The organism is Winogradskyella pacifica, assembly GCF_003386275.1.
Classification (GTDB): domain Bacteria; phylum Bacteroidota; class Bacteroidia; order Flavobacteriales; family Flavobacteriaceae; genus Winogradskyella; species Winogradskyella pacifica.
In genome coordinates, this window is record NZ_QREI01000001.1 from 634385 (window position 1) to 749727 (window position 115343).

Below are 115343 nucleotides of genomic sequence, written 5' to 3' on the forward strand. Positions count from 1 at the left end.
AAAAATTATTTTTTATACTTTTAACCCAGACTATTTTAGTCTGGGTTTTTTTATGTGAAATTGTATATTATTTTGAATACCATAGGTTTTTAAACACATTTCGTCATAAAGAAAAACCTTATTATTACTAACTGAGATCCTGAAACTAGTTCAGGAAGACAAATAAATTTGTCATGAAAAAAGAAGAGTGTTTTTATTTAGGGAAAATTGTATCAAAATACAGCTTTAAAGGCGAACTTCTCGCGAAGCTAGATACAGACGAGCCTGATTTGTATGATAATTTAGATGCTATATTTATAGATCTGAGAGGAAACTTAGTGCCTTTCTTTGTGGAATCATCACAATTACACAAATCGGATTTACTACGTTTAAAATTTGAAGACGTCGATACTGAAGCTGATGCTGATTCTTTAATAAAAACCGAATTATACTTGCCTTTAGATTTGCTTCCTAAACTTGAAGGTGATAAATTTTATTTTCATGAAGTTATAGGTTTCACAATTAAAGACACCAATTTTGGAGAGGTAGGTATTCTTCAAAGTATTAATGATACCACGGCCCAGTCGTTATTCGAAATAGATAGAGATGGCATTGAAATCTTAATTCCTATGAATGATGAATTTATAGTTAAGGTAGATCGGGAAAATAAAACAATAGAGGTAAATACACCCGAAGGATTGATAGATCTTTATATAGAGTAAATCCCAAATTAAAAATAGCAAATTCCAAAGGATACGATTATGGCAGGTGGTAAAATTTACGACTTAGAAGAAAGAACTTACTTGTTTGCCCGTGATTGTAGATTCAAAGTTAAAGAACTGAAACGAACCATTTCAAACATTGAAGATGGAAAACAATTAGTAAAATCATCTGGATCTGTTGCTGCCAACTATATTGAAGCAAATGAAAAACTTGGAGATAAAGACTTTAAGTTTAGATTGAAAATTTCGAGAAAGGAAGCTAAAGAATCTGTTTTATGGTTAAAACTATTACGAGACTTAAACTCCGATGACAAAGAACTAGTTAACCTTATAAATGAAGCTGAGCAACTTCGAAAAATATTATCTGCAATTATTAACAAATCATAATCCGTTTTGGATTTTGTAATTTAAATTTTGGAATTTTTTATGAAGCCTTTCAAATTCAAAGAATTTACAGTCCATCAAGAGCGTTGTGCTATGAAAATTGGCACAGACGGAGTGCTACTTGGCGCTTGGACTTCTGTTGAGCATAATCCGTATAATGTTTTAGATATTGGTTCTGGTACAGGCATCCTAAGTCTAATGATTGCGCAAAGAAGTCATGCAGATCAAATTGAAGCCATAGAAATAGATGATGATGCCTTTGAACAATGCGTAGAGAATTTTGAAAACTCACCTTGGGCAGACCGTTTGTTTTGCTTCCATGCCTCTCTATTAGAATATATCGAAGCTGTGGATGAAAAGTTTGATCTTATTATTTGTAACCCTCCATTTTACACAGAAGATTACAAAACAAAAGACAGTGCTAGAGACTTAGCTCGCTTTAGTGATGCCATGCCATTGGAACATATTATTTTTGCTGTTATAAATTTTTTATCTGAAAAGGGTAAGTTTTCTATCGTTCTTCCATATAAAGACGAACAAAAGTATATTGAAGAAGCAAGTCTCATTGATCTTTTCCCTAATCGCATCCTGAGAGTCAGAGGAAATGAAAAATCGGATATTAAAAGAAGTCTCATCGAATTCTCTTACTCAGAATGTCCCATTAAAATTTCAGAATTAATTATAGAAACCGAACGTCATCACTACACAGAAGATTATATTAATCTCACCAAAGATTTTTATTTAAAAATGTAAAAAGCATAAATCTAGTATACGCTAAAATCAGAGCGTATAAAACTTTAGATATAAATAGCGTCCTCCCTTCTATTAATTTTTATCTAGCAACGCCCCTATTCATTTCATATCAAATAAAAATCTTTTGATTATAAAATTTTGATGTATTTTTAAGATATCTAATTTTCAAAAATACCTGACGTGAGTACTCCAAAAATAGAAATTTCCGCGAATAATTTAATAAAAACACTTTTACTTACAGGAGGTCTTTTAGCTTTATTTTTCTACGGAAAAGACCTTATACTTCCTTTATTAGTTGCTGCCATCATTGCTATTTTACTCGATATACCAGTTCAAAAACTCAAAAGTTGGGGATTGCCAAATTGGCTTTCTATTGCCTTAGCAGTTTTATTTATGTTACTGTTTTTTTTATTGATTTTTTGGCTTTTAAATTCCCAAATAAATACCATGGCAGAAGATTGGCCAACTATTAAAGACAAGGCAAATGAAAAATTAAATTCATTATCGCAATGGGCAAACAACCAATTAAATTGGGATTATAAAGATTATATAGAAGGTAACAAAAAACTGGTTGAAAAAGCGGAAGGTTTAATTAGTACTTTCTTAGCTTCACTTATGAGTCTATTATCGCAATCCCTTATCATATTTGTCTATATTATCCTTTTTTTGATGCAAAAAAAGCAGTTTATAACATTTTTTAAAAAACAATTTTCAAATGAGGCCGCGATAAGTTCATTATTAAGAAAATCAGCTCAAACCATTAAAAATTACTTCGTTGGTAAAGGAAAAATAATGGTGTTCTTATTTATCATTTATTATATTGGCTTCTTATTTGGCTCTGTGCCTTATGCCTTATTTTTAGCTCTATTTGCATCACTGTTTTCAATTATTCCATATGTTGGTAATTTAATTGGTGGTGGAATTGCTGTAGCGCTTTCCTATCTCTATGCTGGGTCAACGCCTGCCTTAATTGTTATTGGTGTTATTTCCGTAACTCAACTCGTAGAAAATTATGTACTAACCCCTTGGATTATTGGCGATGAAATCAATTTAAATCCCTTCATTACTATTTTCGGAATCATTTTATTCTCTGCATTATGGGGAGTTGTTGGAGCAGTTATATCTTTACCATTAATTGGAGTTTTAAAAGTAATATTCGACCATACCAAAGGCATGGAAGCGTGGGCTTACTTATTAAAAAAAACAGACTGACAGTGATGATCTTAACACGATTGAATTTTACTCCTATTTCTAATTTTCAATATAATTTTTAGCATTTACCACTTCTAAAAAACACACATTAAATTGTTAACCGCAATCGTATTCGCTATTTTTGTAATTCATTTAAACTAAATATAACAATAGGAGGAGACCTCATTATTTATGCTTATTGAAACGTATTTTTTATCCGTAATTTTAGCACAGCAATCACCTCTAATTTTTAATCTCTATAAAATCTAATTCCATGAAACCAGATTTATTCGAAGCACCAGATTATTATAATCTTGATGAATTACTCACAGAAGAACACAAGTTAGTGCGTGATGCAGCAAGAGCATGGGTAAAGCGCGATGTCTCACCTATAATTGAGGAGTATGCTCAAAAAGCAGAATTCCCAAAACAAATCATTAATGGTTTGGCCGAAATAGGAGCTTTTGGCCCCTATATTCCTGAAGAATATGGAGGAGCCGGATTAGACCAAATCTCTTATGGTTTAATAATGCAAGAAATTGAACGTGGAGATTCAGGTGTACGTAGTACAGCATCTGTGCAATCGTCTTTAGTAATGTATCCTATTTGGAAATATGGTAACGAGGAGCAACGCCAAAAATACTTACCAAAATTAGCTTCTGGCGAATGGATTGGCTCTTTTGGTTTAACAGAACCAGATCATGGTTCTAATCCAGCGGGCATGGTAACCAATTTTAAAGACATGGGAGACCATTACCTTTTAAACGGAGCAAAGATGTGGATTAGTAATTCACCTTTTTGTAATGTTGCTGTCGTATGGGCAAAAGATGAAAGCGGTCGTATTCACGGTTTAATCGTAGAACGTGGTATGGAAGGTTTCTCTACACCAGAGACACATAACAAATGGTCACTAAGAGCTTCTGCAACTGGTGAACTTATTTTTGATAATGTAAAAGTGCCTAAAGAAAATTTATTACCAAACAAATCTGGATTAGGAGCACCATTAGGTTGTTTAGATTCGGCACGTTTTGGTATTGCTTGGGGAGCGATTGGTGCAGCAATGGACTGCTACGATACAGCCTTACGTTACAGTAAAGAACGTATGCAATTTGGAAAGCCGATTGGACAATTTCAACTACAACAAAAGAAATTAGCTGAGATGATTACCGAAATCACAAAAGCGCAATTATTAGCTTGGAGACTTGGTGTAATGCGTGAAAACGGTACAGCAACCTCTGCACAAATATCTATGGCAAAACGAAATAATGTAGATATGGCTTTAACTATTGCTCGCGATGCAAGACAAATGTTAGGTGGCATGGGAATTAGTGGTGAATACTCTATTATGAGACACATGATGAACCTTGAAAGTGTAGTAACTTATGAAGGTACTCACGATATTCATTTATTAATTACAGGCTTGGACGTCACAGGTTTAAACGCTTTTAAATAGTCGCTAAGCAACATTTTACTATTAAATTCGAAAGAATACGTTTCGAAACATAGCAAAACGAAAAATTAAAAAATGCTTCTCATTATTGAGGAGCATTTTTTGTTTAAATTAGTCGAACATAAAAATTAGATGTCTTCAAAAACAAGATTAGATCGCGCATACAAGAACGCCAAACGGCTTAAGTTTAACGATACTTCCAAATATATTTTATTTAGCGACTGCCACCGCGGAGATAATAGTTTTGCGGATGATTTTGCCAATAATCGCAACATTTACTTTCATGCTTTACGGCACTACTATATGGAAGGATTTAGCTATTGCGAACTTGGTGACGGTGATGAACTATGGGAAAACATCACATTTGAAAGCATTTTTTATGCCCATAAAAATGTGTACATGCTGATGAAACAATTTCATGATGAAGACCGCTTACACATGATTTGGGGTAACCATGATATGGTGTATCGCGATCCAAAATATGTAGAAAAACATTTATCTACTTTTTTTGATCCAAAAACAGGCAATGACGAAGATTTATTTTGTGGCATACAATATCATGAAGGCATTACTTTAGAACATACAGACACCAAACAACAATTATTTTTAACCCATGGTCACCAAGCCGATTGGTGGAATTATACCTTTTGGAAATGGAGCCGGTTTATGGTTCGTATGTTATGGAAACCACTGAATGTTATGGGAATTGCAGACCCCACAAGTCCTGCCAAGAACTATACCGAACTTATTAAAATAGAACGTCGGACTAAACGATGGATTATTGAAAACAACAACTTAATCACCATCGTTGGACATACACATCGACCACGTTTTCCTGAACCAGGAGATATTGCTTATTTTAATGATGGTAGCTGTGTACATCCAAGAAGCATTACGGGTTTGGAAATTGAAAATGGATCAATTTCACTAATCAAGTGGCAAATTGTATCGTCTGAAGATGGCAACTTAAAAATTGATCGGTTTCTATTGGAAGGGCCTACGAGATTAAGCGATTATAGGACGGATTGAATTTGAATTTGAATTTGAATTTGAATTTGAATTTGAATTTGAAAAAACTAAAAATTTATAATTTTGACACTAAAACAACTTTACACTTTTTCTACTCATCTTATTATTCCCCATTAAGCAAGATTTTAAGATCAATTTTAATTTCGGAAAAGAAAATAATCTCGAAACATTTCAAGCCAAAAGTCAATACTTAAAAACCATTGATTTTTCAAAATATAAATTCAACACTTCAGATGGAAAACAAATAAGCATAACATTAGAAGAAGAGAAAATTTATATTCTAGATTTTTGGTATTTAGAATGTGCTCCTTGTATAAAAGAACATGAAGTTATTGCAGAATATATTGATACTAAAAAGAATAAAAAAATTGAGGTTATTGGAATGTCTATTGACAGAAGTAAAAGCAAATGGGAGACTTATTTAAAAACACATCAATATAATTGGATTAATTATAACCAGTTTGGTTTTGATGAAACACTTTATAAAGATTTAGAAATACAATTATTTCCGACTTATTTAGTTGTAAATAGTAAAGGAAACATACTTCATAAATCTAATCGATTTAAACAAGCTTTAAGTTTTGTAGAAGAACTAATCTAGTAAGAGACTAACCAAACTGATTATTATAAAATAAAAACTTATGGAACTTTTAGAAATGTGCCTTTGGATTTTTGATACTCTTTAAGAGATTCCTGCCTTCGCAGGAATTTGTTTAAGACTCAGGCGCTAACTCCACTTCCAAACCTTCCATTTCTGGTGTCATTTGAATTTGGCAACCTAAACGCGAATTATCTTTAACATCAAAGGCCTCAGAGAGCATGGCTTCTTCATCATCTTGCATTTCTGGTAATTCGGTTTCGCTTAATACGTAACATTGACAAGATGCACACATAGCCATACCTCCACAGATTCCTATGGTGCCTTCTGGCGCTAGCTCGTAAGAACGAACGATCTCCATTAAGTTCATGGCCATATCTGTCGGAGCTTCAATTTGATGTTTAACTCCTTCTCTATCTATAATGGTAATATTTATATCTTGTTCCATAATCAGTTTCCAAGAATGCGGAAACATTCTCTTTTAAGACCTGTTAAGTCTATTTTACATTAATCAAAAGCTTTAACAACTGCCTTAGGCGCTTCTTTTCTAGAGCCATCAAAACCATCAACTCCAGCAACTGTGGTGTATTTTAATACATAACGTTTTCCTGGATTAACAATTTTATAAGCAGACTGACACATTAATGTAGCTTCGTGAAAACCACAAAGAATTAATTTTAGTTTCCCTGGATACGTATTAACGTCTCCAATAGCAAAAATACCAGGAATATTAGTTTGATAGTCTAATGAATTATCAACCTTAATGGCATTCTTTTCTATCTCAAGTCCCCAATTTGCAATGGGTCCTAGTTTAGGAGACAATCCAAACAATGGAATAAAATGATCACATTTTACTTCAAATTCTTTTTCAATATGTTGCGCTTGTTTTACAACTATAGCTTTCACTTTATCATCACCAACAATGCCTATAACTTCGGCTGGTGTAATAAGGTTTATTTTTCCTTTATTCTTTAATTCTTGTACTTTTTCAACAGAATCTAAATGCCCTCTAAATTCGTTTCGTCTATGAATTAAAGTCACACTTTTAGCGACATCACTTAAAAAGATACTCCAATCTAAGGCTGAATCTCCACCTCCTGCAATCACCACATTTTTACCGCGATACATTTCAGGTTCCTTAATCATGTACTCCACACCTTTATCTTCAAAATCAGCTATATTATGGATTAAAGGTTTACGAGGTTCAAAACTTCCTAATCCACCTGCAATTGCAACTACTGGAGCTTGATGTTTTGTACCTTTATTGGTGGTAACGATAAACGTACCGTCCTCTTGTTTTTCTATAGTTTCGGCACGTTCTCCTAAAGTAAACCCTGGTTCGAACTGCTTACACTGCTCCATTAACTTATCCGTTAAATCACCAGCTAAAATCTCTGGGTATGCCGGAATATCATAAATTGGTTTTTTAGGATAGAGCTCTGTACATTGACCACCTTGTTGTGGTAAGGCATCAATTAAATGGCATTTTAATTTTAAAAGTCCAGCTTCAAAAACCGTAAAAAGCCCAGTTGGACCAGCGCCAATAATAAGTATATCTGTTGTAATCATGAATGTAAAATTGAATACAAAACTACTAATGTCGTTTTAATCAGAATGTGATAAATGTCACATTATTTTTCAACATTAATAACTTTTTCGATTTGTGGAGCATATTTTTTAATAGTCATCTCTACACCAGATTTTAAGGTCATCTGATTAACGCTACACGATGTGCAAGCACCTACAAGTTGTACTTTTACAAACTTACCATCGTCAATAGATAATAAATTAATATCGCCTCCATCACTTTGTAGAAACGGACGGATTTCATCCAATGCTTTTTCTACGTTTAATCTAAGTTCTTCTGTGCTCATTTAATTTTTTTTAACAGCAGAGCAACCTGCCATTGTTGTAATTTTTATCGCTTCCGTAGCTGGTAATGCGTCATTACGATCTACCACCTGCTGAACAACATCTCTTGTAATTGCTTCAAAAGCGGCTTCAATCGGAGTTCCTGTTTGCATTGCTGCTGGTCGTCCTAAATCACCAGCTTCTCTTATACTTTGAACCAATGGTACTTCACCTAAAAACGGCACATTTAAATCTTCCGCTAAATGCTTAGCTCCTTCTTTTCCAAAAATATAGTATTTATTTTCTGGAAGCTCCGCAGGTGTAAAGTAGGCCATATTTTCTATAATACCTAAAACAGGTACATTGATACTATCTTGCTGAAACATCGCCACTCCTTTTTTAGCATCTGCTAAAGCTACATTTTGAGGTGTACTCACCACAACAGCTCCTGTGATAGGCAAAGCTTGCATAATACTTAAGTGAATATCTCCTGTTCCTGGAGGTAAATCAATTAACATAAAGTCTAATTCTCCCCAAGCCGCATCAAATATCATTTGGTTTAAAGCTTTAGAAGCCATTGGCCCTCTCCAAATAACGGCTTGATCTGGTTTTGTAAAAAATCCGATAGATAATACTTTTACTCCGTAATTCTCTACAGGTTTCATCTTAGATTTTCCATCAATAGTTACAGATAGTGGACGTTCGTTAGCCACATCGAACATAATCGGAATTGACGGTCCGTAGATATCAGCATCTAAAATACCAACTTTAAATCCCATCTTTGCTAAAGTCACAGCCAAGTTTGCGGTTACTGTAGATTTACCTACTCCACCTTTACCAGACGCAACTGCCACAATATTCTGAATACCTGGAATTGACTTTCCTTTAATCTCGTTTTTTGCAGATGTTGCTGGTGCATCAACTTTTATATTGACTTTTATCTTTGCTTTTTCGTACACTAGCTTGTGTATTGTTTGCAAAATTTCAACTTCTGTCTTTTTACGTGCTTGAAGACTTGGGTTTCTTATGGTGATGTCTACAATGACTTCATCTGCAAACGTCACAACATTAGTTACCGCTCCACTATCTACCATATTTTCACCTTCACCAGGTGCTGTAATAGTTTTAAGCGCGTTAAGTATATCTTGTTTTATTAATTTCATATCGTTTAAAGACTTAAGAAAATGGAGACTAGAATAAAGACTCGCGTTTTTTCTTATTAAGATTAATTCTAAACGCAAAGATACTTAGAATAGTTTAGAATTTGAACTAGATAAATTGAATTGATTAATGCCTGAATTCGATTTATAAATAGGAAAACAGATTTGTAATTATTTGTGAATTTTGACCAAATCAGGAAATAATAGCATTCGTCTTAGTATTCACAGCATATAATTATAACAGTGTTACAATTCCTTAGCAGGGTCCCAATAAATAGTCTCTAAGTTCTGAATTTGATTTTCAACAACCTCAACACCTTCACTTTCCAAAAGCTGCTGCATAAGATTGGTACCTTCAAAATGATGCTTTCCTGTTAAAAGCCCCTTTCTATTTACAACTCTGTGTGCAGGTATATCTTTTCCGTGAGAACCATTCATGGCATAACCTACAATTCTCGCGCTTTTTCCTGCTCCTAAATATTTTGCAATGGCTCCGTAACTGGTTACTCTTCCGTAAGGAATTTGCTTAGCGACTTCATATACTTTTTCGAAAAAACTAAGCGTTTCAGGTTTCATTACAGTTCTTTTAGAATGGTAATAAATGTAACTAAAGCAACAAGTCCGGTAATTATACCAATACTCAGATTCATGCTTTTTTGAGAAGTGAATTTTCGATCTTTAATCTTATCAAAAAAGAAAATATAGAAATAAAGCATTACAAAAGTACCTGTTGCAGCACCAGTTACGTAAGTGACAATGCTTAATTTTTCGAAATTCATCCAACCAAAAGACACCAAAGTAATGGTCATATATGCCTGAAACGGGATGGGAAATATATTCAGCGCAGACAGCAACATACCATGTAACAATCTACCATGCTTACTTTTAATTTCAGTTTCTTGCTTCTGTTCTTTCTGCTTAGATGCTAACATCAAAAAATAAACAGTAATGAGAACAAAGATCACAAAAGCAACACGTTTTAAAATTGCTACAATATCTGGGTGACTAGACAAATATCTCGCAAAGATAGCAGCCACATAAGTTTGAATATATACGACAATACAAACCCCTGTAGAAAACATGATACCACGAGCAGCTCCTTCCTTTAAACTAATTCTTGCCGCTGTCATATTTAGCAATCCAGGAGGTATAACTCCCACAAATGCCACAAAAAGGCCAAGAAAAAAAATGACGGTAATACTCAAGTTTTAGTTGATTTTAAATCTAATATACGTAATTGCTTTATCTTTCTCTAAATACTGACTTTCGTAAAACGTCTGAATTTCAGTTACATCCTGAGGACTGCCTTCTAATTTATAAACATTATGGTTGGCATATAACACCTCATAACCCGAACCATGCAATAAACCTAAGGTATAGCCATGCATAAATTCACTATCCGTTTTTAGATGCATTAATCCTCCTGGTTTTAATACTTTTTTATAGCGTTCTAAAAACTGTAAATTAGTCATTCTATGTTTTGTTCGCTGGTATTTTATTTGTGGATCTGGAAATGTAATCCAGATTTCATCAACTTCATTTTCTTCAAAAATAAATGCTATGAGTTCAATTTGTGTTCTAATAAACGCCGCATTGGGAATATCATCTTCAATCGCTGTTTTTGCTCCTCTCCAGAATCGTGCTCCTTTAATATCTATACCAATAAAATTTTTGTTAGGGTAGCGTTTTGCCAAACCAACGGTATATTCTCCTTTACCACAGCCTAACTCTAGAACTAAAGGGTTATCGTTTTTAAAAACTTCCGATTTCCATTTTCCTTTTAATTTGTATGTAGCATCGACCAATTCTTCTCGTGTTGGCTGATATACATTATGAAAGGTTTCGTTTTCTCTAAAGCGTTTAAGTTTATTTTTACTTCCCACTACATATTGATTTATTAATAATTCGGTAAAATTAAGCAAACATTTTAGGTTTACCTTTGTTTAATACAATCTAAAATTAAGAAACACTAATAAAAGTTGAATACAAAAAAAAGGATTTTAGTTGCACCATTAAATTGGGGATTAGGACATTCTACAAGATGTATTCCTATTATAAATGAATTATTAGCGCATAACTTTGAACCTATTATTGCTAGTGACGGCATCGCTTTAGAATTATTAAAAAAAGAATTCCCTAAACTAAGCTCCTTTGAGTTACCCTCTTACAATATTACCTATGCTAAAAAAGCAAATAGCTTTAAAATTAAGTTATTGAAAGACACACCTCATGTTTTAAAAACTATTAAACGCGAAAAGAAGGTTGTAGAAAGTTTAGTTGAAACGGAAGCGATTAGTGGTATTATTTCAGATAATAGATTTGGTGTTAGGCACAATGCTATCCCATCTGTATTCATAACACATCAATTACGCGTATTGAGTGGCAACACAACATGGTTAAGCAGTAAATTGCATCAAAACATAATTTCTAAGTTTAATGAATGTTGGGTTCCTGATCATATGGGCACCACTAATTTGAGTGGAGACTTAGGCCATGTTCCTAACTTTATAGCATCGGTAAAATATTTAGGACCGTTAACCCGATTTAAAAAACAAGATTTAGAAATAGAATATGATCTTCTTGTTTTGCTCTCTGGGCCAGAACCTCAGCGCACCTACTTAGAAGAAAAGTTATTAAGCGACCTAAAACACTATAACGGAAACGTGCTCTTTATAAAAGGAAACGTAGAGTCTCTACAACGTAAAACGGTTATGGATAATGTGGTTATCTATAATTTTATGACAAGTAACCAACTTGAAATTGCCATCAACAAAAGTAACCTTATTCTTAGTCGCTCTGGCTACACCACTATAATGGACTTAGCAAAACTAGAAAAGAAAGCCTTCTTTATACCTACTCCGGGGCAATTTGAACAAGACTATTTAGCTAAAAAATTAGCTTCTGAAGGCATTGCTCCATATTGTAAGCAAGACGATTTTGATATTAATATGTTATCTAACATTGAAAATTATAGTGGTTTTAAATCGGAAGACTACCAACTAAATTATAAAAAGTTATTTGGTCTTTTCTAAAGTAAATGAAAACTCACTACCCACACCTAATTCGCTTTCAATATATATTTTTTCCTCGTGAGCCTCAATAATATGCTTTACAATTGATAGCCCAAGACCAGACCCCCCTTCTTTGCGAGAACCACTTTTATCTACACGGTAAAAACGCTCAAACAATCGCTGAAGATTGGCTTTTGCAATCCCATCACCATTATCCGTAACTCTTATAATCGCTTTATTCTTAATGAGGTTTTCTACACTTACTTCTGTAGTTCCTTTTTCTCTTCCGTATTTAATAGAGTTAACAATAAGATTAGTTAAAACTTGTTGAATACGTTCTTTATCAGCATAAACATTAATGGGGTCTAAATAATCGATATCAAAGGTTAATGTAATTTGTTTTTTAGCTGCTTTCATTTCAAACAGATCAAATACATTTTGTACCAATTTAACAATATCAAAATTTTCTTTCTCTAAACTAAGAACACCAACTTCTAGTTTGGTAATCATGTCTAAATCTTTAATAATATACGTTAGGCGTTCGACTCCTTTAGCCGCTCTAGCTAAATATTTTTTTCTAATCTTTTCGTCTTCTACCCCACCTTCTAACAACGTAAGCAAATAGCTTTGAACAGTAAATAGTGGTGTTTTTAATTCGTGTGAAACATTGCCAATAAATTCTTTTCGATATTCTTCTCTAATTTTAAGCGTTTCGATTTCAAATTTTTTATTCTTAGCGTATTTATCAATTTCTTTGGTTAACGTCCCCATATCAGTAGTTATGGGTTGCTGCCTTAAACTTGTCGATTCTAAAAGTGTTAAATCATCATAGATTTTTTTAACGCGTCTGTATATAAAACGTTCAACTCTATATTGAATAATAAAAAAACAAAACGGAAAACAGACTAAAGGATAGAAAACAAAATGCCAATTGATAATATGATAATAATTCAAAAAAACACCCACAAGAAACGTTGTAAACAACGTCACATAAAGTGCTGTTCGCAAGGCAAATTTATATGATTTTTTAAGGTTTTTTTGCTGCATTAGTCTACAAACTTGTAACCAACACCTTTAACGGTTTTAAAGGACTTATCTCCTATTTTTTCACGAAGTTTCCGAATATGCACATCGATGGTTCTTCCGCCGACTACGACTTCATTTCCCCAGACTTTATCTAGAATTTCGTCTCGTTTAAATACCTTACCTGGTTTGGTTGCTAACAAAGATAACAATTCGAACTCTTTTCTCGGTAATGCCGTTTCTTTCCCGTTAACGGTAATTTTATATTCCTCTTTATAAATAACTAAATCACCGATTTGAATCACCGTTTCAGCACTACTTTCAGAGTGTTTTAGTCGTCTCAGTAAAGCTTTCACTTTACTTATTAAGACTTTTGGTTTTATCGGTTTTGCGATATAATCATCAGCACCAGCTTCAAAACCGGCTACTTGAGAATAATCTTCACCCCTTGCCGTTAAAAACGTAATAATAGTTTCGCTTAGACTAGGCTCCTCTCTAATACGTTCGCAAGCTTCAATACCATCCATTTTTGGCATCATCACATCAATTATAATTAAATGTGGTTGGTGTTTTTTTGCTAGTTTAACAGCTTCCTCACCATTTTCACCTTTAATAACTTGATAGCCTTCTGCCGTCAAATTAAAACCTACTATTTCTAAAATATCTAGGTCATCATCTACCAATAAGATCTTAATGTCTTTCTTTTTCAATTGAATAAGGTTTTAAATAATTGTAAATATAAATTATATCCCTGTTAACCATCTACAAATAGTGAATTGATAACAATTCCCTAACATTGAAATTGTAAATTCTTGAAACTAAGAAGCACCTGACATTTACCATGTTAACATATTGTAAAATGACAACTATTAACGACTCTGATTCTTAAAACTCACTATTTGTTATTATATTTGTTGTCTAACTTTTATACAATTAAAATTATGAAAAAAATTTACTTTTTATTATTTACATTAATCTCAACTTTTTCTTTTGCCCAAGGCACTGAAACATTTGATGGCTTTTCTGTAGAGGGAAATAGCTACGTTGATGGGACTTTTACAGGTCAAGATGGTTCTACTTGGACTTATACACAATGTAGAGCAGATTATGAAATTACTGGACAATCTATAATGATTGGAAGAAACAGATCACCTCAAGCTGAGTTTAGTTCAGGATTAATTTCTGGAGGAGTTGGTACTATTAGTTTTAATTACATGCAGGCTTTTGGAACTGCTGTTAATTTAAACGTATTGGTTAATGATGTTGTAGTTGGTAATGTAACAAGTAATGCAGAGCAAGATGTTATAAAAGCATCTGGAACTATTACAGTAAATACACCAGGCGATGTCGTAATAAAATTTATCAATGCAGAAAATGGTGCTGGTCAAGTTGCTGTTGATGATGTTGTTTGGACGGCATTTGCAGGAACAGCACCTCCAAGTATATCGATTACAAGCCCAAGTGATAATACTGCATTTGCTCCAGGTATGACATCTGTAGATGTAGAATTTATCACTGCTAATTTAGCCGGTGGAGAAAGTGTTACATTAACTGTTAATGGAACTCCTAATGTAAACGCAACAAGCCCTTTTGCAGTTGCAACGACGAATGGTCAAACTTATACTGTAACAGCTGATTTAATTGATGGTGGTGGTACAACTTTAGATACTGACATGATTACTTTTAGCGTATCATCTATAAACCAAGTCGCTAACATTACTGAATTAAGAGCTGGTACTCTTGGTGGAACTTATGAATTAACAGGTGAAGCTATTATATCTTACATTGTTACTGAAAATACTAGAAACCAAAAATACATCCAAGATGGTGGTGCTGGAATCCTTATTGATGATACAGCAGGTATGTTAGCAACTGCTTTAAATATTGGTGATGGTATTACTGGTTTAAAAGGTCAGCTTACTGAATTTTCTGGAACGCTTCAATTTATTCCAACTCAAGATATAGCAGGTACTTCTTCTACAGGAAATACGTTAACTCCAATTGTTCTTTCTGCTTCTGACCTTATTAATAGCGGAGACACTTACCAAAGTAGATTAATTACGTTAAATAGTGTAACTTTTGCAGACGCAGGAGTATTTGCTGATAACACAAGTTACGACGTAGCCGATGGAGCAGATGTAACCGTTTGTAGAGTTTCATTTGGTGACGAAGATTTAATTGGTACTGCAATCCCTACAACAGCTGCAAGCATTACAGGTTTAGGTGCTCAATTCAATTCAGATAACCAAATTATGCCTAGATATGCTAGTGATATCGCAGCACCATTAAGCGTTACTAATTTTAACGCTAATACATTTAGCTTATATCCTAACCCAACAAATACAGGTTCTGTTTCAATTTCTTCTACATCTAACGAAGCGATAAACGTTCAAGTATTTGATATCTTAGGTAAGCAAGTTAAAAACCAAACATTAACTAACAACACGTTAAATGTTGCGAACTTAAAGTCTGGTGTTTACATTGTAAAAATCACTCAAAATAATGCTTCTACTACTAAGAAATTAGTGATTAAGTAAGTATAAATTTTAATACCTATTAAAAGCGTCTCGAAAATTATCGGGACGCTTTTTTATTTTCCATATTTTTGCAGCATGATATCTAAAGACGCCATTTTTAATATAAAATCTGATGCTGAATTTGAAGTATTAGCTTTAGACATTTTTAAATTCCAGTTTAAAAATAATAAAGTCTATCGTTCCTTTTGCGATTTACTATACAAGCATCCATCAGACATAAAACGAGTTTCAGAAATTCCGTTTTTGCCGATTCAGTTTTTTAAATCTCGTGATGTTTTAAGTTCGTCTTTACCTATTCAAAAAACATTTAGCAGCTCTGGCACTACCGGAAGTATTACGAGCAAACATTTAGTTACAGACTTAAATCTCTATGAAGAGAGCTACTTAAAAGCTTTTAAACACTTTTATGGAAATATTGAAGACTATGTCGTTTTAGCTTTATTGCCTTCTTATTTAGAACGCGATGGTTCTTCTTTAATTTATATGGTGAATGATTTAATTGAAAAATCGAACCAAACCGAAAGTGGGTTTTATCTTAATAATATTGAAGAATTAGCGCATACTTTAAAATCACTAGAAGCTAAACAACAAAAAACATTACTCATTGGAGTTTCTTTTGCATTATTAGATTTGGTTGAGGCCTATCAACTCAATTTAAAGCATACCACAATTATGGAAACAGGAGGTATGAAAGGCAGACGAAAAGAAATTATTAGACAAGAGCTGCACCAAATTCTACAATCTGGTTTTGGAGTTCCTCAAATTCACAGTGAATATGGGATGACCGAACTATTAAGCCAAGCCTATTCTAAAGGCCATGGTGTTTTTGAGTGTCCACCCTGGATGAAAATAGTAACACGCGATACTGAAGATGCACTTACCATTCAACACCCCAACAAAACGGGAGGTATTAATGTAATTGATTTAGCAAATATAAATTCGTGCTCATTTATTGCGACTCAAGATTTAGGTAAAGTTGATGAGAATGGTCATTTTGAAATCATCGGAAGATTCGATAATTCAGATATTAGAGGTTGTAATTTAATGGCTTTATAACTTTTATCCAATGCCCCAAAAGCAATAGCATACCTATAGATTTTAGTGCTCTTCAACTATATTTAAAAAAATTTTACAAATAAGTGTAAGGACATAAATTAAGCAACGACTACTCAGACGCTATGAAAAAGAAAAGTTTTCAATAGTTGATTGATTGATTGGTTAGAAGTGCTCAAAATAAATTTTGAGCACTTTTTTTATGCATAAAAAAAGACCTGTCAAATTTTAGAATTCAACAGGTCTTCATATAATTTAAATAGTAGGTCTTAAACCACCTCTAGAATAAAGTTTGTTTTCTTACCTCTGCTTAGAATGATATATTTATCATGAATTAAATCTTCTGATGACAATAAATAATCCTCTTTCACCTTTTCCTTATTCACAGCTACCGCATTTTCCTTTAGAGCACGCCTTGCATCGCCATTAGAACTTAAGAAATCTGTTTTTGCTGCTAAAGCACCAATCATATCTAACCCTTCACTAAATTCTACTTGCGAAATTTTAGCATGTTTTACACCTTCAAAAACATCTAAAAACAAAGATTCTGACAATTGTTTAATCTCGTTTTTAAAATCTTTACTAAATAATATTTCTGACGCTTTTACCGCATTATCGTAATCATCCTTACTATGTACAAATACGGTGACTTCTTCAGCCAAACGTTTTTGTAATAATCTTAAATGTGGAGTTTCTTTATGCGCTGCAATTAAAGCTTCAATCGTTTCTTTATCTAAAAATGTAAAAATTTTAATGTATTTCTCAGCATCCTCATCGGTAGAATTTAACCAAAATTGGTAAAATTTATAAACCGAAGTTTTATCCGTATCTAACCAAACATTTCCTCCTTCAGACTTTCCAAATTTAGAACCATCGGCTTTTGTAATTAAAGGACAGGTCATAGCATACGCTTTTGCCTGGTCTTCACCATTGTGCATACGTCTAACCAATTCTGTTCCTGTTGTAATATTTCCCCATTGGTCACTACCTCCCATTTGCAATTTACACCCCATGGTTTTATACAAATGATGAAAATCGTAACCTTGAATCAATTGGTATGTAAATTCGGTAAAAGACATCCCAATACTTCCTTCTTCACCAGAAAAACGCTTTTTCACAGAATCCTTAGCCATCATATAATTTACGGTAATACGTTTACCAACATCTCTGGCGAAATCGATAAAGCTAAAATCCTTCATCCAATCGTAGTTATTCACTAACACTGGAGCATTTTTTTCTGTTGAATTAAAATCTAAAAAACGAGATAATACACTTTTTATTCCTGCTACATTATGAGCTAACGCGACTTCATCTAAAAGATTACGTTCATCACTTTTCCCTGAAGGATCTCCAATCATACCAGTAGCACCACCTACTAAAGCAACGGGCTTATGACCTGCTTTTTCTAAATGAACTAATAATATTATCGGTACTAAGCTACCAATGTGTAATGAATCTGATGTAGGATCAAAACCAATATAGGCAGTAGTCATCTCATTGTCTAATTGTTCTTCTGTACCTGGCATGATATCGTGTACCATTCCTCTCCAACGTAATTCTTCTACAAACTTATTTGCCATTGCTTTTTAGTTTCAAATTGATTTGCGCAAAGATAAGTTTCCACTGTTAAAGACAAAAGACAATTTTAACTCAATTTGCTTAAGCAGATACGTATTAGACCTACAACTTATAAATTGAAAATTCACATTAAGAATAAGGCTTAAAAAACGTAACTTTACACAATGATTTTAGTTACAGGAGGTACAGGTTTAGTTGGTTCTCATCTGCTTTTTCAACTTTTAAAAAGCGATGAGCCGATACGTGCTATCTATAGACGAGAAAAAACATTAGCACGTGTAAAAAACGTATTCTCCTACTTTTCTGATAATGCTGAAACACTTTTTAATAAAATTGAATGGGTTGAAGCAGATATTAATGACATTCCTAAACTTGAAGCTGCTTTTAAAGATATTACACATGTTTATCATTGTGCTGCCTTTGTATCTTTTGAACCGAATAGATATAACGATTTAAGAAAAATTAATATTAAAGGCACAGCGAACATTGTTAATCTATCGATTAGTCATCAGATTAAAAAATTATGTTACGTGAGTACTATTGCAGCAATTGGGCATCATAGCAATCCTGAAAAATTAATAGATGAGCAAACCGATTGGAACCCAGAAGAAGACAATAGTGTCTATGCGATTACCAAATACGGAGCAGAGCTTGAAGTTTGGCGCGGCACGCAAGAAGGTTTAGATGCTGTGATTGTAAACCCTGGAATTATTTTAGGAGCTGGTTATTGGAATGGTGGCAGTAGCGGCAACTTCTTTAAGCGCCTACATAAAGGTATCACTTATTATACAACAGGAATCACTGGTTATATAGATGTTTGGGATGTCGTTAGTGCTATGGAACAACTAATGCATAGCAATATTAAAAACGAAGGTTTTATTTTAGTTGCTGAAAATCTAAGCTTTGAAACCTTTTTTACTAAAACTGCAAAAAGTTTAGAAGTTAAGCCTCCAACAAAACAAGCAAAATCTTGGTTATTAGGAATTGCGTGGAGATTAGATTGGCTAAAGCATTTGCTTACAGGAAAACGTAGAAGCTTATCTAAACAAACGGCAAAATCTGCGATAAGTGTTACAAATTATGATGCTTCTAAAATAATAAATAGCTTAAATTTTGAATTTAAACCTATAGATAAAAGTATAGAAGAAGTCAGTAAATTATTTCTTAAGGATTATTAGGCTTCATTTTTTTTAAAGCAGTCTTATCAAAAGTTTTCCGAATAGAATCTTTAGTTGTTTTTTTTACCTTAGCAATTGAATCTCTAACTTGCTTTATAGAATCGACCTCTATTTCTCTTATGTCTTCAAAATGTTGCTTTTCAGATTTTAGTCGTTCTTTTACCTCATCAACAATCGCTTTATACGTTTCGGTTTCAAAAGTATAATAGGTGTTACTTTCTGCAAACCGAGTGCTATCTATATTGTGTTTTTTTAAAATGTAAAATTCCGGATCAAAATCATTTTTTTCTAAAGTAGACCTATTAACTCCTTTTGCTGCATTAACAACATATAAGTCGTAAAGCAGATCCGTCATTTGTGCTTCTGATATCAAATTATCTGGTTTTTTTGGTTTATTAATACCATCGCAGGCCAAAATTAAAATACCTAATACCAATATAATACTGATTCGCTTTAACATCTTATCTATCAAAAGTTAGTCGTTGTCCTGCTTTAACGTCTAAAACATTGAAATTGTTATAGACTAATTGACCGTTTACAAACGTATGTGTGATTCTGCTTTTAAAGGTGTTGCCTTCAAACGGAGACCAACCACATTTATAAAGAATATTACTCTTATTAACCGTCCAAGGACTTTGAGGATCTACAATTACTAAATCTGCAAAATAGCCTTCCTTTATATATCCACGTTTTTCAACATTAAACAGTATAGCCGGATTATGACAGGCTTTCTCTACAATTTTTTCTACGGAAATTTTTCCTTGATGATGTGCTTCCATCAAAGCCATTAACGCATGTTGTACTAATGGTCCTCCTGAAGGTGCACTTGTATACTTATTATTTTTCTCTTCTAAAGTATGTGGAGCATGATCTGTAGCAATAACATCTATTTTGTCATCTAATAAGGCTTTCCAAAGTTGATCTCTATCTTTCGTTGTTTTCACTGCAGGATTCCATTTAATATGACTTCCTTTTTTAGCATAATCTTCTTCTGAAAACATCAAGTGATGTACACAGACCTCAGCTGTAATCTTTTTATCTTTTAATGGAATTTTATTAGAGAATAAACTGGTCTCTTTTCCTGTAGAAAGATGGAACACATGTAACCTTGCCCCTGTTTTCTTAGCTAATTCGATCGCTTTTGAAGATGACAGGTAACACGCCTCTTCACTTCGGATTTTAGGATGCATTTCCATAGGAATATCATCACCATATTCCTCCTTATATTTTGCTAAGTTGGCTTTTATAGTCGCTTCATCTTCACAATGCACAGATATCACCATATCGGTACTCGAAAATATTTTTTCAATCACTTTAGGATCGTCCACGAGCATATTACCTGTAGAAGAGCCTAAAAATAGTTTTAGACCTGCAACCGTTTTGGGGTCAACTTTTAAGATTTCTTCCAAGTTATCATTGGTACCACCAAACATAAACGAATAATTAGCATAAGATGAGTTTGCTGCAATGGCAAATTTTTCTTCTAATTTTTCTACGGTTGTGGTTTGTGGATTGGTGTTTGGCATCTCAATAAAAGATGTAATTCCACCAGCAATTGCTGCTCTAGATTCCGATTCTATATCTCCTTTATGCGTTAGTCCTGGCTCTCTAAAATGCACTTGGTCATCTATCATTCCTGGGAAAACATAATTCCCTTCTACATCAATAACCAATATATCAGCAGACTTTACACTTATAGACGTGTCAATCTCTTTTATAATATTATCTTCAATAAGAATGTCTCCTTCAACAATTTTTCCTTCGTTGACAATTCTTGCGTTTTTTATGAGGGTATTTCGCGTCATGTATTTTTACTTAGCAAATAAGCTTTTTAATTTTAAACTAACTACTCCAAATATAGCTTCGGTAATAATACCTCCGCTCATTTTTGATTTTCCTTTGGTTCTATCTTTAAAAATAACTGGTATTTCTACAATTTTAAAACCTTTTTTATGGGCTTTGAATTTCATTTCAATTTGAAACGCATAGCCTACAAATTCTATTTTCTTAAGATTTATGGTTTCTAAAACAGTTCTTTTATAACAAATAAACCCTGCTGTAGAATCCTTAACTTTCATTCGTGTTATCAATCTTACATAACGTGATGCTCCATAAGATAACAAAATACGAGACATTGGCCAATTAACAACCGTAATACCTTTTACATATCTCGACCCAACAGCAACATCTGCGCCAGCAACACAAGCATTATACAATCTAGAAAGATCATCTGGATTGTGTGAAAAATCAGCATCCATTTCAAAAACATATTGATACGATTTTTCTAAAGCCCATTCAAATCCTGCAATATAAGCAGTTCCTAAACCACTTTTTTCCTTGCGTTCTAACAAAAATAATTGATTCTTAAATTCTTGTTGCAAACGTTTAACGGTATCTGCTGTTTTATCTGGTGAGTTATCATCAACAATAAGTACATGGAATTCCCTTGGCTGTGAAAACACAGCTCTAATGATTGATTCTACATTTTCAATCTCATTATAGGTCGGGATTATGACAATTGCGTCAGACATTAACTCACTTTTAAACACTCCTTGGAGCGACTTCTTAGAATTTCAACAAAAATAAAGTTTTTAATGGATTATATACTGTAATTAACTTTTTTGATAGTTATGAATCGTACTTCTAATTGTAAGCTCATTTTTTTATAATTTAGCGGCATGCGAAATTATATAACACACGAGTGGTTTACCATTTTTACAATCATAGGATTGTTTACCATCGTGGTTGCTAAATATTTAAATACACTTCGCTTCAATGATTTCTTGTCTGTCATCGGTAATTCTAAATACCTTAAGATTTATACTAAGGATCAAAAATTTATAGATCAATTTGATAGCTTTCTGTTTATTAACCTTTCGCTATCCCTAAGTATTTTCATCTATTTTGCTTATAATACGTTTGTAACACCCGTTGATTTTGAGCTGATGTCGTTCTTAAAACTAACATTTGCGGTCTCTACTGTTATTATTATAAAAACACTTTTGGAACGTCTTATTGGGAGCCTTTTTGAAATTGATAGTTTAATAGATGATTACTTATTTCAAAAAACAACTTTCAAGAATTTTTCTGGTCTCGTTTTTTTTATGGCAAATTTATTTTTACTGTACACCGACATACGCATGACTATTATCATAATATCAGCAATCTCTATTGTTTGCCTTATAAATGTGATTGGATTTTTATCTTCATTCAAAACCCATCAAAAATCAATAAATCCAAATTTTTTCTATTTTTTATTGTATCTTTGCGCTCTCGAAATTAGCCCTTATATACTTTTATTTAAGGTAATTAGAGAATATAACGTTTAAAACACCCCGTTTACGTATGAAAGTGAAAACAATTTTAGTATCACAACCAGAGCCTAAAATAGAAAATTCCCCATACTTTGATTTGCAAGAAAAGCAAAAAGTAAAAGTGGACTTTAGACCCTTTATTCATGTTGAAGGTGTTTCCTCTAAGGATGTGAGACAACAAAAAGTAGATCTTACAAAGTACACAGCCATTATACTTACAAGTAGAAATTCAGTAGATCATTTCTTTAGAGTTGCAGATGAAATGCGCTTTAAAGTGCCAGATTCTATGAAGTATTTCTGCCAGTCTGAAGCTGTTGCCTATTATCTACAGAAATATGTGGTTTATAGAAAGCGTAAAATTTACGTTGGGAAGCGTACGTTTGAAGATTTAATGCCTTTGATTAAAAAATATAAAGACGAAGCGTTTTTATTACCAACAACAGATAAAGTTAAGCCTATTATAGCAGAGTTATTAAATGAACTAGGTGTTAATTGGAAACAAGCTACTTTCTACAAAACAGTAATTAGTGATTTATCTGATTTAGCGGATGTGTATTATGATATCTTAGTATTCTTTAGCCCTTCTGGTATTGAATCATTGTTTCATAATTTCCCTAATTTTGAACAGAAAAATACACGTATCGCTGTATTTGGAAATACAACCGTTAAAGCAGTTGAAGAAAAAGGAATGCGTGTAGATATCGCTGCACCAACTCCAGAAACTCCTTCAATGACAATGGCTTTACAGAAATATATTGATTCCGTAAATAAAGGTAAATAGTATTAAAACTATTAGATATAAAAAAAGCGATTCTAAATTTTAGAATCGCTTTTTTAGTTTATATAAGTTATGATCTAGAATGCATAACGTTGTGGACCACCACGTCTCACTTCTTCTGAAGCATAAGACTCAAACTTCTTAAAGTTCTCTCTAAACGCATTAGATAATTTAAATGCCATAGTATAATAAGCTTTATCATCATTCCAAGTTGTTCTTGGGCTCAACACTTCTGTTGGTACTCCAGGACAACTTCTTGGTTGCGCCACTCCAAATACAGAATGGATATGATAATCTTCATACGTGTAATCACCTAAATCACCATTTAATGCTGCGTTAATCATAGCACGTGTGTATTTTAATTTCATACGTGTTCCTACTCCGTAAGGACCACCTGTCCAACCTGTATTAATCAGCCAAACATTCACACCTGCTTCCAACATTTTTTTGCTCAACATATCAGCATATTCTGTTGGGTGTAACGGCATAAAAGGGGCACCAAAACAAGCAGAAAAACTTGGTACTGGTTCTACAACACCTGCTTCTGTACCAGCAACTTTTGCCGTATAACCAGAAATAAAGTGGTATGCAGCCTGACTTGGAGTCAGTTTAGATATCGGAGGTAATACACCAAAAGCATCTGCCGTTAAGAAAAATATATTCTTAGGGTTTTCACCTACAGAAGGTTTTCTAATATTATCTATATGATAAATTGGGTAACTTACCCTAGTATTTTGAGTTATAGATGTATCAGCAAAATCGACATTGCCTTTATCATCCATAATTACATTTTCTAATATGGCTCCTTTTTTAATCGCAGCAAAAATCTCAGGCTCTTGTTCTTGAGATAGGTTGATTACTTTAGCGTAACAACCACCTTCAAAATTAAACACAGTATTTTCTTTTGTCCAGCCATGTTCATCATCTCCAATTAAACTACGATTAGGATCGGTAGACAGTGTTGTTTTCCCCGTTCCAGATAATCCGAAGAAAATAGATGTATCACCATCTTTACCAACATTAGCACTACAATGCATTGGTAACGTATCTTTAAATACTGGAAGAATGAAATTTAATGCCGAGAAGATGCCTTTTTTAATTTCGCCTGTATAACCGGTTCCTCCGATTAAAGCAATCTTACGTGTAAAATCTAAAATCGCAAAGTTATGTTGACGTGTACCATCAACTTCAGGATCAGCCATAAAACCTGGTGCATTAACCACAGTCCATTCTGGTGAGAAGTTTTCTAATTCAGCTTCCGTCGGACGTAAAAACATATTATACGCAAACATGTTGCTCCAAGGATACTCATTAATAACTCTAATATTTAATTTGTAATCCTCATCTGCGCAAGCGTAACTATCGCGTACATAAATTTCTTTTTCAGATAAATAATCAACGACTTTATCATAAAGCTTCTGAAATTTGTCACTATCAAAAGCAATGTTGATGTTTCCCCACCAAACTTTGTCTTTAGTGATATCATCTTTCACAATAAATCTATCCATTGGAGAACGACCCGTAAATTCACCTGTATTAACTGCTAAAGCACCTGAAGACGATTCTACTCCTTGGCCTTTAGAAATTGTTTCAGCATGCAATTCATCTGAAGATAATTGATAATTTACTTTTGCATTTTTAATTCCATATTGATCCAACGAAATCGTTTTCGTTGATTGGGAATGATTTGCCATAATATTTGTGTTGTTTAGTGCTGCAAAATTATAATTTTATTTTGAAACAACGTCTTTGATTTATATTAATCCACCTTATTTTTTACAATGCCTATTAACAGTATTACCCAAGCTATTATAAGTAATAGGCCACCAACAGGAGTCATAAGAGCAATCGATTTAAAATCGAAGCCAGAAAGTGAATTTGTCGCTAGCCCATATATAGAGCCAGAAAAGAAAACAACACCTAATAAAACGAAATAAAATACTGTCTTTTTTATTTTCAAACTCACAAACGATGTACCACCTACAATTAGGAGAAAAAAAGCATGATATATCTGATAACGCACACCTGTTTCAAAAGTTTTAATGGCGTTAGAATCCACCAGTTTTTCTAGTCCATGTGCAGCAAAAGCACCCAAAATTATACCTAATATTCCTAAAATAGATCCGGTAACTAATAATCTCTTGTTCATAATTAAAAATGTGAATTCGGTTTATTATGCCTCTTGTATTTGTTACATTCGTACGAAGAATTTATATAAGCATTTTCAATTCGCTAAAAAATTGATTTTTTGCACCATGTTTTTGTCATTTTTTATTTCCTTAACGATGCTATGCAAGTAAAAAAGGACTTCAACACGGCACAAAATCTTCTATTTTCGCTAAAACTCAAAATACTTACATAAATTCAATACAAAATTAGTTATATAAACTCATTATGCGAAACATATTAATCATCGGAGCAGGAAAATCTTGTTCTTATCTTATAAAATATTTACTCGATAATTCTCAATCTGAAAAACTTCATATTACCATTGGAGATCTCAATGTAGAGAATGCTAAAAAGCTTGTTGGTGATCATCCCAACACAGACGTTATTCACTTAGATGTCTTTAATGCAGAATCTAGAGTTGCTGCTGTTAAGAAAGCAGATATAGTAATCTCAATGCTTCCTGCGCGTTTTCATATAGAAGTTGCGAAAGATTGTATTACGTACAAAAAGAACATGGTTACAGCGTCTTATGTAAGTCCAGAAATGCAAGCCTTAGACGAAGATGCCAAGGCCAACAACCTCATCTTTATGAATGAAATTGGTGTAGACCCCGGCGTTGACCATATGAGCGCCATGCATGTTATTGATCGTATTAGAGACAAAGGCGGAAAATTGATTTTATTTGAATCGTTTACAGGTGGTTTAGTAGCCCCTGAAAGCGACGACAATCTTTGGAATTATAAATTTACATGGAACCCAAGAAACGTAGTTGTGGCAGGACAAGGTGGCGCTGCAAAATTCCTGCAAGAAAACCAATTCAAATACATACCCTATAATCGTTTGTTTAGACGCACCGAATTTTTAGATGTTGAAGGTTACGGCCGTTTTGAAGGTTATGCTAACCGAGATTCTCTAAAATATCAACAAGTTTATGGATTAGACCATATCAAAACATTATATAGAGGTACCATGCGACGCGTTGGTTTTAGTAGAGCATGGAACGTCTTTGTACAATTAGGAATGACAGATGATAGCTATACTATTGATGATAGCGCTAATATGAGCTACCGTGATTTTGTAAATTCTTTTTTACCATACAGTCCAACGGATTCCGTGGAGCTTAAATTTAGACATGCCTTAAAAATTGACCAAGATGATATTGTTTGGGAAAAGTTCTTAGAGCTCGACATTTTTAATCCTAAAAAAATGGTAGAACTAGACAAAGGCACACCTGCTCAAATACTTCAGAAAATCTTAATGGATAGCTGGACTTTAAGCGAAAACGACAAAGATATGATTGTAATGTATCATAAATTTGGTTATGAACTCGATGGTAAAAAATATCAAATTGATTCTACAATGGTGACCCTCGGAAAAGACCAAACCTACACCGCAATGGCTAAAACGGTAGGTTTACCAGTAGCCATCGCGACGTTGGCCATATTGAATGGTAAAATTAAAACACCTGGAGTTCAAATTCCAATAACTAAAGAAGTTTACGCTCCAATTCTAAAAGAATTAGAATCTTACGATATTGCCTTTAAAGAATATGAAGTACCGTATTTAGGTTATAATCCGCTAAATATTTAATGTAATTATGTTTTTTTCTTATGTCATTTAGCCAATTACGTTATTTAAAAAATTGTATATTGACGCTATTATTAGCCAAAAACCAAATAACTACCTAAATTTAAAAGACATGAAAATCCTACACTTACTCAAAATTTTAGTTTTAGTACTTTGCATTGCATCTTGTAGCGATGATGATAACGACAGCTCGCCTCCGCTGAATGACAACCCAGGAATGGTTGCCACGATAAACGGAGGCACTTTTGACGATTATAATTTTACAGATGGCACGTACCTAGTTTCCTCAGGAACTAATGGCAATACCATGACTATTGATATTGCAGATACTAGCGGAAATCAAGTAACGCTGTTTCTAAATAGCACAGGTGGCTTTAGCTCTGGTACAGTAAAACAAATGGGGAATATGGATTCGGATAACTTTGTAACGTATAGTCTCATAAGGCAATCTAATCCTCAACTTAGCTATTTCTCTGCTTCAGGAAATGTTACGATTACTGAAAACAGAACACATCCAACAGAAACAGGAATTAAAATTATATCCGGAACTTTCAACATTTCTGCAACGACTACAGACAATGCCTATAGTACTGTTTTAATCGGTTCTTTTACCGAATTAGAATATGAAGATTAACTAAATATCATGGCAACTATGTTGAATTTGATTCGTTATTTTTAACTTTCAATTTATAAACAAGACATCCAATGAAAATTAACGATAACGGTGTTTACATCGATGGTATTGATAAAAAAATACTGCGTGCCTTAATGGAAGATGCCAGAACACCTATTCTTGAGATTGCTCGTAATGTCGGTATTTCTGGTGCTGCGATACATCAACGTTTAAAAAAGCTTGAAAAATCGGGACTTATCGCTGGATCAAAATTTATAATTAATCCGAAAGTTTTAGGGTATACCACCATGGCTTTTGTTGGAGTTTATCTCGATAAAGCCATTAGTAATCCTGAAGCCGTAAAGCAATTGCAAAAAATACCAGAGGTGATTGAATGCCATTATACCACAGGAAACTGGTCTATTTTCATTAAGATTCTTTCTAAAGACAATGAGCATTTAATGCATGTTCTTAATTCTGAAATACAAAGCATAAAAGGGGTTTCTCGAACAGAAACGTTTATTTCTTTACAAGAACAGATTAATCGACAGATTAAAATCTAGTTTTTACAAAAAAAAAGCGCTCATCATGGATGAGCGCTACTTTATTCTATAAGTAATACGAATTATGTTGCAGGATTAGGAATCTCAGCATGTACCGCGTTTATAGCTTCCATAATTTCATCAGACAACGAGATATTAATACTATCTATATTTTCTTCTAATTGTTGAAGGTTAGTAGCTCCAATGATATTACTAGTTATAAATGGGCGTTCATTTACAAAAGCCAATGACATTTGCGCCAATGACATATTGTTATCTTCTGCAATTTTCAAATAACGTTTCGCTGCTTCCGTTGCTTTTGCGCTATTATAGCGTGAAAAATGAGAATATACATTTAAGCGTGCATCCTTTGCCGCTGTTCCTTTTATATATTTCCCAGATAAAACACCAAATGCCATAGGAGAATACGCTAATAAGCCTATGTTTTCTCTATGCGCGACTTCTGCTAAATCTCCTTCAAATGGTCGACATAAAAGTGAATACGCATTTTGAATCGTAATCATCTTTGGTAAATTATGCTGCCTAGACTCTTCTAAATAACGCATAGTTCCCCAAGCTTTTTCATTAGAAATCCCGACTTGTCTTATTTTTCCTGATTTAATAATGTCATCGAGATTATGAAGAACTTCATTAAAATTATCTTCCCATTTATCTTTTGAATTATAGTTATAATCGCGCTTACCAAACGTGTTTGTATCTCTTTCTGGCCAATGCAGTTGATACAAATCTATATAATCGGTTTTCAAACGCTTTAAACTATCATTTACAGCATCGTTAAGCGCATCCTTACTAAAACCATTAGTTCTAATATGAGCGGTATAATCACCAGTTCCTGCTATTTTTGAACCTAAAATAATCTTGTCTCTATTGCCGGTTTTAGCAAACCAATTCCCGATAATACGCTCGGTTTCCGCGTACGTTTCTTTTCGTGCAGGTACGGGATACAATTCTGCTGTGTCAAAAAAATTAACTCCTTTATCTAAGGCAAAATCCATTTGAGAAAACCCTTGGTCTTGGGTGTTTTGATTTCCCCATGTCATGGTGCCAAGGCATATTTTGCTAACTTTTATTTCTGTATTTGGTAGGGTTGTATATTTCATAGCACTTCCTGCGAGAGCAGGAATCTCATTTTAGTTAAACTTAATTTTATAATCTAGGTTTAGACTGCGCTCAGCATGACATTTTTATACTTAGAATATACTGTAAAAATAAGAAGACCTCACAGGTTTTAAAAACATGGGAGGTCTAAATGTTTGTTAATATATCATTACGAAACGCTTTTAGCGTCGAGAGAATTTATCTAAATTAAAACTCAAATTCTACAAATTGCTTCGTTTCTTGCAATGACATTTCAATTTAAATCTCATTTAATAACTTTGAAATCTCATCTAACTTAGGCGTCAATATAACTTCAATTCGTCTGTTTTTTGCTTTCCCTTCAGCAGTATCATTTGCAGCAATTGGAGCAAATTCCCCACGTCCTGCAGCCGTTAAGTTTTCAGGATTAATTGCATCATTTTCTCTAAGGATATTTACAATTGCAGTGGCTCGTTTTGCAGATAAATCCCAGTTACCACTCAATTGTGCATTCCCTTTGTATGGTACATTATCGGTATGCCCTTCGATTAGAACTGAAATTTCAGGATTTTCAGCCAATACACTTCCTAATTGTTTTACGGCTTGTTTTCCTTGTGCTCCAACATACCAGCTTCCAGATTCAAACAACAATTTATTTTCCATAGAAATATAGACTTTTCCGTTGCGTTGCTCTACAGTTAATCCTTTACCTTCAAAATTAGTTAGCGCTTTAGAAATCGCATCTTTTAATTTATGCATTGCGGCATCTTTTGACGCAATAACATTTTCTAATTCTGCAACACGTTGCGAACGACTTTCTAATTCTTGTTTCAACGTATTTAAACGTTCGTTTTCTGCGGCTAAAGCTTGTTCTTTTGCTTCTAATTGTGCTAAAAGTTCTCTGTTTTTCTGCGAGTTTTTCGCAATTGATGCAGAACTATTTTCTTCTAAGGCTTTGTAAGACGCTTTTAAAGTTTCAAGATTTGTTTTAGCTGCAGCATAATCTGCCTGAAGTTTATCGCGGTCAGCAACAGCCGCATCGTAAGCTGACTGAAGTTTACCTAAATCATTATTTAATTGGGTTTTATCTTTAGATAAGGCTTCTAACTCATCAGACATACTGCGGTTTTCCTTTTTAAGAGTCGTGTATTTATCTTCAAGATCTGTGTAGATTTTCTTTGACACACAAGATGAGAATAGTGTAAATGTTAATGCTAAAATTGAAAGTTTTTTAATCATATCTCTTCTATTAAGTTGTTTTAAGTTTAGTTTCTATTTGGGGTTTGTTTTAAATTTTATTTTTAAATATCCAATTCTAATAAAATCGGACAATGATCACTATGCACCGCTTCCGTTAATATAACGCTACGTTTTATTTTTTCTTGTAACGGTTTGCTTACCATGGCATAATCTAACCTCCAACCTTTGTTGTTTGCTCTCGAATTTGCTCTGTAACTCCACCATGAATATTCCTGACGCTCAGGATGTAAATACCTAAAACTATCTATAAATCCACTGTCTATAAATTCTCCTAACCATTCGCGTTCTTCAGGTAAAAAACCTGAAACTCCTTTCATTTTTGGGTTGTGAATATCGATTTCTTCATGACAAATATTATAATCACCACACACCACCAAGTTTGGTTTTTCAGTTTGAAGTTCATTCAAATACTGCTGAATAAGATTCATATATTCAAACTTATGAGATAACCGTGCATCGTTAGTACCGGATGGTAAATACATACTCATCACTGAAACGCCATCATAATCTACTCTAATGTTTCTACCTTCAAAATCCATGGATTCAATTCCTGTGCCGAATTCTATATGATTTGGTTCTTCTTTACATAAAATCGCAACTCCACTGTAGCCTTTTTTCTGAGCACTAAACCAATAATTAAAGTTGTAACCCGCTTCTGTAAACACATCTAAATCGACTTGTTCTTCCATGGCTTTAATTTCTTGTAAACAAATTACATCTGGCCCTGTTGCTTTTAACCAATCTACAAAGCCTTTTTTCACGGCTGCTCTAATACCATTTACGTTATAAGAAACTATTTTCATGTGTTTATATTTATTGTTTTTTAATGGTCACATGCTGTTCGCTATTAATCATCCGTTTGGGTAATTAAAGCTTCAACATGCTCGTTTCATCTCGTCATTTTCTGTTTAACTGCTAAATTAAATAATACTGTACTTTTACCCTATAATTTTATACTGCATTTAACGATAAAATATTTCCTGCTTTAAGAAGTTATTATTCTACATGAAATACGCTATACTTATTATACTAATTATCGGTTCTTTTAGTGCTATGGCGCAAGAGAACCCTAGTAATTATATAAAAAAGAAAATAGCCGTTAAAGATTCTATTCAAATTGATTCTGTTAACATTAACCCTTCCCTATTTAAAATCAGGACTAATGACAACAAAATCATAGATTCGACTTTATATACCGTTGATTTTGTAAAAGCCATACTTCGTTTTAAGCAACCTATTGAAACGGACACCATTCAAATTGAATATTTACGCTATCCAAAATTTCTAACGAATGTGTATCAGCAGTTAGACGATACGGTTATTATTGAACGCTCATCGGAATTTCAGCAATTATATCAACTTCAAAACACCACCTCTAAAAACAGCTTTATACCTTTTGATGGCTTAACGACTTCTGGAAGTATTTCGAGAGGCGTAACGATTGGAAACAATCAGAATTCGGTATTAAATAGTGAACTCGATTTACAAATTTCAGGAAAACTAAGCGATAAAGTATCCTTAAGAGCGTCTATACAAGATGCCAATATTCCGTTGCAAGAAAGTGGTTACTCGCAACGTTTAGATGAATTCGATCAAGTTTTTATTGAGTTATTTAGTGACGATTGGAATATACGTGCCGGAGATATCGATTTAGAAAACACTAAAAGTTATTTTGCTAATTTTTCGAAACGTGTGCAAGGACTAATGGTAAGGGCTAACCTTAGCGAAAAAACCTCTGTTTTTTCTTCGGGAGCTTTAGTACGTGGTCAGTTTACGACCACTCAATTTACAGCTCAAGAAGGTAACCAAGGACCTTACAAATTACGTGGCTCAAACAACGAACTCTATGTTCTTGTGGTGTCTGGTAGTGAAACCGTTTACGTTAACGGAGTACCTTTAGAACGTGGAGAAAATAACGATTACATTATTGATTATAATGCTGGCGAAATCATTTTTAATTCTACATTTCCTATTACTTCCGAAATGCGAATTACAGTAGATTATCAATTTAGCGAACGTAATTATTCACGATTTACAGTGTTTGGCGGAGCTAATTATGAAACCGAAACGCTTAAATTAAATGTGTCCATATATTCTGAAAGTGATGCTAAAAATCAGCCTTTACAACAAAATCTTTCTACAGAGCAAACGCAAGTTTTAGCAGATGCTGGTGACAATAAAGATTTAATGTCGGCACCTTCTTCAACCCCAGCATCATATTCTGAAAATCAGATTTTATACCGAAAAGAGCTCTTTGGAGGCGAAGACATATTTGTATTTTCTAACAACCCTGAAGACGAATTATTCAGTGTGCGTTTTACCTTGGTTGGTGCAAATCAGGGAAATTATGTATTGGTAAACACAAATGCCATTAATAATATTTTTGAATATGTGGCTCCTATTGCTGGCGTACCTCAAGGAAATTATGAACCTATTGTGCAACTGATTGCTCCAGAACGATTGCAAATTGCGATTGTTAATGGACAGTATAGACCAAGCAAAAAAACAGACCTCTTTTTTGAATTAGCAGGAAGTAAAAGAGATAGTAATCTATTTTCAAACTTAGATGATGAAAATAATGATGGCTATGCCGGAAAATTCACTTTAAAACAAAGTATCATTCAAACCGATAGTTTATGGAATTTATCTGCATTGGTTGATGCTGATTTTATTCAAAAGGACTTTAATACCATACAACGTCTGTACAGAGCAGAATTTAATAGAGATTGGAATCTAGAGACTTCAGAAACGGATGAGGATAATTTTGACTTCGGAAATCAGTTATTACTCACCACAGGCTTGCGTTTATCACATGCTAAAAAAGGTTTAGCAACCTATAATTTTGAACATTTAAACTATTCTGAAAACTTCAATGGTAACCGACATCAGGTTACCGCTAATTTGCGTTTAGGTGATTTTAAGATTTTTACAAATTCTAGTGTTTTAAATAACGAAAGCACAATTAATCGTTCTACATTTTTACGCTCTTTTAATCGTGTGGTTTATGGAAAAAGCAACAAATGGACTGGTGTAAAATTTGCCACTGAAGATAATGAACAACGCGTTACCGCAACAGATTCGCTTACTCCATTGAGTCAGAAGTTTAAATCCTACGAAGCTTTTGTTGGTATTGGCGATAGTACTAGCATATATGCTGAAGTTGGCTATATAAAACGTTTTAATGACAGTCTGCGCAACACTAATTTGGAGCGCGTTAACAGCTCTAACACCTATTATCTAAAATCTACATTAATTCAGAATAAAAATACCAATCTTCAATTGTTTGTAAATTACAGAGATTTAAAATCAGAGGATAGTTCTATTGAAGACGAACAAAGTTTGAATAGTCGCTTAAATTTTAGTCAGAAGCTATTTAACAATCTCGTTTTATGGAATACTAATTTCGAAACGAATTCTGGAACCTTAGCACAACAAGATTTTACTTATGTCGAAGTCGAAGCCGGGCAGGGAGCTTACACATGGATTGATTACAACGAGAATAACATACAAGAATTAAACGAATTTGAAATTGCCCAATTTACCGATCAAGGTAGTTACATCCGTGTGTTATTACCCAATCAAGTATTTGTGCGCACCCATCAAAATCGCTTAAGTCAAACCCTTACTTTTAACCCACAACAATGGACTAAATCGGAGAATAAAACCGAAAAATTCTTTTCGCATTTTTATAATCAAACCTCATATTTAATAGATCGAAAAATAAAACGAGATGGCAATAATTTTAATCTCAATCCATTTAAAGACGACGAAGAAAATCAGTTAGCATTAAACAACAGCGTGCGAAATGTATTGTTTTACAATAGAGGAAAACAACACTATACAACAAGTTATACCTTTTTAACAAATACCAGTAGAAACTTATTATCTATAGGCTCTCAGGAAAACAGCTTAACCAATCACCAACTCAATTTTAATCATAAATTTTCTACAAATTGGTTAGCAAATATGTTGAGTACTTTTGGAAATAATGAGAGTATAAGTGAAAATTTCACCAACCGAAATTTCAATATTGAAGAAACCAGATTTCAACCAAAATTATCATATCTCTTTAATGAGAATGCACAATTTGATGTGTTTTACCAATACACTTCCAAAGAAAACACTATAGGAAGTTTAGAAACCTTAGCGCAGAATAATTACGGTTTGTCTTTTACGTATAACAATGCTCAAAAAATAGCACTAACAGGTGAATTCAACTTTTATAAAAATGAATTTGAAGGGAATACCAATTCTCCTGTAGCTTATGAAATTCTTGAAGGTTTACAGCCCGGAAAAAACTTCACATGGAGTTTACTAGCACAGAAAAAACTGACCAAATATTTAGATTTGAATTTAAATTATTTTGGACGTAAATCTGAGACCTCTAAAATGATTCATACAGGTACGGTTCAATTAAAGGCTTATTTTTAGAGAACCGCAAAAGCTTTCAAATACATACCCTTACAATTTGTTTAAAACCGTTAAAAACGGTATACTGTCAGAATAATAACAAAACACAGTAATGAAAGACTTTGTAATAGTAGGTGCTGCGCAAGCAGGCCTCTCTATGGCTTATTTTCTTAAACAAAATCAGAAAGATTTCTTGATCATTGACAGAGAAGAAGAAATTGGTGCGTCGTGGCTAAACCGGTGGGATACTTTAAAATTATTTACGCCTACTGAGTTTAATCATTTAATAGGAATGCCGTTTCCTGCTCCAAAAGGTTATTATCCCGATAAATACGAAGTAGCAGCCTATTTTAAGAGCTATGTAGAAAAATTTGATTTTCCTCTACAATTAAATACTTTAGCAGAACGTATTGAAAAAAAGGATAAGCACTTTATCATAAAAACGAATAAGCAAGAAATAACTTGCAGACATGTTATTGTCGCTACAGGACCATTTCATATTCCATACACCCCAAAATTTCACAATAAGCTTTCGGACAGTATCTATCAGGTGCATAGTAATTATTACAAAAACTCAGATCAATTACAAAAAGGGTCTACTTTGGTTGTGGGTGGTGGAGATAGTGGATTTCAAATTCTGGATGAGATCTCTAGCAATACATCGAATACCACATATTTTTCAGGAAGTACTGATATTAGAACACTCCCCCAAGAATTTTTAGGTAAAACCTTATGGTGGTGGTTTACAAAAACAGGATTTTTAAGTTTTAGTAAAAACTCATGGATTGGAAAAAAAATTAATCAATCTAAGCAACCTATCATTGGTACTGATGTAAAAACGATTATAAAACGTGGCAATGTTACACTTGTTGGTCACACCACAGACGCAGAGTATAACACTATAAAAACGGCTACAGTAGAACTTACAGATGTTAAAAATATAGTTTGGGCTACGGGCTACAAACCTAATTTTGAATGGATAGATAATTTAGAACTTACCGATGATGGGTATCCAAAACATCATAGAGGAATTAGTACTACAGAAGGACTCTATTTTATCGGATTACCATGGCTACACACAAGAGGTTCTGCCACATTGGGCGGTATAAAAAAGGATGCGGCTTATTTAGCTACTCAAATTTTACAGTAATAATTATTTGTGTTTTTCCAAAATTAATAATCATTTAGAGACTAAAAAAAACACCCAAACTTTAAAAGCTTGGGTGTTTTAATTTATATCAGATTCCTGCTTTTACAAGAATTTGTAATTACATTTTCATTAGCCAATGCTTCACATCAACCTCTGCTTTTATAATTTCTTTTAAATCTTCAATCTTTACACGTTTTTGATCCATAGTATCTCTATGACGAATCGTTACGGTATTGTCTTCTAAAGTATCGTGATCTACTGTAATACAAAATGGTGTTCCGTTGGCGTCTTGCCTTCTGTAACGTCTACCAACCGTATCTTTTTCTTCATAAGCAACATTGAAGTCCCACTTTAAATCCTCAACAATCTTTTTAGCAACCTCAGGTAAACCATCTTTTGCCAATAAAGGAAATATAGCAGCTTTAACAGGAGCTAATACAGCCGGAAGTTTTAAAACAGTACGTGTTTTACCATCTTCTAATTCTTCTTCAACCAAAGCATTTGAGAACACAGCTAAAAACATACGATCTAAACCAATAGAAGTTTCAAGAACGTAAGGAGTGTAGCTTTCGTTATCTTCATGGTCAAAATATTGTAATTTCTTACCAGAAAATTCTTCGTGTTGCTTTAAGTCAAAATCTGTACGCGAGTGAATTCCTTCCAATTCTTTAAACCCGAATGGGAACTTGAATTCGATATCGGTAGCAGCATCAGCGTAATGCGCCAATTTTTCATGATCGTGGAAACGGTAATTTTCTTCTCCCATTCCAAGAGAAAGATGCCACTTCATTCGTGTTTCTTTCCAATGCTCAAACCATTTTTTTTGTGTGCCTGGTTTAATAAAAAATTGCATTTCCATTTGTTCAAACTCACGCATTCTAAAGATAAACTGTCTTGCAACAATTTCGTTTCTAAATGCTTTTCCTGTTTGTGCAATTCCGAATGGAATTTTTAAACGTCCTGTTTTCTGAACATTTAAAAAGTTAACAAAAATACCCTGAGCTGTTTCTGGACGCAAATACAAATCCATCGCCGTTTCTGCAGAAGCACCAAGTTTAGTTCCAAACATTAAGTTAAACTGCTTAACGTCTGTCCAATTACGACTTCCTGCTACAGGACAAGCAATTTCTAACTCTTCGATTAATGCTTTTACGTCTGCTAAATCTTCTTTTTCTAAAGATTGGCCTAAACGTTTTAAAATAGTATCGATTTTTTCTTGATACCCAACAACACGTCCGTTAGTAGAAATAAATTCTTCTTTATTAAAAGATTCTCCAAAGCGTTTTTCTGCTTTTTTAACTTCTTTTTCAATTTTAGCTTCAATTTTTAAACAATAATCTTCTACTAAAACATCTGCTCTATAGCGTTTTTTAGAATCCTTATTATCAATTAAAGGATCGCTAAAAGCATCAACGTGTCCGGAAGCCTTCCAAGTAGTTGGATGCATAAATATTGCAGCATCAATCCCTACAATATTATCGTGCATTTGTACCATGGCTTTCCACCAATAGTCTCTGATATTTTTCTTTAATTCTGCTCCATTTTGAGCATAATCGTATACTGCGCTTAGTCCATCATAGATTTCACTACTCTGAAACACGTAACCATACTCCTTTGCGTGAGAGATTACTTTTTTAAATTGATCTTCGTTTGCCATAATATTGCAAAAATAGAAAACCGCTCTGATTAACAGAACGGTTTTACAAAAATTATATCGTTATTTATAAGTATTACCTATTTTAAATTTAGACTTGTACTACCTAGCTTTACATTTTCGTGAAAAATATTGACAAAGTAGACGCCTTTTAAGAAGGGTTGATCCTCATCATCAGCAACTATAGCGGTACATATTTCTAAATTTTCTTTTTCGTAATTTATACTTTCTTTAAAGCTGTAGTTTAATGAAGTATTACCAAAAAATACTTCACCTTTATCTGATACCACATTACCTTGTGGACTCACAATCTGTATGTAAATGTCTTTTTTACCATTTAATGCTAATGGATTTTCATTTAACGTAATACATACGTCAATGGCATTGGCACGTTTTGCACGATCGGTAAATCGTTTTTTACCCGATTTCAATTTATACGATTTCGCATTAATATTACTTGCTTTTAACATAGCAGCATTATCAATGGTTTTATACAACGCGTTGTTAACCTCTTCTAAATCATTAATTTTTAAGGCATTATTCTTTATTGTATTTAAAGCATAACGTTTTTCACTCTGCAATTTTCTATTCGCCGAATTTAGAGAATCCATAGTACTTAACAGCACTTTATTTCTAGATTTTATAACGACAAGTTGATCTTTGAATTTAGTGATAATTGATAAATCACTGTTTAGTAATTTTAAAGAATCTAAAGCATTACTTGCTTCTAGTTTTGCTTCTTTGAGCTGAGAAGACATAAAACTATAGTCTTGACTTAGTTCGTCATAACTTGACAATAATTCTGATAGCTCTGTTTCTATCAAAACTTTTTCTTGTTTTAAGAAATCTTCGTAAGATTCAATGGATTTATATTTATTAAAGCTATATATTCCTAAAACAGTTAAAACAACTAGTAAAGAACTAATAATCAATCTATAATTAAATAGCTGAGGGTTAACTATCATTATTAATTTTATTAATTTAAGGCGAAACTAGAGCTAATTGAAGTCTAATTTTATTTTAATCGACTAAGTGATGAAAAACTTGTTAAACTTATTCTTTCCAAAGGTTTGTGAAGCATGTAATAATGTTTTAACTGATAATGAAATTGTTTTATGTACCTCTTGCAGACACCATTTACCAGTTACCAACTTTCATTTTGATAATGCCGAGGATGTAAAAAAAATAGTTTATGGACGGGTAAAACTCGAAAATGCAACCGCATTATTGCATTTTTCAAAGAAGGGAATTGTACAGCAAATACTACATAATTTAAAATATAGAGGTCATGAGGATATTGGAGAATTCTTTGGCAAATGGTTTGGCGCAGAACTAGCAACTGTAGAAGCTTATAAACACATCGATGTTATTGTACCCGTACCTTTGTATAAATCAAAATTGAGAAAGCGTGGTTATAACCAAGTTGCAAAGTTTGGAAAAGCCATTGCAACAGCACTAAATGCTGAGTATAATGACACGGTTTTAATCAAAACAAAATCGTCTAAAACACAAGTATTTAAAGGGCGCTTAACACGTTGGAATGACGACGGAGCGTTATTTGATATTTCTGAAAATAAATCTCTAATAGGAAAGCATATTTTACTTGTAGATGACATCATTACTACTGGCGCAACCGTTGAAGCTTGCGCTACAGTTTTGTTAAAAATTGATAATATTAAGTTAAGTCTTGCTACGATGGCAATTGCAGATTAATTTTTTCGTTTCTAAATAAATTATATTGTTTCTTTGTGCTAAATTATTTTGAATAGATGCGTTTACCTATAATGCGAATTTTAATCCTCATTTTAATTGCAATTAGTATAGCTAGTTGCGCCAATCGCGGTACTCCTACAGGTGGCGAGAAGGATATTTTACCACCCGAAATCACAAAATCTGTACCAGCGAATTTTTCGACTAACTTTAAAGGTGATGAAATTAGAATTTACTTTAATGAATACATCAAAATAAAAGATCTTAGAAAACAACTTATTGTGTCGCCTCCTATGGACACAGAACCATTAGTTACACCAATGAGTGGCGCTAGTGATTACATTACAATTAAAATAGTTGATACTTTAGAAGCCAACACCACCTATGCGTTTAATTTTGGAGAAAGTATTGTAGATAACAACGAAGAAAACCCTTATCCGTATTATCGCTATGTGTTCTCTACAGGAAACATTATTGATTCGTTGTCTGTAAAAGGGTATGTTGTAGATGCTCTAAAAGAAGAACCAGACACCTTTATTTCGGTGATGTTGTATGAAGTGGATTCTACGTACACAGATTCTATAATTTACAAACAAAAACCAAGATATATTACCAATACACTAGATAGTCTTACAAGTTTTAACATTGAAAATATTAAAGCAGGAACCTACAAACTGATTGCGTTAAAGGACAAGAACTCAAATTACATGTTCAATCAGAAAAACGATAAAATAGGCTTTAAAGAAGACTTTATTACGGTACCCACAGACGACTCTTACAAGCTGACTCTTTTTAACGAAAAGGTAAATTATAAAGCCGTTAAACCGTCACAAGATGGTGAAACACGTATTATTTTTCCTTACGAAGGAGATTATGAATCTATGCGAATCGAAGTGCTCGGAGATACACCTGAAGCTTATAAAACCCGAATTGTAAAAGATCCAAAGACAGATACATTATACTATTGGTATAAGCCAAAATTTGAAATTGACACGACATTCTTTCTCGTTAAGAACGATAAGCAAATTGACACCTTTAAACATCGCTTTAGAACTATAAAAGGAGATTCTTTAAGTATAAAACCGTCTATACAAGGAACATTACATTTTAATGAGGATTTTACTATTGAAGCTAATATTCCATTGGCTAAAATTGACACCACAAAGATTAAAATTATAGATAAAGATTCTTTGGCTGTGCCTTTAAAAGTCGAATACGATTCTATTTTTAATCGCTATAAATTCCCCATAGATAAGCAAGAAGGTCAGAAATACAACTTTACTATGCTTCCTGGCACATTTACCGATTTCTACGATAACATCAATAAAGACACCCTAACATATTCCATAAGAACCAAAATGAAATCTGAATACGGAAAGATTAGAGTCAATATTAGAAATGCTAAATTTCCATTAATTTTACAACTCGTTAATGAGAAAGATGAAGTAATGTACGAGCGTTATACTACAGATTCTCCTGTTGTAGATTTCACAGATTTAGTTCCTAGAAAATACAAGCTACGTGCTATTTTTGACACTAATGAAAATGGAAAATATGACACTGGCAATTTCTTGTTAGGCATACAACCAGAACGTGTTAGTTACTCAGAACCTATTGAGGAAGTTCGCTCTAATTTTGACTTTATTGAAGAGTTTACGCTTTTAGATTAAAGTTGTCTCTATCGTTTAAAAAATTCAATTTTTCTCGGTATTTAGTAATCGTATCTTTTTCTAAAACTACGATTGCTATAGCATCTTCGTTTTCGGATAAATTATCCATTCTAGTTCCTAAAACATCATACACCACAGAATGACCAGAGTATTCATGGTTATTTCCATCTAACCCTACTCTATTTACACCAATGCAATACGTCATGTTCTCTATAGCTCTAGCTTCTAACAAGGCATCCCAAGCTTTTATGCGCACTTTTGGCCAATTAGCCACATAAATTAAAAGATCGTAATCTTCGACATTTCTAGCCCAAACCGGGAAACGTAGATCGTAGCATACCAACGGACAAATTTTCCAACCTTTATAGTTAAACATCACTTTCTCAATTCCGGCTGTATAAACGTTGTGTTCGCCTGCTAACGTAAAGGTGTGGCGTTTATCGTAAGTTGTAATTGTACCAGAAGGCTCCACACAAACCATACGATTATAGTAATTGTTATTTTCAAAAATTACGAGACTTCCCATAATAGCCGCCTCTTTTTCTTTTGCCAATTGTGTTAACCAAACCATAGTGTCGCCAGTCATAGTTTCAGCGACTAATTTAGGATTCATGGTAAAACCAGACGTAAACATTTCTGGTAAAACAATAAGATCAACACCTTTTGTAATGGTGTTGATCTTATCATTTAGTAAACGTCTATTTTCTTTGGGGTTTTCCCAAACCAAAGACGTTTGTATTAAGGCTACGTTTAAAACGTTAGACATAGTTATATTTTTCGTTTTGCTTTTTCTACTTTTTCAGTAAGCTTAGATAATTTATCTAGCCACTTACTATCATCAACAGGTGACAATTTACCTTTTCTTTTTAACTTCTCATATTTCTGCTGAGACTTGTTTAATTTATCTTCAGCTTTTTTCAAGTTAGATTCTAGCTTTGCTTGTTTTTCTAATGCTTTTTCAGCCTTTTTTTCAGCTTTTTCGGTTTTTTTCTGTGCTTTCTCAGCATCAGCTTTTTCCTTCTCTAAATTTTTAGCAGCTTTCTCCTTTTCTTTTACGGCTTTTTCTTCTTCTTTCTTAAGCTTTGCTGCTGCTTTTTCAGATTTTACAGATTCAGCCTTTGCTTTTTCTGCTTCTAATTTTGCCTTCGCTTCAACTTCTTTAGCTTTTGCTGCTTCTAACTTAACTACTGCATCTGCTTTAAGTTTTTCTGTAATCACTGCTGCCTCTTTAAAAATAACTGCTTTTTCTTCTAAACTCAAAGTAGCTGTTACATCTTTTCCTTCTAAGAAAATTTTCTCATTTTTTACCTCATAAATTTTTCCTTCTTTGGTAATTTCTTGTGCATTTAAAAACAACACAAACACTAGGCTAACACAAGTTAATATATATTTCATAATTTTTTTATTTATTTAAGTTATTCATTTTTTCTTTTGCTTCTTCAAACTCTTCTTTTAAATCGTTTAATTTTTCGGACCATTCGTCCTCATCATTTGGTGATAGTTTCCCTTTTTTCTTTAGCTTTTCATATTTCTTTTGTTGTTTTTCTAAACGTTTCTTTGCCTTTAAAAAATCATCACGAGCATCTTCTTTTGCTTCTAACTTTTCTTTTAATGCTTCTTGCTGTTCTTCAAGCTCATCTTGTTTCTCTTCTACAGCTTCTTCTCGTTCTTTTAACGCTTTCTGTTTCGCTTTAAGATCCGCTTCTAGCGCTTCTGCTTCTGCTTTAGCTTTTCTATTTGCTTTTAGAGTCGATTCAATTTCAGATTTACGTTCTTCTGTCAATGTTTCGGTAACATCCGCTCCATTGTTTATAATAGAATTACCTTTTACCTCATAGACTTTTCCGTCTTCAGTAATAACACGTTCAGTGCTACCGCAAGACATCATTAAACTTACTAAAAAACATACACATACATAGTGAAATTTCATACTTTATTCTATATTTTGTTTCTATTAATTAGACACAAAAAGCCCACTAAAGTCACTGTATTACGAAAGTTTTAACATTAAATGCTGTTCAAAATTTCAGCAGCTTTAACCAAAGTCTCATCTGTTTTCGCAAAACAAAATCGCAACACCTTATCGTCTTGATTCTTAGTATTAAATACCGAAAGTGGAATGGCTGCAATTTTAAATTCTTTGGTTAATCGTTTTGCAAAATCCACATCCGATTCATTTGTTATTTCAGAATAATCCAACACCTGAAAATAAGTGCCTTGTGACGGTTGAAACTTAAATTTTGATTCTGAAATTAAACTCAAAAACAAATCGCGCTTACGCTGAAAAAAAGTATTTAATCCAAGATATGTTTCTACATCTTGCATATAATCTGCAATACCTTTTTGAGAAGGATGGTGAACCGAAAACACATTAAACTGATGCACTTTTCTAAATTCTACCATTAACGCTTCTGGCGCACAACAATAGCCAATTTTCCATCCTGTGTTATGAAATGTCTTTCCGAAGGAAGCACATATAAAACTGCGTTGTTTTAAATCTTCAAATAAACACGCGCTTTGATGTTGTGCGTCATCAAACACAATATGTTCGTAAACCTCATCACTCAATATAATAATATCGGTATTTCTGGTTAATTTTTGAAGTTGATGCATATCATCCTTAGACCAAATGGTACCACTTGGATTATGAGGTGAATTGATAATAATCATTTTCGTTTGAGGCGAAATTTTTGAAGCCACCTCTTCCCAATTCACACTGTAATTTGGCGCAGATAGTTGAACCGGAATCGTTTTCCCTCCATTAATTTCAACAGCGGGCTCATAACAATCATAAGCGGGCTTAAACATAATTACCTCATCATTTCGTCTTATAAATGCTGAAATAATTGTGTAAATGGCTTGGGTTGCTCCTGCTGTAACTGTAATTTCTTTTTCAGGATGATAGGTGCTTTTATAGAGTAATTGATATTTATGGGCAATCGCTAAACGCAACTCTAAATTACCAGCCATTGGCGCATATTGGTTATACCCATTATTCATGGCATTCGTAACCAAATCATTCAACTTTTGAGAACTTGGATAATTAGGAAAGCCTTGTGACAGGTTTATGGCATGATGCTCTTTAGCCAAAGCACTCATTACAGTAAAAATGGTGGTGCCCACGTTCGGTAATTTTGATTTGATTTTCATAAAAAGTGGTCTTTATATCTCAAAACATTAAAGATATAAAACAAGCTTTTCTATCTTTACAAAAACTAATAAAATATTAACTATGCGCTTTTTAAAAATTCTTTTTCTTTTCGTTGTTTTTCAAGCTTCAGCCCAACAAGGTGGTATGTGGATCCCTTCACTTTTAGAAGGTATGAATGAAGATGAAATGCAAAGTTTGGGCAGTAAATTAACAGCTCAAGATATTTACGATGTCAATAATTCTAGCTTAAAAGATGCCATTGGTCATTTTAATGGTGGTTGTACTAGTGAAGTGATTTCAGACCAAGGTTTAGTACTGACCAATCACCACTGTGGTTACAGTCAGATTCAATCCCATTCGTCTTTAGAAAACGATTATTTAAAAGATGGTTTTTGGGCCATGAATTTAGATGAAGAATTACCAAACGAAGGCTTATTCATTGAATTTATAGTAAGTATTCACGATGTATCTGAAGTGGTTTTAAAAGGTATTACGGATACTATGACGGAAACTGAAAAGCAATCTCTAATTTCTAAAAACAGTAATGCAGCACTAAAAACTTGGCCAAAGGAATCGTGGCAAGATGTAAAAACAAAAGCCTTTTATGAGGGGAATCAATACTTCTTATTTGTAACAGAACGTTTTGATGATATCCGTTTGGTGGGAACACCTCCAACTAGTATTGGTAAATTCGGAAGCGATACTGACAACTGGGTTTTCCCTAGACATACTGGTGATTTTTCGTTATTCAGAATTTATGCAGATGCTAATAATCGTCCGGCAAAATACAGCAAAGACAACAAACCTTACAAGCCAAAACATTTTCTTCCAATCTCTTTAGATGGTGTTGAAGAAGGTGATTTTACTATGGTTTTTGGTTTCCCAGGAACGACTAGCGAATATTTACCAGCTGTTGCGATAGAACATATCACAAAAGATTATAACCCTACGAACATTGCGATTCGTGAAGCGGCTTTAAAAATCATTGATCAAAAAATGAAAGAAAGTGACGAAGTTAGAATTAAATATGCCTCTAAACAGGCACGAATTGCTAACTCTTGGAAACGATGGATTGGTGAAAACTTAGGAATTGAAAAAAGTAATGCCGTTGAAAAACGTCGCGAATTTGAAGCCACATTCACCAAGGCTTTAAAAGAAAAAGGACTAGAAGACAAATACGGAAACATTCTTCCGGAATTCGACAGACTTTATAAAGATTTTGCACCTATAAATATTAAGCGTAGAAACTTTATAGAGGTCTTCTTAACAACCAATGAATTAATGCAAATGACCTTTAGAGCGTATCAAGTTGAGCAGGCTTTAATCGCCAACTCTGAGAATCTAGAAAGAGGAAAAGAAGTTTTAACTGGTCAGCTACAAGGTATTCATAAAAATTATGATGTAGATTTAGATAAAGGTGTGTACGAAAATGTAATGCCTTTATACGGAAAATCTGTAGATGCTACTATTTATGATAAAACAGCGTTTACCAATTTAGAATCGGCATTACAATTATTAGAAGGTGATGCAGAAACCGTAATTAAAAATCTTAATAACGATGCTGCCTATGCCTATGCAAAACCTATAATTGCTGAGTTTTTTGACACGCTTAATCCTGAATATTTACAAAAAAACGAACCCATAACGGCTTTACAAACTAAGTATATGACGGCACTTATGGAAGCTTTACCTAATGAGCGTTATTTTCCGGATGCTAATAGTACACTTCGTGTTACTTACGGTCAAGTACGAGGATATTCTCCAAGAGACGCGGTCTATTACGAGCCCGTAAGTTATTTAGATGGTGTTATTGAAAAGTACATTCCAGGTGATTACGAATTCGATGTACCTCAAAAATTAATTGAATTATACGAAGCTAAAGACTACGGACAGTATGCAGATAGTAACGGAAAAGTACCTGTTTGCTTTTTAGGAACCAACCACACTACAGGTGGAAACTCTGGAAGTCCTGCAATTGATGCGCATGGAAATTTAGTTGGATTAAACTTCGACAGAGTTTGGGAAGGGACCATGAGTGACATGAATTACGATCCTGAAATTTGCCGAAACATTATGGTAGATTTACGTTACGTCCTTTTTATTGTCGATAAATATGCAGGAGCAAAACATCTGATTGACGAAATGGAATTGGTGCATCCTAAAACCGATAGTTCTAAGAAAAAGAAAAGAAGAAAAGCTAAGAAAAAGTAAGCAGTTCTTTAGTCTTCAGTTGGCAGTCGCCAGTATATTAAAAATATTAAGCTCTCACACGTTTCACAAACTTGTGAGAGCTTTTTTTATGGGCTACATCTTTAGAGGCTTCTCGATACAATTTTCTCGTACCTCGAAAATCACTCGAAGTGACGTAATGATTGTAATTAGAAGTTTTTAAAATTGAAACACAAGTATCAGTTCGAGTGGAATTGCTTTTTTTTGCAATTTTGTAGTTCGACTGCGCTCAGTAAAGCTATCGAGAACCTGTAAGCGTTAAATCTTAACTACTTCAATATACTCTTTACAATTTTTAAATGATGATTAGTATGTGCATCCAAGAATTGCACAATTCTATATTTATTAATATTCCCAAATAAGGGATGTTTAAAATAAGCGTTATCGTCTAAACTAGATATCGTTGTTATCTTCGCTCTCGATTCTGCTAATTGTAATAGAATATCAGCCTCTAAAATGACTTCAGGTGGTGTCACATATTTTGGTGCTTTCGCTTTTCCCCTTGGAAAGAATCTAAACTTCAATAACAATTTACCTATAAAACTAAAATTATCCTTATACAACGCTGGATCTGAATTCTGCATCGTTGTCACCACAGTGTTAATCACTTTTAAGCTATGATCTAAATGCCATGCTACAGTCGCTTTTGAAACATTAGTATTTAAAATTTCACGTTGTGGAATATAACCTTCAATTTGGCTTAATGCATTTTGTAAAACTGTAATATCTAACTTTTTCATTTAAATTTATTTTGTTGAAAGGTAATTAAAATGAATCTGGCTAAAAAGTTTGTTTTGTCAAATGCACTAACGATTGAAACGGCATCCTTTTTTGAGGCACGAGAAAAAGATATAGTGAAAAGCGTGGTTTAATTTGGTGCTAAAAACCAAATTAAAATTGCCCAAATAAAAAAACCCCAAACACGAATGCTTGGGATTTTTAAAATTCAGTTTCTATTAATGAGATTGCCACGTCGCTATAAAGCGCCCCACAATGACATTCTTTGATTAGTATCTGTAATGCTCAGGCTTATAAGGACCTTCAACTTTTACACCAATATAATCGGCTTGGTATTCTGCCAATTCAGTCAACTCAACACCAATTTTTTCTAAGTGTAATTTTGCTACTTTTTCGTCTAAAACTTTAGGTAACATGTAAACATCGTTTTCGTAGTTTGCACTGTTTTTCCAAAGTTCAATCTGCGCTAAAGTCTGGTTTGTAAATGAATTACTCATTACAAAACTTGGATGACCAGTTGCACAACCTAAGTTTACTAAACGACCTTCAGCAAGAAGAATAATATCTTTTCCGTTGATGTTGTATTTGTCTACTTGAGGCTTAATGGTATCTTTAGTAGCACCATGTTTCTCGTTTAACCAACCTACTTGGATTTCGTTATCAAAGTGACCAATATTTGCTACAATCACTTTGTCTTTCATTGCTTCGAAATGCTCAGCACGTACGATATCTTTATTTCCAGTTGTTGTGATAATAATATCAGAATTACCAACAACGGTTTCTAATTTCTTTACTTCAAAACCGTCCATTGCAGCTTGTAAAGCACAAATCGGGTCAATTTCAGTAACAGTAACAATAGAACCTGCACCTTTAAAAGAAGCCGCTGTACCTTTACCAACATCACCATAACCACAAACGGTTACACGTTTACCAGCTAACATAATATCTGTTGCGCGACGAATTGCATCTACTGCAGATTCTTTACAACCGTATTTATTATCAAACTTAGATTTAGTTACAGAATCATTCACGTTAATTGCTGGCATTGTTAAAGTACCATTCTTAACACGCTCGTAAAGTCTGTGAACTCCAGTCGTTGTTTCTTCCGAAAGACCTTTTATACCTTCTGATAATTCTGGGTATTTATCTAAAACCATATTAGTTAAATCACCACCATCATCTAAAATCATGTTTAATGGCTTACGATCTTCACCAAAGAATAATGTTTGTTCAATACACCAATCAAATTCTTCTTCTGTTAATCCTTTCCATGCATAAACCGCAGTTCCTGCAGCAGCAATTGCAGCAGCAGCTTGATCTTGCGTAGAGAAAATGTTACAAGAACTCCAAGTTACTTCAGCACCAAGCGCTTGTAAAGTTTCTATTAAAACTGCTGTTTGAATCGTCATGTGAAGACATCCAGCAATTCGCGCTCCTTTTAAAGGCTGCTCGTTTTTGTATTCTTCACGTAAACTCATTAAACCTGGCATTTCTGCTTCAGCTAAATTAATTTCTTTTCTTCCCCAAGCCGCAAGCGACATATCTTTTACCTTGTTAGGCACGTAAGCAACTGTTTTATTACTCATATTATTTTCTTTGTTTTTATATTTTAAACACCTTTGGGTTTAGCACTTAAATAGTTAAATTCGCTTATCTAAAAAATGCAAAATTTGCCTTAGGCGATGCAAAGATAATCAATAACATTCAGAATTCTAAATGCCACTATACAAATCCATTAGTGTAAATTCACAAACTACTGTTAAAATCTGGAAGATTGAAGAATCTTATGATGCTCTATTTCAGCCCCTAGACCTAAAACCACAAAGTTTACAACGTGTGTTAGGCATGAAAAGTGAGCTACATCAACGTGGTTTTTTAAGTGTTAGACATTTGCTACACGAGTTTGGTTATACAGACCAAGATTTATATTATGACGATAATGGAAAACCGCACCTTAAAGACGGTAAACACATTTCTATAACCCATTCCTTTACATTTGCTGGTGTTATTATTAGTGATAATGAAGTCGGAATTGATATCGAAAAACAACGTGAAAAAATAGAAGTCATAGCACATAAATTTGTCGATTATGAATCTAATTATTTAAAATCTACAGACGAAGATTACATTAATAGACTTACCGTCATTTGGGGAATTAAGGAATCTCTTTATAAGCTTTTTGCTACTCCAGGCATGTTATTTAAAGAGCATTTTTTGGTCATTCCATTTATGCTAAAAGATGGAGAAACTGTCGCTTGGATAGATTATAAAAACAAAAAATACAGATACAATACCGCTTTTTTAGAATTTGAAGGCTTTACTTGTGCTTACGTAGTTCCATAATGAATAATCTCTTCAAAAATATAATCGACGCTGTAAAAAAGGACATTAAACAATTAGCTGTTTTAATTGATCCTGATAAGATGAGGATTGAAAACGTTTCTAGTTTTATAGCTAAAGTCAACCAATCTATCGCTACACATATTTTTGTTGGAGGAAGCGAAGTTGACGACGGTTTAACTGAAACTTTAGTCATCGAAATAAAAAAATACACCGCACTTCCTATAATTCTATTTCCTGGAGATGTCATTCAAATTACAGATAAAGCGGATGGCATTTTATTTTTGTCTTTAATTTCTGGACGAAATCCTGATTACTTAATAGGAAAACAAGTAGAAGCCGTTTCCGAATTAGCCAAAACTAATCTTGAAATTATTCCAACAGGCTATGTGCTTATAGAAAACGGAAAAGAAACCGCTGTTCAACGTGTTAGTGAAACAAAACCGATTAAACGAAGTGACATTCAAATTATAACAGACACCGCTAAAGCTGGTGAATTATTAGGAATGAAACTTATTTATCTCGAAGCTGGTAGCGGAGCCACACACCCTATTGAACCTCATATTATTTCTGAAGTTAAACAACTATTAAACATCCCATTGATAGTTGGAGGTGGCATTAGAAGTAAAGCAGAAATAGAATCCGCCTATAAAGCAGGAGCAGATTTGGTGGTCATTGGAACAGCTTTTGAAGAGGAAGAATCCTTCTTTAATGAATTAAAAAACTTAACCTAATATGGAAATATCAGTAGATCTTACGCTTTCACCGTTACAAAATGATTACGAAAAGCATGTCATTAATTTTATTAAAGCACTGCGCAATTCAAAATTTAAAGTTTTAGAAAACCCCTTAAGCACACAAATATTTGGAAACTATGATGAGCTTATGCCTTTTCTAACTCAAGAAATAAAGCGTTCTCTTAATGATGTGGATATTTCTGTGCTAACCATGAAATTAGTTAAGACAAATAGAAGCGACTATGAACCAAATTTTTGATTTCTTTCTAGAGCCCTACAGAACAGCTTCAACGTTCAATATTATCATTGAAATTATAGCCGTAATATTTGGTATTGCTAGTGTTTGGTATGCTCAAAGAGAAAACATATTAGTATTTCCTACAGGAATCATTAATACCGTTATTTTTGTTTATCTGTGTTATGTATTTACTCTATATGGTGATTTAACCATTAACATTTACTACACTTTAATGAGTGTTTATGGTTGGTATATGTGGAAAAAAACCATAAAAGGAGAAGAAATATCTGTAACAAAATCGACTTCAAAAGATTGGAAAACAGCGATTCTAATCTTTACGACGACCATTATATTTGTCGTTTGTGTCTATTTGTATTTTGATCGTTTTGATAGAATAACAGATTATATAGATACAATAACAACTGGTATTTTCTTTGCAGCTATGTGGCTAATGGCAAATAAAAAAATAGAACATTGGATTTTGTGGATTGTTGCAGATATCATTTCTATTCCCTTATATTTTGTGAAAGGATTAGGGTTTACCGGACTGCAATTCATCATATTTTTAATATTAGCAATTCAAGGCTATAGAGCATGGAAGACGCACTTAAACAACAACCATCAAACTGCATAAAAGTAGTTTTATTTGGTCCTGAATCTACAGGAAAAACAACACTTTCTACACAGTTAGCCAAGCATTATAATACCGTTTGGGTACCAGAGTATTCACGAACTTATCTTCAAGATAAGTGGGACAATGAGCGGAAAATTTGCGAACCCAAAGACATACTTCCCATAGCAATTGGGCAAATGAAACTTGAAAACGAATTAGCACAAAAAACGGACTCAGTTTTAATTTGTGACACTAATTTACTGGAAACTAAGGTCTATAGCGAAGTATATTACCAAGGAGCATGTGACCCGATTTTAAATATATATGCTCTAAAAAATTTTTATAATCTTTACTTTTTAACCTATATTGACACACCTTGGGAAGATGACGACCTGAGAGACAAGCCCAATGAACGCGAACATATGTTTAATGCTTTCGAATCCGCTTTAAAAACCTATAAAAAACCTTATATAATTTTAAAAGGGAATAAAAAAGAACGACTAGAACTAGCTGTTAAGCATATTGATAACTTATTAATGAACAAGATATGAGTTTTACTGAAAACGACATCTACCAAATAGAATCTAACGATTTAACTTTAACAGGAATTAAAAATCAAATCGAGATTTTTGAAACCGGAATTCCATTTACAAATGTTTCAGATGCGGCTACATTAAATAACGGAATTATGCCATTAAACGATTCTAAAATTGAAGCGTATGTTGCATTATTTGAAGCCGAGAAAGATAAAAAATCGTTATTAAAGTTTGTGCCAGCTTCTGGAGCAGCAACACGGATGTTCAAATTTCTGTTCAAATTTGTTGGAGAATATAATTCCAATGAGCAATCTCTAAATTCATATATAAATAAAAACAACCTTAGAGAGCTATCCTTATTTATGGTCGGCTTAGAGAAGTTTCCATTTTACAATCAGGTATTAGAATTGCTAAAATCTAATGGAATTGATTATGAAAACTTATCTAATCAAGAAAAGGTTTGGCATTTTGCAAAGGCTATGTTAGATGAAAATCAACTCAACTTTGGAAACCAACCTAAAGGATTATTACCGTTTCACGATTATAAAAAGAACCATATTTCTACCGCTTTTGAAGAACACTTATACGAAGCCGCTTTATATGCAACAAGCAATGGAGTCGCTAAACTTCACTTTACGATTTCAGAAGTTTATGAACACAGGTTTACCGATGAGTTTAAAAATATTCAAAATCAGGTTGAAGAAAATACCGGAGTAACATTCGATATATCGTTTTCATACCAGCAACATTCTACGGATACAATTGCTGTAACGTTAAAAAATAGACCTTTTAGAGAAACGGACGGCACGTTATTGTTTAGGCCATCTGGACATGGTGCCTTACTAAAAAACTTAAATACTTTAGAAGCTGATATCATTTTTGTTAAAAATATTGATAACGTCGTTGTCTATAAATACATAGATGAAGTCGCAAAGTATAAAAAAGTATTAGCTGGCATCTTAATTGAATTACAAACTAAAGCATTCGAGTATTTACACAAATTAGACTCAGAACAGATTAATGAAGGTACATTGGTCGCTGTAGAGAATTTCTTAACGCACAAATTAAGTATCAAAATATCCGATGAGTACAAAAAATATACCGATCGTTATAAGATTGAATATTTAAAAGAAAAATTAAACCGTCCAATAAGAGTTTGCGGTATGGTTAAGAACGAAGGTGAACCTGGCGGTGGTCCGTTTTGGGTAAAAGATCATAAATCTAACCAATCACTTCAAATTGTAGAGTCGGCACAAATCAATTTAAAAGATCCAAAACAAGAAGACATTCTTAAAAATGCTACGCACTTTAATCCCGTAGATTTAGTTTGTGGGGTAAAAAATTACAAAGGTGAGAAATTCGATTTAGAAAATTATGTAGACCATAATGCCGCTTTTATAACCGAGAAAACCAAAAACGGCAAGGACTTAAAAGCATTAGAATTACCTGGACTTTGGAACGGAAGTATGGCGCATTGGAGTACTATTTTTGTTGAAGTTCCAATCATTACGTTTAACCCAGTAAAGACTGTAAACGATTTATTAAAATCACCACATCAAATTAAATAATAGTGGATGTAACCCTACTTAAATCTGAAATAAACTACAAATACGTCCGAAGCTCGGGAAGCGGAGGGCAACATGTAAATAAGGTATCTTCAAAAGCTGAATTATACTTCGATCTTAGCAACTCATCTGTTTTTAACGATGAGGAAAAACAAAAGCTTTCCGAGTTTTTCAATAATCGTTTAACCAAAGATGGTGTTTTAATTCTAGTCTGTGACGAAAGTCGAAGCCAGTTTAGAAACAAAGCTTTAGTTACGCAGCGGTTTTTAGAATTAATTCAAGAAGGCTTAAAGGAAGACAAAAAACGAATTTCAACTCGGGTTCCAAGATCAGTAAAACGAAAACGTTTAAAAGCAAAACGTATTAATGCTGATAAAAAAGCAAATCGGAAGCCACCAACGCTTGAATAAACTCTCAAAATCAAAGCATTAAACTCCACAAAAATGTACGCAAAGGCGCAAAATTGTGCGGTTACTCCTTGTGTCTTAGTTACTTTGTGAGCATGTTTTATCAGGGTTCATTATTCAGTACAAATTGTAAAGTAATAAGATTGTATTTTTCTCATTCCTCATCTTTTTTCCTTTGCACCTCTGCGCCTTTGCACCTCTGCATGAAAAAAACTTCAAGTATTCATACCACAACATAAAAAATCAAATTCATAATTCTTAATTCTAAAATCCGTTATATCTTTGCCGCGTTCTCAATAAAGGGGTGCCTAATATCGGCTGAGATCATACCCATTGAACCTAGAACAGGTAATGCTGTTTAGGAAGCGAGCGTAAGAAAATGTTTAGTAGACATTTTTAGCGAGTGCGATAAGGTTATCAATGATTGTTTTTCCACTTCTGAATTTTGATCTGTTATAATTTAATTATACATAGACAATTTCAAAAAGGAAAAAAGCAAGATTTAACTATCGCATAAGCATTAAGCTCACAATAATTAATTATTTACCAAGAATAATGACCTCTTTTTATTCGATTATAAATTTATAGTCGTATGAAAATTTTATTCAACAATCTCTCAAAAAAAAGTAGGCAGAGGTTAACACTTTCAATTGCCTTTTTAGGTATTTGTTCAGCTTATGGACAAGAAAAACAACAAGATTCAACCAAAGTTGAAAAACTAGACGAAGTTCTAGTAAGAGCTGTAAGAGTCGATGCTAAATCACCCATTACACATTCTAATGTGACCAAAGAAGCTTTAGCTAAACGTAATTTAGGACAAGACATTCCGATGCTATTGAACTTCTTACCTTCGGTAGTGACTACGACAGATGCAGGTGCAGGAATTGGTTACACTGGCATTAGAGTTCGTGGTGTAAGCTCACAATCTACCAACATTACTATCAACGGTATTCCGTATAATGATGCGGAATCATTAGGAACGTTTTGGGTTAATTTAGGTGATTTTGCGTCTTCTACAGAAAGTCTACAACTACAACGTGGCGTTGGGACATCTACTAATGGCTCTGGTGCTTTTGGAGCTAGTATTAATGTCCTTACCGATGCAATTTCAAAAGATGCTTCAGGCGAAATTTCTAATTCATTTGGAAGTTATAACACTAGAAAACATACCGTAAAATTCAGTACGGGTCTTATGAATGATCATATTGAAATCGCTGGTCGTTTATCAAATATTGTTTCAGATGGTTATATCGATCGTGCTTCAGCCGATTTAAAATCTTATTTTTTACAAGGGTCCTATGTAGATGATAATACCTTAATTAAAGCAATAACTTTTGGTGGTAAGGAAGTCACGTATCAGGCTTGGAATGGATTAGAAGATTTAGAGAAACTAGAAGACGACCGTACGTATAATACAGCAGGAGAATACACAGACAATAATGGTGATCCTCAATTTTACGATAATGAAGTTGACAATTATAGCCAAGATCATTACCAGTTACATTGGAATCAGCGTTACAACAACCAATGGTCAACCACATTGGGATTAAACTACACCAAAGGTCAGGGTTACTTTGAACAGTACAAAGAAGACGAAGGGTTTGACGATTATGGATTAGACCCATTAGACTTCAATGGTGACATCATTGATGAAACCGATTTAATTAGAAGACGTTGGTTAGATAATAATTTTTATGTTATCAATGCTAACGCTAACTATAAAGACGATAATCTTAATTTAATTTTCGGAGGCTCTTTTAGTCATTATGATGGTGATCATTTTGGTGAAGTGATTTGGGCAGAATATGCTAGTCAAACAGAAATTAGAGACCGTTATTATGATGGAAATAGTATAAAAAACGATTTATCTATGTTTACTAAAGCCAATTACAGACTCAACGAAAAAGTAAGTTTGTATGGAGATTTACAAGTTAGAAATGTCACTTATAAAACAACTGGCACAACATCTGATATTGTAGAATTTGCAATAGATAAAGATTTTACATTTTTTAACCCAAAGGCAGGAATCACCTATTCCTTAAATACGGGCAATGATCTATACTTTTCGTATGCTAGGGCCAACAGAGAGCCAAACCGAACGGATTTTGAAAGCAATGAAAACATAGAATCAGAACAATTAGATGATTTTGAATTAGGTTGGAGACATCAAAAGGGAAACTTTTCATTTAATGCCAATGCATATTACATGAGCTACAATGAGCAATTAGTGTTATCTGGAAGATTAGACGACGTAGGAAATCCAATAAGAACCAATAGTGGAAAAAGTTACCGTTTAGGTTTAGAATTAGAAGCTATAATTCCTGTAACATCGAAATTAACATTACAGCCTAATTTAACGCTAAGTACTAATAAAAATAAAGAAACAATTATTTCTTTTGATGATGAACTGCAGAACTTAGGCAAAACAGATATCTCTTTTTCTCCAGATTTAGTCGCTGCCAATGCCATCGTTTTTCAACCTATTGAGAATCTGCAAATGTCGTTGCTAAGCAAATTTGTTGGAGAACAATTTATGAGTAACACAGAAGCTAAATCCTCTAAATTAGACAGCTATTTTATTAATGATTTCAATATTAACTATACTTTAAAAACAGATTCTATATTTGATGCTATTGTATTTTCAGGTTTAGTTAATAATATTTTTGATGTGAAGTATATTTCTAATGGATTTTACTACACTTATGATGATAGTTGGTCTAACCCAGGAACAATCGCTACTATTGAAGGAGCCGGTTTTTACCCACAGGCAACTACTAACTTTTTAGTCGGAGTTACCTTGAAGTTTTAATTACTAACATAATAACTATTATTTCCGATAGCCTCAACTCTGTATGGTTTTAACGTACAGGGTTGAGCATTATCGTTAAGTGCTGTCCCCGTAAGTAAACTATATTCATTACCATCTTCACAACCACAAACCGCATTTAAACCTACAATTGTTAATTTAGAACACGAGGACGATGTATGATTAGGATCCGCACCATCCCAAGCTAAAATGGAATTCGCATTCGCTCGCACCAAAATGATTCCGTTATTGCCATAATTTTCGACTCTTATCGCATTTACAGGAAATAAAAGTTGATTAAATTGAGGAAGATTAAGATTCACAGTTAGATTAACTCCTACATCCAATAAATAGTTACAATTATATATTGGATCGTTTTTACTACAACCTAAAACAACCACACAACTTAGCATTAAAAATAATTTTTTCACAGATTTAATTTTTATTTTAATAGTTTGAAGTTTAGTGAATTGAAAAACCAAATTACCCGAAGCCACGATAACACTCGTCTTCTAGTTTAGCTTTTAAATTATTAACATTTTTTCTAAATTTTAACTTCAATTTTTGAAGGGCAATTTACTATTAATTCAACAATACGGTAAATATTTTATATATTTGCATAGTAATCTCGTCAGCGCGAGGTTTTTTTTATGCTAACATTATAATTATACAATAACAAACTTCTAAGAAGCACATAATATCTAAAGTCATTTTTGAGCCTGTCTGATTTTCAGACAGGCTCAAAAATGATAAAGAATCTGCTAATTAGATCGCGTTATATTTAAAACGATTAAATTATGAGTAAAGTATCTTATTACACAGCTGAAGGTTTAAAAAAGTTAAGAAACGAGTTAAGCCATCTTAAAGATGTGGAACGACCTAAGGCATCACAAGCTATTGGTGAAGCTAGAGACAAAGGCGATTTGAGTGAAAACGCAGAGTATGATGCTGCGAAAGAAGCACAAGGTATGCTAGAGATGAAAATTTCTAAAATGGAAGAAATTTTATCTGGAGCACGTGTCATTGATGAGTCTCAATTAGATTTGACTAAGGTTTTAGCTTTATCTAAAGTTAAAATTAAGAACCAAATCAATGGTATGGAGATGACTTATACTTTGGTTGCAGAAAGTGAAGCTGATTTAGCTACCGGTAAAATTTCAGTGAACTCACCTATTGGTAAAGGTTTATTAGGTAAATCTGTAGGAGATACTGCCGAAATACAAGTACCAAATGGTATTATGAAATTTGATATTCTAGAGATTTCTAGATAACAATCATTATATTTTAAATAAAATACCAAACTAATACAACAAAAAAGATTCCTCATTACAGGAATCTTTTTATATTTATAAAAGACAAGAATTATAAGATTATGGCAACTATTTTTACAAAAATAATTTCAGGTGAAATACCATCGTATAAAGTCGCCGAAACTGAAGATTTCTTTGCGTTTTTAGATATCAATCCAAATTCTAAAGGACATACACTTTGTATTCCTAAGAAAGAGGTAAATAAAATTTTTGATTTAGACGAAGCGACTTATTTAGGTTTAATGAAATTTTCGCGTCGTGTTGCAATTGCCTTAGAAAAAGCAGTTCCCTGCGAGCGTGTTGGTATGTCTGTAATTGGCCTAGAAGTTCCACACACACATGTGCACTTAATTCCTTTACACACTATGGAGGATGCTCGTTTTACAAATAAACAAAAAGTGACTCCCGAAGAGTTTAAGTCTATAGCCAAAAAAATTGGATCGTATTTATAGTACTTATTCTGAAAATACTCCTGTAGCAAATAAGATAATTGCGACCAACACCAAAACACCAAAAGCAATTAATGCCCATGCAATTGGTTTTAACTTAGTTGATTTAGGTTTTCTTTTAAGTCCTCTATTATGATAATCCACAACGCGTTCAATATCATCTGTCCAACGGATTGGAAAAATTTGAACATCACAGTTTAAACACGATAATTGACTCACTGTTTCGTCAGTTATAGCCTTGTAAAATTTAGTTTCAATTAATTTTTGCTTTAACGTAAGTTCTAAACTATCGTTAGAATAGCATTCAGGACAGTTATTACCTATCCTGGCTTCTTTTAAAGTAAAAAATCGTGAAGAATTCATCGTCAAATTTAAACTAAAATTTCAACATTTCAATTTTTAAATTTTTTCTCGGACCTGTCTAGCTTCTAAAACTTGCTAGTTATTCTTTAAACTAAACTTGCCTCAACAAAATCTGTATGGTTGTGCCATTTCCGATTTCTGAAGTCAATACTCTTATTTTACCATTGTGGTAATCTTCTACAATTCGTTTTGCTAAAGACAATCCTAGTCCCCAACCCCGTTTCTTAGTGGTGTAACCTGGCTCAAAAATTTTGGTAAACGACGACTTGGGAATGCCTTTTCCTGTATCTGAGATATTAATGAATACTTGGTTTTCAAGCTGTGTAAGTTCTAATTTTAAATCGCCTTTACCTCTCATGGCATCAATAGCATTTTTCACTAAGTTTTCGATGGTCCAACTATAAAGTTCTTCATTCAAATTCACTTGTATTTCGCGATCTGGTGTAACAATTTCGAAATTAATTAACTTCGAAGATCTCGATTTTAAGTATTCGTAAGATGATTTGGTAACCTCAACAATGTTCATGCTTTTAAGGGTAGGCACAGATCCTATTTTACTGAAACGTTCCGTTATAGTTTGAAGCCGATCAATGTCTTTTTCTATTTCTAAAATATACTCAGGGTTAACCGCTTCGGTCTTCAAAATCTCTGCCCAACCCACAAGCGATGATAAAGGAGTACCTATTTGATGTGCAGTTTCCTTTGCCATACCTGTCCAAAGTTTATTCTGTTCGGCAATTTTAGAACTACGATAAAAGAAATAAACAACGGCACCGAAGAGCAATATAATTAGCAATAAGGCCAACGGATAGTATTTTAATTTATTTAATAGCGGAGAATTACCGTAATAAACTGTTTGAAACACTTTATTGCCAATAATAACAGGAATAGGCTCATTCTCATTAGAAAATTTTTGTATTAGTTTTTCTAATTTTTCAGGGTCGTTTAATTCTTTGTCATCAATATTAATAGACGTTCCCAAGCTTCCATCTGCAATAACAACTAACATTGGTGTACTAGTAGTCATTTCTGTAAGAACATGAGATGTAACATTATTTACATCTTCATCGAGGTTATCCATATTCTTTAAAAGATCTATTTGTGCCACAGACCAAGTATTCATTTTAACGCGTTCCTCTTCTTTAAAATTTTGAAAAAAGGTATAGGTATTCCAAAGGATAAGTGAAATAATAATAAAAGATGAAATAATAATAATCCATCGGATTATATTTCGGTCGAAGCTAAAGGTCATTGGTTAATTTAATTTCATGTATTTAAAATAATAGGTTATTAAAAACACATGCTGTTTGCTATTAATCATTTATTTGGACGCTAAAAGTTTTAGCATGCACATTTCAATTTTAAATATAATGCAATTATGTTGATATTATTGTGCCAATACAGCTGTAAAATACTTTTGTCCCCAACCTAATATAATTATATTTGTTAAAAACCAGTATACTACATGGCTACATTTGACCCTCAAGACCTTACAACAGGCATTTTACATGGCTTTTTATTAAGTGCCGTTGCACCAAGACCTATTGCCTTTGCGAGTACAGTTGATAAAGATGGTAAACCCAATTTATCTCCTTTTAGCTTTTTTAATGTCTTTAGTGCCAATCCACCAATTTTGATTTTCTCTCCTGCAAGACGCGTTAGAGACAATACCACCAAACATACACTGCACAATGTAGAAGCTACAAGAGAAGTGGTTATTAATGTGGTAAATTACGATATGGTACACCAAATGTCTTTATCGAGTACTGAATATCCTGAAGGCACAAATGAATTTGAAAAAGCAGGTTTATCAATGCTACCTTCAGATATGGTAAAACCATTTAGAGTGGCAGAATCGCCTATTCAATTAGAGTGTAAAGTCAATGATATTCTTCCTTTAGGTTCTGAAGGAGGCGCAGGTAATTTAGTAATCTGCGAAGTCGTAAAACTTCACATTTCGGAAGAGGTTTTAAACGCTGACCAAACTATAAACCAAGAAGCCTTAGATTTAGTAGCAAGAGCTGGAGGAAGTTATTACAGTAGAGCTAAAAAAGGGTTTTTCGAAATCCCTAAACCCTTAGCGTCTATGGGTATTGGGGTCGATAATATGCCAGATCACATAAAAAACAGTATGATTTTAACTGGAAATAACATTGGGATGTTAGCAAATGTTGAAACCTTGCCAAATACAGACGATGTTAATAAGTTTATTAATGACATTAGTGAGCGATATCCAGACATTAAAACGGCATCTCACAGAGAAAAACACAAGTTGGCTCAAAATTATTTGAGCTATGGAGACGTAGAAAGTGCTTGGAAGTTATTACTTTCGTAGTCTGAAAATATTTAAGTATTATAATAAATTATAGATTAAGCAAAAATGGAAGTACAAGGACGAATTAAGATGGTAGGTGAGACTCAAACCTTTGGCAGTAACGGATTTAGAAAAAGGGAGATTGTAGTGACTACAGAAGAGCAGTATCCACAACATATTATGGTGGAGTTTGTTCAAGACAAATGTGATTTACTTAATAGCTACCAAGCTGGTCAGCAAGTTAAAGTTAATATTAACTTAAGAGGTAGAGAATGGGTGAATCCACAAGGTGAAACTAAATACTTTAATTCTATACAAGGATGGAGAATTGAAGCTGTGCAAGCGCAAGCTGCAAGTGGAGATATGCCTCCTGTTCCACCAACAGAAGCTTTTGAACCTGTTAGTGATTTAAACGAAGGTGATAACGATGATTTACCTTTCTAAATAAGGCAAATCAAACCCATATAAAAAGACTTGTTTTTAATTTAAAAACAGGTCTTTTTCTGTATATATCCTTCAATAAAAAAAGTCCTGATGGTTAGTCAGGACTTAGTACTTTGGTTTTAGGTTAGACCTTCAAAAAAAAGCAATGATGAACAAAAAATATTTGATAAAGGCCCACTCAAATATCAACAAAAATCTTTTAACATCAAAGCCAAAGCCTTAATTTTAAATACTGAAAAGCCCACTCAATCTTAACGGATGTACTTTGTAACTGATAAAATAGAATTTCCAGATGTATCTGAAGCCTCCGCCGAAGGGCTTCTTGCTGTTGGTGGTGATTTATCTCCAGAACGCTTAATACATGCTTATTCCAATGGTATATTTCCATGGTTTCAAGATGAAGAGCCTATTCTTTGGTGGTCACCAGATCCGCGATTTATTTTGTTTCCCGAAGATTTAAAAGTCTCTAAAAGCATGAAGCAAGTCCTAAAAAAGGATAATTTTAAAGTTACGATGAACAAAGCGTTTAAAGCTGTAGTAAAAAATTGCGCTAAAGCAAAACGGAACGACCAAGATGGTACTTGGATTACGGAAGGCATGGTAAATGCGTACTACAGATTACATCAACTTGGCTATGCAAAATCTATTGAAGTTTGGCAAAATGATGAATTAGTTGGCGGCTTATATGGTATTGAAATTACCGATTCTGTTTTCTGTGGCGAAAGTATGTTTGCTAAAGTGAGTAATGCAAGCAAAGTGGGTTTTATAACCTTTATTCAAAATTCCAGCTACAAATTAATTGACTGTCAGTTACACACCAAACATCTCGAAAGTTTAGGTGCTAAAAATATATCGCGACCAGAGTTTCTAAATTTTATTAAACCTCATGATACCTAAAACAAGAAACTTCATGGTCATTTACCATACCTGTAGCTTGCATCTGTGCATAAATCACAGTAGAACCTACAAATTTAAATCCACGTTTCTTTAAGTCTTTACTTATGGTATCGCTCAATGGCGTATTTGCGGGAGCCTCTTTATAGATTTTCACCTTGTTTTTGATCGGTGTTCCATCTACAAAATTCCATATGTATTTAGAAAATGACCCAAACTCTTCCTGAATTTTCATAAAAGCCTGTGCATTGCTAATTGTGGCATTCACTTTCAGTTTATTTCTAATGATACCAGCGTCTTGTAATAAGTCTTCAACTTTAGAAGCATCATAGTTTACAATCTTCTTATAATCGAAATTATCGAAAGCCTTTCTGAAATTTTCACGCTTCTTTAAAACAGTGATCCAACTTAATCCCGCTTGAAATGTTTCTAAAATTAAAAATTCAAATAACCTAGCATCATCATAGACAGGAACTCCCCATTCTTCATCGTGATAGGCTTCATATAACGGATCACCAACACACCAACCACATCTGTTTTTACTCATCTTGTAAGGAATTTTATTAGTAAGAATTAATTTATACGTTTTCTGTTTAGGCGAAAATTAGGAATTTTAAAATTAAATGAAAGCTTTTTCTAGTTGCATAGCATCGTTAAGAGACTCTAAAAAGAAAACATTTAAGCTTAAAAGAACAATTTTTTAGCAAATAGAAAGGGTCTAAATTAGTTCTCGACTAATGTAACAACTGTTGCATAAAAAATGGCAATAGATTCTTATTTTTATCCTATGGAAACAGACACACTCACATTAAAAGATATCATCTCAGAAAGTCTAAATAAAAGTATGACTTATGCTGAGTACAGAAACTTAGTTGGCACATTAGTGGAAGAAAAATCAACAACCGGAACTGACCAATCAGACGCCTTAGTTGAATACACATACCTTAACGACAGACGTATGAAACGTTGGGATAAAACCGCAAAAGTTTCGGACGCCGCGAATATTAAGATTGCAAATTTTGATAGAAAAATAACGTGGTTAGTTATTTCGGAAAGTTGGTGTGGAGATGCGGCGCATATTATGCCCATAATTAATAAAGTAGCTGAGCTCAATGGTAATATTGACTATAAAGTGGTACTCAGAGATGAAAACGAAGCACTAATGGATCAGTTTTTAACTAATGGAGGGAAATCAATTCCAAAGTTAATTATGTTAGATACTGAAACCAATACTGTCATAGATTCATTTGGACCACGACCTACAGTTGCGACAAATATGGTGCAAGCTTACAAAGCTGAACATGGCATGTTAACTCCAGAATTTAAAGAAGATTTACAACGTTGGTATAATAAGGATAAAGGGCAATCTACTATTGAAGATTTGGTTGGCTTATTAAAATAAGTCAGGAATTATAGTGACTGAGGGAAGTAGAATTCGGTGGCTGAGCGTAGTCGAAGCCACTATTTTATTTCCCTTTAAACAAAAACGTAATTGTACCTAATTGTTCTTTCTTGTCTGAGGCATCAAACTGAACCGTTTCAGCATAAGAAATCGCATGGTTTATTAAACACTGATTATCAGAATTAGAAGCCCCATTAATATAAGCATCAATAACATCGCCTGCTCCATTAACTCTAATACTCACCACTATTTTTCCACCACTCTCGCATAAATACCGTGGTGTTTTATAATAAGTGAGTGTTCTTCCTTTTAAAGAATAGGTTAATGTACTTTTTGTTTTGGCATGCTCGTCTGCTTGTTTTTTATTCTTGAGACGTTGTTTTAATTCCTCTTGCAATTTTTTATACGATTCTGTGTCTTCAGAATTTAAGGCATAAGCATTACTACCTGCATACGATTTAGTAATGCTTGTTTCCTCTTGTACGTCTTCACTGGCCTTAGCTTCTTCGATGGCCTTTGTGGTACGTTCAAAATCATTTGAGCTAACAGTTTTAAAGTTACGCATCATCTCTTTAAACTCTTGGTCTTCGTTAAACGCTTTGTTTGTAGATTTTCCGTTTATAGCTTCTATATCCTGAAGGTCTTCTTTTTTGATTTCAGGTTCTGGCTCCATGAGATAATAGCTTTCAGAAATTAAATCTTGATGACGTTTTAACTGAATACTAAACATACCAAAGACTACAATTCCTGCTAGAAGAAATGTAATGATTGCGGCTTTATGTTGATCAACAAAATTCAGTATACAATAGTTTTAGTCTATTAATAGATACGAATATAATGAAGAAATAGATTAAGCACCAACCTTAAACCGGTGTTAAATCAGTCTTTAGAAGGTAAATTGGCTATAAAATCTTCTGGAGTTAGCGCATCGTCAACTTTAAAATCGCCAATACGTGTACGTCGTAATGATGATAAATGTGCCCCAGAATTTAAAGCTTTCCCGAAGTCGTTCGCTAAAGATCTAATGTAAGTTCCTTTGCTACACACCACTCTAAAATGCAATTCTAAACCACTTGTACTGAGCGCAGTCGAAGTATTAATTTGAGTGATTTCAAATTCGGTAATTTCTACTTGTCTCGATTTAATTTCAACCTCCTCACCTGCTCTTGCAAATTCGTATAAACGTTTTCCATCTTTCTTAATCGCAGAAAACACTGGTGGAAATTGGTCTATCTGACCTATAAATTGTGGAATTGCATTCTGAATTAATTCTTCTGTAATATGATCCGTCGGAAAGGTTTCATTGACTTCTGTTTCTAAATCAAACGAAGGTGTTGTTCCTCCTAAAACAAATGTCCCAGTATATTCTTTTTCTTGACCTTGAAAAATGTTGATTTGCTTGGTCATTTTACCTGTACAAATCACCAATAAACCTGTCGCTAATGGATCTAAAGTCCCGGCATGACCTACTTTAATTTTTTTAATATCAAAAGCATGTCTAATTTCCCAGCGCAATTTATTAACCGCCTGAAAAGAGGTCCATGTTAATGGCTTGTCTATGAGTAAGACTTGTCCACTTAAATAATCTTCTTTAGTTTTCATTTATACGAGAGACCAAATTATAGCAATAACACCAACAACTACACAATAGATAGCAAAATACGATAACTTACTTTTTTTGACTAAAGCAATCATCCACGTACATGCAAATAAACCGGCAACAAAGGCGGCTATAAAACCAACACTTAAAGCTGTTATATTAGAACTGTCATAGGTTAATTCACCTCCTAAAAGGTCTTTTGCAATCTTACCAAATATTAAAGGCACCACCATTAAAAATGAAAAACGTGCCGCTTTGGTTTTATCGTTTCCTAATAATACTGACGTCGAGATTGTGGCACCAGAACGCGAAATTCCTGGTAGCATAGCAATAGCTTGTGAAACACCAATGATAAAGGCATTAGAAAACGTCACCTTTTTCTGTGTGTCTTTAGCTTTATCTGCTAAGAATAAGAGAATCGCTGTAACAATAAGCATACAACCCACAAGTAAAATATTTCCGTTAAAAAGTTGTTCTAATTCTTCTTCAAAAAAGACACCAACAATAACGGCTGGCAACATGGATAAAGCGATTTTTGAAATAAATTGAAGGTCTTCATTCCATTCAAATTTTAAAACACCTTTTATAATTTGCAGAATATCTTTTCTAAAAATAACCATCGTACTTAATGCTGTCGCAAAATGAAGTACAACCGTAAATAACAAGCTTTCTTTTGGCACAGAATTATCACCAAGAATGGCTTTTCCTATTTCTAGGTGACCACTTGAGGATACAGGTAAAAACTCAGTAAGACCTTGAATAATTCCTAATATAATTGCATCTAAAATTTCCATGAGACAAAAGTATCAATTAAGAGAATGATACGCTGTAAATGTATGTAAAATATGACTTATTTTTTGGCGGCCTTATTTGGATTTAAAAGAATAGCATAGACCTGAATACCAAAGCCAATTAAGACAAGCGTTGGTGCTAAACGAATACGTCTCCAATTGTATATAGACTCATCAAAAACATTAGGGTCGTCACTACCACCTCCAGACATTAATATAAAACCAATAACAATGAATGCTAAACCTATAAATAAGAATTTATAGTTTTTCTTTCCGAAGATGAATTCAGATTTAGAATCTTCCTTACGTTTTTGTTCTCCCATGGTTTTTTTGAGCTATGCTTTAATACGTTGCAAAGTAACAGATTTATTTATTAATATAACTTCGGATTAGTATTTTCCTAACACTTCAATAGTACAAAGACCTATTAAATAGCCTTAATATTCAACATGAAGTCATCAAATTAGTAATACAGATGATCCGTTTTCAAGTTTAAGAAACGTTGTGTAGCAATAAACGTACTAATCCAAGTAATTAAAATACCTAAAACGAATATTCCAATAAACAAACCAGCAATCAATACCGTGTTTCTTAGTAGTTCTAATTCTGGGAACGTTAGGTCTAAATAGTATAAAACAACGGCCATTCCTGCTAATGCAACTAGTGCACCAATGATTCCTAATTGCACACTTTTCCAAACAAAAGGTCTTCGAATAAAGCTTTTTGTCGCCCCAACCATCTGCATGGTTTTTATAATAAAACGCTTAGAGTATACTGCTAAACGAATAGAACTATTAATTAATAACACTGCAATTAACGTAAATAAACCACTAATGATTAACACCCAAAAGGTGATTTTCTTCACATTATCATTCATCAGTTCGACTAAATCATTATCGTATCTAATTTCCTCAATAAACGCTTTAGTAGATAGATTTTCTGTAATTTCAGTCAATTGTTCTGTCGTTACAAAATCGGCTTTTAAGTGCACATCAATCGAATTCTTTAAAGGGTTATAACCCACAAAATCCATAAAGTCTTCACCTGTTTCCGCTTTCATAAACTCAGCCGCTTCTTCCTTAGACACGTAAAGCGCATCTTTGGTATAATCTGCCATCGCTAAACTCTTTTTTAGCTGATTGACTTCAACCTCTTTTGCAGTATCGTTTAAATAAATAGTCATTACCACTTGCTCTTTAAAGTGATCGGCTACTTTTTTAGAGTTGATAACTAAAAGACCTAAACAGCCTAAAAGAAACAAAACCAAAGCGATACTTATCACTACAGAGACGTAAGACGATATAAGTTTACGTTTTTGATATTTGTCAAAAGATGATGCCATGAATGAATGCGGATTTATGCTGTAAAAATAATAAAGAATTTGCTTTCTTACTATTTAATGTTTGGAATAACTGCAAGTGAAACTGTTGATTTTTTAAACGCAATAATTTCAAGTTATAAATAGTCTTTAAGTATTACAACGTTTCGTTTTTAATTGTGTTGTAATAGCTTTAAATTTGTCCTTTAAATTAAAGAAAAATTCGGGCAAAGGCGCTAAGTCACAAAGAAAATTTTCATAAAGATATGCTTTGAGATTCTGCGCCTTTGCGTGAAAAGACAATTAATATGACATACGATTTTAACAGTATAGAGAAAAAGTGGCAAGACCATTGGGCAAAAAACCAAACGTTTAAAGCCTCAAACACCAGCGATAAACCAAAATATTACGTTTTAGATATGTTTCCTTATCCATCTGGAGCAGGTTTGCACGTTGGTCACCCATTGGGTTATATTGCTAGTGATATCTATGCACGTTACAAACGTCATAAAGGTTTTAATGTCTTACATCCGCAAGGCTATGATTCTTTTGGATTGCCTGCAGAGCAATATGCCATTCAAACTGGTCAGCATCCTGCGGTTACTACCGAAGCGAACATAACAACGTACCGTCGTCAGTTAGACCAGATTGGATTTTCTTTCGATTGGAGTCGTGAAGTACGTACTTCTAATCCTGAATATTACAAATGGACCCAATGGATTTTTATTCAATTATTTGAATCTTGGTATAATAACGATTCTAACAAAGCCGAGCATATTGATTCTTTAGTTGAAAAATTTGCTGCAGAAGGAAATGCAACCGTAAATGCTGCTTGTGATGATGATATTGCGACTTTCACTGCGGAAGACTGGAATAATTATTCCTCAGAGCAACAGCAAGACATCCTTTTAAAATACAGATTAACCTATTTAGCGGAAACTGAAGTGAACTGGTGTCCAGAACTAGGAACCGTTTTAGCTAACGATGAAATAGTTAATGGCGTTTCCGAACGTGGAGGCCATTCTGTAGTGCGTAAAAAAATGACCCAATGGAGTATGCGAATTTCAGCTTATGCGGAACGCTTACTACAAGGTTTAGATACCATTGATTGGACCGATGCGTTAAAAGATATTCAAAAAAACTGGATTGGAAAATCGGTTGGAGCAAGTGTGACTTTTAATGTGAATGGACATGACGAGGTTATAGACGTCTTCACCACAAGACCAGATACTATTTTTGGAGTGTCTTTTATGACCCTAGCTCCAGAACACGAATTAGTGTCTAAAATTACAACAGCAGCACAAAAAGAAGCCGTTGAAGCCTATATAGAAAAAACGGCGAAACGTAGCGAACGCGATCGTATGGCCGATGTAAAAACCATTTCTGGAGTATTTACAGGCGCTTATGCGGAACATCCGTTTTCTAAAGAACCAATTCCAATTTGGATTGGCGATTACGTATTAGCAAGCTACGGAACAGGAGCTGTAATGGCGGTGCCTTGTGGTGACCAACGTGATTACGATTTTGCAAAGCATTTTGATATCGCCATTCCAAATATATTTGAAGGTGCCGATATTTCTGAAGAAGCTTTTGCGTCTAAAGACAATGTAAAAATTGCGAATAGTGATTTCCTAAACGGCATGAACTATAAAAAAGCCTCTAAACTCGCGATTTACCAATTAGAGCAATTAGGACAAGGCGAAGGTAAAACCAATTACCGTTTACGAGATGCGGTTTTCTCTCGTCAGCGTTATTGGGGAGAGCCATTCCCAGTGTATTACGTTAACGGTATGCCACAAATGATAGACAAAGCACATTTGCCTATTGTGCTGCCTGAAGTTGAAAAATATTTACCAACCGAAGAAGGTGAACCACCTTTAGGACGTGCAGACGTTTGGGCGTGGGACACAACTCAGTCTTCAGTGGTCAGCAATCAATTGATAGACCATAAAACCGTATTTCCTTTAGAGCTTAATACAATGCCAGGTTGGGCAGGTAGTTCTTGGTATTTCTTCCGTTATATGGAAGATGCTGCTAATAGAGATGGTGTTTTTGCAAGTGAAGACGCCCTTAAATATTGGGAAAATGTAGATTTATATATTGGTGGTAGCGAACATGCTACAGGTCACCTACTCTACTCTCGTTTCTGGGTGAAATTATTAAAAGATCGCGGTTTCGTCAATGTTGAAGAGCCTTTTAAAAAGTTAATTAACCAAGGGATGATATTGGGGACTAGTGCTTTTGTTTATAGAGTTGATCTTTTATCTCATTTATCTACAACATCAAAAGATTTTAAAGACCCTAGCTTAAGCAAAGCTCTTTATATTTCACATGATAGCTTTAAGAAATATGAAGACTTATATAAATTTATACTAAGTTCAAAAATTTCTGCAGAAGATAAGAACACATTTGCCAATGGTAATGGTTTCACTAAAGGTTTAGCTAGCATTATTGAAGATACTGTATTTTTCGATTTATTAAACGATGATCAAAAAGAGACTATAAGTACTTTTCAAGAATTATATAAAGCAGTTCAAAAAGATATATATAGTCAGAATGCAGGTGCAATCATTGAAGGCCTTAATTTTTCAGCTATTCATGTAAAAGTACAATATGTAAATGCTTCGGATGAGTTAGATATTGAAGGTTTAAAAACTGATGGAGAATTTGGTGAAGATTTTAAAGATGCTGAATTTATACGTGAAGATGGAGTTTATAAAGTAGGTAGAGATGTCGAAAAAATGTCTAAATCTAAATATAACGTCGTCAATCCAGATAGTATTTGTGCCGACTACGGAGCAGACAGTCTAAGATTGTACGAAATGTTCTTAGGACCATTAGAACAATACAAACCTTGGAATACCGCTGGTATTACAGGAGTCCATAACTTCCTTAAAAAACTATGGAAATTATATGTTGGTGATGATGGCTTAAAAGTTAATAATGCACAGCCCACTGCTGACAACTTAAAAACATTACATAAAACGATTAAAAAGGTTGAAGAAGACATTGAGAATTTCTCTTTCAATACGTCGGTTTCTACTTTTATGATTGCTGTAAATGAGTTAACGGCTCAGAAGTGTACAAGCAAAGATATTTTAGAACCTTTATTGATTTTAATTTCTCCTTATGCTCCGCATATCGCAGAAGAATTATGGTCGCAATTAGGTAATGCTAATTCTATATCAACGGTTCAATTTCCAATATTTGATGGCAGTCACTTAGTAGAAAGCAGTAAAAAATATCCAATATCATTTAACGGTAAAATGCGTTTTACACTAGAGTTACCAATGGATATGAGTAAAGACGATATTGAAAAAACCGTTATGGCTCACGAAAAAACAATTGCACAATTAGAAGGTAGAACACCTAAAAAAGTGATTGTAGTGCCTGGTAAAATTGTAAATATTGTTGGGTAAACTTCTAAAACATATCATCATAACTTTGTTGCCAATTATAAGTTGGTCTCAAAGTTATGTTGGTACGGTTTCCAACTATCCTATTCATTTAGAACTTAGTAGTTACCCACATGATAACGACTCCACTTCTGGCGAATTAAAAGGCTATTATTTTTACGATTCTAAATTGATTAGCATTCCTCTAAAAGGACGCTATAATGATGAATCTATCACTTTAATTGACGGTTATTTTTATAATCCTGACAGAGTTAGTGATGCTGATGAAGTTTTTCAATTAACTAAAAAAGGCAACCAACTTATTGGACATCTTACTTTAAAAGAGGAAACCCATAATGTTATTTTAACTGAAACAGAACAAGAGCCTTTAGAGGAATTCAGAAATCCTAAACTGACATTTATTAAAGATAGTATCGTTAATTACAAGGACAAACAGTTAGTTTGGTTTCATGAAAAATATTCTAAGCTCCCCTTATTTAGATTAGGCAACGGATTTTCAAAAGAACAACGTGCGGTATTTAATCCTATTCTTGATGCTATTCATTTGGAAGATGCCAAAGATAATTTAGATTGTAATTCTTGGTTCGAAATTTCATACGACATCAACCTCGTCGATAGTAAATTTATAAGTTATTTAAAATATTACAGCGTCTATTGTGGTGGCGCGCATCCTGCTCATGGCAATGTTGCTTATAATTTTAACCTTGAAACCTTAGAAGTTATTGAGAAGATTGAATCGTTATATCCAAAGGTTGATTTCTTTCAAAAGTTAAAAACCAAATATGATAATACAGAAGCTGATCTTCAGGAAGAATGCGAAACCTTTGTTGACGACAGTTATTGGCAGTACAAAACATGGAATTTAACACCCGAAGGTGTACTACTTATTCCTAGTTATCCGCACGCTTTAACACCTTGCGAAGAAAATTATTTTTTAAGTTATTCTGAACTTACCAAAGCCTAGCATTATGATTTCAGATAAACCGTCATTAGAAAAACCCACACCTAAAAAGGAGCGTAAACCGCTTAAGGATTATTTTGATTTTCGTAATAATCAGATCAATCAAATTGGTTTGATACTTTTTTCTGCATTTATAATTAGCACCTCTATACATTTCTTTTTTGAAGAACGTTTTACCGAAGCGCAGTGGCAAACACAACCCATGACGCGTCATAAAATTGTAAATGACCTTATTGACTCTCGTGTTTTATTGAACGAATCGAAACCCAATGTCATAAAACGCTTAGGTCAGCCAAGTTATATTTTAACTAAAGACATCATATTATATGAGCTTGGCTTAGCGCCACAATTTAACAGCGACCAAGTAGAACATCTCTATATTGAGTTTAGTAATGAGAAGGTTTCTAAAGTGTCTTTAACACTGTATGACTACTAATGCCTCAGCTTTAACCCTATGTTTATTTGTAACATTGTTTAGAGCATCAATATTCACAACACCACTTCCTCCAAAATTTCTATCATTATCCTAATATCATATTGCCCTCAAAGACAACTCGATTTTTAAGAGTTTTCAAAATTAAAGCGTCATAATACTGATTTCATAAAAATAAAATCATCGTTATATTAAAATTTGCACAGCTAGTTTTTTTGATGGTACTTTCTTACTCATATTAATCTCAGAATCTACAAAACACATGAAATGAGCTTAATTAAAAAATTGAATCTAATCGATAATTTAATTAGCGAATTCCATTTGACAGATTTATTAAATTAAAAAAAACCTATGAAAATCGGAGTTCCAAAGGAAATCAAAAACAATGAAAACAGAGTTGGTATGACACCATCTGGCGTTTTCGAGCTAACAAAAAACAAACACACAGTCTATGTTCAGAAAGATGCTGGTTTTGGTAGTGGATTTTCGGATTTAGATTATATAAATGCTGGAGCCATAGTGTTAGAAACTATAACCGATGTTTATACGTCTAGCGACATGATTGTAAAGGTAAAAGAACCCATTGAAGAAGAATATCCTTTAATACAATCGCATCATGTGGTATTTACCTATTTTCATTTTGCGTCTAGCGAACCTTTAACAAAAGCCATGTTAAAAAGCGAATCGGTTTGTATTGCCTACGAAACGGTTGAAGATAAAGATGGCACACTTCCATTATTAACACCAATGTCTGAAGTTGCCGGAAGAATGGCGATTCAACAAGGTGCTAAATATTTAGAAAAACCGATTAAAGGTCGTGGTGTATTATTAGGTGGAGTGCCAGGTGTACCACCGGGTCGTGTTTTAGTTTTGGGTGCTGGTATCGTTGGTATCCAAGCAGCTAAAATGGCTGCGGGTTTAGGTGCTCATGTTACTGTTATGGACATCAATATGAAACAACTGCGTTATGTAAACGACGTTATGCCTAGCCATGTGGTGACTGAATTTTCAAGTGAATATAATATTAGAAGACGTATAAAAGATCATGATTTAATTATTGGTGGTGTCTTAGTAAGAGGAGCAAAAGCACCGAAACTAATTACAAGAGATATGCTTAAAGATATGCGCCCAGGCACTGTTTTGGTGGATGTCGCTGTAGATCAAGGTGGTTGTATGGAAACCACAAAAGCAACAACACACGAGGACCCTACATTTATTATAGACGATGTTGTACATTATTGTGTCGCTAATATGCCAGGAGCTGTGCCATACACGTCAACTTTAGCTTTAACTAATGTTACCTTACCTTATGTATTACGTTTAGCAAATCAGGGTTGGGAAACGGCATGTAAAAATGACGAAACCTTAGCAAAAGGATTAAACATTGTTAAAGGCAAAATCGTTTATGAAGAAATCGCTGAAGCCTTCAATTGGTCTGTTGATGCTATGTAAAGTGAGCCATTGTCATCTAAAATCCTGACAAAATTTCTTAACTCAAATTTGGCTCATTATTTGCAATTCATTTATTAAATTTACATGAATTAAAAATTTCAAATTATGAGTGGAATGATAGGATATTACATACTAATTGGTGCTATTGCTTTAGTGAGCTGGTTAGTGAGTAATCAACTTAAAAAGAAATTTGCCAAATACTCCAAAATTCAATTACGAAATGGTTTATCTGGTAGAGAAATTGCAGAAAAAATGTTGGCGGATAATGGTATTACTGATGTAGAGGTTATTTCTACACCAGGACAATTAACAGATCATTACAATCCAAAAAATAAAACAGTTAACTTAAGTGAGTCTGTTTATAATCAAAGAAACGCTGCTTCGGCTGCTGTTGCTGCTCACGAATGTGGACACGCCGTACAACATGCACAAGCTTATAGTGCTTTAGGTATGCGTTCAGCATTAGTACCAATTGTAAGTGTTACTTCTGGAATGTCGCAATGGTTAGTCATTGGTGGTTTAATCTTAGGTGCCGCTGCAGGAGTTGGTTTAGGGTATTGGGTAGCCGTTGCTGGTTTAGTTTTTATGGGCTTTGCGACATTATTTAGCTTTATTACCTTACCTGTAGAATACGACGCAAGTAACAGAGCTTTAGCTTGGTTAAAAAACAAAAACATGCTTACACCAGACGAATATAAAGGTTCTGAAGATGCGTTGAAATGGGCAGCTAGAACGTATTTGGTTGCTGCAATAGGTGCATTAGCGTCTTTATTGTATTGGGCATTGCAAGTATTTGGAGGTAGAGATTAATAACTTAAAACATATACATACAATTAAAGCTCTGAGTAATCGGAGCTTTTTTTATTTGAAATACTATTGAAATTACATACATTAGTTAAACTAACCAATCCTTAAATCTAAAATGGAACAACAATTCCCAGGAAAAATTATGATCGGCAGTCTATCTGAAGTTGATCGTGTTGCTTTTTACAAAAAAACATACTCACATGTGGCCGGCGGTGTGCTTGTCTTTATTTTGTTTGAATACCTTTTACTCCAAAGTGAAATGGTCGTCAGTTTTATGCTCTCTATGACACAAGGCTATAAATGGCTATTGTTACTAGGAGGTTTTATGTTAGCCACAAATTATGCCGAAGGCATGGCTATGAAAACAACCGATAAAAACATGCAGTACCTAGCCTATGGTATTTATATATTTTTTGAAGCTTTAATTTTTGTCCCAATGCTATATATGGTAACAGAATTAATGGGACCTTCTGGTTCAGATGTTCTTTATCAAGCTTCTATAGTGACTTTAGCACTGTTTACAGGTTTATCTGCAGCAGTATTAATGACAAAAACTGATTTTTCATTTCTAAAAACAGGATTAACTATTGGGTTTTTCATTGCTATTGGATTAATCGTTGCTGGAACCCTATTTGGTTTTGACCTAGGCTTATGGTTTTCTGTTGGGATGTGTCTGTTAGCTGGTGGATCGATTTTATATCAAACATCTAATTTGGTGAAAACTTATGGAGTGGAAGATTACATTCCTGCAGCCTTAGGTTTGTTTGCTTCATTAATGTTATTGTTTTGGTATATCCTTAGAATATTTATGTCTAGAGATTAATACTAACTCGTATATAATTTACAAAAGCCCAACTAAAAATTTTAGTTGGGCTTTTCTATTAAGTCATTTATTTTATCTCCAATTATGTTAAAAAAACCAAAATAAAGGTAATATAACATATAATCATATTAAATCTGTTGTTTTCTAAAGCTTATAAGTGGCGTAAATTTGCACCCGCTTTAAAAAGCACAATACATTAAATATAAAAATTATGAAAACAAGTAACAGAACAGTAACAGAGAGTAAAGTAGGAACGAAAACGTTAAAATTTAGTAACGCAAGTTCACTAGTTTGGAATACAAAAAGACGTTACAGATAGATATAAATTTACTTTAAAAGTAAAAAGCCCAACTGAAATTTTCAGTTGGGCTTTTCTAATAGATATTATTCAATTTTGTCACCATTTTTATCGTAAAAATGATATTCAAGATAAGTGTAAGCATCTCTAGGTAAAATTTTCACCCATTTTTTATGTTCAATAAACCACTTTGAACGCACTGATGGAAACCCTTTGGTTAAAAAGGCCGCTATAAAAGGATGTGTATTAAGAGTCACCTTTTTATAGTCTTTTTTCAAAATCCGTTGTAGGTCTTGATTAATACGTTCCACCACTTTAATTGGTGCTTCGATTTCATCGCCTAATACATTAGGATTTTCTTCTTTCGTTTTAATATTGCGTTCTGGCCTAACGCGCTGTCTGGTTATTTGCACTAATCCAAACTTACTCGGCGGCAATATTTTATGCTTTGCTTTATCATCTTTCATCTCATCTCTAAGATAATTATAAAGCTTTTTTCTGTTTTCTGCTTTTCCCATATCGATAAAATCGATAACGATAATGCCTCCCATATCACGTAAACGCAATTGTCTGGCAATTTCTTGAGCAGAAATCATGTTGACTTCTAAAGCCGTATCTTCTTGGTTCTTCTCTTTATTAGAGCGATTACCACTGTTTACGTCTACAACATGAAGCGCTTCGGTATGTTCTATAACCAAATAAGCCCCTCTTGACATAGATACTGTACGACCAAATGATGTTTTTATTTGGCGTTCGATACCAAATTTCTCGAAAATAGGGCCATTTTTGTGATACTTCACTATGGATTCCTTGTTCGGTGCAATTTGCTGCACATAATCTTTTACTTGTACATACATTTCTTCATCATCTACAATAATACCAGAGAATGAATCATTAAAAATATCTCTCAAAATTGAGGATGCTTTGTTCATTTCTCCCAATACTTTAGTTGGGTGATGTGCTTTGTACAATTTTTTACACATTGCTGTCCATCGATCCAGCAAATTCTGTAAATCACTATCGAGCTCGGCAACTTTCTTGCCTTCAGCTACTGTACGAATAATAACCCCAAAACCTTTAGGAGTGATACTTTTAACGAGTCTTTTAAGGCGGTCTTTTTCTTCTTGCGATTCAATTTTTTGAGAAATTGAAATACGGTTAGAAAAAGGCACCAAGACAATGTATCTTCCAGCAATAGACAGTTCTGAGCTAATGCGTGGTCCCTTAGTAGAGATTGGTTCCTTTACTACTTGTACTAAAATGGATTGATTAGATTTTATGGCATTTGCAATGCTGCCATTTTTATCTAAATCCTTTTCCATAGGAAAGTCCTTAAGGGTATAATCCTTTAATTTTCCTGTGCTTACACGTTTAATGAATTTTAAAAGCGAAGGCATTTGCGGTCCTAGATCATGATAGTGTAAAAAACCATCTTTCTCATAGCCGACGTTAACAAACGCGGCGTTTAGACCAGGAATGACTTTGCGTATTTTGGCAATAAAAATATCACCAACCGCAAAGTTATTATCCTCTTCGTCTTTGTGTAATTCAATAAGTTTTCCATCTTTTAATAAGGCAAAATCAACAATATCTGAACTCGATCTTACGATTAATTCCTTGTTCATAATGTTAATTTATATCTAGCTCTTCATTGAGATAGATGGATTTCACTAAATTATTTGACACAGGTCTCCCGATTCTAAGTATCGGGAATACCAACAAATTTGGCAACACTCTATTAAATGCCGCAAATTCTATATCAAAGAACGTTTCTCTAAAACTGAAAAAAGTAGTTATAAAACTACTTTTAACAATTTATTTTTTCTTGTGACGATTAGCGCGTCTACGTTTCTTACGCTTGTGCGTCGCTACCTTGTGTCTTTTTCTTTTTTTACCACTTGGCATAATAAATAATGCTTTTTAAATTAATATTTTGTTTAAATGCTTTCTTAGTTAACCTCCACATTAGATTTAACTCCTTCTAAAAATACTTTAGCAGGCTTAAATGCAGGAATGTTGTGTGCAGGAATTTTTATTGTAGTATTCTTTGAAATATTACGACCTGTTTTTTCAGCTCTTGTTTTAATAATGAAACTTCCGAAACCTCTTAAATATACGTTATCTCCGCTCTCTAAAGATGTTTTTACTTCTTCCATAAAGGTTTCAACGGTCGCTTGGACATCACCTTTTTCGATACCTAATTTATCAGATATTTTCGCTACTAAATCAGCTTTTGTCATTTTTTACTAGTTTTAGGGTTACTATAAATTCTAAGGGATGCAAATATAGGTAATTTAATTTCAATAGTTCAAACGTAATTAATTAAAATTTAACACAATAAACATTTAGTTTTGCTTTTCATTAAAAAAACGAAATGGATTTTAATCACAAACTAATCAGCTGGTATTCAGACAAAAAGAGGGAGTTACCTTGGCGAGAAACCAGCAATCCTTACTACATTTGGCTATCCGAAATAATTTTACAACAAACCCAAGTTAAGCAAGGGTTACCGTATTATAACGCATTTATTACGCAATACCCTACCATTTTTGACCTTGCTAATGCCTCTGAAACGTCAATTTTAAAATTATGGCAAGGCTTAGGTTACTATTCTAGAGCTCGAAATCTACATTTTACAGCAAAACACATTGTTAATGAGTTGAATGGTAAATTTCCGGACACGTATAACGACTTATTAAAATTAAAAGGAGTTGGTGACTATACCGCAAGTGCCATCGCTTCGATTGCATTTAACGAAGTGGCAGCTGTTGTTGACGGCAATGTATACCGCGTATTATCGCGGTATTTCGGTATTGAAACTCCTATAAATTCAACTTTAGGCATAAAAGAATTCAAATCTTTAGCTTCAACATTAATAGATCTCCATCAACCAGCAACATATAACCAAGCGATAATGGAGTTTGGAGCTATACAGTGTAAACCAAAAAATCCAGATTGTTCTGTTTGCCCTTTTCAAGATAGTTGTGTAGCACTCCAAAATCAAATGGTTGACGTACTCCCTGTAAAGTTGAAGAAAACTAAGGTCACTGTTAAATACTTTAATTTTTTAGTGTTTATGGATCCTAATAAAAAGACGCTTTTTGAAAAACGCACAAAAAAAGGCATTTGGCAGCACCTCTATCAATTCCCTTTAATAGAATCTGAAAAAAGTTTGACTCCAGAAGAGTTTCATCTTTTAAATTTTGAAGACTACGTATTAAAACAGGAAACATTAGATTACTCTTTATATAATGAAGCAGATATTGTACACAAATTATCGCATCAGCATTTGCATACTAAATTTTGGATTATTGATGTAGCGGAGCTTCCAGAAGAGGCGATTTTAATAAAAACCCTTACAAAATATCCCTCTCCTGTGCTTATAAGTGAATTTATAGACAATTTCAGTTTTTAGAACCCTAAAGAAATCACATTTTTTTACTACTTTTAAAGTAGTGGTTACGCAATTGAGTAACTTTACAACTTATTAAAAATTTATTATTATGTCTGGAACTTTAAATAAAGTAATGTTGATTGGAAATTTAGGCGACGAAGTAAAAATGCATTATTTTGATGATAAAAACTGTGTTGGCCGCTTTCCTCTTGCAACGAGTGAAACTTATGTAAGTAAGCAAACTAACGAGCGTGTTTCAAATACAGAATGGCATAATATTGTTGTTAGAAACAAAGCCGCTGAGATTTGTGAAAAATATCTTACTAAAGGTGACAAAGTCTATATTGAAGGCCGAATTAAAACTAGAAAATGGACCGATGACAAAGGTATGGAGCGTTATTCTACAGAAATTCAATGTGATGATTTTACGTTTTTAACACCAAAAACAGATCAACAATCCTCACAACAATCAAAAAAGTCTAACCCATCTAATGCGACTTCTCAATCGCAACCTTCTGCACCGACGAGCTCAGAGTCAGAAGAAAATGATGATTTACCATTTTAACCATTTAATCTCACTTAATTTTGGACCCAGAACCCACGGTTTTAATTTCATCCTTATTAATCGCTAATGCTTCATTTATTTCAAGTATTATCATAATTATAATTTTACTAACCTGTTCAGCTTTAATTTCGGGTGCTGAAGTTGCTGTATTCTCTTTAACAAAAACAAACTTAGACGAGGGCTTAGAAAACAAGTCACCAGCTATGTTAATTATTGCAAAGCTTTTAGAGCGGCCAAAAAAATTACTTGCCACCATATTAGTCGCTAACAATTTTATAAATATTGCGGTTGTTTTGCTCTTTGCTTATGTAGGAGAAACATTGTTTAGTGGCATTACTCATACCCTTTTTCGATTTTTGGTTGAAGTTATTTCTGCAACATTTTTAATTTTATTGTTTGGAGAAATTATTCCTAAAATTTATGCCAGTAGAAATAGCGTAAAATTCTCTTCATTTATGGCGAGACCTTTACGGGTTTTAGATGTTATTTTTTCACCTTTAAGTTTACCGATGCGTTATGTAACCATTCAAATTCATAATAAATTTGGAAAACAACGTTCTAATCTTAGTGTCGATCAATTATCACAAGCTTTAGAATTAACGAATGATAAGGACACTACAAAAGAGGAACAAAAACTATTAAAAGGAATTGTGTCTTTTGGAAACACAGACACCAAGCAAGTGATGCGTCCTCGAATGGACTTATTTGCACTAAGTATTAATACTCCTTACGACACCATTATTAGTCAAATTATTGACAATGGCTATTCTAGGATTCCGGTTTATGAAGAAAGTATTGATACCATAAAAGGAGTCCTTTATGTAAAGGATTTATTACCACATTTAAATAAGAAAACATTTGACTGGACCACCATTTTACGTGAACCTTTCTTTGTACCCGAAAACAAGAAACTAGATGATTTAATGGTAGAGTTTCAAACCAAAAAAGTGCATCTTGCTGTTGTTGTTGATGAATACGGAGGGACGTCTGGTTTAGTATCTTTAGAAGATATTATTGAGGAAATTGTTGGAGATATCAGTGACGAATATGATGATGACGATTTAATTTACACTAAACTCAACAATAACAATTATAGTTTTGAAGGCAAAACACCTTTAAAAGACGTTTATAAAATAGTTGGAATTGAAGACGATGCTGAATATTTTGAAGCCAAAAAAGGAGATGCTGAAACCCTTGCCGGCTTTGTTTTAGAGATTTCTGGTGGATTTCCGAGAATAGGAAGTAAAATAAATTTTAAAAATTACGTTTTCACTGTAGAAGCCTTAGAACGCAAACGTATTAAACAAATAAAACTCACTTTATTAGACGCACAAGAGTAATCCACGCCTATTAAACGTATTATTATTTACGAGATTGGTTAATACCAAACACTAGGTGCACCTTATAAAAACAATAAATAAAACACATGAAACGAATAGTTTTACCTCTTTTAAGTGTATTAATGCTAGGTTGTGGGGACGATACCTTACCTAAACCTAAGGGTTATTTAAGGCTCGAATATCCAAACGCAGTCTATGAAAAAGCGATTCTTCCTTTGCCTTTTTCTTTTGAAAAAAACACATTGGCAGATCCTATTAAAACGGTAACATCATTAGGTAAAACTAATGGTATCAACATTAAATACACACCTTTAAAAGCCACTATTTACCTTACTTATAAAGAAGTTAAAAATGGCAATATTGATAGTTTACTTAGAGATGCTCAAAACCTTACGCAAAAACATGCTATAAAAGCTGATGAAATTTCTCATCAGTTATTTGAGAACAAAGAAGCAAATGTCTATGGTATGTTATATGAAATAGGAGGCAATGCTGCATCACAATCTCAGTTTTATGTTACAGATAGTATCAACCACTTTTTAAGCGGTTCGCTTTATTTCTATGCGAAACCAAATTATGATTCTATTTATCCGGCTTCAGAATATTTAAAAAAGGATATTACACGTATTATGGAAACGGTACGTTGGAAGGAATAAATATTCATAATACCTATTTGCATACCTGATTTAGTATTACTATATAAAATCGCAAATCCTTTGAAATAAAAAAAGACAGCCAAATGGCTGTCTTTTTTATTATAAATTATGACTTCAAGTTTAGAAGTTATAACGTAAACTCGCATTGAAAGTTCTTCCAATACCTAAATAGTAACCAAATGCATCTTTTTGGTTAATATAAGCTTCGTTAAATAAGTTATACACGTTAGCTCTAAATGTTAACGGGTTTTCTCCTAAAGAAAATCTGTATGTGATACCTGCATCTGCTAAAGTATACGCTGGTAATTTCACAGACTCATAAACATCATTAGATAAAGCTGCATCGGCAACATCTGCAGGGTCAACGAACTCATATAAACCAGAGTAAATGTTATAATCCATATCTACAGAAAGTCCCTTTGCTATATCAGCTCTAAAACCAAAACCAAAAGATGTCTGAGGTGCATTACCAATTTTAACGTTTGTTAAATCGACATTACCATCAGTAGTAATAAAATCTCCTGTATCGTCATTTTGTAATGTATATGGCGTTTCACCGTCATATTTCCAGTTACCAACAGAACCAAATGTTCTAAAAGACCAAGATCCACCATATGGACGGTATTCCATATCAAACTCAACACCATTATGTTTTTGAGTTACATCCGTTAATCTATAAGTACTAAATTCATCATCAGAAGTTCCAACAGTACCATCAGCACCAGCTTGAACCGGTCCATTTATAGATAAGAATCTATTTCCCCACTGTGTACTATAAATATCTACATTAAGTCTTAATGTTCTATTTTTAAAACGGTAACCACCTTCAAAACCTAGAATCTCTTCATTATCTACGTCTGGCTCAGCAAGTGCATTATCATATCTAATATCTGTAAAAATATTATCTAAGAAAGGTTGACGTGAGTAAAAACCTGCGTTAGCAAAAATAGAATGCTCTGTATTAATCTTATAAGCAGCACCACCTTTAATATTGTAACCTTCTTTACTTATTTTATCAGATTTACCCAATCCATTTCCTCGTCCTGTAAAAAACCCTTCTCTTTGGTAAGATTGTGTAGAAACAGCAGCTTGAACAAATGCAGAGAAGCTATCATTAGAATACTCAGCTTGACCAAATCCACCTAAATACTGAATTACTTCTTCATAGTTGTAATCATATCTCTGATCATTATCAGCAGAATTAAATAAAGAAGACCATGGATCAGCATCAAAAGTTTCTGTAATTACATAATCACTAGGACGATCAGTTCTAAAATTATCGTTATAACCATCTAAACCTAATGTATTTTCTAATTGTCTAAAGTGAATACCGTTATAAGTTCTAGCATCAATACCAAAATTCATTGACCAGTTTTCGTTAGCCTCATATTGTAAATTAGAAAGTAAACCGTACCAGTTATGGTTGTTCATTGAAGAACGTCTTAAATAAGAATCTCCAAATGTACCGTATTGACCTCCGTTAATAGTTGTAGCAGTAGCAATGTTGTTTTCTTCGATTTGATCAAAGTCAATTTCTTCTGCATTTAAGCCATTACCACCAACTCTAACTCTACCGTTACCAACGTTACCAGTACCACCACCACGTCCCCATGATGCATATAATACTGTAGATAAATCTAATTTATCATTGATATCAAAATCCCAGTTTAAGTTAGCCACTGGCTTATGGTAAAAGTTACGACGTTCTGTAAAACGCTCACCTTCATAAAAACCAGAATTACTATTTGCTTTTTCACCATATTCTTGGTAAAACTCAAGGTCTTGAGAGAAGTTTTGGTCGTGCCATTGAGGAGCACCAGTAAGTAAAAAGTTAAATGTATTTTTTTCGTTTGGCTTATAACCTACAGAGAACATATAATTTTGTCCTTGACCAGCAGTACCAACAGAGTATTTTCTATGTGCTTGCCAGTGATCTAATAAGACAGAAAACGCCCATCCTTTATCGTTGATACCAGAATCATAACCTATAGTACTTTTAACATAACTATCGTTACCACCCAAGAATCTTACAAATCCACCTTTTTCTTTGTCTGTAGTCTTAGAAACGATGTTTACCGTACCACCAACAGAAGAAATCGCTAATTTAGAAGATCCTAAACCTCTTTGAACCTGCACTACATTAGCAACATCTGACATACCAGACCAGTTAGACCAGTACATTCTACCATCTTCCATTCCATTAATCGGCTGACCGTTTAATAAATAAGCTGTGTTAGTTTGATCAAAACCTCTTAAGAAGATCTGACTATCACCAAATCCACCTGCTTGGTTAGAAACGTAAACAGACGGTGTGTTTTTCATAGCCTCACCAAATTCAACATTACCAGAAGACTTAAGTTGAATGTCTCTACCTTTAATAGTAGAAACTGCAACAGGTGTTTCTCTACTATTTGCTAAATCAATAACCCCTGTACCAACAACGATAACTTCATCTAAAGTGTTATCAAGTTCTAACGCTATAGTACCAAGATCAACACTTCCTTTAAATTTAATTATTTTAGTTTGAAACCCTACGTAAGAGATTTCAATTTCACCAGAATTGGAATTAACTGATAGTACAAAATTACCATCAAAATCGGTGTCAGCTCCGTTTGAAGTTCCCTTTTCAAGAACATTCGCACCCGGAAGTGGTGAGTTCGTTTCTGCATCTATTACCTTACCTGTAATAGAACTTTGAGCGTATGCAAATGTTGTTAAACTAGTTACAACAACAATACATAAAAAAAGACTAAATTTTTTCATATAAAATTTAAGTTAATTGGTTTTTTATCAGCGCAAAATTACGCAATACAATAGCTAAAACATTAACTAAATGTTAACAATTAAGCCGTACTAAGATAAATATAGAATTCTTAAATTTTACGCGCGGTTAGTTAAAATTATTAAAACTTTTTAACAATTTTTAACAATTTTCTTTATAGAATGCCAATAAATTTTGTGTTGATGCATCGTGAGTAGCCGCTAAGCCCTCTTCTTTAAGTTCGCTTAAAATCGATTTTGCTAATTGTTTTCCCAATTCTACGCCAAATTGATCGTAGCTATAAATGTTCCAAATAATACCCTGAACAAATATTTTATGCTCGTACATAGCAATCAACTTCCCTAAGCTTTCTGGTGTTAATTTTTGAATTAAAAGTGAGGTTGTTGGTTTGTTTCCTTCAAACACTTTGAAAGGTAAAAGCTCAGATGTAGCATCTTGTGAAAGTGATTGCCCTTTTAATTCCGATAAAACTTCAGCTTCTGTTTTACCATTCATTAAGGCCTCTGTTTGTGCAAAATAGTTAGACATTAACTTATCGTGATGGTCTTTGTTACCATATAAAGATTCAACATAACCAATAAAATCAGTAGGAATAAGTTTTGTTCCTTGGTGTATCAGTTGAAAAAAGGCGTGTTGTGAATTGGTTCCTGGCTCTCCCCAAATCAACGTTCCTGTTTGGTAGTTAACTTTATCTCCATTTCTATCGACACTTTTACCATTACTTTCCATTATACCTTGTTGAAGGTAGGTTGCAAACTGGTTTAAATATTGTGTATATGGAATTATAGCTTCGCTTTCAGCCTTAAAAAAGTTATTATACCAAACGGTAAGCATAGCTGAAATTACGGGAATATTTTCTTTGAAATCTGCTGTTCTAAAATGCTCATCCATTTTATGAGCGCCTTCTAATAAGCTTTCAAAATGTTTGTAGCCTAATGCTAAACTTATAGATAAACCCACAGCACTCCACAATGAAAAACGACCACCAACCCAGTCCTTCATAGGAAAGATATTGACTTCATCGATTCCAAAAGCCTTTACACTTTCAATATTAGTTGACACCGCGACAAAATGCTTAGAAACCGCTTCTTGTGGCTGAGATTCTAAAAACCAAGCTCTAATAGAATTTGCATTAGATAAGGTTTCTTGCGTTGTAAATGTTTTTGAAACAATAACAAATAGCGTGGTCTCTGGATTTAAGTTTTTAATAACTTCCTGATAGTGATCCCCATCTACATTACTTACAAAATGAGTTGTTAGTTGATTTTTATAATACTGTAGCGAATCTACTACCATTGCTGGTCCAAGATCCGAGCCGCCAATACCAATATTTACAACATCGGTAATAGCTTTACCTGTATGCCCTTTATGATCTCCATTAACAATAGAGTTGGTAAAGTTTTCAATTTTCTTCTTAACATCATGAATTTCAGGAATTACATTTTCTCCATCTACAAAAACAGTAGCGTCTTTAGGAGATCTTAAAGCCGTATGCAAAACCGCTCTTCCTTCGGTTGCATTAATGATATCACCTTCAAAATACTTAGAAATAGCATCTTTTAAGTCTTGCTCATTTGCTAATTCAATCAATAAATCAATCGTTTCTGTTGTAATTCTATTTTTAGAAAAATCGGCATAAAAGTCATCCCACTTAACCGTTAAATCATTAGCTCTTTCTGCGTCAGCACTGAATAAATCTTTTAAATGCTTAGATTTAATTGTTTCAAAATGTGCTTGTAATTTCTTCCAAGCGTTTGTGGTTGTAGGGTTGGTTGCTTTTAATGCCATTATTTTATATCTGTATTTGTATCTTCTGTTATTGTGTTTTCCGGTTGAATTGATTGCCCTTCCAAGAAAAAGATATCATCTAGTTGTTGTTTTATCGGTTTAATATAATCTAGATATTTCACTTTTAGACTATCTGAAATAGGCATGGCCTCTGGTAATTTTTGTTTAAATGGATCGACTTCTTTTCCATTTTTCCAAAAACGATAGCACACATGGTTTCCTGAAGAGCTACCTGTATTACCAACGTAACCTATAATATCACCTTGTTTTACAAATTCGCCAACCTTAACATTACGACGAGACATGTGCAAATATTGCGTCTCATAAGTAGCATTGTGCCTAATTTTTACATACTTCCCATTTCCACTTCCATAACTAGACTTCGTTACTGTACCACTCGCAGTTGCCATTATCGGAGTTCCGTTTGGTGCAGCAAAATCGGTTCCTCGGTGTGCCTTGACGCGATAACCGTAATGTGCGATTCTTCGTTTTAAATTATAACGCGACGAAATACGACTAAACTGCACAGGTGCTTTTAAAAATGCACGACGTAGGTTTTTTGCGTCTTCATTAAAATAATCTACAATACCTTTAATGGAGTCTGTTTGAAATTTGAATGCATAAAGTGAATCACCGTTATGCTCAAAATAGGCTGCTTTTACATTCTGTATTCCTGCATAAATAGTATCATCAATATATTTATCGGTATAAATGACTTTGAAACGATCTCCTTTTTGCAAGCGTCTAAAATCTATAGTCCATGCATAAATTTCATCCGCCATTTTATAAGCTAACCGCTGACTTAAACCTTTATCTTCAAGCGTCTTGGAAATGCTACTTTCTATAATTCCTGTTGCTGTTTTTTCAACATAGGTAATAGGCTTTTTACTTGTATAAGCATGAATGGAATCTTTTAAACCAATAACAACATACTCTTCCTGATTAGGCTGGTATATAAATGTACTTGGACTTGGTAGACTATCTTTTTCGGATTCTTTTGAATATAATAAAGTAAACGGTCGTCCTGGATGTAGTTTCCTAATATCGAACGTATCTTTAGTAATTTCTGCAATTTGAAAAATATTAGGATACCCAATATTATACCGTTGCATAATTTCACCAAAACTATCACCAGATTTAATAGTGTCTCGTTTTACAATGTAATTATTGATATCGAAACCAAACTCTAGAATTTTCTCTTCTTCAACTATTTCGGCTTGTTCTTTTTCGTATGCTATTTCTGCCGAGTTATCTTCTTTACAAGCATATATACTTACTGCAATTACAGCAATTGTCATTAATCGTTTTAACTGCATTAATTAAGCTAATTATAAATTATTTCCCCAATTTTCTAATTCTTCTGCACTCCATAACTCTGGAAAGAAAATACGTCTTTGATATTTTGGATGCATATATTTTTTCCAATCACTACCACCTGTAGCCTCACCATCTCCGATACCACTATCAATATAATGTTTGGCCGCGTTGTAATGTGCCATTACCCAAGAGACATTGACTGTGTAATCGTAATGACGCATCGCTTTTATAAGCTCTTCGTTTTTTTGATCGTTGATTGGCAACTCTTTAAAGCGTGTCCAAAGATTTTTGGTATTATACGTTTCCATAAATCTTAAAAACTCGTCTTTATAACGTTTTTCAAAATTAACCAAAAGCGTGGATTTTTTCCCTGTTTTATGGTCTTTTCCTGCGGCTTGCCAATATAAATGTTCAAAAGCATGTGTAAAAGGAGTATCGCGATCAATATCTTTTCTAAATCTATAGTCTATAAGATTAATCAGTTCAGTAGATGAGAACTCAATAAGTCTGTATTGCGCACTTTGAAAACCACTTGCAGGAGTTAGCGTATATCTAAATTTCATATACTGCTCAACATCCATACCTTCTCTCATAATATTGAAAGAGGTTGAGAGCATATCAAAATAACGACTAACACGCATCAGTTTGCTTTCGAAAAATGTGACGTCTAAATCTTCCTTTTCTGCCACTTGGGAAATTTCCCAAAGAATCATTTTAAAAAGTAATTCATTAATTTGATGATAGGCAATAAATACCATTTCATCGGGTAGCGTTGTACGCTGAATCTGTAAGTTTAATAGAGCGTCCGTCTGAATATAATCCCAATACGTTATTGGCTTGCTATAAAGTAAGCCGTATAAATGGTCGTCGGTATCTTGATCTATTTTTTCGTACTTCTCCTCAAGAGCTTTTATAATTTCGTCGTAGTTTGGTTGGTCTGGCATATACTGGTTAATCTTAGAATTCTATTTTAAAGGAGTGCTTTAAACCTTTAAACTCAACGAGATCTGCACGTAGAGAACCTACGGCTAAATCTGCTTTAATTTTCAATGGAATTTTATTTTTATCGGCACTTACCCAAAGGGTTAAACTTTCCTCTTCTTTAAAAACACGACCGGCCATAACGTAAGGTCTAAATTTAATGGTTTTTACTTTTACATCAGTACCATTTATATCTACCTCTATCGTTTCTTCCCCTAAATACTTGAGTTTAAAACCATAGTTTTCTTCATCAAAAAACATATTGGTTTTTATTTCATCTCCTATTTTTAAGGATTCGGAACGTATATTATTTCTTAAATAATAATACATAGAAACCATATCCTGAACGTCTTGTTCTGTAGTTATGTTTTTAGTTTCCTTATGTTTTTTATTATTGACCTCAGCAATCCTATTCTCATGGTCAAAATTAATTTCGATATCCTTAGTATGTCCACCTTCATCTATTTTTCTAATAAATTTATATGGAGCACCTGTTTCTATATCAAAATAACTTTCGTAACGGTCTTTAACTTTAAAAAATAATTTAGCCAGCCCGGTAGTCCAACCTTTCCCAACAACATGGTACACCGGTTTTCTATCTAATTTGGTTTCATTAACGGATAGTGTGGCGTATCCTGCCGTTACAAAACCACTGTAACTCATTTCAAATTTAAACCACTCTCCATCTTGAAAAGCTGATTCTTTCTTCACGTCAGAAGCTTGAAATCCTACAAAGAATAATATAATGGTAAATAAATGTTTCATAACTTATAGTTTGTAAATATAAATAATGTAACGCATTTTTTACGTTACAATTATCTTAAATACAATTACTATTCCAAATCTATAAAAACTTTAAAATACCATCTAAAAACACCCAAAACTATAACCTATTGATTATTTAAACTTAAATAGTCAAGCGACTGTAAAGTCAAATCAAACAAAACATTCAAATAGAATTCATAAACTATATAAACTGAAGACTATATGCCTATATAATATTAGCGCGTTTATTTGTAAATAAATAAACGCGCTTTTCTTATTTTAAAGAGTACCTCTTTTTTCTTGCTCTCGCTCAATAGACTCAAACAAGGCTTTAAAATTACCAGCACCAAAACCACGAGCACCCATGCGTTGAATAATTTCAAAAAACAAGGTTGGTCGGTCTTCTACTGGCTTTGTGAAAATTTGGAGCAAATACCCTTCTTCATCCGCATCTATCATAATACCTAAACCTTTTAGGGTTTCAATATCTTCTCTAAGTTCGTGACTATACTCGTCTAATCTCCCCGGTACTGCTCTGTAATATTCTTCTGGTGGTGTGGATAAAAACTCGACACCTCTAGATTTTAATTGTGATACGGTTTTTATAATATCATCTGTTGCCACTGCAATATGTTGCACACCTGAGCCTTCGTAAAAATCTAAATATTCTTCAATTTGCGATCTTTTAGCAGCTTTTGCAGGTTCGTTAATTGGAAACTTAATTCGTCCATTTCCATTACTCATTACTTTACTCATTAAAGCTGAATATTCGGTGTGGATTTGTTTGTCATCAAATGATAAAAAGTTAACAAAGCCCATAACATCTTCGTACCATTTTACCCAAGTGTTCATTTCTCCCCAACCTACATTACCCACCATGTGGTCTATATATTTTAAACCTGTTGGCTCTGGATTGTAATCACTTTTCCATTCTACAAAACCTGGCATAAAGGTGCCTTTGTAGTTTTTACGCTCTACAAACATATGTACGGTTTCTCCATAGGTGTAAATTCCGGCTCTAACTACTTCACCAAATTCATCTTCTTCTACAACTGGTTCCATATACGACTTAGCTCCTCGCTTAGTCGTTTCTTCGTAAGATTTACGAGCGTCTTCTACCCACAAAGCCACAACCTTAACTCCATCACCATGCTTTACAATATGCTTATTAATTTCAGATTTACTATTTAAAGGAGTGGTAAGTACTAAACGGATTTTATCTTGCTTTAACACATAACTTACAGAATCTTTAGACCCCGTTTCTAAACCTTTATACGCATACGATTGAAAACCAAATGCTGTTTTGTAAAAGTGGGCAGCTTGCTTTGCATTACCTACATAAAACTCCACATAATCTGTACCTAAAAGCGGCAAAAAATCTTGCGCTCCTTCAAATATTTTTTCTAAACCGTAGTTTACATTTTCTACTTCTTTTGCCATACTATTTATTTTAGAATCGAGACATTAGAAAAAAGAGAAGTGACTCGTATAGTTTATTTTGAAAACCCATAGTCATCTTTTGAAATTCTTCTAATTTTTTTCGATTTTTGTTAATTGTGTTATATAATTTCTTTTTAAATGCTATAATTAATTGTCTTTCTAGTTCAAAAGAAGAGCCTAATGCAATATCAATAAAATAAGAGAAAGACTTGTTTGTTCTTGATAAATCTTCTGCAATATTACTAGGGATAGAAACTGAACATCTACTTAATTGAGAAGTAAATCCAAATTTTTCATCTGAAGGAAAATCATTATTCAATTTAAAAACATCATCAACAATTTAGATTTCTAATTTCCAAATCTTCAAATTCTTATAATTATGTCTTCTCTTATCCTTCACATCTTGTTTCTTGTTTCTTGTTTCTTGTTTCTTGTTTCTTGTTTCTATTGTACTGAATCTAAATTTATAGAATCTAGTTCCTCTTCAATAATATAGGTATCATCCTCCCAAACATCAGAATTCTCAGGTTCTATAGTTGTGTCATATTCCGATTCGTAATAATAATCATCACCTTCAAAATCTCCATTATCTAAACCATCTAAGACCGCAGAAGACAGTAATGTACCGTAGATTGCTAAGACTCCGATAGCTATTAAAAAAACAAGTCCATTAAGCACAATAGCTATAATATTTATAATTTTAGCCGTATTTACATTGCTTCGCGATTGCGGATTATACGCCTCTGGATTCTCACCAAACTCACGTAAACTTCTATTTGCAGCGACCAACCCAATAATAGCCATAGCTAATGGAATAATAGCAGTAATCCCATAACAACAACAGCCAGCGATACCAATAACTAAAGCTAATATTCCTAATATAAGCGATAGCGGATCTGCAGGTAATTTATTTTGATTCATTTTTTAATTCCCAACCTTACCTTTCTGTATGAGCCACTATTGACATTACTTTAAAAAGGGACTCTGTTTGCTGAGTATGGAGCCTTTGTTAAACTTCTATTTAATTTTAAGCAATCTAGTGATCTAGCCACGATTTAAAATAATCTTCGTCAGCAATTTCTAAAGCGTCTTCTGTTACTTTTAAAGGCTTAAAGGTGTCTACCATTACTGCTAATTCTTCGGTTTTAACCTTACCAATGCTTTTTTCCATAGTGCCAGGATGTGGCCCATGTGGAATACCTGCTGGATGCAAGGAAATGTGGCCTGCTGCAATATCATTCCGACTCATAAAATCGCCATCGACGTAATACAACACCTCATCACTATCTATATTACTATGATTATATGGTGCAGGCACCGCAATAGGGTGATAATCGTATAAACGCGGTACAAAACTACACACTACAAAAGCATCCGTTTCGAAGGTTTGATGTACCGGAGGTGGTTGATGCACTCTCCCTGTAATAGGTTCAAAATCGTGAATTGAAAACGCGTACGGATAATTATAGCCATCGTAACCTACCACATCAAAAGGATGCGAGGCATAGACCATGTCAAAAATCTCGTCTTGCTTTTTTATTTTGATTAAAAAGTCACCAGACTCATTATAGGTTTCTAATTCTTGTGGTTGCCTTAAATCGCGCTCACAAAATGGTGAATGTTCTAATAACTGTCCGAAATAATTACGGTAGCGTTTTGGAGTATAGATTGGTCTGCGAGATTCTACGATAAATAAGCGGTTGTCTTCAGTATCAAAATCGAGTTTATAAATCACACCTCTTGGCACTAAAAGATAATCTCCGTATTTAAAATCTAAATTCCCAAGATGTGTTCTTAATTTCCCTGTGCCTTTATGGATGAAAATTAATTCGTCGGCATCTGTGTTTTTATAGAAATAATCTTCTGTTGATTGCTTTGGCGCGGCCAATATAATATTACAATCGCTATTGGTGAGTACAATTTTGCGACTCTCTAAATAATCGTTTTCGGGCTTCACTTGGAATCCTTTAAAACGATAGGATTGCATATTGTTTTCCTTAGCAATTTTAGGCGCAACACTGTATTGATTCTTTATCTCTTTGACTTGCGTTGGGCGTTGCTCATGGTAACTGTTGGTGGACATGCCGTCAAAACCAATAGTACCGAACAATTGCTCATAGTAAAAATCGCCATTTGGTTTTTTAAACTGCGTGTGGCGTTTTGGTGGAATTTTCCCTAATTTATGATAGAATGGCATGATTTTGAATGGTTTTAAATATTACAAAGACCTTTCGACTGCGCTCAAGGTGACACTTTATTTACAACTTTAAAGGTACAAAATTTGTAGAGATTCCTGCCTACGCAGGAATAAGGCGTATTTATTCTGGATTCCTTTTAATAAGGAAATGAAGATGCAATTTTATGTTGGCCCAGAATGGTGTCATATCTTATCTTACAAATATCCATAAATTTTTGTTATTTTTAAAGTATTAGAAAAATCATTTAAAATGAAATTACGCATTACTTTAGTTTTAATGTTTGTATTGGGTTCATTTTGTTTTGCTCAAACGTCGGGCTTTAGTAGTGCAGAATTTAATTCTTCTATGTTTTTAAATGAGAAATTGGCTGAATTTAAATTCACAAAAATTGAAAAGCCATTTGCCTTTGATTTTCAACGAGACGATTCTAACTTTACCATGCTAGAGATTGACAATAATTCTGAAATCAATTCTGAAGTACTAAACACAAGTTTATTCTCTAATTTGAAACTTTTTGAAAACAACTACCAAAATGATTATAACTATTCTAGAGGTTGTGGTCCTTTAGATGGTTTGACCCACACAATTAATAGTAGTGATATTATGATCTCAAGGTTTGTAGATTATGCGGTTAATGAATTTTTGAAATCTCTAATATTTAACGATTAATTTCATTCTACATACCACAACAACTCATTCACATACAAAAACTTAGTATTAAAACCCAAACACAAAACTGTTAAAGTTTTAATTATTTTATAGTTTCAATTACGGTTTTTCCGCAGTTAACATTTAGAGCGTTTTTTAATTAGGTGGTTTCCATTTTTTTTTAGATTTACAGAGTTGAAAGCATTTTATAGAGTAATGTAAGAAGTCGCTCTTAAGAATGCGGACGACAAAAATGTTTAAACACCTAGCTTGTGCAAGCTTTTTTATTTTTATCCCTAAGAATTAAAATTAATAGCAAAAAAGACTTCTAACCAAAAATGACTTCTAATTATAAGACTTCTATTCCCTAAATTTTAGGGAGACATTAGTTATTAACCAACCTGTCTTAAAAGAATGTGATGGGTTTAAAATCTTAAATTATGAAGAAAAGAGTATTTAGCCTTATGGCAGTAGTGCTGTTTATGAGTAGTTCATTAGATATAAATGCAAATACACAAAATGAGGATTTAGACACTGGCACTTGTTTTGACGCGGCTGCTGAAGCTGAACAAAATTTTATGAATAACATGGCTACTAGATTCCGAATTATTCCGCGAGATGAAACAGCATATAACGTATTTGCAGCTGCATATGATGCTTGTGTAGAAACTGGTGGACCTTATTAGAATTAAATTTTGAATCAATTAATAATTTAGACAGTTAAAAGTATAATTTTGACTGTCTTTACAACAAATAACAGAAATGGTTAAAAAACAAATTTCCTTCTTTTTATTTTACTTTTTTACAATATCCATGTTTTGCCAAGTTGGTAAAGCGGTTTATGGCAAGCAATTAAAATCATATGAATCAGACACACCTGATAATGCAAGCCAATATGCAAAAAAAATAGTCGAAAATCTTAAGACTCAAGAATTCCAATTAACATTTAATAACCAGAAGGCAACATACAAAAAAATTAAATTTTTAAATAATAATACAAGTCCTGTTCTCAAAGCGATGACAGAAGGAATTATTGATTTCAGAGGTGCTCTTTATTATGATAACGCATCTGACATAATTTTACATGAAAAAGAATTTGCTGGTGTGAATTACCTTATAAAACGAAATAAAATAGACTGGATTTTAACTAAAGACACTTTAAAAATTGATAACTATTTGTGTTATAAAGCAACAACTACATACACTATTGAAAACACAAAAGGAAAACATACATTAGAAGTTGTAGCTTGGTATGCGCCAGAAATCCCTATACCTTATGGTCCGGACGGTTATGGTGGGCTACCAGGTTTAATACTTCAATTAGACAATAATGGAATACTAACGTCTTTAAAAAAAATAGAATTTTTTAAAAAAGATAACAAAATCGATATAGAGTTACCTACAAAAGGAAAAAAAGTTTCTGAAGAAGAATTTAATAGTATAGTTTCAAAACAATATACAAACAGAAAAAACTGACACTAATAACTTTGTTACAGAGATTTTCCAATCACTATTTTTTTACAATCCTACTAACTTTAGTAGGATTTTCCTCTTTGGCTCATGCTCAACAACTTTTAATGTCTGGCAAAGTAACAGACACCATACAAAACCCATTACCATACGCCAATATCTTAGCAATACCAAAAGCAGATGACCAAAATGTAAAATTCGCCATTACAGAAAATGACGGAAGTTATAACCTTATTTTAATAACAAGAATGTGTATTTAAAACCTCTAATTCTTAAAGATTAATTACATTACAAATGAAACAACAACTGATTCACTAACAAAAACTTAGTGTTAAAATCCTAATGCAAAACTGTTAAAGTTTTAATTATTTTAAAGTTTCAATTACGGTTTTTCCGCAGTTAACATTTCATTAACATTAAAGGTGCTTTTTTTTTAGTTGGTTTCCGTTTTTTTTTTAGCTTTGGTTTGTCAACAACTGATAATGTGTGTTTTAACGAGGCATTATATTGCAGTTAGCGACATTAGTTAACTAAAAACCTGTGCAGGTTTATTTTATTCTTCGTTACTCGTTAGTAAATCCCTCGTTAGCTTATTCTCGTTATTATTTATTAACCAACCTATTAAAAAAAATGCAATAGGTTTTAAAATTTTAAATTATGTAGAAAAGAATTTTTAGCCTAATGGCTGTGGTGATGTTTGTAGGGAGTTCATTAAATTTAAATGCAACTCAAAATGTAATAGCTCAAGAGGATAGTGCCTCTTGTTTTGAACAAGCTCATTATTTTGCGGATTGGATTGGGAGTATGTTTGAAATGAACGCTTTGGATAGATTAGATCTTATATTAGATTATACTGAACAATGCGAAAATCAAAACGGATTCCAACCTTAATTACAATTTTAAATGATAAAATACCTCATATTAGCTTTTTTTATTCCTTTATTTTCGCTTGGACAATCGAATCTTAAAGTTACTTACAAATCAAGTATTTCTATTAATCTCGATACGCTCAAAGGACCTCTAAATTTTAAAAAGTCATTTGAAAAAGCGATCAATAAAAGTGAATTATTAGATTTCAATTTATCGATTAATAGTAAAGACAATATTTCCGTTTTTAACAGAAATGATTTAGTAGATTCATCAATTAGTAAATTAGACTTAAACATTATTAGTCTAATTATTGAGGCAGATGGAAAATATTTTACTTCTAAAGGTAAATTGATACATGATTACTATCTCATTGATAAAAATTTAAAAGTAGAAATAGAAGACAAAATTAATTGGTCTCTAGTCAACGAAAAGAAAAGTATAGGTAATTACGAATGCTTAAAAGCCATAGGTAAAGTACACTATGGAAAACACAAAGGAGAAACGATTGAAGCATGGTATGCACCGTCAATACCTTTATCTTTTGGCCCAAAAATGTACTATGGATTACCTGGTCTAATACTCGAAATTAAGGAGAAAAACAATGTTCTTTATGCAGATAAAATTGAATTTTTGAATAAAGATATTAGAATTAGAACTCCTAAAAAGGATCAACTTATTTCTGAGAAAAAAGCTGACAGTATTTTAGCTATAATGAATAAAAAAGCTATAGATTATTTTAAAAATTGATGAAAGCAAAGTTTCCAATAATACAAATAATAATGTGGGCATCCCATGCCATGTACACATTACTTTAATCAGACATTATTATGAGAAAAATTATCTTTTTAATTACATCAGTTTTTTATTTAAGCCTTTGTTTCGGGCAAGCTAATGGAAAAGCCTACTATATTAAAAACATTAATACAGCGTTTGAAAAAAAATTAGACTCGCTATCTAATATACCAGGGAACCCAATTAAATCTTTGGAGAAATCAACAAAAAACTTAGAGTTTGTTTTATCTTTTAATGAAGATACTGCCCTTTATAAAGAAGTTGAACAAATGTCAACTGATAATAATAAATCCATAGAACTGGCTAAAATATTATCTGGTTACGTTGGGCCCTCTTATTTTGATTTTAAAAACAGGAAAGTCATTTTTGAAAAAGACTTGTTTAATGAACTCTATTTGGTTGAAAGAGATATATCTGCTTTAAAATGGGTTTTAAAAAAGGAAAAATTAGTGCTTAACAACTTAACGTGCTACAAAGCAATAACTTCAATTACGGTAGAAGGCAGAGGAGGCACGGAGGAAGTTCCTATAACCGCTTGGTATACTTCGGATATAAATATTTCTGCAGGTCCTGATGGTTTTGGCGGATTACCTGGTCTAATTATTCAGTTAGAAAAAGGCAATTTTGTTACAACTTTAAAGAGAATTGAGTTTTTAGATAAAAAAAACAAAATAGACTTACCACATAAGGGAAAAGAAATAACGGAAGTTGGTTTTAATGCATTGGTAAAAAAATCAACCACTAATCGAAGAAAATATAAGTAATGATTTATAAACAAATTTTTACAATTGTTTTAATCACCCTTTTTCAACTAAGTTTTTCACAAATTAGTGGTAACGCCCATTACTATAAAGTTTCTAATTATAAAATTGGAGGAATAGGTGTTTCTAAAAACTCAAAAGAACCAAATAAGACAATTGATAGTTCAATCTCAGAAATTGATTTTGTAATAAAATTTAATGATTCCTTAGCTGTTTATGAAAAATTAAACAAAGATGATTCATTTGATGCCATTGTTATTTCACACTCAGGATATAATGGTCCTTTTTTCTACGAAATAAAACAAAAGAAAGCTGTTAAAGAACAGGGGAAATATTTAATTGAGAAAGCCTTTGATGATTATAACTGGGTTTTAACTGATGACATCATGATAATTGATTCTCTTGTTTGCTACAAAGCAACTTCTACAATAAAGATTAAAGGCAGACGCAGTGATTTTACAAAACCTGTTACAGCATGGTACGCGCCTGAAATTTGTCTTCCTGTTGGTCCTGATGGTTTTGCAGGATTACCAGGTATAATTGTTGAACTCAAAATTGATAAAGTTACTACGCGACTAAAAAAAATTAATTTTACAGATAAAGATGTCATCATTGAATTACCTAAAAATAAAAAAAGAATGACTGAAACAAAGTTTGATAGTTTCATTGAAGGTTTGATTGCTAGTGGAAATGAGAAAAATTAGATATTATACATATGGACCTGAAAGTTATTATGCTGAAGTATTTTTTTGTAATCTTTTATACTTTTATTTTAAAATCATATTGTAACGCACAACAAGTTCAAGTTCAAGGCCAAATAACAGACTCGCTACAAAAACCTTTACCCTACGCCAACATCTTAGCCATACCTGAAACAGATGACCAAGACGTTAAATTTGCTATTTCAGAAAATAACGGAAGCTACACATTAGGCTTAATAAAAAACCAAACCTACGAGCTTACTGTAAGTTATTTAGGCTATAGACAACAGACCAAAATGATTTCAAAATTATAGATTATGTTATTAACGATTATTTGAAATCCCTAATTTTTAAAGATTAATTTCATCTTATACACCACAATAACGCATTCATATACAAAAACTTAGTGTTAAAGCCCAAACACAAAACTGTTAAAGTCTTAACTATCTTGCAATTGCAATTACGGTTTTTCCGCAATTAACATTTCTTTAACAAATAACACGTTTTTAATTAGGTGGTTTCCATTTTTTTTTTTTTTAGATTTACAATGTTGAAAGCATTTTTATAGAGTAATTTAGAAGTCACTCTTAAGAATGTGGACAACAAAAATGTTAAAATTATAGCTTGTGCAAGCTTTTTTTTATCCCTGAGAATTAAAATTAACAGTACAAAAAAAAGACTTCTAACAAAAATGACTTCTACTTCTCATTCCCTTAATGAGAAAACAAATGACTTCTAAATTTAAAAGACTTCTATTCCCTAAATTTTAGGGAGACATTTTTTATTAACCAACCTATCCTAAAAAATGTGATGGGTTTAAAATCTTAAATTATGAAGAAAACAATTTTTAGCCTTATGGCTGTGGTAATGTTTGTTGGTAGTTCATTTAATTTGAATGCTGCAACAAACTTAGAAATTTATAAGGATTGCGTGGCTGAAGCTATTGAATTCCAAGATGAATTAGAAGAAATGGGTATAGATAAACAAACTGCGAATGAAGTTGCAAACATTGAATACGAATTTTGCGTCAACGGAGAGTAAAATTGTTAATTAGCTAAACATTAAAAGCTATATAAGTATTAACATTACTTATATAGCTTTAATACTATCAGAAAATGAAAAAATCAGTACTACTTATAGCCATTTTAGTAGGTGCTTGCTTAAATGCCATTGCACAAGATATCGGAAAAATTGAATATAAAATTAAATTGGATGGTGAATTTATCAATCAAGAAAAATTAGAAAAAAAAAAGAAATTAAGTTTTATAAATAATGCACTCAATGAACATACAGAACAATTCAAGTTTAGCTTAGTTTTTAATAAGGAAGAGTCCATTTTCAATGTTGAAGAGCAAATGACTTCTGACCATAACAGTCGTGACTTTAGAATAGCCAAAGCTCTAATTGGAGCAAGTAGAGTATATTATTTAAACACCAAGTCTAATTTAAGTCTAAATCAATTCAATGCGTATGGTCAAGATATAATAATTAAAGATAGCATTTCCAATATCAAATGGGCACTTACGAAAGAGTCTAAAGTGATTGATGGTTATACTTGTTACAAAGCCAATACAGAAAAAATTGTCATTAACAGTAAGGGCACATTCAAAACAAATGTTATAGCTTGGTACACTCCCGATTTAAATTACAACTTTGGTCCAAAAGGATATGCAGGGTTACCAGGTATGATTTTAGAGCTGAATGATAATAAGTTTATTTATTATGCTTTTAAAATTAATTTAAATATGGCCAATCAAATTAAAATAGATAAACCTAAAAAAGGTAAGATTATGACTAAATCCGAATTTACAGAATTAGAGAATAATATTGACAATACTTTTGGGCAAAAATAAGCCAAATCTTTAATTATTTATTTAAACTTTTCACTGGTCAAGATTACGAATTACCATTTTTTTGAAATAGTTGCTTATTCAACTAAGCAGAAACATTAAATATAAAAACCAATCCTGTTATTTATAAAATTATTTACGGAGTTTACTCTAAATGGCTATTTTGATCAAATAAAAAAGTAATTAGCCTTATGTCCGTGGTAATTATGTTTGTTGGTACTTCTTTGAGTGCTGCACCTGTAATTGAAGAAGATAATTCTAATTGTGTAAGAAGAGCTAGGGCTGCAGCTTTTGCTGTTGCTGATCATTTTAATGAACACCCAAATGATGACCTAGAATACTATTTAGAAATTTATGATGCTGTATATTTAGATTGTTACCTTAATGGATAATATATTTGGAGTAAGGAGATTAGTTTAATCTCTTTACTCTAATTTTTAAAAAGTTTAAAATGAAACAATTGTTAATAATATTTTTGTGGTTAATATTAGTTAATGATACTAATATTGAAAATTTCCAGTCAGGTGAAGTAACATATTCAATTAGCATGGCAAAAGAAATTATTGAAAAGGGCAAAGCAAATCCTAAATTGAAAAGGTTATTCAAAAATGCTTCTGATGTAGAATATCAGCTTTTATTTAATAAAAAGGCCTCAGAATATAAGAAAATTAAAGCTATGCAAAATGATGCAAATAGTCGATTTAATATTACAGAAATAGAAGCCGGTGGAAAGAATATTTTTTATTTCGATTTAGAAACAAAGGAAAATATTTATTCAAAATCAATTGATAGTGAAACTTACTTAATTTCAAGACCTACATATGCATGGAAAATAACGAAAGAATCAATAATAATAGGGGAATATAATTGTTTAAAGGCAATTTTGTTAAATGATGAAGGAGAGGAAATGAATATATTCGCATGGTTTACAACGCAAATTCCGTTAGGGTATGGCCCAAAGAACTTCAACAGTTTACCTGGTTTGATTTTAAGATTAAATTCAGGTAAGGCAGTTTATAATGCAACGAAAATAAAATTATTAAATAAAAATATACTCTTAAAGAAGCCCCAAGATGGTATAAAGCTCACTTACAAAGAGTTTAAAAATAGATTTAAAGGATTCTTTGACAAAAATTAAATTTTAATGCGGTATTATAGATTTTTTAACTTGCTCTTTTTAACATTTGCCCAGTTTAGTTTGATTTCTTTTTGTAACGCTCAACAAACTCTAATCATAGGTAAAGTCACGGACACCATACAAACCCCTTTACCCTACGCCAATATCTTAGCAATACCCCAAGCAGATGATCAAGACGTTAAATTTGCTATTTCAGAAAATGACGGCAGCTACAAATTAGGTTTAATAAAAAACCAGACCTACGAGCTTACCGTAAGCTACTTAGGCTATAAGCCACAAACAATTACCATTAGCACAACAGACCAAGACCTTATTAAAAACTTTATCCTCAAAGAAAACCCGGACCAATTAGATGAAGTAACCATTAAATACACACCACCAATTACGGTAAAAAAAGATACTATTACTTATGATGTTACCAAATTTGTAACAGGCGAAGAGCGTAAACTACGAGATGCCTTAAAAAAACTACCAGGCGTAGAGGTAGATAGAGAAGGTAATGTAACTGTGCAAGGTAAAAAAGTAACCAAAGTTTTAGTAGAAAATAAAACCTTTTTTACAGGCAATAGTAAATTGGCCGTAAATAACATCCCAGCAGATGCTGTGGAAAAAGTAGAAGTATTAGACAATTACAACGAAGTTGCTATGCTTAAAGATTTGCAAGACTCTGAGGATATGGCCTTAAATATCTTACTAAAAGAAGATAAAAAGAAGTTTGTATTTGGAGATATAGAAGCTGGTGCTGGTATTAAGGAACGTTACCTTGTGCATCCTAATCTTTTTTATTATAGCCCAAAAACGAATATAAACTTTATTGGAGACCTTAATAACCAAGGTATAAAAAGCTTTAGCTTTAGTGATTATTTGGAATTTGAAGGCGGTTTTGGTAAACTGCTAGATGATGCTGGCAGTTATTTTAGTCTCTTTAATAGCGATTTTGCACAATACCTCAATAACCAAGATTTTACAGATAACATCAACCAGTTTGGTGCCTTAAATATTAGGCAATCGGTTTCTAAACATACAGATATTAGTGGGTATTTAATTACTTCTAATTCCAAGACCCAAACCGCAAGTAACACCTTAAATGCTTACCAAAATATAGAAGACCCTTTTACAGAAGACAGAACGGTTACTAATCACCTCAATAACTTTTTTACTATTGGCAAGGTCACCGTTGACTACGATCCAACTTACAAACAAGATTTTGCTTATAATGCTTTTGTAAAAGTGACCAACAATGATAGTCATGGTTTTGTAAATACAATTAACCCAGACCAAAATAATAGTATTACGACAGTAACCGATGTTGCAGCACTTAATATAAAACAAAATATTTCCTACAGTCGTAAATTGTCTAAAGCGCATACAGCCACTTTAGAAGCGACTTATAATTTTCAGAATGACAAACCCATAACAGAATGGCTCACTAATCAGCAAATTTTACAAGGTTTAATCCCTTTAGAAGATGCCGACGTGTATAACATACTTCAAACTAAAAAATCAACGTCGCATAATTTTAATGCCATTATAAAAGACTATTGGGTACTTAATAACTTTAACCACCTTTATACAAGTGTTGGTATTAACACCTCTTTTAACGATTTCATTAATAAAGATGTACAATTGCTTAATGATGGCAGTATTAATAATTTTAGTTCGGCTGGTTTCGGTAATGATTTTGGATACAGCTTTATAGACACCTATTTGGGATTAGAGTATAAATTTCAAATTGGGATTGCAACGTTTAAACCTGCTGTTTTTTATCATGGTTATTTATGGCGGACTGAACAATTTGATGATGCTGAAGCGTTTTCTAAAAATTTGTTATTACCACAATTCACCACTAAAGTAGAATTTAATAATAGTGAAAAACTCAATTTTAAATACAAACTGAATGCTCGGTTTCCTGGCATTAATCAATTAGCTAATAATTTTGTACTCTCAAATTTTAATAGTGTTTATAAAGGGAATAACCAATTAGAAAATCAATTATATCATTCCGCATCTTTAAGTTATTATAAATTTAGTTTGTTCAGAAATTTAAATTTCAACCTAAATACCAGTTTTAATAAACGTATAAAAAGTGTAAAAACGGTTTCAGAACTTAACGGCATAGAATCGTTTAATACAACCATTATGTTTGACCAACCAGAACATAATTGGATGCTTAGTGGACGCGTTTCAAAAAAAATTAATAAAATCCGTTATAACCTGAGTAGTCGTTTTAGCTACAATGATTATTTTCAAATCCTAAATAGCGAAACCAATCTTAATGTTTCAAAATCAATATCTTCAACGATTGGCATAGAAACATCTTTTAAAAATCATCCTAACGTAGAAATAAATTATACCAAAGATTTTAATAATTACAAAGCCTTAAATAACGTCTCTAATTTTGAAAATGACCAATTAGAAGTGATTCTGGAATACGATTTTCTAAACGACTTTATCTTTAAAGCAGATTACACCTTTGATAATTACACTAATAAAAGTCTAGATACTAAAACCACTTTCGATACTGCAAATGCGTCGTTATTCTACCAAATTGAAGATAGTCCTTGGGGTTTTGAGATAAACGCCACTAATCTTTTTGATACGCGTTTTAAACAACAAAATTCATTTAACGCTTTTGTGATTAGTGATAGTAGAACATTTATTTTACCAAGAATTGTGATGTTTAAAGTGAGTTATAAGTTATAATTCTATTTGTAATCTTTGAAATAGCTTTAAAAACTAAACCCACAAACCAAAGACCATAGCTATAAAGTTAGTTTTTAGTCAACTTCTTTTTACTTTTGCACCAAGCAAGACTACGCTATGCAAAATTTATTTAAAAAATGGTTCGGTTTTAGTGATAAACCAGAACTCACAGAAGAAGATACAATGAAAAAATTCTTAATCGTTGGCTTAGGAAACATAGGCGAAAAATATGCGAATACCAGACATAATATTGGTTTTAAAATTCTCGACTATTTAGCTGAATCCAATGACATCCTCTTTGAAACCGTAAAACTTGGTGATGTTGCTACCCTAAAAATTAAAGGACGAACCCTCATCCTTTTAAAGCCTAGTACGTTTATGAACCTCAGTGGAAAATCCATAAAATATTGGTTAGAGAAAGAAAAAATCCCTTTAGAAAATTTACTCGTTGTCACCGACGATTTAAACCTTCCTTTTGGATCACTCAGATTAAAAATGAAAGGCAGTGACGGAGGCCATAACGGTCTAAAAGACACGCAAGACAAATTACAGACTGTAAAATATAACCGATTTCGGTTTGGTATAAGTGATGAGTTTAGCACAGGGAGACAAGTCGATTACGTTTTAGGCGAATGGACCGACGAAGAAAACACACAACTTAAAGAACGCTTAAAAATTTCGGCAGAACTGGTGAAGTCTTTTGCTTTGGCTGGAGTAAATACTACGATGAACCAATTTAATGGAAAATAATAAAGACTGCCTTTTCAGACAGTCTTTATTAATATAAGAATTTGTATTCCTAATTTACTTTACTATAATCTTCTTCGTTATTTTATTTGCTCCATCACTAATAGTTACTAAGTACATACCAGACTTCGCATTATTAAGATTTATAGTCTGATTAAAATTAGCGCTATTGGTGTACGAGTTATTAAAAATTCGTCTTCCTCTTATATCAAAAACATCAATATTAATTGCATTACCAGAATTAGAATTCAACTTTACTGAAAACTCTCCAGAATTCGGATTTGGAAAAATCGCAAAATCTGAGAGACTAAACTCATCAACACTTAAGGCTTCTTCTGCACATATTGTAATTGACCAATCATTTAAATTCCCCGTATCTTGAGCAAAAAAGTCGGCAATTAAGATAGTCCAATCTCCTTGTGCTTGCATTCCATTAAATTCACTTAATGCTTCTCTTGGAGCAAATGTTCCTATAGTCGGGCTCGCACATGCTAAAGCTCCTGCTTCATCATCAAAAGTAATATCAAAATTAGCATCATTATCGCAGTCACTATTATAGACATCAATAAAAGTAGCACCATCTGGATGGATGATACGAACGATTAAATCGCCAATATAAGTATGTGTAACATCAACATTTACCGTTATTCCCTCTATTATAGCTAAATCTGGAATACTAATAATATGTTGCAATAATGGCTGACCTGCTTGACCAGAGTTACCATCAGCTATATTCAGGGCTAAATTCGCATCAGAGGCATAGGTATCACACACTATGGCTGTACACGTGTTTTTCAATAAAACATCTACTATGTCTACTACAGATCCTGGAGATGATGTCCCAGTAACAGCTATTGTATATTCTCCCGTTGCCGTTGTATCTAAATTACCAATAGTCATAGTAAAACTTCCACTAGAACTTAAAGTGGTTGGACTAAAAGTTACCGTAGCGCCCGCAGGAGCTCCTGTTGCCTCAAATACAGTTGATTCATCAAACCCTTGTATGGTAGTATAAGAAAAATTAAATACAGCTTCCGTATCTGTTGTAGGACAAGATAAAATTTCACTATTGTTAGAAGCAATTTGAAAACCTGGTTCTGCTGGCGAACAAACACCTGGTTTTATTTGAGATGCTATTGCTGCTACCCACGCATCCATTCTTGTGGCTTGACCAGCACTAAACATGTACAAACATCTATCATCACCATAATCCATAAAGCTCATGGTTAATGCAGTCTCTCCGGGAACGCAACCTGCTACATTTCCCACAGAAGGACAACCGTATGTGCTATTAGCAACCTCAGGTGTATCTGCAATACCATCACCACCACTACCACAAACTCCATTTCCGTCACCATTAAAAGTGTGAGCTAAGTTGTAAAAATGTCCTAACTCATGCGTTGTTGTTCTTCCTAAATTAAAAGGAAAACTTGGAACAATACCCGAACCAGAACAGCCAGAACCAGAACCAAATGCAGTAGTGCTAATCGTTACGGCCTGACCCGCAGCTATACTACCTCCTAATGGCGAAAACCCTAGAAGACCTCCAAGTGGTCTTATTACAAAATTCATATAACCACCCCAATTACTATCTGTATTACCTCCATTACCAAAGTCATAACCAATTGTAACCGCAGGATTACCTTCTAACAACTCAGAATCTAAACCTACTGGGTGGTCAGAAAGCGCCATACAAAAAGAGATACTAGCGACACCTAAACCTGTATTAGGATAAAATCCACTAGCTGCATTCCATTGTGAAATATCGGCATTGGTAGCCGTATAATCTGCATTCAAAATATCTATTTGGTTTTGAGCTAATGCTTCTAAACAAGCCCGATCCGCTTCATTTGCTGTCGGAAAATGCACGGCAACCGGAATTACAATAGGATTCCCACCACGTTGGCTAAAGTTTTCTTCGGATAGTAATTGCTGAAGCTTAACTTTAAATTTTTCCTGGCTTAATTCATATTCTCTCGCAAACTCAGGATCTTGCATTTGCTGATCCATATATTCTAACATACCACAAGAACGCTCTTGTGCTGTTATACTCACAAAACAGGAAAAAAGGATTAATGTGAAAATGGCTTTTAAAGTAAAGTTCGTATTCATAATTATTTTTTAATTTAGTTTTAGGCTTTCAAGATAAAGCATTAATTGACAATAATCTTTTGGATTAATATTTTTCTTTAATTTTTACTATACAAATACCTGAAACAGTATTTTAGTCTTTACTCACTATTTATCGCGAATATTCAGTTGAGCACATTTTGAAAATACCAATAAAAACAAGGATAATGACAAAACAAAATGTAGCTTTGTTTTCATAAATGTTTGTATATAAAATTAAGATTCTTCAGGGTTTATATTTTTTTAAAACATGTATTATAAATCAATAAAACAAAACGCTTGACTTCAAATTCGGCAAAAGTAATAACTATAGGCACCTTTGACGGTATCCATATTGGGCATCAGAAAATACTAAAAAAAGTAGTAAAACTTGCTAAAAGACAAAACCTTGTCCCTGTGGTTTTAACACTTTTTCCGCATCCAAGAATGGTGCTTCAAAAAGATGATTCTATCCGCTTGCTAAACACTATTGAAGAGCGCATAGAATTATTAAAATCGCATGGCATAAAGGAGGTTATTGTAAAAAAATTTACCAAAGAATTTGCCAATCTTTCTGCTCAAGACTACGTAAAGCAAATTTTAGTAGACGAACTAAACACCAAACAAATCGTTATTGGTTACGATCATCATTTCGGAAAAAACAGAAGTGCAAATATCACAGACCTCAAAGCATTTGCTGACCTCTACGATTTTAATGTTGAAGAAATTTCTGCGCAAGATTTAAAAGATGTTACGGTGAGTTCTACAAAAATTAGAACCGCCTTAAATCAAGGTGAGGTAGACTTAGCCAATTCGTATTTAGGTTATAATTTCTTTATTACAGGCACAGTCGTTAAAGGCAAAGGGCTGGGCAGAACCATAGATTTCCCGACCGCAAATATTAATATTATAGCAACTTACAAACTCATTCCGAGCGACGGGGTTTATGTGGTAAGATCTGTAATTGAAGGCAAAACGGTTTTTGGAATGATGAATATTGGCACCAACCCAACCGTTGATGGTAAAAAACGTTCTATCGAAGTGTATTTTTTCAATTTTAAGAGCGATATTTATGATGCTGAATTAAAAATCGAATTTTTAAAACGCTTACGTAGCGAACAAAAATTTGAAAATCTAGAGGCCTTAAAAATGCAACTCAAAAAGGATATGACAAATGCATCGAGCTATTTAAAAACCTTAAATGAATAAGTTTCTATTTAAACATATAGACAATTCCGGACTCATCGTTTTTAGAATCGTTTTTGGGTTGTTATGTTTTTTAGAAGCAGTAGGAGCCATTTTCACCGGTTGGATTAGGCGTACCTTAATAGAACCCGAATTTACCTTTTCTTTTATTGGGTTTGAGTGGTTACAACCACTTCCTGGGGACTGGATGTATGCCTATTATGCTATTATGGGTCTTTTTGGACTCTTTATTATGTTGGGCTACAAATATAGATTTAGCATGCTCATGTTTGCATTGATGTGGACTGCGACGTATCTCATGCAAAAATCATCGTATAACAATCATTATTACCTATTGATGTTGCTAAGCTTTTTAATGGTATTTTTACCTGCAAATCGCTATGCGTCTTTAGATGTTAAACTAAACCCATCTCTTAAAAGCATCTCAATGCCCAGTTGGTGTAAGTGGGTTTTTGTGCTACAATTATTTATTCTTTATACTTATGCTTCTGCCGCTAAATTTTATCCCGATTGGCTAGATGGTTCTGTAATGGAAATTCTTATGAAAAGCAAAGCCAATTTCTATGTCGTTGGCGAACTTTTACAGCAAAAAACAGTACACTATATTTTAGCTTATGGTGGTATTTTATTCGACGGTTTAATTATTCCGTTATTACTTTTTAAACGCACACGTAAATATGCCTTCTTTGCGTCTATTTTCTTTCATTTGTTTAACTCTTTCATCTTTCATATCGGAATTTTCCCTTACATGTCCTTAGCATTTAGTTTGTTCTTTTTTGAACCTAAAGTCATCAAGACTATATTCCTAAAACGGAAAGTGTATTATGAAGCCGACGATGTTATTGTTCCAAAATACAGCACGGTTTTACTATCAGTATTTTCTATATATTTCATCATTCAAATCGCATTACCACTTAGACATCATTTTTTTGAAGATGATGTATTATGGACCGAAGAAGGCCATCGTTTATCTTGGAGAATGATGCTACGCGCCAAAAGCGGTAGAACAACCTATAAGGTAATTAATGCAGAGACAAACAAGGCCATCCCTATAAAGTTAAATGATTATTTAACCAAAAAGCAACAACGGGGAGCGAGTACAAAACCAGATGTTATTTGGCAATTTTCGCAGCATCTTAAACAAGATTTTGCTAAAAAGGGAATTCCAATAAAAGTATATGTCAATTCTTTTGTGAGAGTTAATGGAAAACCATCAAGGCAACTCATAGACCCAAAAGTTGATATTGCTAACGAGGAATGGCACCACTTTAAACATCATGATTGGATTTTACCTTCAAAATAATCACTTCAATAGATTATCACTGTAAAAACGCGTTGTCCTTTAAATCAGATTTTACATTATAAAATAAAACCTTTTTATTTTTATCTGGTCATTTTCTTTTTACTTTTGTGGCTTATTTTTCCTATACCACGTGGTATTAACTTAATTCATAGATATGTTACAAGTTGCTTTTATACAAGAGAATAAAGAAGACATCATTGCACGTTTAGCAAAACGAAATATTGATGCTACAGAAATGATTAATGAAGCGATTGCTTTTGATGAAGACCGAAAAGCAATTCAGACGAAATTAGATAATACAAAAGCAGAATCTAACTCCTTATCTAAAGAGATTGGTAATTTATATAAATCTGGAGAAACGCAAAAAGCGAACATCCTAAAGGAAAAAACTACGCAACTAAAGGAAATCACTAAGACTTTTGAACAAGAGCTTAACGATAAAGTTGAAGCCCTTTCTGAATTGTTATACAGAATTCCTAATGTTCCAAATCCTATTGTACCTGCCGGAAATACAGATGAAGACAATGAGGAAACGTTTAGAGAAGGTGACATTCCAAAATTACACGAGGGAGCTTTGCCACATTGGGAATTAGCCAAAAAATACAACATCATCGATTTTGAATTAGGAAACAAAATTACAGGTGCAGGTTTCCCCGTTTATATTGGTAAAGGTGCCAGATTACAACGTGCATTAATTGCTTATTTTTTAGATAAAAACACAGAAGCTGGTTATACAGAATACCAAGTACCGCATTTAGTTAATGAAGCCTCTGGTTTCGGAACGGGTCAATTGCCAGATAAAGAAGGGCAAATGTACCATGTTACTGCAGATAATTTATATTTAATTCCAACGGCAGAAGTACCTGCAACTAATATATTTAGAGACACCCTTTTAAACGAAACCGATCTACCAATTAGCATTACAGGATACACACCTTGTTTTAGACGTGAAGCTGGTAGTTATGGAGCACATGTTAGAGGATTAAACAGATTACACCAGTTTGATAAGGTTGAAATCCTTAGAGTTGAACACCCAGATAATTCTTATAAAGCATTAGATGGCATGGTAAATCATGTAAAAGGCATTTTACAAGAGCTAAAATTACCTTACCGAATCTTGAGATTGTGTGGTGGTGATTTAGGATTTACTTCGGCTTTAACTTATGATTTCGAAGTCTTCTCAACAGCACAAGATCGTTGGTTAGAAATATCTTCTATATCTAATTTTGAAACGTTTCAAGCGAATCGTTTAAAATTACGTTTTAAAAATGCTGATGGTAAAAACGAATTATGCCATACCTTAAACGGAAGTTCTTTAGCATTGCCAAGAGTTTTAGCCGGTATACTAGAGAATTATCAAACAGAAGACGGTATTAAAATACCTGAAGTTTTAGTGCCTTATACAGGTTTTGATATTATCAATTAATAAAAAAAGCACCGTATTTTCTTAAAATTGTTAAAAATTAACGCAATTCAACATTTATTTTGGTATTTCTTCGTTTAAGTTGAAATTTATTCAGATTTTAGAGGAATCAAGAAGAATACCCCCTAGCATGAAAAATTTAAAACGCATTGTATTACTTGTTTCATTGATTGTAATAGTAAGCAAAGTTTTGTTTTAACCCTATAAACAAAACCAAGACAAGATAATTGAATCATATTTTATAAGATAGTGGTTAATAGCACATTTATTTTGCTGGTAAATGCCTAAACACACGTTTAGGCATTTTTTTTATACTTTTTTTTACAATATCTACTTGAAGCATTTGTTATATTTGAACATCACATCAGTTTCACTATACTCTAAAATACAAACATGCTACAGCGCTTTTTCGTTTTACTTTTATTATTCGGATGGTCTTCTGGTTTCTCTCAAAACAGTGAGGATTTAGCGGAAAGCTATTATAAAAAAGCGGAATTTAACAAAGCACTAATTATATACAAAAACCTACTAAAAGAAAAGCCTTTCAGTTCCAACTACATTAATAAATTAGTAGATATTCATCAACAATTAGAGCAATATGAGGAAGCAGAACAGATACTTGTTCAACGCTTAGCTAGAAGCAGAAATCCGGAATTGGTGATTGCGTTGGGTTATAATTTTCAACTTAGAGATAGCATCACTAAAGCCAATACACTTTATGATGAGGCTATAACCTATGTTGACGAAAAACCAATCTTTATTTATTCAATTGCCAGACAATTCGAAAATTATTCACTTTTAGATCAAGCCATCAAAGTATATGAAAAAGGTAAAATTCTAACTCCAGATAAAAACTACAGTATTCAACTAGCACGCATTTATGCAGACCAAGGTAACGTTACACAAATGCTTGAGAATTATATAGACTATATTCATTACAAGCCTAATTACCTCAACAATGTAAAGCGCTCCATCAGTGAGTTTATTTCAGAAAATAAAGAAAACGAAAACAACAGCTATTTAAGACGCTTACTTTTAAAAAAAATACAGCAAAATCCCGAAACGTACTGGTATGAAATGTTGAGTTGGCTGTATGTTCAAGAAAAAGCATATAACAAATCCTTCATTCAAGAAAAGGCCCTTTACAAACGTAATCCAGAAAGTATAGATCGCTTAATAGAATTGGCTGTTACAGCTCAAAAGGATAACGATGACGATACCGCAAAATCTATTTTTAATTACATATTAGGAATTACGCAAGATTCAGTAACAGCATTAACTGCGCATCAATACATTTTAGAAATAGACACAAAAAATGCTGATGACAAAACACTGAAACAGATTAACGAAACTTACAACAACTTACTTACTGAATATGGAAACTCTAAGTTAAGCTTATCATTACAATTAGCTTATGGTAAATTTCTAGCCTTTAACCTAAGAGACACAGAAGCTGCGACTCGTTTTTTAAAGAAAAGTTTAAAGCTGAATATTTCAATGTTTCAAGAGGCGAAAGTAAAATTACTATTGGCAGATATTTTAGTGCTTCAAGAAAAGTTTAATGAAGCGTTGATTTTCTATTCTCAAATTCAAGCGAATTTAAAAAATAGCACTATTGCGCAAGAAGCGCGATTTAAGGTCGCTAAAACTAGTTATTACAAAGGTGATTTTGATTGGGCGGAATCACAACTTAAAATTTTAAAATCTTCAACTTCGCAATTAATTGCTAATGATGCATTAGACTTAAAATTATTGATTTCGGATAATAAATTTGAAGACAGTACACAGACCGCATTAAAATATTATGCTAAAGCAGACTTATTTGCCTTTCAAAATAAAAATGACGAGGCCATTTCGCTTTTAGATAAAATTCTAGAAGAACACAAAGGAGAAAGTATTACAGACCAAGCCTTATATCAACAAGCTAAACTCTACGAAAAAAAGAAACAATACACTAAAGCCGAAGCTAATTACCAAAACATCATCAAGGATTACGGAGAAGATATCTTAGTCGATGATACGCTTTATTATTTAGCGGAACTTTACAACAACCATTTAGCAAAACCTGAAGAAGCTAAACTACTCTACGAAAAAATAATCTTTGAGCACCAAGACAGTATTTATTTTATTGAAGCTCGTAAGAAGTTTAGGGTATTACGTGGCGACTCTATAAATTAGTTTTTAGTCTTACTCACAGTTTTCAGTTACTGTAGTTGGTGTTTTTACTTCTTCTACTTTTTTCTTATCAAGCTTTCTCCTCTTTTACATCTTTGCGTAAAAAAACTATTAACATCCAATTTCATACTTTTGCATCAAATTCACATTACTAATGATAATCTACAACGTTACCCTAAACATAGACAAAAGCATCCACCAAGAATGGCTTAAATGGATAAAAGAACACATTCCACAAGTTTTAGCTACAGGAAAATTTAAAGAAGCTAAACTGACCAAAGTTTTGGTTGAGGATGACGAAACAGAAACCTATTCTGTGCAATATAGAGCACATTCTAGAGATGCTTTAAACTCCTATTACGCCGAACATTCAGAACGCTTAAAACAGGACGGATTGCAACGTTTTGGTGATAAAGTTTTATCCTTTAGAACAGAATTAGAAGTTGTGGATGAGTATTCAGTAAACTTCAAATAAAACCGCAGAACTATTTATCCCTATCTTAATTATAAAGATAAATAGAGAATATTTTAACAACTCTGCCAATCTCGGTGCATCTCCGCGTATCTTTGTGTTATAACACTTTGCGCCTTTGCGCCTTCGTTAGAAAAATAAATACATGACAGTAAGAGCAAAAAAACATCTAGGCCAACATTTTTTAGAAGACGAATCTATTGCACAACAAATTGCAGATAGTTTATCGCTTCAGGGTTATAATGATGTTTTAGAAATTGGTCCAGGAATGGGAGTGCTAACCAAATATCTTCTCAAAAAAGACACTACAACACATGTTATTGAAATAGATACAGAATCGGTAGATTATTTAAAAAATAACTACCTCCATCTTGCTGATAGAATCATAGAAAAAGATTTTCTTAAATACGATTTGAGCCTTGTATTTGAAGATAAACCATTTGCCATAATCGGTAATTTTCCCTATAATATTTCGTCTCAAATTCTTTTTAAAACTATAGAAATGAGAGATCAAATCCCTGAGTTTTCAGGTATGTTTCAAAAGGAAGTTGCGATGCGCATCTGCTCTAAAGAAGGTTCAAAAGTTTATGGTATCTTATCTGTTTTAACACAAGCATTTTATGATGCCGAATATTTATTTACAGTGCCTCCAACGGTTTTTAACCCACCTCCAAAGGTAGATTCGGGTGTGCTTTTGCTAAAACGTAAAGAGAATTACGACTTACCTTGTGATGAAAAATTATTTTTTAGAGTTGTAAAAACAGGATTTCAACAGCGAAGAAAAACATTGCGAAACAGCTTAAAAACATTTAATCTGTCGGATAATTTAAAAGCAAATATTATATTTGGGCAGCGGCCAGAACAATTGAGTGTTGCTCAGTTTATTGAGTTAACCTCATTAATTGAAAATGACGAAAACTAATTTCCTCTGCTACCACATAGAACGCAGACGGATAACATTTTAAAGTAAAAGCGTATTAAAAATCAAGTGGAAGATATCCAAGATAACATACAATTTCAGTTAACTGATGAACTTATTGAAAAGGTTGAAGTCCTTGTCGAAGAACAAAATGACAAAGACCTAGAAATCCTTTTAAACGAGTATCACCATGCAGATATTGCTGAAATTCTTGACGACTTAGATCTCGATGATGCCGTTTATGTCATAAAACTGCTCGATTCTGAAACCACTTCTGAAATCCTCATGGAACTCGATGAGGATATTAGAGAGAAAATTCTTAGAAACCTTTCTACTAAAGAGATTGCCGAAGAAGTTGAAGAGCTAGACACGGATGATGCTGCCGATATGATCGCAGAATTACCCGAGGATAGACAAGCCGAAGTAATCTCGCAAATTGAAGACGACGAACACCGAGAAGAAATTCAAGAACTTTTAGCCTATGACGAGGACACGGCAGGTGGACTTATGGCAAAAGAATTGGTTAAGGTTTATGAGACTTGGACAGTTGCTGGTTGTTTACGCAGAATCAGAGGGCAAGCCAAAGATGTTACAAGAGTGCATTCTGTTTACGTTGTAGACAAGCACGACAAACTTATTGGCAGATTGTCTTTAAAAGATTTGATCATTTCTAAAAGCGATACAAAAATTGCAGATATTGCTAAAGACAATGTGGACTGGGTACATGTGGATGATGACGTAGAAGATGTTGCAAAAATAATGGCAAAATACGATTTAGAAGCCATTCCTGTAGTCAATGATAACCAAACCTTAGTGGGGAGAATTACCATTGATGATATTATTGATGTTATAAGAGAAGAAGCAGATAAAGATTATCAATTAGCAGCAGGTATCTCGCAAGATGTAGAAGCAGATGATAGTATCTTAAAATTAACAAAAGCAC

114 protein-coding genes (1 of these 114 cut by a window edge) are annotated in these 115343 nt (G+C 33.3%); 67 read left to right on the plus strand and 47 right to left on the minus strand.

Annotated elements, in window-relative coordinates:
- The first annotated feature begins 173 nt into the window (after positions 1 to 173).
- From rimM to DFQ09_RS19055, 7 genes are all read left to right on the plus strand, one after another.
- Entirely contained in the window at positions 174 to 701 is a 528-nt protein-coding gene (rimM, locus tag DFQ09_RS02690; RefSeq protein WP_115808039.1) for a ribosome maturation factor RimM, read from the plus strand.
- Positions 702 to 740: 39 nt separating this feature from the next.
- Positions 741 to 1088 carry a four helix bundle protein gene (locus tag DFQ09_RS02695; protein WP_115808040.1) on the plus strand — a complete coding sequence of 116 codons (348 nt, stop codon included), beginning with the start codon at positions 741 to 743 and terminating at the stop codon, positions 1086 to 1088.
- Between the two features lie 39 nt (positions 1089 to 1127).
- Complete coding sequence (locus DFQ09_RS02700) at positions 1128 to 1838, plus strand: tRNA1(Val) (adenine(37)-N6)-methyltransferase (protein WP_115808041.1); 711 nt, start codon at positions 1128 to 1130, stop codon at positions 1836 to 1838.
- A gap of 180 nt (positions 1839 to 2018) precedes the next feature.
- Positions 2019 to 3050 carry an AI-2E family transporter gene (locus tag DFQ09_RS02705; RefSeq protein ID WP_115808042.1) on the plus strand — a complete coding sequence of 344 codons (1032 nt, stop codon included), beginning with the start codon at positions 2019 to 2021 and terminating at the stop codon, positions 3048 to 3050.
- Between the two features lie 253 nt (positions 3051 to 3303).
- Positions 3304 to 4482 carry an acyl-CoA dehydrogenase family protein gene (locus tag DFQ09_RS02710; protein WP_115808043.1) on the plus strand — a complete coding sequence of 393 codons (1179 nt, stop codon included), beginning with the start codon at positions 3304 to 3306 and terminating at the stop codon, positions 4480 to 4482.
- A 129-nt stretch (positions 4483 to 4611) separates the two neighbouring features.
- Positions 4612 to 5508 carry a metallophosphoesterase family protein gene (locus DFQ09_RS02715; RefSeq protein ID WP_115808044.1) on the plus strand — a complete coding sequence of 299 codons (897 nt, stop codon included), beginning with the start codon at positions 4612 to 4614 and terminating at the stop codon, positions 5506 to 5508.
- 199 nt (positions 5509 to 5707) lie between these two features.
- Positions 5708 to 6109, plus strand: a complete 402-nt coding sequence (locus DFQ09_RS19055) for a TlpA family protein disulfide reductase (protein ID WP_262511069.1) — start codon at positions 5708 to 5710, stop codon at positions 6107 to 6109.
- A gap of 112 nt (positions 6110 to 6221) precedes the next feature.
- Here DFQ09_RS19055 and DFQ09_RS02725 read toward each other — a convergent pair whose 3' ends face one another.
- The 7 genes from DFQ09_RS02725 to trmB all read right to left on the minus strand — a co-directional run bounded on the left by DFQ09_RS02725 (position 6222) and on the right by trmB (position 11000).
- Positions 6222 to 6554, minus strand: coding sequence for a 2Fe-2S iron-sulfur cluster-binding family protein (locus DFQ09_RS02725; RefSeq protein ID WP_115808046.1), 333 nt, complete (start codon positions 6552 to 6554; stop codon positions 6222 to 6224).
- Positions 6555 to 6613: 59 nt separating this feature from the next.
- Positions 6614 to 7675 (minus strand): NAD(P)/FAD-dependent oxidoreductase, encoded by a 1062-nt coding sequence (locus DFQ09_RS02730; protein ID WP_115808047.1) that lies wholly within the window; start codon positions 7673 to 7675, stop codon positions 6614 to 6616.
- 62 nt (positions 7676 to 7737) lie between these two features.
- On the minus strand, positions 7738 to 7980 hold the full coding sequence (locus tag DFQ09_RS02735; protein WP_020898203.1) for a NifU family protein: 243 nt from the start codon (positions 7978 to 7980) through the stop codon (positions 7738 to 7740).
- Complete coding sequence (locus DFQ09_RS02740) at positions 7981 to 9120, minus strand: Mrp/NBP35 family ATP-binding protein (RefSeq protein WP_115808048.1); 1140 nt, start codon at positions 9118 to 9120, stop codon at positions 7981 to 7983. It lies immediately after the preceding gene.
- A 243-nt stretch (positions 9121 to 9363) separates the two neighbouring features.
- Positions 9364 to 9693, minus strand: coding sequence for an MGMT family protein (locus DFQ09_RS02745; RefSeq protein WP_115808049.1), 330 nt, complete (start codon positions 9691 to 9693; stop codon positions 9364 to 9366).
- Positions 9693 to 10322, minus strand: coding sequence for a LysE family transporter (locus DFQ09_RS02750; protein ID WP_115808050.1), 630 nt, complete (start codon positions 10320 to 10322; stop codon positions 9693 to 9695). The genes DFQ09_RS02745 and DFQ09_RS02750 overlap by 1 nt, the downstream gene beginning before the upstream one ends.
- 3 nt (positions 10323 to 10325) lie before the next feature.
- Positions 10326 to 11000, minus strand: a complete 675-nt coding sequence (gene trmB / locus DFQ09_RS02755) for a tRNA (guanosine(46)-N7)-methyltransferase TrmB (RefSeq protein WP_115808407.1) — start codon at positions 10998 to 11000, stop codon at positions 10326 to 10328.
- A gap of 96 nt (positions 11001 to 11096) precedes the next feature.
- On the opposite strand from trmB, the gene DFQ09_RS02760 reads away from it, so the two are divergent.
- Positions 11097 to 12149: a glycosyltransferase gene (locus DFQ09_RS02760; protein WP_115808051.1), complete on the plus strand. Its 1053-nt coding sequence runs from the start codon at positions 11097 to 11099 to the stop codon at positions 12147 to 12149.
- Here DFQ09_RS02760 and DFQ09_RS02765 read toward each other — a convergent pair.
- Together DFQ09_RS02765 and DFQ09_RS02770 are read right to left on the minus strand one after the other, a co-directional pair.
- Positions 12132 to 13175 carry a sensor histidine kinase gene (locus DFQ09_RS02765; protein WP_115808052.1) on the minus strand — a complete coding sequence of 348 codons (1044 nt, stop codon included), beginning with the start codon at positions 13173 to 13175 and terminating at the stop codon, positions 12132 to 12134. The genes DFQ09_RS02760 and DFQ09_RS02765 overlap by 18 nt on opposite strands.
- Positions 13175 to 13861: a response regulator transcription factor gene (locus DFQ09_RS02770; RefSeq protein ID WP_115808053.1), complete on the minus strand. Its 687-nt coding sequence runs from the start codon at positions 13859 to 13861 to the stop codon at positions 13175 to 13177. Before DFQ09_RS02770 ends, DFQ09_RS02765 begins: the two co-directional genes overlap by 1 nt.
- 231 nt (positions 13862 to 14092) lie before the next feature.
- Between DFQ09_RS02770 and DFQ09_RS02775 the strand changes: the two genes are divergently transcribed.
- Positions 14093 to 15688: a T9SS type A sorting domain-containing protein gene (locus tag DFQ09_RS02775; RefSeq protein ID WP_115808054.1), complete on the plus strand. Its 1596-nt coding sequence runs from the start codon at positions 14093 to 14095 to the stop codon at positions 15686 to 15688.
- Between the two features lie 75 nt (positions 15689 to 15763).
- Positions 15764 to 16744 carry a long-chain-fatty-acid--protein ligase gene (locus DFQ09_RS02780; RefSeq protein ID WP_115808055.1) on the plus strand — a complete coding sequence of 327 codons (981 nt, stop codon included), beginning with the start codon at positions 15764 to 15766 and terminating at the stop codon, positions 16742 to 16744.
- Between the two features lie 266 nt (positions 16745 to 17010).
- Here the strand turns inward: DFQ09_RS02780 and tyrS are convergent, their stop codons facing one another.
- A complete protein-coding gene (tyrS, locus tag DFQ09_RS02785) occupies positions 17011 to 18321 on the minus strand; it encodes a tyrosine--tRNA ligase (RefSeq protein WP_115808056.1) in 1311 nt (436 codons plus the stop codon).
- Positions 18322 to 18483: 162 nt separating this feature from the next.
- On the opposite strand from tyrS, the gene DFQ09_RS02790 reads away from it, so the two are divergent.
- On the plus strand, positions 18484 to 19497 hold the full coding sequence (locus DFQ09_RS02790; protein ID WP_115808057.1) for an NAD-dependent epimerase/dehydratase family protein: 1014 nt from the start codon (positions 18484 to 18486) through the stop codon (positions 19495 to 19497).
- Here DFQ09_RS02790 and DFQ09_RS02795 read toward each other — a convergent pair.
- From DFQ09_RS02795 to DFQ09_RS02805, 3 genes are read right to left on the minus strand one after another with little or no spacing between them, the layout of a single operon-like run.
- Positions 19484 to 19957 (minus strand): DUF4296 domain-containing protein, encoded by a 474-nt coding sequence (locus DFQ09_RS02795; protein ID WP_115808058.1) that lies wholly within the window; start codon positions 19955 to 19957, stop codon positions 19484 to 19486. The genes DFQ09_RS02790 and DFQ09_RS02795 overlap by 14 nt on opposite strands.
- 1 nt (position 19958) lies before the next feature.
- Complete coding sequence (locus tag DFQ09_RS02800) at positions 19959 to 21302, minus strand: dihydroorotase (protein ID WP_115808059.1); 1344 nt, start codon at positions 21300 to 21302, stop codon at positions 19959 to 19961.
- 6 nt (positions 21303 to 21308) lie between these two features.
- On the minus strand, positions 21309 to 22028 hold the full coding sequence (locus DFQ09_RS02805) for a polyprenol monophosphomannose synthase (RefSeq protein ID WP_115808060.1): 720 nt from the start codon (positions 22026 to 22028) through the stop codon (positions 21309 to 21311).
- A gap of 147 nt (positions 22029 to 22175) precedes the next feature.
- On the opposite strand from DFQ09_RS02805, the gene DFQ09_RS02810 reads away from it, so the two are divergent.
- Together DFQ09_RS02810 and DFQ09_RS02815 are read left to right on the plus strand one after the other, a co-directional pair.
- A complete protein-coding gene (locus DFQ09_RS02810) occupies positions 22176 to 22826 on the plus strand; it encodes a DUF4271 domain-containing protein (protein WP_115808061.1) in 651 nt (216 codons plus the stop codon).
- A 16-nt stretch (positions 22827 to 22842) separates the two neighbouring features.
- Positions 22843 to 23592: a uroporphyrinogen-III synthase gene (locus DFQ09_RS02815; RefSeq protein WP_115808062.1), complete on the plus strand. Its 750-nt coding sequence runs from the start codon at positions 22843 to 22845 to the stop codon at positions 23590 to 23592.
- A gap of 74 nt (positions 23593 to 23666) precedes the next feature.
- Here DFQ09_RS02815 and pckA read toward each other — a convergent pair whose 3' ends face one another.
- Together pckA and DFQ09_RS02825 are read right to left on the minus strand one after the other, a co-directional pair.
- Positions 23667 to 25283, minus strand: a complete 1617-nt coding sequence (gene pckA, locus DFQ09_RS02820) for a phosphoenolpyruvate carboxykinase (ATP) (protein ID WP_115808063.1) — start codon at positions 25281 to 25283, stop codon at positions 23667 to 23669.
- A 65-nt stretch (positions 25284 to 25348) separates the two neighbouring features.
- Positions 25349 to 25738 (minus strand): DUF423 domain-containing protein, encoded by a 390-nt coding sequence (locus tag DFQ09_RS02825; protein WP_115808064.1) that lies wholly within the window; start codon positions 25736 to 25738, stop codon positions 25349 to 25351.
- A 245-nt stretch (positions 25739 to 25983) separates the two neighbouring features.
- Between DFQ09_RS02825 and DFQ09_RS02830 the strand changes: the two genes are divergently transcribed.
- The 3 genes from DFQ09_RS02830 to DFQ09_RS02840 all read left to right on the plus strand — a co-directional run bounded on the left by DFQ09_RS02830 (position 25984) and on the right by DFQ09_RS02840 (position 28521).
- Positions 25984 to 27348: a saccharopine dehydrogenase family protein gene (locus DFQ09_RS02830; RefSeq protein ID WP_115808065.1), complete on the plus strand. Its 1365-nt coding sequence runs from the start codon at positions 25984 to 25986 to the stop codon at positions 27346 to 27348.
- 109 nt (positions 27349 to 27457) lie between these two features.
- Entirely contained in the window at positions 27458 to 27979 is a 522-nt protein-coding gene (locus tag DFQ09_RS02835; protein WP_147298312.1) for a hypothetical protein, read from the plus strand.
- 71 nt (positions 27980 to 28050) lie between these two features.
- The gene (locus DFQ09_RS02840) at positions 28051 to 28521 is read left to right on the plus strand and encodes an Lrp/AsnC ligand binding domain-containing protein (protein ID WP_115808067.1); all 471 of its coding nucleotides are present in this window, start codon (positions 28051 to 28053) and stop codon (positions 28519 to 28521) included.
- A 62-nt stretch (positions 28522 to 28583) separates the two neighbouring features.
- Here the strand turns inward: DFQ09_RS02840 and DFQ09_RS02845 are convergent, their stop codons facing one another.
- The 3 genes from DFQ09_RS02845 to DFQ09_RS02855 form a co-directional block, all read right to left on the minus strand.
- Complete coding sequence (locus DFQ09_RS02845; RefSeq protein ID WP_115808068.1) at positions 28584 to 29621, minus strand: aldo/keto reductase; 1038 nt, start codon at positions 29619 to 29621, stop codon at positions 28584 to 28586.
- 256 nt (positions 29622 to 29877) lie between these two features.
- Positions 29878 to 30837 (minus strand): OmpA family protein, encoded by a 960-nt coding sequence (locus tag DFQ09_RS02850; protein ID WP_115808069.1) that lies wholly within the window; start codon positions 30835 to 30837, stop codon positions 29878 to 29880.
- 62 nt (positions 30838 to 30899) lie between these two features.
- Positions 30900 to 31661: an exodeoxyribonuclease III gene (locus tag DFQ09_RS02855; protein WP_115808070.1), complete on the minus strand. Its 762-nt coding sequence runs from the start codon at positions 31659 to 31661 to the stop codon at positions 30900 to 30902.
- Positions 31662 to 31863: 202 nt separating this feature from the next.
- Here DFQ09_RS02855 and DFQ09_RS02860 point away from each other — a divergent pair, with 202 nt between their 5' ends.
- Both DFQ09_RS02860 and DFQ09_RS02865 read left to right on the plus strand, forming a co-directional pair.
- A complete protein-coding gene (locus DFQ09_RS02860) occupies positions 31864 to 35289 on the plus strand; it encodes a hypothetical protein (RefSeq protein WP_115808071.1) in 3426 nt (1141 codons plus the stop codon).
- 91 nt (positions 35290 to 35380) lie between these two features.
- Positions 35381 to 36418, plus strand: coding sequence for a flavin-containing monooxygenase (locus DFQ09_RS02865; protein ID WP_115808072.1), 1038 nt, complete (start codon positions 35381 to 35383; stop codon positions 36416 to 36418).
- A 118-nt stretch (positions 36419 to 36536) separates the two neighbouring features.
- On the opposite strand, the gene DFQ09_RS02870 is transcribed toward DFQ09_RS02865, so the two are convergent.
- Together DFQ09_RS02870 and DFQ09_RS02875 are read right to left on the minus strand one after the other, a co-directional pair.
- Positions 36537 to 38075: a glycine--tRNA ligase gene (locus DFQ09_RS02870; RefSeq protein ID WP_115808073.1), complete on the minus strand. Its 1539-nt coding sequence runs from the start codon at positions 38073 to 38075 to the stop codon at positions 36537 to 36539.
- Between the two features lie 77 nt (positions 38076 to 38152).
- Positions 38153 to 39037, minus strand: coding sequence for a hypothetical protein (locus tag DFQ09_RS02875; RefSeq protein ID WP_115808074.1), 885 nt, complete (start codon positions 39035 to 39037; stop codon positions 38153 to 38155).
- A gap of 70 nt (positions 39038 to 39107) precedes the next feature.
- Here DFQ09_RS02875 and DFQ09_RS02880 point away from each other — a divergent pair, with 70 nt between their 5' ends.
- Positions 39108 to 39785, plus strand: coding sequence for a ComF family protein (locus DFQ09_RS02880; RefSeq protein ID WP_115808075.1), 678 nt, complete (start codon positions 39108 to 39110; stop codon positions 39783 to 39785).
- A gap of 56 nt (positions 39786 to 39841) precedes the next feature.
- The gene (locus tag DFQ09_RS02885) at positions 39842 to 41452 is read left to right on the plus strand and encodes an Ig-like domain-containing protein (protein ID WP_115808076.1); all 1611 of its coding nucleotides are present in this window, start codon (positions 39842 to 39844) and stop codon (positions 41450 to 41452) included.
- On the opposite strand, the gene DFQ09_RS02890 is transcribed toward DFQ09_RS02885, so the two are convergent.
- The 4 genes from DFQ09_RS02890 to DFQ09_RS02905 all read right to left on the minus strand — a co-directional run bounded on the left by DFQ09_RS02890 (position 41436) and on the right by DFQ09_RS02905 (position 44602).
- The gene (locus tag DFQ09_RS02890) at positions 41436 to 42218 is read right to left on the minus strand and encodes an amidohydrolase (protein ID WP_115808077.1); all 783 of its coding nucleotides are present in this window, start codon (positions 42216 to 42218) and stop codon (positions 41436 to 41438) included. The genes DFQ09_RS02885 and DFQ09_RS02890 overlap by 17 nt on opposite strands.
- 2 nt (positions 42219 to 42220) lie before the next feature.
- A complete protein-coding gene (locus DFQ09_RS02895) occupies positions 42221 to 42847 on the minus strand; it encodes a hypothetical protein (protein WP_147298313.1) in 627 nt (208 codons plus the stop codon).
- 7 nt (positions 42848 to 42854) lie between these two features.
- Complete coding sequence (locus DFQ09_RS02900) at positions 42855 to 43382, minus strand: hypothetical protein (RefSeq protein WP_147298314.1); 528 nt, start codon at positions 43380 to 43382, stop codon at positions 42855 to 42857.
- Positions 43383 to 43459: 77 nt separating this feature from the next.
- Entirely contained in the window at positions 43460 to 44602 is a 1143-nt protein-coding gene (locus DFQ09_RS02905) for a methionine aminotransferase (RefSeq protein WP_115808080.1), read from the minus strand.
- 82 nt (positions 44603 to 44684) lie between these two features.
- Between DFQ09_RS02905 and DFQ09_RS02910 the strand changes: the two genes are divergently transcribed.
- Positions 44685 to 46814, plus strand: a complete 2130-nt coding sequence (locus tag DFQ09_RS02910; RefSeq protein WP_115808081.1) for a S46 family peptidase — start codon at positions 44685 to 44687, stop codon at positions 46812 to 46814.
- 287 nt (positions 46815 to 47101) lie between these two features.
- Here the strand turns inward: DFQ09_RS02910 and DFQ09_RS02915 are convergent, their stop codons facing one another.
- Together DFQ09_RS02915 and ahcY are read right to left on the minus strand one after the other, a co-directional pair.
- Positions 47102 to 47572 (minus strand): DUF1569 domain-containing protein, encoded by a 471-nt coding sequence (locus DFQ09_RS02915; protein WP_115808082.1) that lies wholly within the window; start codon positions 47570 to 47572, stop codon positions 47102 to 47104.
- Between the two features lie 267 nt (positions 47573 to 47839).
- A complete protein-coding gene (gene ahcY, locus DFQ09_RS02920; protein WP_115808083.1) occupies positions 47840 to 49156 on the minus strand; it encodes an adenosylhomocysteinase in 1317 nt (438 codons plus the stop codon).
- 130 nt (positions 49157 to 49286) lie between these two features.
- On the opposite strand from ahcY, the gene DFQ09_RS02925 reads away from it, so the two are divergent.
- The 8 genes from DFQ09_RS02925 (at position 49287) to DFQ09_RS02960 (ending at position 56815) form a co-directional block, all read left to right on the plus strand.
- Positions 49287 to 49913, plus strand: coding sequence for a 4'-phosphopantetheinyl transferase family protein (locus tag DFQ09_RS02925; RefSeq protein ID WP_115808084.1), 627 nt, complete (start codon positions 49287 to 49289; stop codon positions 49911 to 49913).
- Positions 49913 to 50644, plus strand: coding sequence for a geranylgeranylglyceryl/heptaprenylglyceryl phosphate synthase (locus DFQ09_RS02930; protein ID WP_115808085.1), 732 nt, complete (start codon positions 49913 to 49915; stop codon positions 50642 to 50644). The genes DFQ09_RS02925 and DFQ09_RS02930 overlap by 1 nt, the downstream gene beginning before the upstream one ends.
- Before the next feature lies 1 nt (position 50645).
- Positions 50646 to 50906: a hypothetical protein gene (locus DFQ09_RS02935; RefSeq protein WP_115808086.1), complete on the plus strand. Its 261-nt coding sequence runs from the start codon at positions 50646 to 50648 to the stop codon at positions 50904 to 50906.
- Positions 50890 to 51519, plus strand: a complete 630-nt coding sequence (gene pnuC, locus DFQ09_RS02940) for a nicotinamide riboside transporter PnuC (RefSeq protein ID WP_115808087.1) — start codon at positions 50890 to 50892, stop codon at positions 51517 to 51519. The genes DFQ09_RS02935 and pnuC overlap by 17 nt, the downstream gene beginning before the upstream one ends.
- Positions 51480 to 52049: an AAA family ATPase gene (locus DFQ09_RS02945; RefSeq protein ID WP_115808088.1), complete on the plus strand. Its 570-nt coding sequence runs from the start codon at positions 51480 to 51482 to the stop codon at positions 52047 to 52049. Before pnuC ends, DFQ09_RS02945 begins: the two co-directional genes overlap by 40 nt.
- On the plus strand, positions 52046 to 53602 hold the full coding sequence (locus DFQ09_RS02950) for a DUF4301 family protein (protein WP_115808089.1): 1557 nt from the start codon (positions 52046 to 52048) through the stop codon (positions 53600 to 53602). The genes DFQ09_RS02945 and DFQ09_RS02950 overlap by 4 nt, the downstream gene beginning before the upstream one ends.
- 2 nt (positions 53603 to 53604) lie before the next feature.
- On the plus strand, positions 53605 to 54009 hold the full coding sequence (gene arfB / locus DFQ09_RS02955; RefSeq protein ID WP_115808090.1) for an alternative ribosome rescue aminoacyl-tRNA hydrolase ArfB: 405 nt from the start codon (positions 53605 to 53607) through the stop codon (positions 54007 to 54009).
- A gap of 589 nt (positions 54010 to 54598) precedes the next feature.
- Entirely contained in the window at positions 54599 to 56815 is a 2217-nt protein-coding gene (locus tag DFQ09_RS02960) for a TonB-dependent receptor (protein WP_115808091.1), read from the plus strand.
- Here DFQ09_RS02960 and DFQ09_RS02965 read toward each other — a convergent pair.
- Complete coding sequence (locus DFQ09_RS02965; protein ID WP_147298315.1) at positions 56812 to 57243, minus strand: hypothetical protein; 432 nt, start codon at positions 57241 to 57243, stop codon at positions 56812 to 56814. The two genes, DFQ09_RS02960 and DFQ09_RS02965, sit on opposite strands and share 4 nt — an antisense overlap.
- 366 nt (positions 57244 to 57609) lie before the next feature.
- Here DFQ09_RS02965 and greA point away from each other — a divergent pair, with 366 nt between their 5' ends.
- Both greA and DFQ09_RS02975 read left to right on the plus strand, forming a co-directional pair.
- Positions 57610 to 58083, plus strand: a complete 474-nt coding sequence (gene greA / locus DFQ09_RS02970; RefSeq protein ID WP_115808093.1) for a transcription elongation factor GreA — start codon at positions 57610 to 57612, stop codon at positions 58081 to 58083.
- Between the two features lie 101 nt (positions 58084 to 58184).
- Entirely contained in the window at positions 58185 to 58574 is a 390-nt protein-coding gene (locus DFQ09_RS02975) for an HIT family protein (protein ID WP_115808094.1), read from the plus strand.
- A gap of 3 nt (positions 58575 to 58577) precedes the next feature.
- Here the strand turns inward: DFQ09_RS02975 and DFQ09_RS02980 are convergent, their stop codons facing one another.
- Together DFQ09_RS02980 and DFQ09_RS02985 are read right to left on the minus strand one after the other, a co-directional pair.
- Positions 58578 to 58934, minus strand: coding sequence for a hypothetical protein (locus DFQ09_RS02980; protein WP_115808095.1), 357 nt, complete (start codon positions 58932 to 58934; stop codon positions 58578 to 58580).
- A gap of 91 nt (positions 58935 to 59025) precedes the next feature.
- Complete coding sequence (locus tag DFQ09_RS02985) at positions 59026 to 60186, minus strand: sensor histidine kinase (RefSeq protein ID WP_115808096.1); 1161 nt, start codon at positions 60184 to 60186, stop codon at positions 59026 to 59028.
- 213 nt (positions 60187 to 60399) lie between these two features.
- Here DFQ09_RS02985 and DFQ09_RS02990 point away from each other — a divergent pair, with 213 nt between their 5' ends.
- The 3 genes from DFQ09_RS02990 to aat all read left to right on the plus strand — a co-directional run bounded on the left by DFQ09_RS02990 (position 60400) and on the right by aat (position 62589).
- On the plus strand, positions 60400 to 61269 hold the full coding sequence (locus DFQ09_RS02990) for a flavin reductase family protein (protein ID WP_115808097.1): 870 nt from the start codon (positions 60400 to 60402) through the stop codon (positions 61267 to 61269).
- 45 nt (positions 61270 to 61314) lie between these two features.
- Entirely contained in the window at positions 61315 to 61692 is a 378-nt protein-coding gene (locus tag DFQ09_RS02995) for a DUF3127 domain-containing protein (protein WP_115808098.1), read from the plus strand.
- Positions 61693 to 61950: 258 nt separating this feature from the next.
- Positions 61951 to 62589 carry a leucyl/phenylalanyl-tRNA--protein transferase gene (gene aat, locus DFQ09_RS03000; protein ID WP_115808099.1) on the plus strand — a complete coding sequence of 213 codons (639 nt, stop codon included), beginning with the start codon at positions 61951 to 61953 and terminating at the stop codon, positions 62587 to 62589.
- Here the strand turns inward: aat and DFQ09_RS03005 are convergent.
- The gene (locus DFQ09_RS03005) at positions 62570 to 63133 is read right to left on the minus strand and encodes a DNA-3-methyladenine glycosylase I (RefSeq protein WP_115808100.1); all 564 of its coding nucleotides are present in this window, start codon (positions 63131 to 63133) and stop codon (positions 62570 to 62572) included. The two genes, aat and DFQ09_RS03005, sit on opposite strands and share 20 nt — an antisense overlap.
- A 213-nt stretch (positions 63134 to 63346) precedes the next feature.
- Between DFQ09_RS03005 and DFQ09_RS03010 the strand changes: the two genes are divergently transcribed.
- Positions 63347 to 63988, plus strand: a complete 642-nt coding sequence (locus DFQ09_RS03010) for a thioredoxin family protein (RefSeq protein ID WP_245940296.1) — start codon at positions 63347 to 63349, stop codon at positions 63986 to 63988.
- A gap of 64 nt (positions 63989 to 64052) precedes the next feature.
- Here DFQ09_RS03010 and DFQ09_RS03015 read toward each other — a convergent pair whose 3' ends face one another.
- The 5 genes from DFQ09_RS03015 to DFQ09_RS03035 form a co-directional block, all read right to left on the minus strand.
- Entirely contained in the window at positions 64053 to 64718 is a 666-nt protein-coding gene (locus DFQ09_RS03015; protein WP_115808101.1) for a hypothetical protein, read from the minus strand.
- A gap of 149 nt (positions 64719 to 64867) precedes the next feature.
- Positions 64868 to 65590 carry a tRNA pseudouridine(55) synthase TruB gene (gene truB / locus DFQ09_RS03020; protein ID WP_115808102.1) on the minus strand — a complete coding sequence of 241 codons (723 nt, stop codon included), beginning with the start codon at positions 65588 to 65590 and terminating at the stop codon, positions 64868 to 64870.
- Positions 65591 to 66382 carry an undecaprenyl-diphosphate phosphatase gene (locus tag DFQ09_RS03025; protein WP_092466287.1) on the minus strand — a complete coding sequence of 264 codons (792 nt, stop codon included), beginning with the start codon at positions 66380 to 66382 and terminating at the stop codon, positions 65591 to 65593.
- A gap of 56 nt (positions 66383 to 66438) precedes the next feature.
- Positions 66439 to 66702: a DUF3098 domain-containing protein gene (locus tag DFQ09_RS03030; protein WP_115808103.1), complete on the minus strand. Its 264-nt coding sequence runs from the start codon at positions 66700 to 66702 to the stop codon at positions 66439 to 66441.
- Between the two features lie 140 nt (positions 66703 to 66842).
- On the minus strand, positions 66843 to 67721 hold the full coding sequence (locus DFQ09_RS03035) for a cell division protein FtsX (RefSeq protein ID WP_115808104.1): 879 nt from the start codon (positions 67719 to 67721) through the stop codon (positions 66843 to 66845).
- A 284-nt stretch (positions 67722 to 68005) separates the two neighbouring features.
- Between DFQ09_RS03035 and DFQ09_RS03040 the strand changes: the two genes are divergently transcribed.
- The 6 genes from DFQ09_RS03040 (at position 68006) to DFQ09_RS03065 (ending at position 75589) form a co-directional block, all read left to right on the plus strand.
- The gene (locus tag DFQ09_RS03040; protein ID WP_115808105.1) at positions 68006 to 71116 is read left to right on the plus strand and encodes a leucine--tRNA ligase; all 3111 of its coding nucleotides are present in this window, start codon (positions 68006 to 68008) and stop codon (positions 71114 to 71116) included.
- Between the two features lie 25 nt (positions 71117 to 71141).
- A complete protein-coding gene (locus DFQ09_RS03045) occupies positions 71142 to 72077 on the plus strand; it encodes a DUF4163 domain-containing protein (protein WP_220347450.1) in 936 nt (311 codons plus the stop codon).
- Between the two features lie 4 nt (positions 72078 to 72081).
- Positions 72082 to 72510 (plus strand): hypothetical protein, encoded by a 429-nt coding sequence (locus tag DFQ09_RS03050; RefSeq protein ID WP_115808107.1) that lies wholly within the window; start codon positions 72082 to 72084, stop codon positions 72508 to 72510.
- Positions 72511 to 72858: 348 nt separating this feature from the next.
- Positions 72859 to 73959 (plus strand): alanine dehydrogenase, encoded by a 1101-nt coding sequence (gene ald / locus DFQ09_RS03055; protein WP_115808108.1) that lies wholly within the window; start codon positions 72859 to 72861, stop codon positions 73957 to 73959.
- A 114-nt stretch (positions 73960 to 74073) separates the two neighbouring features.
- Positions 74074 to 74769, plus strand: coding sequence for a zinc metallopeptidase (locus DFQ09_RS03060; protein ID WP_040756752.1), 696 nt, complete (start codon positions 74074 to 74076; stop codon positions 74767 to 74769).
- A gap of 112 nt (positions 74770 to 74881) precedes the next feature.
- Positions 74882 to 75589, plus strand: coding sequence for a Bax inhibitor-1/YccA family protein (locus DFQ09_RS03065; RefSeq protein ID WP_115808109.1), 708 nt, complete (start codon positions 74882 to 74884; stop codon positions 75587 to 75589).
- 384 nt (positions 75590 to 75973) lie between these two features.
- Here the strand turns inward: DFQ09_RS03065 and DFQ09_RS03070 are convergent, their stop codons facing one another.
- Positions 75974 to 77512 (minus strand): Rne/Rng family ribonuclease, encoded by a 1539-nt coding sequence (locus tag DFQ09_RS03070; protein WP_115808110.1) that lies wholly within the window; start codon positions 77510 to 77512, stop codon positions 75974 to 75976.
- Positions 77513 to 77836: 324 nt separating this feature from the next.
- The gene (locus DFQ09_RS03075; protein ID WP_008270198.1) at positions 77837 to 78127 is read right to left on the minus strand and encodes an HU family DNA-binding protein; all 291 of its coding nucleotides are present in this window, start codon (positions 78125 to 78127) and stop codon (positions 77837 to 77839) included.
- Positions 78128 to 78261: 134 nt separating this feature from the next.
- Between DFQ09_RS03075 and mutY the strand changes: the two genes are divergently transcribed.
- The 4 genes from mutY to gldD all read left to right on the plus strand — a co-directional run bounded on the left by mutY (position 78262) and on the right by gldD (position 81842).
- Positions 78262 to 79302, plus strand: coding sequence for an A/G-specific adenine glycosylase (gene mutY / locus DFQ09_RS03080; RefSeq protein ID WP_115808111.1), 1041 nt, complete (start codon positions 78262 to 78264; stop codon positions 79300 to 79302).
- A gap of 88 nt (positions 79303 to 79390) precedes the next feature.
- A complete protein-coding gene (locus DFQ09_RS03085) occupies positions 79391 to 79846 on the plus strand; it encodes a single-stranded DNA-binding protein (protein WP_115808113.1) in 456 nt (151 codons plus the stop codon).
- A gap of 20 nt (positions 79847 to 79866) precedes the next feature.
- Positions 79867 to 81186: a gliding motility-associated protein GldE gene (locus tag DFQ09_RS03090; protein WP_115808114.1), complete on the plus strand. Its 1320-nt coding sequence runs from the start codon at positions 79867 to 79869 to the stop codon at positions 81184 to 81186.
- An 86-nt stretch (positions 81187 to 81272) separates the two neighbouring features.
- Positions 81273 to 81842, plus strand: a complete 570-nt coding sequence (gene gldD, locus DFQ09_RS03095) for a gliding motility lipoprotein GldD (RefSeq protein ID WP_115808116.1) — start codon at positions 81273 to 81275, stop codon at positions 81840 to 81842.
- Positions 81843 to 81962: 120 nt separating this feature from the next.
- Here gldD and DFQ09_RS03100 read toward each other — a convergent pair whose 3' ends face one another.
- The 9 genes from DFQ09_RS03100 to DFQ09_RS03140 all read right to left on the minus strand — a co-directional run bounded on the left by DFQ09_RS03100 (position 81963) and on the right by DFQ09_RS03140 (position 93112).
- A complete protein-coding gene (locus DFQ09_RS03100) occupies positions 81963 to 84605 on the minus strand; it encodes a TonB-dependent receptor (RefSeq protein ID WP_115808118.1) in 2643 nt (880 codons plus the stop codon).
- Between the two features lie 160 nt (positions 84606 to 84765).
- Entirely contained in the window at positions 84766 to 86412 is a 1647-nt protein-coding gene (pgi, locus tag DFQ09_RS03105) for a glucose-6-phosphate isomerase (RefSeq protein ID WP_115808120.1), read from the minus strand.
- The gene (locus DFQ09_RS03110) at positions 86412 to 87710 is read right to left on the minus strand and encodes a M23 family metallopeptidase (protein ID WP_179349319.1); all 1299 of its coding nucleotides are present in this window, start codon (positions 87708 to 87710) and stop codon (positions 86412 to 86414) included. Before DFQ09_RS03110 ends, pgi begins: the two co-directional genes overlap by 1 nt.
- Before the next feature lie 30 nt (positions 87711 to 87740).
- Positions 87741 to 88673: a tryptophan 2,3-dioxygenase family protein gene (locus tag DFQ09_RS03115; protein WP_115808122.1), complete on the minus strand. Its 933-nt coding sequence runs from the start codon at positions 88671 to 88673 to the stop codon at positions 87741 to 87743.
- A 13-nt stretch (positions 88674 to 88686) separates the two neighbouring features.
- Positions 88687 to 89475 carry a DUF3108 domain-containing protein gene (locus DFQ09_RS03120; RefSeq protein ID WP_115808123.1) on the minus strand — a complete coding sequence of 263 codons (789 nt, stop codon included), beginning with the start codon at positions 89473 to 89475 and terminating at the stop codon, positions 88687 to 88689.
- 279 nt (positions 89476 to 89754) lie between these two features.
- The gene (hppD, locus tag DFQ09_RS03125; RefSeq protein WP_115808124.1) at positions 89755 to 90915 is read right to left on the minus strand and encodes a 4-hydroxyphenylpyruvate dioxygenase; all 1161 of its coding nucleotides are present in this window, start codon (positions 90913 to 90915) and stop codon (positions 89755 to 89757) included.
- Positions 90916 to 90925: 10 nt separating this feature from the next.
- Positions 90926 to 91255 carry a four helix bundle protein gene (locus DFQ09_RS03130; RefSeq protein ID WP_115808126.1) on the minus strand — a complete coding sequence of 110 codons (330 nt, stop codon included), beginning with the start codon at positions 91253 to 91255 and terminating at the stop codon, positions 90926 to 90928.
- A gap of 104 nt (positions 91256 to 91359) precedes the next feature.
- Positions 91360 to 91836, minus strand: a complete 477-nt coding sequence (locus DFQ09_RS03135; RefSeq protein ID WP_115808128.1) for a CCC motif membrane protein — start codon at positions 91834 to 91836, stop codon at positions 91360 to 91362.
- 115 nt (positions 91837 to 91951) lie between these two features.
- Positions 91952 to 93112 carry a homogentisate 1,2-dioxygenase gene (locus tag DFQ09_RS03140; protein WP_115808129.1) on the minus strand — a complete coding sequence of 387 codons (1161 nt, stop codon included), beginning with the start codon at positions 93110 to 93112 and terminating at the stop codon, positions 91952 to 91954.
- A 250-nt stretch (positions 93113 to 93362) separates the two neighbouring features.
- Here DFQ09_RS03140 and DFQ09_RS03145 point away from each other — a divergent pair, with 250 nt between their 5' ends.
- From DFQ09_RS03145 to pth, 15 genes are all read left to right on the plus strand, one after another.
- Positions 93363 to 93782 (plus strand): hypothetical protein, encoded by a 420-nt coding sequence (locus DFQ09_RS03145; protein WP_115808130.1) that lies wholly within the window; start codon positions 93363 to 93365, stop codon positions 93780 to 93782.
- A 419-nt stretch (positions 93783 to 94201) separates the two neighbouring features.
- Positions 94202 to 94447 (plus strand): hypothetical protein, encoded by a 246-nt coding sequence (locus DFQ09_RS03150; protein WP_147298317.1) that lies wholly within the window; start codon positions 94202 to 94204, stop codon positions 94445 to 94447.
- 76 nt (positions 94448 to 94523) lie between these two features.
- Positions 94524 to 95237 carry a GLPGLI family protein gene (locus DFQ09_RS03155; protein WP_115808134.1) on the plus strand — a complete coding sequence of 238 codons (714 nt, stop codon included), beginning with the start codon at positions 94524 to 94526 and terminating at the stop codon, positions 95235 to 95237.
- 101 nt (positions 95238 to 95338) lie between these two features.
- Positions 95339 to 95491 (plus strand): peptidase associated/transthyretin-like domain-containing protein, encoded by a 153-nt coding sequence (locus DFQ09_RS03160; protein ID WP_115808135.1) that lies wholly within the window; start codon positions 95339 to 95341, stop codon positions 95489 to 95491.
- 421 nt (positions 95492 to 95912) lie between these two features.
- Positions 95913 to 96122, plus strand: coding sequence for a hypothetical protein (locus tag DFQ09_RS03165; RefSeq protein ID WP_115808136.1), 210 nt, complete (start codon positions 95913 to 95915; stop codon positions 96120 to 96122).
- A 12-nt stretch (positions 96123 to 96134) separates the two neighbouring features.
- A complete protein-coding gene (locus tag DFQ09_RS03170) occupies positions 96135 to 96848 on the plus strand; it encodes a GLPGLI family protein (protein ID WP_115808138.1) in 714 nt (237 codons plus the stop codon).
- A gap of 80 nt (positions 96849 to 96928) precedes the next feature.
- Positions 96929 to 97657 carry a GLPGLI family protein gene (locus DFQ09_RS03175; RefSeq protein WP_115808140.1) on the plus strand — a complete coding sequence of 243 codons (729 nt, stop codon included), beginning with the start codon at positions 96929 to 96931 and terminating at the stop codon, positions 97655 to 97657.
- Positions 97657 to 98358: a GLPGLI family protein gene (locus DFQ09_RS03180; RefSeq protein ID WP_115808141.1), complete on the plus strand. Its 702-nt coding sequence runs from the start codon at positions 97657 to 97659 to the stop codon at positions 98356 to 98358. Before DFQ09_RS03175 ends, DFQ09_RS03180 begins: the two co-directional genes overlap by 1 nt.
- 29 nt (positions 98359 to 98387) lie before the next feature.
- Positions 98388 to 98669, plus strand: a complete 282-nt coding sequence (locus DFQ09_RS03185; protein WP_179349327.1) for a carboxypeptidase-like regulatory domain-containing protein — start codon at positions 98388 to 98390, stop codon at positions 98667 to 98669.
- A gap of 517 nt (positions 98670 to 99186) precedes the next feature.
- The gene (locus DFQ09_RS03190; RefSeq protein WP_115808144.1) at positions 99187 to 99396 is read left to right on the plus strand and encodes a hypothetical protein; all 210 of its coding nucleotides are present in this window, start codon (positions 99187 to 99189) and stop codon (positions 99394 to 99396) included.
- 74 nt (positions 99397 to 99470) lie between these two features.
- Entirely contained in the window at positions 99471 to 100208 is a 738-nt protein-coding gene (locus DFQ09_RS03195; protein ID WP_115808145.1) for a GLPGLI family protein, read from the plus strand.
- 188 nt (positions 100209 to 100396) lie between these two features.
- Positions 100397 to 100597, plus strand: a complete 201-nt coding sequence (locus tag DFQ09_RS03200) for a hypothetical protein (RefSeq protein WP_147298318.1) — start codon at positions 100397 to 100399, stop codon at positions 100595 to 100597.
- A gap of 59 nt (positions 100598 to 100656) precedes the next feature.
- Complete coding sequence (locus tag DFQ09_RS03205; RefSeq protein WP_115808147.1) at positions 100657 to 101343, plus strand: GLPGLI family protein; 687 nt, start codon at positions 100657 to 100659, stop codon at positions 101341 to 101343.
- Between the two features lie 6 nt (positions 101344 to 101349).
- A complete protein-coding gene (locus DFQ09_RS03210; RefSeq protein ID WP_115808148.1) occupies positions 101350 to 104046 on the plus strand; it encodes a carboxypeptidase-like regulatory domain-containing protein in 2697 nt (898 codons plus the stop codon).
- Between the two features lie 117 nt (positions 104047 to 104163).
- A complete protein-coding gene (pth, locus tag DFQ09_RS03215) occupies positions 104164 to 104796 on the plus strand; it encodes an aminoacyl-tRNA hydrolase (protein WP_179349329.1) in 633 nt (210 codons plus the stop codon).
- A gap of 54 nt (positions 104797 to 104850) precedes the next feature.
- Here pth and DFQ09_RS03220 read toward each other — a convergent pair whose 3' ends face one another.
- Positions 104851 to 106905: a zinc-dependent metalloprotease gene (locus tag DFQ09_RS03220; protein ID WP_115808150.1), complete on the minus strand. Its 2055-nt coding sequence runs from the start codon at positions 106903 to 106905 to the stop codon at positions 104851 to 104853.
- A 297-nt stretch (positions 106906 to 107202) separates the two neighbouring features.
- Here DFQ09_RS03220 and DFQ09_RS03225 point away from each other — a divergent pair, with 297 nt between their 5' ends.
- The 7 genes from DFQ09_RS03225 to mgtE form a co-directional block, all read left to right on the plus strand.
- Positions 107203 to 108111 carry a bifunctional riboflavin kinase/FAD synthetase gene (locus DFQ09_RS03225; RefSeq protein WP_115808152.1) on the plus strand — a complete coding sequence of 303 codons (909 nt, stop codon included), beginning with the start codon at positions 107203 to 107205 and terminating at the stop codon, positions 108109 to 108111.
- Positions 108104 to 109411, plus strand: a complete 1308-nt coding sequence (locus tag DFQ09_RS03230; RefSeq protein ID WP_115808153.1) for an HTTM domain-containing protein — start codon at positions 108104 to 108106, stop codon at positions 109409 to 109411. Before DFQ09_RS03225 ends, DFQ09_RS03230 begins: the two co-directional genes overlap by 8 nt.
- A 154-nt stretch (positions 109412 to 109565) precedes the next feature.
- On the plus strand, positions 109566 to 110837 hold the full coding sequence (gene serS, locus DFQ09_RS03235; protein ID WP_115808155.1) for a serine--tRNA ligase: 1272 nt from the start codon (positions 109566 to 109568) through the stop codon (positions 110835 to 110837).
- A 390-nt stretch (positions 110838 to 111227) separates the two neighbouring features.
- Complete coding sequence (locus DFQ09_RS03240; RefSeq protein ID WP_115808156.1) at positions 111228 to 113012, plus strand: tetratricopeptide repeat protein; 1785 nt, start codon at positions 111228 to 111230, stop codon at positions 113010 to 113012.
- A 151-nt stretch (positions 113013 to 113163) separates the two neighbouring features.
- A complete protein-coding gene (locus DFQ09_RS03245; RefSeq protein ID WP_115808158.1) occupies positions 113164 to 113484 on the plus strand; it encodes a DUF4286 family protein in 321 nt (106 codons plus the stop codon).
- 142 nt (positions 113485 to 113626) lie between these two features.
- Positions 113627 to 114403 carry a 16S rRNA (adenine(1518)-N(6)/adenine(1519)-N(6))-dimethyltransferase RsmA gene (gene rsmA, locus DFQ09_RS03250; RefSeq protein ID WP_115808160.1) on the plus strand — a complete coding sequence of 259 codons (777 nt, stop codon included), beginning with the start codon at positions 113627 to 113629 and terminating at the stop codon, positions 114401 to 114403.
- Between the two features lie 66 nt (positions 114404 to 114469).
- On the plus strand, positions 114470 to 115343 hold the 5' portion of the coding sequence (mgtE, locus tag DFQ09_RS03255; RefSeq protein ID WP_115808161.1) for a magnesium transporter. Its footprint extends 500 nt past the window's final position; 874 of the gene's 1374 nt are visible here — the first part of the coding sequence; the start codon lies at positions 114470 to 114472; its stop codon lies off the right edge, out of view.

What these genes read in the sequence shown, in the direction of transcription:
- rimM (WP_115808039.1), top strand. Translation starts at nt 174, where the DNA reads ATGAAAAAAGAAGAGTGTTTTTATTTAGGGAAAATTGTATCAAAATAC.
- DFQ09_RS02695 (WP_115808040.1), top strand. Translation starts at nt 741, where the DNA reads ATGGCAGGTGGTAAAATTTACGACTTAGAAGAAAGAACTTACTTGTTT.
- DFQ09_RS02700 (WP_115808041.1), top strand. Translation starts at nt 1,128, where the DNA reads ATGAAGCCTTTCAAATTCAAAGAATTTACAGTCCATCAAGAGCGTTGT.
- DFQ09_RS02710 (WP_115808043.1), top strand. Translation starts at nt 3,304, where the DNA reads ATGAAACCAGATTTATTCGAAGCACCAGATTATTATAATCTTGATGAA.
- DFQ09_RS02715 (WP_115808044.1), top strand. Translation starts at nt 4,612, where the DNA reads ATGTCTTCAAAAACAAGATTAGATCGCGCATACAAGAACGCCAAACGG.
- DFQ09_RS02725 (WP_115808046.1), bottom strand. Translation starts at nt 6,554, where the DNA reads ATGGAACAAGATATAAATATTACCATTATAGATAGAGAAGGAGTTAAA.
- DFQ09_RS02730 (WP_115808047.1), bottom strand. Translation starts at nt 7,675, where the DNA reads ATGATTACAACAGATATACTTATTATTGGCGCTGGTCCAACTGGGCTT.
- DFQ09_RS02735 (WP_020898203.1), bottom strand. Translation starts at nt 7,980, where the DNA reads ATGAGCACAGAAGAACTTAGATTAAACGTAGAAAAAGCATTGGATGAA.
- DFQ09_RS02740 (WP_115808048.1), bottom strand. Translation starts at nt 9,120, where the DNA reads ATGAAATTAATAAAACAAGATATACTTAACGCGCTTAAAACTATTACA.
- DFQ09_RS02745 (WP_115808049.1), bottom strand. Translation starts at nt 9,693, where the DNA reads ATGAAACCTGAAACGCTTAGTTTTTTCGAAAAAGTATATGAAGTCGCT.
- DFQ09_RS02765 (WP_115808052.1), bottom strand. Translation starts at nt 13,175, where the DNA reads ATGCAGCAAAAAAACCTTAAAAAATCATATAAATTTGCCTTGCGAACA.
- DFQ09_RS02775 (WP_115808054.1), top strand. Translation starts at nt 14,093, where the DNA reads ATGAAAAAAATTTACTTTTTATTATTTACATTAATCTCAACTTTTTCT.
- DFQ09_RS02780 (WP_115808055.1), top strand. Translation starts at nt 15,764, where the DNA reads ATGATATCTAAAGACGCCATTTTTAATATAAAATCTGATGCTGAATTT.
- tyrS (WP_115808056.1), bottom strand. Translation starts at nt 18,321, where the DNA reads ATGGCAAATAAGTTTGTAGAAGAATTACGTTGGAGAGGAATGGTACAC.
- DFQ09_RS02790 (WP_115808057.1), top strand. Translation starts at nt 18,484, where the DNA reads ATGATTTTAGTTACAGGAGGTACAGGTTTAGTTGGTTCTCATCTGCTT.
- DFQ09_RS02795 (WP_115808058.1), bottom strand. Translation starts at nt 19,957, where the DNA reads ATGTTAAAGCGAATCAGTATTATATTGGTATTAGGTATTTTAATTTTG.
- DFQ09_RS02800 (WP_115808059.1), bottom strand. Translation starts at nt 21,302, where the DNA reads ATGACGCGAAATACCCTCATAAAAAACGCAAGAATTGTCAACGAAGGA.
- DFQ09_RS02805 (WP_115808060.1), bottom strand. Translation starts at nt 22,028, where the DNA reads ATGTCTGACGCAATTGTCATAATCCCGACCTATAATGAGATTGAAAAT.
- DFQ09_RS02810 (WP_115808061.1), top strand. Translation starts at nt 22,176, where the DNA reads ATGCGAAATTATATAACACACGAGTGGTTTACCATTTTTACAATCATA.
- DFQ09_RS02815 (WP_115808062.1), top strand. Translation starts at nt 22,843, where the DNA reads ATGAAAGTGAAAACAATTTTAGTATCACAACCAGAGCCTAAAATAGAA.
- pckA (WP_115808063.1), bottom strand. Translation starts at nt 25,283, where the DNA reads ATGGCAAATCATTCCCAATCAACGAAAACGATTTCGTTGGATCAATAT.
- DFQ09_RS02825 (WP_115808064.1), bottom strand. Translation starts at nt 25,738, where the DNA reads ATGAACAAGAGATTATTAGTTACCGGATCTATTTTAGGAATATTAGGT.
- DFQ09_RS02830 (WP_115808065.1), top strand. Translation starts at nt 25,984, where the DNA reads ATGCGAAACATATTAATCATCGGAGCAGGAAAATCTTGTTCTTATCTT.
- DFQ09_RS02835 (WP_147298312.1), top strand. Translation starts at nt 27,458, where the DNA reads ATGAAAATCCTACACTTACTCAAAATTTTAGTTTTAGTACTTTGCATT.
- DFQ09_RS02840 (WP_115808067.1), top strand. Translation starts at nt 28,051, where the DNA reads ATGAAAATTAACGATAACGGTGTTTACATCGATGGTATTGATAAAAAA.
- DFQ09_RS02845 (WP_115808068.1), bottom strand. Translation starts at nt 29,621, where the DNA reads ATGAAATATACAACCCTACCAAATACAGAAATAAAAGTTAGCAAAATA.
- DFQ09_RS02850 (WP_115808069.1), bottom strand. Translation starts at nt 30,837, where the DNA reads ATGATTAAAAAACTTTCAATTTTAGCATTAACATTTACACTATTCTCA.
- DFQ09_RS02855 (WP_115808070.1), bottom strand. Translation starts at nt 31,661, where the DNA reads ATGAAAATAGTTTCTTATAACGTAAATGGTATTAGAGCAGCCGTGAAA.
- DFQ09_RS02860 (WP_115808071.1), top strand. Translation starts at nt 31,864, where the DNA reads ATGAAATACGCTATACTTATTATACTAATTATCGGTTCTTTTAGTGCT.
- DFQ09_RS02865 (WP_115808072.1), top strand. Translation starts at nt 35,381, where the DNA reads ATGAAAGACTTTGTAATAGTAGGTGCTGCGCAAGCAGGCCTCTCTATG.
- DFQ09_RS02870 (WP_115808073.1), bottom strand. Translation starts at nt 38,075, where the DNA reads ATGGCAAACGAAGATCAATTTAAAAAAGTAATCTCTCACGCAAAGGAG.
- DFQ09_RS02875 (WP_115808074.1), bottom strand. Translation starts at nt 39,037, where the DNA reads ATGATAGTTAACCCTCAGCTATTTAATTATAGATTGATTATTAGTTCT.
- DFQ09_RS02880 (WP_115808075.1), top strand. Translation starts at nt 39,108, where the DNA reads ATGAAAAACTTGTTAAACTTATTCTTTCCAAAGGTTTGTGAAGCATGT.
- DFQ09_RS02885 (WP_115808076.1), top strand. Translation starts at nt 39,842, where the DNA reads ATGCGTTTACCTATAATGCGAATTTTAATCCTCATTTTAATTGCAATT.
- DFQ09_RS02890 (WP_115808077.1), bottom strand. Translation starts at nt 42,218, where the DNA reads ATGTCTAACGTTTTAAACGTAGCCTTAATACAAACGTCTTTGGTTTGG.
- DFQ09_RS02895 (WP_147298313.1), bottom strand. Translation starts at nt 42,847, where the DNA reads ATGAAATATATATTAACTTGTGTTAGCCTAGTGTTTGTGTTGTTTTTA.
- DFQ09_RS02900 (WP_147298314.1), bottom strand. Translation starts at nt 43,382, where the DNA reads ATGAAATTTCACTATGTATGTGTATGTTTTTTAGTAAGTTTAATGATG.
- DFQ09_RS02905 (WP_115808080.1), bottom strand. Translation starts at nt 44,602, where the DNA reads ATGAAAATCAAATCAAAATTACCGAACGTGGGCACCACCATTTTTACT.
- DFQ09_RS02910 (WP_115808081.1), top strand. Translation starts at nt 44,685, where the DNA reads ATGCGCTTTTTAAAAATTCTTTTTCTTTTCGTTGTTTTTCAAGCTTCA.
- DFQ09_RS02915 (WP_115808082.1), bottom strand. Translation starts at nt 47,572, where the DNA reads ATGAAAAAGTTAGATATTACAGTTTTACAAAATGCATTAAGCCAAATT.
- ahcY (WP_115808083.1), bottom strand. Translation starts at nt 49,156, where the DNA reads ATGAGTAATAAAACAGTTGCTTACGTGCCTAACAAGGTAAAAGATATG.
- DFQ09_RS02925 (WP_115808084.1), top strand. Translation starts at nt 49,287, where the DNA reads ATGCCACTATACAAATCCATTAGTGTAAATTCACAAACTACTGTTAAA.
- DFQ09_RS02930 (WP_115808085.1), top strand. Translation starts at nt 49,913, where the DNA reads ATGAATAATCTCTTCAAAAATATAATCGACGCTGTAAAAAAGGACATT.
- DFQ09_RS02935 (WP_115808086.1), top strand. Translation starts at nt 50,646, where the DNA reads ATGGAAATATCAGTAGATCTTACGCTTTCACCGTTACAAAATGATTAC.
- pnuC (WP_115808087.1), top strand. Translation starts at nt 50,890, where the DNA reads ATGAACCAAATTTTTGATTTCTTTCTAGAGCCCTACAGAACAGCTTCA.
- DFQ09_RS02945 (WP_115808088.1), top strand. Translation starts at nt 51,480, where the DNA reads ATGGAAGACGCACTTAAACAACAACCATCAAACTGCATAAAAGTAGTT.
- DFQ09_RS02950 (WP_115808089.1), top strand. Translation starts at nt 52,046, where the DNA reads ATGAGTTTTACTGAAAACGACATCTACCAAATAGAATCTAACGATTTA.
- DFQ09_RS02960 (WP_115808091.1), top strand. Translation starts at nt 54,599, where the DNA reads ATGAAAATTTTATTCAACAATCTCTCAAAAAAAAGTAGGCAGAGGTTA.
- greA (WP_115808093.1), top strand. Translation starts at nt 57,610, where the DNA reads ATGAGTAAAGTATCTTATTACACAGCTGAAGGTTTAAAAAAGTTAAGA.
- DFQ09_RS02975 (WP_115808094.1), top strand. Translation starts at nt 58,185, where the DNA reads ATGGCAACTATTTTTACAAAAATAATTTCAGGTGAAATACCATCGTAT.
- DFQ09_RS02980 (WP_115808095.1), bottom strand. Translation starts at nt 58,934, where the DNA reads ATGAATTCTTCACGATTTTTTACTTTAAAAGAAGCCAGGATAGGTAAT.
- DFQ09_RS02985 (WP_115808096.1), bottom strand. Translation starts at nt 60,186, where the DNA reads ATGACCTTTAGCTTCGACCGAAATATAATCCGATGGATTATTATTATT.
- DFQ09_RS02990 (WP_115808097.1), top strand. Translation starts at nt 60,400, where the DNA reads ATGGCTACATTTGACCCTCAAGACCTTACAACAGGCATTTTACATGGC.
- DFQ09_RS02995 (WP_115808098.1), top strand. Translation starts at nt 61,315, where the DNA reads ATGGAAGTACAAGGACGAATTAAGATGGTAGGTGAGACTCAAACCTTT.
- aat (WP_115808099.1), top strand. Translation starts at nt 61,951, where the DNA reads ATGTACTTTGTAACTGATAAAATAGAATTTCCAGATGTATCTGAAGCC.
- DFQ09_RS03005 (WP_115808100.1), bottom strand. Translation starts at nt 63,133, where the DNA reads ATGAGTAAAAACAGATGTGGTTGGTGTGTTGGTGATCCGTTATATGAA.
- DFQ09_RS03010 (WP_245940296.1), top strand. Translation starts at nt 63,347, where the DNA reads ATGGCAATAGATTCTTATTTTTATCCTATGGAAACAGACACACTCACA.
- DFQ09_RS03015 (WP_115808101.1), bottom strand. Translation starts at nt 64,718, where the DNA reads ATGTTTAGTATTCAGTTAAAACGTCATCAAGATTTAATTTCTGAAAGC.
- truB (WP_115808102.1), bottom strand. Translation starts at nt 65,590, where the DNA reads ATGAAAACTAAAGAAGATTATTTAAGTGGACAAGTCTTACTCATAGAC.
- DFQ09_RS03025 (WP_092466287.1), bottom strand. Translation starts at nt 66,382, where the DNA reads ATGGAAATTTTAGATGCAATTATATTAGGAATTATTCAAGGTCTTACT.
- DFQ09_RS03030 (WP_115808103.1), bottom strand. Translation starts at nt 66,702, where the DNA reads ATGGGAGAACAAAAACGTAAGGAAGATTCTAAATCTGAATTCATCTTC.
- DFQ09_RS03035 (WP_115808104.1), bottom strand. Translation starts at nt 67,721, where the DNA reads ATGGCATCATCTTTTGACAAATATCAAAAACGTAAACTTATATCGTCT.
- DFQ09_RS03040 (WP_115808105.1), top strand. Translation starts at nt 68,006, where the DNA reads ATGACATACGATTTTAACAGTATAGAGAAAAAGTGGCAAGACCATTGG.
- DFQ09_RS03050 (WP_115808107.1), top strand. Translation starts at nt 72,082, where the DNA reads ATGATTTCAGATAAACCGTCATTAGAAAAACCCACACCTAAAAAGGAG.
- ald (WP_115808108.1), top strand. Translation starts at nt 72,859, where the DNA reads ATGAAAATCGGAGTTCCAAAGGAAATCAAAAACAATGAAAACAGAGTT.
- DFQ09_RS03060 (WP_040756752.1), top strand. Translation starts at nt 74,074, where the DNA reads ATGATAGGATATTACATACTAATTGGTGCTATTGCTTTAGTGAGCTGG.
- DFQ09_RS03065 (WP_115808109.1), top strand. Translation starts at nt 74,882, where the DNA reads ATGGAACAACAATTCCCAGGAAAAATTATGATCGGCAGTCTATCTGAA.
- DFQ09_RS03070 (WP_115808110.1), bottom strand. Translation starts at nt 77,512, where the DNA reads ATGAACAAGGAATTAATCGTAAGATCGAGTTCAGATATTGTTGATTTT.
- DFQ09_RS03075 (WP_008270198.1), bottom strand. Translation starts at nt 78,127, where the DNA reads ATGACAAAAGCTGATTTAGTAGCGAAAATATCTGATAAATTAGGTATC.
- mutY (WP_115808111.1), top strand. Translation starts at nt 78,262, where the DNA reads ATGGATTTTAATCACAAACTAATCAGCTGGTATTCAGACAAAAAGAGG.
- DFQ09_RS03085 (WP_115808113.1), top strand. Translation starts at nt 79,391, where the DNA reads ATGTCTGGAACTTTAAATAAAGTAATGTTGATTGGAAATTTAGGCGAC.
- gldD (WP_115808116.1), top strand. Translation starts at nt 81,273, where the DNA reads ATGAAACGAATAGTTTTACCTCTTTTAAGTGTATTAATGCTAGGTTGT.
- DFQ09_RS03100 (WP_115808118.1), bottom strand. Translation starts at nt 84,605, where the DNA reads ATGAAAAAATTTAGTCTTTTTTTATGTATTGTTGTTGTAACTAGTTTA.
- pgi (WP_115808120.1), bottom strand. Translation starts at nt 86,412, where the DNA reads ATGGCATTAAAAGCAACCAACCCTACAACCACAAACGCTTGGAAGAAA.
- DFQ09_RS03110 (WP_179349319.1), bottom strand. Translation starts at nt 87,710, where the DNA reads ATGACAATTGCTGTAATTGCAGTAAGTATATATGCTTGTAAAGAAGAT.
- DFQ09_RS03115 (WP_115808122.1), bottom strand. Translation starts at nt 88,673, where the DNA reads ATGCCAGACCAACCAAACTACGACGAAATTATAAAAGCTCTTGAGGAG.
- DFQ09_RS03120 (WP_115808123.1), bottom strand. Translation starts at nt 89,475, where the DNA reads ATGAAACATTTATTTACCATTATATTATTCTTTGTAGGATTTCAAGCT.
- hppD (WP_115808124.1), bottom strand. Translation starts at nt 90,915, where the DNA reads ATGGCAAAAGAAGTAGAAAATGTAAACTACGGTTTAGAAAAAATATTT.
- DFQ09_RS03135 (WP_115808128.1), bottom strand. Translation starts at nt 91,836, where the DNA reads ATGAATCAAAATAAATTACCTGCAGATCCGCTATCGCTTATATTAGGA.
- DFQ09_RS03140 (WP_115808129.1), bottom strand. Translation starts at nt 93,112, where the DNA reads ATGCCATTCTATCATAAATTAGGGAAAATTCCACCAAAACGCCACACG.
- DFQ09_RS03145 (WP_115808130.1), top strand. Translation starts at nt 93,363, where the DNA reads ATGAAATTACGCATTACTTTAGTTTTAATGTTTGTATTGGGTTCATTT.
- DFQ09_RS03150 (WP_147298317.1), top strand. Translation starts at nt 94,202, where the DNA reads ATGAAGAAAAGAGTATTTAGCCTTATGGCAGTAGTGCTGTTTATGAGT.
- DFQ09_RS03155 (WP_115808134.1), top strand. Translation starts at nt 94,524, where the DNA reads ATGGTTAAAAAACAAATTTCCTTCTTTTTATTTTACTTTTTTACAATA.
- DFQ09_RS03160 (WP_115808135.1), top strand. Translation starts at nt 95,339, where the DNA reads ATGTCTGGCAAAGTAACAGACACCATACAAAACCCATTACCATACGCC.
- DFQ09_RS03165 (WP_115808136.1), top strand. Translation starts at nt 95,913, where the DNA reads ATGGCTGTGGTGATGTTTGTAGGGAGTTCATTAAATTTAAATGCAACT.
- DFQ09_RS03170 (WP_115808138.1), top strand. Translation starts at nt 96,135, where the DNA reads ATGATAAAATACCTCATATTAGCTTTTTTTATTCCTTTATTTTCGCTT.
- DFQ09_RS03175 (WP_115808140.1), top strand. Translation starts at nt 96,929, where the DNA reads ATGAGAAAAATTATCTTTTTAATTACATCAGTTTTTTATTTAAGCCTT.
- DFQ09_RS03180 (WP_115808141.1), top strand. Translation starts at nt 97,657, where the DNA reads ATGATTTATAAACAAATTTTTACAATTGTTTTAATCACCCTTTTTCAA.
- DFQ09_RS03185 (WP_179349327.1), top strand. Translation starts at nt 98,388, where the DNA reads ATGCTGAAGTATTTTTTTGTAATCTTTTATACTTTTATTTTAAAATCA.
- DFQ09_RS03190 (WP_115808144.1), top strand. Translation starts at nt 99,187, where the DNA reads ATGAAGAAAACAATTTTTAGCCTTATGGCTGTGGTAATGTTTGTTGGT.
- DFQ09_RS03195 (WP_115808145.1), top strand. Translation starts at nt 99,471, where the DNA reads ATGAAAAAATCAGTACTACTTATAGCCATTTTAGTAGGTGCTTGCTTA.
- DFQ09_RS03200 (WP_147298318.1), top strand. Translation starts at nt 100,397, where the DNA reads ATGTCCGTGGTAATTATGTTTGTTGGTACTTCTTTGAGTGCTGCACCT.
- DFQ09_RS03205 (WP_115808147.1), top strand. Translation starts at nt 100,657, where the DNA reads ATGAAACAATTGTTAATAATATTTTTGTGGTTAATATTAGTTAATGAT.
- DFQ09_RS03210 (WP_115808148.1), top strand. Translation starts at nt 101,350, where the DNA reads ATGCGGTATTATAGATTTTTTAACTTGCTCTTTTTAACATTTGCCCAG.
- pth (WP_179349329.1), top strand. Translation starts at nt 104,164, where the DNA reads ATGCAAAATTTATTTAAAAAATGGTTCGGTTTTAGTGATAAACCAGAA.
- DFQ09_RS03220 (WP_115808150.1), bottom strand. Translation starts at nt 106,905, where the DNA reads ATGAATACGAACTTTACTTTAAAAGCCATTTTCACATTAATCCTTTTT.
- DFQ09_RS03230 (WP_115808153.1), top strand. Translation starts at nt 108,104, where the DNA reads ATGAATAAGTTTCTATTTAAACATATAGACAATTCCGGACTCATCGTT.
- serS (WP_115808155.1), top strand. Translation starts at nt 109,566, where the DNA reads ATGTTACAAGTTGCTTTTATACAAGAGAATAAAGAAGACATCATTGCA.
- DFQ09_RS03240 (WP_115808156.1), top strand. Translation starts at nt 111,228, where the DNA reads ATGCTACAGCGCTTTTTCGTTTTACTTTTATTATTCGGATGGTCTTCT.
- DFQ09_RS03245 (WP_115808158.1), top strand. Translation starts at nt 113,164, where the DNA reads ATGATAATCTACAACGTTACCCTAAACATAGACAAAAGCATCCACCAA.
- rsmA (WP_115808160.1), top strand. Translation starts at nt 113,627, where the DNA reads ATGACAGTAAGAGCAAAAAAACATCTAGGCCAACATTTTTTAGAAGAC.